Genomic DNA, 115,343 nt, shown 5'->3' on the forward strand with positions numbered 1-115,343 from the left:
CTGGTGATCTGGTTTTGATCGGCGCACGTCCTGGCCACGGCAAAACCCTGCTCAGTCTGGAGATTTTGATCGAAGCGATGAAGGACGGAAAACGCGGCCTGTTCTTCTCGCTCGATTACAATGAAAATGATATAGCCAGCCGGTTCGAAAAGCTCGGGACACGTCCCGTGCTATTCAGCGACCGCTTTATCTTCGACAGTTCTGATGCGATCAGCGCCAGTTATGTTGCAGAAAGACTGAGCCGTGAACCGGCTGGCAGCTTCGCCATTATCGATTATCTGCAAATTCTTGACCAAAAACGCGACAAGCCGGAGCTTATGGTGCAGATCAATGCGCTCAAAGCTTTTGCCCGCGAGCATGCGATGACCATCATCTGCATTTCCCAGATCGACAGGTCTTTCGATCCCGATGTCAAGGTCTGCCCGGATCTCGACGACGTCCGGTTGCCAAATCCGCTTGACCTATCGCTGTTCAACAAAACCTGCTTTCTCAACAACGGCACTTTGCGACTTCAGCTCAACGGCAACTGATCGCCAGCGAAGGATTATCTGCGGCGCGAGCAATCACGCCGCAGAAATCAACCGTTCCGCACCGATGCGATAGGAAATTGCGCCAGCTAAGTGAATGCGGCTGATCTGATCCACACCGTCGAGATCGGCCAGCGTGCGGGCAACTTTCAGGATACGATGATAGGCCCGAGCGGAAAAGCGCATCTGCTCGCTCGCATCGCGCAACAGCTTCAATCCCGCCGCATCCGGTCGCGCAACATCCTCGATCAGCTTTGCCGAACAATGAGCATTCGTCATCGATGGATCGAACCCCAGCGCCGCGTAGCGGGCAGCCTGTAAGGCCCTCGCGCGGGCGACCCGTTGCGCCACGGTTTCGCTGCGCTCCGACTGCGCAGGCTGGATGAGGTCCAGAGCCGAGACGGCAGGCATGTCGACACGCAGGTCAATTCGGTCCAGAAGCGGCCCGGAAATCCGCGCCTGATAATCCGTCTGGCAGCGCGGTCCGCGCGCGCAGGTGTGGCCGGGTTCACCCGCCATCCCGCAGCGGCATGGGTTCATGGCGGCAATCAGCTGAAAACGCGCCGGATAGCTTGTGCGATGATTGACGCGGGCAATCAGACATTCTCCCGTTTCCAACGGCTGACGCAGTGAATCCAGCACCTGTGGCGAGAATTCGGGAAACTCGTCGAGAAACAGCACGCCATTATGTGCGAGCGACACCTCGCCCGGGCGGGCACGCAGGCCGCCGCCAACCATTGCCGCCATGGATGCCGAATGATGCGGCGACCGGAATGGTCGGCGATCTGACAGTTTTCCGCCTGCAAGCTCGCCGGCAATGGACGCGATCATGGACACATCCAGCAATTCGCGCGGAGACAGGCGCGGCAAGATCGATGGCAGGCGCTGCGCCAGCATCGACTTGCCGGAACCGGGCGGGCCGACCAGAAGCAGGTTATGATTGCCCGCTGCGGCGATTTCCAGCGCGCGCTTCGCCGTTTCCTGTCCCTTGATATCCGCAAGGTCCAGCAGGTTTTCGCTGGAAACGCGCATGGAGGGATCGGGCGGTGTCAGAACCTGCGTTCCACGAAAATGATTAGCAAGCGCGATCAGGCTGCGCGGCGCGAGAATGTCGATATTGGCGCCAGCCCAGGCCGCTTCCGGCCCGCAGGCATACGGGCAGATGAGCCCCTTCTCTTCGCGGTTGGCCCCAATGGCAGCGGGCAGAACGCCTGCTACCGCTGTGATCGACCCGTCAAGCGACAGTTCGCCCAGCACCAGATAGGATTGAATGGCATCGGCGGGGATGGCCCCGATAGCCGCCATCAGCCCGACCGCGATCGGCAAATCGTAATGCGACCCTTCCTTCGGCAAATCGGCAGGCGCCAGATTGACCGTGACACGCTTGGTGGGCATGGACAGCCCGGAGGCGTGCAAGGCCGCCTGTACGCGTTCACGACTTTCCGCCACCGCCTTGTCGGGCAGACCGACAATCGACATGCCCATCTTGCCCGGAGCAACCATGACCTGCACATCGACAGGCACTGCTTCTATGCCCTGAAAGGCAACCGTTCCAACCCGCGCGACCATAAGCCCCCACTCGCCACGCAGCACATCCCTAAAGTGAGAAAATGCTTAAATACAACCAGAGGATTTAAGCATTTTTCCCGAAACAGATCAAGAACGTCGTTTGGCGGTTAAGGACTGGAATTTACCAGGACACGCGCGCGCCTATGCGACCGGAGAGAAGCCTGAAACGCTCGCCACCAAGATTGAACTCATAGGATGCATTGGCATAGAGCGCGGTATTGTCGGCAACCTTGGTCGTGAAACCGGCACCGAGTTCCAGGCTGGTTTCTTCCCAGGACGGGCGAAGCCTGTCATTATTGAAGTAGATCGTATCGCTCGCCTTGAACTGGTGCCAGACATTGGCCAGCACGAACGGATTGAACGGCCGTTCATTGATTGTGTAATTGCCTTGCAGGCGCGCACCGACACGACCGGTCCATGAGTCGTTATTGTCATAGCTGATGGTGCCGCCGGGATCGGTTGCCTCATCAAAATTCTGATACTGCCAATAGATCTGCGCCTGCGGTTCGATCACCCATTTTTCGGTGATCGAGAACTTCTTGCCTGCTTCCAGAGAAGCCGACCATTCCTTGCCGTGGAAGCTGGAACTGTAGTTCGCCACAGATTCCGTATCGATGCTGAGCCAGGAATGCATGACGATGGCGTCGATATAGGCCTCGTCTTCCCAGGTATGGGTCCAATAGGCGCCGAGACTATAGGCATCGACATCGATGTTACCGATCTCGATATTATTGCCATAGATGTTTCTGGCGCGCATGTCGCCCCAACCGCGGGCATAGCCGGCCATGAGACCGAACGTATCGAGCTGACCGTTATCATGTTCGGCGCGATAGACCGGCACGCCGAACTGCATGCCCCACTGGTTACCCTTATAGCGCTGATCGGCGAATGTGCTCAGGTTCTGGCGATACTGATCGCCGAACATACGCGCCCAGATGATTTTCTTGTTTGCTTCGTCACCGAACCAGGACTGTTCGCCATGGCGTTCGTGGAACGTGCCGAGAGCCACGCGCAGCAGGCCGCGCACGACAGTGGGCGTTGCGCCCAGGATCGGAACTTCGGGACGAACCAGTGTCACGCTGCCGCCGCCGTCGCCATCACCCGATCCACCTCCGGTGCCGCCGCCAGTTCCGCCACCCGTGCCGCCGCCGGAACCTCCGCCAGAGGAACCGCCGCCGGTATTGCCATCGCCGTCGCCATCACCTTCATCAGGTCCGGGCAACAACCAGATCGGCAAATCCGGATTGCTGGCATCGATGCCGGAGAAGTTGTTGCGCAAGTACCAGTTGTTCTCGGTGCCAGCCGTCACGCCGCCTTGCACCAGCTGATATTCGTAAATACCGGCAGAAGCGCGCCGCGCCAGATTAAACGTGCCCTCGCCGGTGGTGGCCCCGTTAACTGCCTCCACCACGAGAATGCCGTTCTGCTGGGTCTCTGCGCCCGTTCCGCCAACATTGGTGACCACGATGCCGGTTGAACCGGTCGTCGTGCCGCCCGAAATAACCAGCTTGTCGGACGGCGCATTGTCGCTGGCCAGAACCGTATTCAGCCAGAGCTGGCCGGAATTACCCTGATAATTGCCGACGATGGTGAGGCTGTCCGACGTGGAATTGGAGCCGTTGGTGAGATCGATCACGCCTGCATTCACCACCTGTGTGAGACTGCCGCTCGCTGCAGGGCTGATGGTCCATGTGCCGCTGCCTGCGCGCAGATAGCTGGTCGAATCGATCGTGAGCGTGCCGGTCGAGGTGCCGCTGTCGCCGAGTGTCAGATTGCTGTTCATCGTCAGCTCGGACGCGCTCTGGAGCGCAATAAGCTCCCAGTTGATCAGGCGCTGCGGATTGCTGCCTTTGGTGTTCTGCCAGACGAGCTGATCCGTGCCGAGCCCGCCATTGATCTGGATGCTTTTCAGCTGGGTATCGGTCAGCCCCTGAAACACGGCAACGTCATTTTCCGTGCCCATATCGATGCCGCCGATCAGACCGCCGGTCCACAGCATATAGTCGGCGCCCGCGCCCGCCATCAGCGAGCCGGTCACTTCACCGCCGGACAGGAGGAAGACGTCGTTGCCAGCGTCCTGATTCACCGTTGCGCTGACACGGCCGCCGCGCATGTCAAAAATATCGTCGCCGGAGCCTTGCGAAACGCTGCCATTTATCTGGCCGGGGTCGTAGTTGATGATCGTGTCATTGCCGGAACCAAGCGCAATCGTGCTCTGGATCGTGCCGTAATTCTGCACATAGGTCTGGCTGGCGCCGTTGACGAAAATACCATTGTTAAACGAAGCGCCAGTGGTGTTGATGATGTTGGTCGCGCCATCGCCATTGATGGTGACACCATTGTTCAGCGTACCGTCATTGGTGATGTTATTGGTGCTGTTGCCAGTGAAGCTGAAAACCGAATTGATATGCGAATTGGCATAATTGTGGACCGTATAGGTGCCGTTGCCGCTAATCGTCAGGCCACCATTGATCGTGGCGCGATTGTCGAAAACGAGGCTGGTCGCATCAGTTATGACCGCGCTCTGCATATTGCCCGAATTGTCGACGGTCAGAGCACCCATGCTGCTGGCCGTGAACGGACCGTTCAGATTGGTGTTCTGCTGGATCACGACATCAAGGCTGCCAAGTCCGCTGGTGCTGAACCCGTTCGGATTGCCATTACACACGACTGTATCGCCCGACGCGGGTGATGCAGGCGTACAATCAGCCAGCGCCGTTTCTGTATAGGGAAAGAGAAGAAGAACCCCGATGACGGGTATCGGCATTTTAAACTGAGGTGCGGTTAAGCGCAGTAACGGAAAGGCGTGACTTTTTCTGTTCTCAGTCGAGTTACGCATCAAAATCCCCTCGAACAATATTCGACAAATCACCGAATATTACGAATTCTGCATTAAAGAGTGGGATTGGCAATAACATAAATTAGATGATTATAATTTTATCAGACAGTGTTGCCCAAACAGAGCCATGAGACGAAGGCGGCATGTTTCATTTTGGTTTTGCAAGTTTTCTCAATGGTATAATCATAATAAATGATTACCTGACTAACAAGAAACGGGCTTCCATTGCTGGAAGCCCGTTTCACAATACTGATAGCTTTTGATCTGAAACGATCTTGCCCCGGATGAATCGGGTCCGAACTCTCTTTTATCGCTTTGCTTCCACCGCATCCCAGAACAGCGCAGCAATATTGGTGCCGTCGAAACGTTCAATCTCGCGGATGCCCGTTGGCGACGTGACGTTGATCTCAGTCATATAATCGCCGATGACATCGATGCCGACCAGAATGAAGCCGCGTTCCCGCAAGGACGGTCCGATGCGTTCGCAGATTTCGCGTTCGCGCGGTGTCAGCTTGCTCTGTTCAGCCTTGCCGCCAGCATGCATGTTGGAGCGGGCGTCGGTTTCCGATGGCACGCGGTTGATCGCACCCACCGGCTCGCCGTCGATCAGAATGATGCGCTTGTCGCCTGCGCGCACATCTTTCAGATAACGCTGGGCAATGAACGGCTCGCGGAAGAGCTGGCCGAACATTTCGAGCAGCGATGAGAGATTGCGATCGCCATCGGCCAGATGGAACACGCCCGCGCCGCCATTGCCGTAAAGCGGCTTCAGGATGATGTCGCCGAACTCCCGACGGAAATCCATGACTTCCTGTGGGTCCTTGGTGATGAGCGTTTCCGGCATCAGATCGGGAAACTCGGTGACAAAAATCTTTTCGGGGCTGTTGCGCACCCAGGCCGGATCGTTGACGACCAGCGTCTTTGGATGAATGCGCTCCAGAAGATGCGTGGTGGTGATGTAATTCATGTCGAAAGGCGGGTCCTGACGCAGCAGCACCACATCCATTTCCGACATGTCGCGGCGGATAGGTTCGCCCAGTGTGAAATGGTCGCCCACAATGTCGCGCACGTCCAGCTTTTCGAGACGGGCCGAAACGACGCCATCGCGCATCGACAGGCGGTCAGGCGTATAGTGATACAGCTCGTGGCCGCGCTTCTGCGCCTCCAGCGAAAGCGCAAATGTCGTGTCGCCCTTGATGTTGATCGTGCTGATATGGTCCATCTGGACCGCGACTTTGAGAGCCATGATTTCCTCGCGATTCGAAGTTGCGGGAAATCTAAAACGGAATGAACCGGCGATATAGTGCCTTTCTGCCGTCAAAACGCCGCCGTTCCTGCCTTTCAGGCACTTTCGGCCCGACGGAGAAACACAAAAAAGTGTTTGCTATGGGGCCTCACTTCCAAAGCACGCGGCCCACCCCATATGATGGATCACAAATAGATCCCCCTAGATTCAAGGGAACCCCATGAAAAAGATCGGCTTTCTCTCCTTCGGCCATTGGTCGCCCTCACCGCAGTCGCAAACCCGTTCGGCTGCCGATACGCTGTTGCAATCGATCGATCTGGCTGTCGCCGCAGAAGAACTGGGGGCCGATGGCGCCTATTTCCGCGTGCACCATTTTGCGCGGCAGCTCGCCTCGCCCTTCCCGCTTCTGGCCGCAGTCGGCGCCAAGACCAGCAAGATCGAGATCGGCACTGCCGTGATCGACATGCGCTATGAAAACCCGCTTTACATGGCGGAAGATGCAGGCGCTGCCGACCTGATCTCTGGCGGACGCTTGCAGCTCGGCATCAGTCGCGGCTCGCCGGAACAGGTGATCGACGGCTGGCGTTACTTCGGCTACGCGCCGGAAGAAGGCCAGACGGATGCGGATATGGGACGCAAACATGCGGAAGTATTTCTGCGCACCCTGAAGGGTGAAGGCTTTGCCCAACCCAACCCGCGTCCGATGTTCCCCAACCCGCCCGGCCTGCTGCGTCTGGAGCCGCATTCCGAAGGACTGCTCGACCGCATCTGGTGGGGTGCGTCGTCAAACGCCACGGCTGTCTGGGCGGCCAAGCTCGGCATGAACCTGCAAAGCTCCACGCTGAAAGACGATGAGACCGGCGAGCCGTTCCATATCCAGCAGGCCAAGCAGATACGCGCCTATCGCGAAGCCTGGAAGGAAGCGGGCCACAGCCGCACGCCACGCGTTTCGGTGAGCCGCAGCGTTTTCGCGCTCGTCGACGACCGCGACCGTGCCTATTTCGGTGCCGGCGGCAAGGAGCAGGACAGCATCGGTTACATTGATGAGAACACGCGGGCAATCTTCGGCCGTTCCTATGCGGCAGAGCCGGAAGATCTGATCAAGGAACTGGCGCAGGACGAAGCGATTGCCGAGGCCGATACGCTGCTTCTGACGGTCCCCAACCAGCTCGGCGTCGACTACAACGCCCATGTGATTGAAGCGATTTTGAAACATGTCGCTCCGGCGCTTGGCTGGCGCTAGGCGCATCATGATCAGCAGCGGCTTTGCCCCACAGGAAGGGCGAAGCCGCTTTTGTATGTTTGCCCTATTGGTGCCATGTCAGAGGTTTCCAATTAACAGGAAACTGGTCTAAGCAGAAAATCCGTAAGACGCTTTTCGGGAGGAAAAGGTGACGTCCGTCAAAACCGCCATATTCGCCGACCATATCGCCGAGCTGGGCGAGGGTCCGGGTTACGATCCGCTGACGGGCCACGTCTGGTGGTTCGACATTCTCGGGCAGAAACTGATCGAGCGAAACTGGGACAGCGGCGCAATAGAGATCCATGATCTCGGCATGAAAGCCAGCGCGCTTGCCGTCATCGACCGCGAGCGCCAGCTTCTGGTCAGTGAACACGGGCTGTTCATCCGCGAACGCGCCAATGGCCGCCTGACCATGCATCATCCGCTGGAAGCCGATAATCCGGTGACACGCTCCAACGATGCCCGCGTCCACCCGTCCGGTTCATTCTGGATCGGCACCATGGGCCGCAAGGCCGAGAAGGATGCTGGTTCCATCTGGTGGTATCGGGAAGGTCAGGTGAAGAGGCTCTTCTCCGGCATCACGATCACCAATTCGATCTGCTTTTCCCCCGATGGAAAGATTGCCTATTTCGCCGATACCGACCGCAACATCATCTGGCGCGTCGATACTGATCCGGAAAATGGCTTGCCGGTTTCGGAAAAGAGCGTTTTTCACCATCGGATTGAAGAAGGCGGTGTGGACGGATCGGTCGTGGATGCGGAAGGCACCGTCTGGAATGCCTGCTGGGGCGGAAAGGCGCTGCATGCCTATTCGCCGCAAGGTCGTCTGACCCGCTCTATCGAGCTGCCGGTTACCCAGCCGTCTTGCCCGGCCTTTGTCGGCCCGGATGCGGCGGTGATGATCGTGACCAGCGCCCATGAAGGCATGAACGACGAAGCCCGCAATGCCGACCCTCATGCAGGAAAAGTGCTGTTGCTTGACCTGACATTGGCAGGGCGGCACGACCCACCGGTGCTGCTCTAAAAGCTGCTAAAAAGACAAAGGCCCCGGAAGGGGCCTTTTTACATTCCAAAATCAAGCGCTCTTTTTGCACGCACATCTTGTCCGAAAACCGCTTCGCACTTTTCGGGATGTGCTTTAGCCTTCAAAAGCCTCGACGATGATGACTTCGCCATCCGCGACCGTCCGGCGTATCGCGGCTGCGGCCTGATATTCCGGTGAATTGAAGCAATCGAGAGCGTGCTGCATGGTCTCGAATTCGATGACGACATTGCGCGCACGACCTTTTCCTTCGACGGCTTCCGCCTTGCCGCCACGCGCCAGAAACTTGGCGCCATAGCGCTCGAATGCAACCTTGGAGCCTGCCACATAATCCTTGTAGCGTTCCGGGTCGCGGACATCCACGCGAGCGATCCAATAGGCTTTTGTCATGCTTTCCTCCTCCAATATTGTTTACGCAACCGAGCGCATTTCCTCCAGAATGGCAAGCGCTGACGCTTTGCGATCCGCCGCTCCGACAATCGGTCGCGCCACAACCAGATGGCTCGCGCCTGCCCGAAGCGCATCCGCAGGCGTCATGACGCGCTTCTGATCGCCCTTTTCAGCGCCTGCGGGACGAATGCCCGGTGTCACTACGGCCATATCCGGCCCGATTGCCTGACGAATGGCGGCGGCTTCGGCTGCGGAAGCGACGATACCGCCCATGCCCGCCTCGCGCGCCTGACGCGCACGCTTCAGCACCAGCGTTTCCGCATTGTCGGAATAGCCCGCTTCCCGAAGGTCGGCATCGTCCATCGAGGTCAGCACCGTCACGCCGAGCAGGCAGAGATCGGACCCCTTGGCCGCTTCGACAGCGGCGCGCATAGCTTTCGGATAGGCATGCAGCGTAAGCATCGAGACGCCCATCTTCGCAACATTCTCCACGCCCTTGGCGATGGTGTTGTCGATGTCGAGCAGCTTCATGTCGAGGAAGACTTTTTTCTTCGCCGCGATCAGGCTCTTTGCAAAATCGAGACCGCCCGCAAAAACCAGCTGATAGCCGATCTTGTAGAAGGAAACGGCATCGCCAAGTTCCTCAACGGCTTTTTCCGCTTCGGCGATAGTTGGCACGTCGAGGCCCACGATCAGTTGATCGCGCAATTCTGTCGTCGTCATGAAAGTCTCCGCTGTGATTTTATCTTGAGCGGGATCTATTTCACTTTGAACGTCACCCCGCTCAAGCATTTTGCTTGAGCATGATCTTCTCCGAAAACCGGTGCCCACTTTTCGGGATCATGCTCTAATCGCACAACGGGGCGCGGTACGAAAGATACCGCGCCCCGAAATATGCAGATTGAACGGGAGAATCAGCCTGCCCGGCTGATCACGCTCTGACAGACCGCGGTGAGCATTTTGGCGCTACGCTCATCCTTGAGCGTGCCGTCTTCGTTGAATGCTGCCGAAGCGCGGCCGACCGAACATTGTTCGGTCACGACCTGCGTTCCCACCGCCATGAGTACGGCACGCAGGTGATAGAGCCCGCGCATACCGGCGAACATGCCGTCCGACGTCGAGCACAAACCGACCGTCAGCCCGCTATAGGGGCGAAGCGGCTGGTCGCCATCCCTGGAAATGCGGCTGACCCAATCCAGCGTGTTTTTCAGCAGCGGCGGGATCGACGCATTATATTCCGGCGAGCAGATCAGAAGCGCGTCGTGTTCGGCAAAGAGCCGACCGAGCTTCATGGCATTTTCCGGAACGCCATGCTCCTTTTCCAGATTCTGGTCCATCAGCGGTAGCGGATAATCGGCAAGCGTAATGCGGGTGACGTCCGCACCCTGCGCCCGCAATTCCTGTTCGGCGGCATCCGCCATATGACCCGAGAAAGCGCCAATACGGATCGAACCGGCGAAAACAAGAATGCGTGCGGTCATGGACAACTCCTATGAAGTCAGTGTCTGAATCAAAAAGCGGCAGGCCGTGGCGAAAATGGTGATTTCGAGAACCGGAGCGCAGCGTACTTTTGGGTACGTGAGCACCGGAAGCACAGAAATTGCCAGTTGCAGACCGGCATGGTGACTTTTGGATCAGACACTCAGCCGAGCGGCCTGCGGTAAACCCACAGCTGCGCCGGCGGAACGTTGCGCATGACGAAATCATAGCGCTGAACCGTGTAGTTTCCGCGACCAGCGGGAACCGGCGGCAGGGGGCCATAGCTGATCTGCATGAACGGACGGCCACGCGGAATACGCGTCAGCATGTCTTCGATGAGCTGGATGCGACGCGCCATCGGGAAATTGAGCAGCGGTACGGCAGAGACAATACTGTCGAATTGCTGGTCCTTCATCTCGCCAAGCGTGGTGTCGAGATCGAACGCATCACCCTGGATGATGTTCACCTCGGGATATGTCTTGTTCAGATGCTCAACGAAATCCTGCGAATATTCGATGGAGTAAAGATCAGACGGCTTCACCCCATGCTTGAGGATCGCCTTGGTGATGACACCGGTGCCCGGTCCAAGTTCCAGAACCGGCAGGCCCGAATGAATGTCGATCACACTGGCCATGCGTCGCGCGGTAATGGAGCTGGTCGGCAGAATGGCGCCAACCGCTTTCGGACCGTCAATCCACCCTTTGAAAAACCGGATTTCCTCGTCGAACTTCGCGGCGAGTTTCCTGCCGAGTTGACCTGCCATTCCGCATGCTCCCATTGTCGTTATTGGACAAGCTTATGCCGCTTTCAATTCCCTAAGCAAGGCAGGAATAAGGAAAATATGAAAAAAGGGAGCCACATGGCTCCCCTTTTTTAATCACCTATTCCCTCGAAGAATTCCTTCATCCGCGAGAAGAACCCGGCCGATTTCGGGCTGTTCTCCTGCGAGGAGAGTTTTTCGAATTCCTCCAGCAATTCGCGCTGGCGCTTTGACAGATTCTGCGGGGTTTCAATGTCGATCTGGATATAGAGATCGCCCACTGCCTGCTGGCGCAGAACCGGCATGCCCTTGCCCTTGAGGCGGAACTGCTTGGCGTTCTGCGTACCGTCCGGAACCTTCACGCGGGTCTGGGTGCCGTCCAGTGTCGAGACTTCGAACTGACCGCCCAGCGCCGCTGTGGTCATCGAGATCGGCACCTTGCAATAAAGATCAGACCCGTCGCGCTGGAAGAACTCATGCGGCTTGACCGACAGGAAGATGTAGAGATCGCCCGACGGTCCGCCGCGCATTCCAGCTTCGCCTTCGCCTGCAAGGCGAATACGGGTGCCATCCTCGATACCGGCCGGGATATTGACCGACAGCGAACGCTCCTGCGTTACACGGCCCTGACCATGGCACTTGCCGCAAGGGTCCTTGATGACCTGTCCGCGACCATTACAGGTCGGGCAGGTACGCTCGACCGAGAAGAAGCCCTGCGCCGCGCGAACACGGCCCGAACCCGAACACACGGTACAGGTGGTGGGCTGCGAACCGGCCTTGGCTCCAGAACCGGAGCATTCGTCACAGGTGATGGAGGTGGGCACGCGAATCTGCGCGGTCTTGCCGGCAAAGGCTTCTTCGAGCGTCACTTCCATATTATAGCGCAGATCGGCGCCACGTTCGCGACCGTTGCTGGAACGGCGGCGACCGCCACCCATCATCTCGCCAAAAATATCTTCGAAAATGTCGGCAAAACCGCCTGCGCCAGCAAAGCCATTGCCGAAACCGCCACCCATCCCGCCATTTTCAAAGGCAGCATGGCCGAAACGGTCATAGGCAGCCCGCTTCTGCGGATCCTTCAGCGTTTCGTAAGCCTCGCCAATTTCCTTGAACTTGCGTTCAGCTTCCGGATTATCCGGATTGCGATCAGGATGGTACTGCATGGCGAGCTTGCGAAAAGCCGCTTTCAGCGTCTTGTCATCGCAGGACTTTTCAACGCCCAATGCTTCGTAATAATCGATCTTCATACGTCCGTTACCCCGGCGGCTGGACCGGACTCCCAACCGGAGCCTTCGTTATTATTCGTCATATGCCGAATACAGAAACTGGCAAAAGCCCGGCATGGAGCCGGGCTTTCACTGTCAGCGGCAGATGATTACGACTTCTTCTTGTCGTCGTCGATTTCTTCATAGTCGGCGTCAACGACATCGTCCTTGGACGAAGCCTGTTCGCCGCCTTCGGCGTCCGCACCTTCAGAAGCCTGCGCTGCCTCATACATGGCCTGACCAAGCTTCATCGCCGTTTCAGCAAGCGTCTGGGTCTTGGCCTTGATGTCTTCGGCGTCGTCGCCTTCAAGCGAGGTCTTGAGCGCTGCAACAGCACCTTCGATTGCCTGCTTGTCGTCTTCCGAGACCTTGTCGCCGTAATCCTTCAGCGACTTTTCAGTCGAGTGGATCAGGCTTTCGGCCTGGTTCTTGGCTTCGACAGCGTCACGGCGCTTCTTGTCGGCGTCGGCATTGGCCTCAGCGTCCTTGACCATCTTTTCGATGTCGGCATCCGACAGACCGCCCGAAGCCTGAATGCGGATCTGGTGCTCCTTGCCGGTGCCCTTATCCTTGGCCGAGACGTTCACGATACCGTTGGCATCGATGTCGAAGGTCACTTCAATCTGCGGCACGCCACGCGGTGCAGGCGGAATGCCTACGAGGTCGAACTGGCCGAGGATCTTGTTGTCGGCAGCCATTTCACGCTCGCCCTGGAAGACGCGGATCGTCACAGCCGACTGATTGTCTTCAGCGGTGGAGAAGGTCTGCGACTTCTTGGTCGGAATGGTCGTGTTGCGGTCGATCAGACGGGTGAATACGCCGCCGAGCGTTTCGATGCCGAGCGACAGCGGGGTCACGTCGAGCAGCAGAACGTCCTTGACGTCGCCCTGCAGAACGCCACCCTGAATTGCCGCGCCCATGGCGACGACTTCGTCCGGGTTCACGCCCTTGTGCGGTTCCTTGCCGAAGAAGGCCTTCACGACTTCCTGGATCTTGGGCATGCGGGTCATGCCGCCGACCAGAACCACTTCGTCGATTTCACCAGCCTTGAGGCCGGCGTCCTTGAGAGCAGCCTTGCACGGCTCGATGGTGCGCTTGACGAGATCTTCAACCAGGCTTTCGAACTTGGCGCGCGACAGCTTGATTGCAAGATGCTTCGGACCGCTCGCATCGGCGGTGATGAACGGCAGATTGATTTCGGTCTGCTGGGCAGCCGACAGTTCGATCTTTGCCTTTTCGGCAGCTTCCTTGAGGCGCTGCAGAGCAAGCTTGTCGTTCTTCAGATCGATACCGCTTTCCTTTTTGAACTCGGTGATCATGTAGTCGACAATGTGCATGTCGAAGTCTTCACCGCCGAGGAACGTGTCGCCGTTGGTGGACTTCACTTCGAAAACGCCGTCGCCGATTTCAAGCACCGACACGTCGAAGGTACCGCCGCCAAGATCGTATACGGCAATGGTCTTGCCTTCGTTCTTGTCGAGGCCATAAGCCAGCGCAGCAGCGGTCGGCTCGTTGATGATACGCAGCACTTCCAGACCGGCAATCTTGCCTGCGTCCTTGGTGGCCTGACGCTGGGCGTCGTTGAAGTAAGCCGGAACAGTGATAACGGCCTGCGTGACGGTTTCGCCGAGATAGGATTCAGCCGTTTCCTTCATCTTCTGAAGGATCATCGCGGAAACCTGCGATGGCGAATACTTCTTGCCGTGAACTTCTACCCACGCATCGCCATTGTCGCCCTTGACGATGTGGTACGGGACAAGATCCTTGTCCTTGGTGACCATCGGATCGTCGAAACGGCGGCCGATCAGGCGCTTGACTGCAAAAAGGGTGCCTTCCGGATTGGTGACAGCCTGACGTTTCGCAGGCTGACCAGCGAGACGTTCGTCACCATCGGTGAAAGCAATGATGGAAGGCGTCGTGCGGGCGCCTTCGGCATTCTCGATGACCTTCGCGCTCTTACCGTCCATGACGGCGACGCAGGAGTTGGTCGTTCCCAGATCGATACCAATAACTTTAGCCATATTTCTCTCCATTCAGCAAACCGCCAAGACCTCTACCGAGCGTTCCATGGGCGGTTCCTACGGTTTTCACAATGCCCGCTTCAAGGTTGGGTTTCCGGTGGTTTTTTCAAGAGCCCCCGGCCTGTCATCGAAGCCCTGTGCGAGGCGTATATAAGAAAGGCGCTTTTTCACTGCAAGTCAGAACAGCCGGACAGCCTTAAATTCCTTCCCGGCTATTCTGACAGGTCTGTTTCCAGACGGTTCTAGACCTCTACGAAACCACTATTTTTGCCCGCGCGATAGATCGCATCGATAAAGCGCTGATTTGCCTTGGAATTCTCCAACGAAAACAAGGATACGTCCTCGCCCTGCACCGCGCGCACGAAGCTTTGTGCCTGCAACTGATAATGGTTTGCGTCCGAAAACGACCATTCCGTCGCTTCCGTGTGGCCTGCGTCATAAAGCGTGATGCGGCCATGACCATATTTGCCGGTGTTGAACGGCGCGTGAACTTCAATGAAGCCCTTGTCGCCGTGGAAAACCATGGTCTGGCGTCCTGCAAGCTGAGTCGCGACATAGAAGGTCATGTCAAAGCCGTCGAATCGCGCCGCGACATTGGCATAACGGTCGGTGCCAAAGTTCGGATCGATTTCAACCGAAGCCTGCACCGAGAGCGGTTCCTTACCCGTCACCATACGCGTCACAACCGTCGGGTAAACGCCGATATCGGGCAGCGCGCCACCGCCAAGGTCCGGCTGGTTGCGCATGTTGCCCGGATCGACGTTGAAATAGGTGAAAGCGCCCTGAACATGGCGCAACGTGCCAATGGCGCCTTCCGCCAGCAAGGCGCGCAGCTTGATCCACTGCGGATGATAATAGACCATGAAGGCTTCGGCGATGGTGACCTTATGCTTGTCGCGCGCGGCGATGAGCTGGTCGATATCATCGGCCTTGAGTGCGATGGGCTTTTCGCAAAGCACATGTTTGCCGGCTTCTGCCGCCTTGATCGTCCATTCGATATGCTGCGATGTCGGCAGCGGGATATAGACACCGTCCACCTGATCGCTGGCGAGCAATTCCTCATAGGAGCCGAAGGCAAGCGGTGCGCCAAAACGATCAGCCACGGCACGGGCACGGGCGTGATCGCGGCTCGCTATCGCATGGACAACCCCGTTATCCGACGCGGCGAATGCGGGAATCACCTGCGTGACGCCGATTTTGGCGGTGGAAAGAATACCCCAGCGGAACATGCCATTTCCTTCGTTCAGATCGTTACTCTCACAAAACTCATCGCCGAATCATTCTGGCGTATCCCAGTCCTGAAAAGTCAGTTCCGGCCAGTATGAAAGCGCGCGGCGCGCCTTGGTTCGGTGCGTTGCGGCGTTATCGATGGCACGATTAGGCCTGAGACGAAACGAAAAAATGTCGTCGAGGCCGAAGGGCGCATGTAACGTCAGCGTGTTGTCACTTTCCGCCCTCGCCCCGACGCAATGCGCAATGGTTGAAAACCGCCTGATTGATTCCGTGGCAGAGCGCAGCGGTTCATAAGGCTGACCGAAGCGCTGTTCGAACCACAGATGCACCCGCGCCTGATTGCGTATTTCAACCGGTAATGGAAGATCGCTGAAAAGTGCCTTTCCGTGCTCAATCAGCCGATCTTCTGCCTCCCAGGACAGATCGCGTACATCGAAATAGAAAATATCGACATCCTTGATGCCGTGCAGCGCCGGGCGCTCGGTCAGGTGATTCCAGACGCTGTTATAAAGCGCCCCCGAGACGATCCAGAATTCGGGACTTTCCTCGCCATTTCCAGCCTGTTTACTGGCCGTAGCAAGGTCTTGAAGACGTGAGAAAACGACTTTCAGGAGCGGATTGTGCAGGATGATCTCCGTGAAGACCGCCCGCTGTTCGTGCTCAGGCAATCCGGCATAGCGCAGATGGTTCATCCTGCTTGTTCCTATCGATTTCGGTTTGGATTCAAGTTTCAGCGCTACAAGCACTGCGTAAAAAGAAGTTCATGAGCGTCCTTCGTAATATTATAAGCCGCTAATAAGACTTGTTATTCCGTTCTACACATGCTCTGTGCGCGCTATGCAAACAGGATCTGTTACAAAAGTGCTTGGCATTTTTGCCATTGCTGCCGCTGTCATCGCTTGCTTTGCCCTCGTGGGACTGGCTTTGGTCTACGGGATGTATGGCGTCATCTTCATTGATGGCGTTGCAAGCGCCGTTCTCCTTGTCGTCTTCTCCGCAATATTCTGGTTCACCAAGATCGACTGGCGCAAGCCGGAAGCAGCCGCGATCATGATTTCGTTCATGGCCTTCACTGCCATGTTCTTCGATAGCCGCGGCAACCCGGTCTATAACCAGCCGCTGGCATGGATTTTCGGCAGTCCCGGAAGTCATATGCAGATCAGGGAAATCGTCAGCCATGGCGGCGGGAGCACCGGCGTGAACTATGATTTCCAGCTCGTCAACATCTATGGCGCCATCGAACGCTCCATCAGCGGCTGGATCGTCATCCCGTTCCGCTTCTTCGAATATCTGGTGGTGCTGTCCGTTGTCGTTTCAATCATCACCTTCATCAGAAACCGTTCCGGCAGCAACTGGTTGCCGGACAATGCTCGTGAATAGATCGGAACACGGCGTCCGATTCTTTAAAGAGGAAAAGCACATGAGACGATTTTCGCCGCGCGCAATCCTGTTTGCGTTTCTGGCAGTCCTTCTGCCTGCCACGGCCTTCGCGCAATCCGCCGATGAGGCAGATCCGAATGCCGCCATCGAGAAGATGAACGCCTATGTTTCGCTTCTCAACCGCACGATCCGCGCGTCGGAATCGCTCGGCAGATATGACAGCTGGGTCGATATGAAAAAGGGCCCGACCGGCAAGGAGCGCAATGTCTACGGGCTCTATTCGCTCTATGACGTGCGCAGCGAAATCGAAGCCGCCGAGGGCGCGACCAAGGCCGACCCGAAAATGCCTGATCTTGATGCGGCCATGGAAAGCTACATCGCGATTTACCAGAAGCTGGCGCCGGTGATCGAAAAAGCCAGCAAATATTATGATCGCAAGGACTATATGTCCGACAAGTTTGCCGAAGCCAAAGCCTTTCACAAGCAGATTGCCGACTATGCGCCGGAATTCCTGAAGGAGCGCAAGCGCGTCGACGCGCTTCTGGATGAAGAAAAGAGCAAGATCGATCTTGCCGAACTCGACGCCATTGAAAAGGCGGAAGGCAAGAAGGCCAACTGGCATGTTCGCAATGTCATGATGCGCGCCAAATCGGTGGTGGACCTGCTGCCGGACAATGACAAGCCGGTGGTCGACATGGAAGCCTTCGGCAAGGCCATGGATGTCTATGCCGCCGCCGTACGCGAAATGGACGATTACGCTTCGGAGCACCCGAACTCCTTCCACGTCTTCGAATCGCGCCCGGCAAGCCTGCTTGGCAAATTGCGCTCGTTCCAGCAAGCTTTGCAGAAGACCAAGGGCGACGCCCGCAAAGCACGTATCGGTTCGGATCTCGAATGGATCTTGAATGACTATAATATGATGGTCTCGACCTCGCAGTCAGCCACCATGTTCTCCAAGGACTGATCCATCTTTACTGGTACGGAAAGAAAAAGCCGGGGTACAACCCCGGCTTTTTCTTGTCGTTTTGAATTGCGGCTACATGCGTCGCAGCACGGGCGGGGCCAGCGTCAGCAGTCCGGCCAGCGTCATGGCAAAGCCAACCCACAAGGGCGCATGGAGACCATATCCTGCTTCCATAGCCTGACCGCCGATCCACGGGCCAAGGCCGAGACCAATATTGATGACCGATGCATGCATTGCATTCACCAATGTGCCGGGATGGGCAATGCGCATCACACGGGCCACGAAGGCTGGGTTCAGTGCAATTCCCGTCAAGCCGATCATCACAATGGCAAGGATCGCAGCCGGCTTGAGTTCGGCGAAGAGCGCGAAGATCAGCATGGCCGCAAGCATCACCACAAGGCCCGCAAAGATGGTCACGATCGTGTGCCGGTCGGCAAAACGACCGGAAACATAGTTGCCGACGATATTGGCCGCGCCATAGACGGCGAGCAGAAACGGAACCTGCATGGCCGAGAAACCGGCCAGTTCCACGGTGATTGGCGACAAATAGCTGTAAACCGCAAAGGACGAGCCGATGACCAGCGCGCTGGTGGCATAGGCCGCCCAGAGCTTCGGCTTGCGCATTTCCGCCAGTTCCGAGCGAAGGTCAGCCTGCGGTCCGTCACGGGTCGTTTCGATCTTCAGCGCGATGACCAGCGCGCACAGCAGAATGAGAACCACGATGCTCCAGAAGCTGGCGCGCCAGCCGAATGCGTTGGTGATCGCCGTGGCAATCGGAACGCCGAGCACGGTGCAGAGCATCAATCCGGCAAAGACCAGCGACGATGCCCGCCCCCGCAATTCCGGCGCAACCAGTTGTGCGGTAATGGCCAGCATGAGGCCGAAACTCGTCGCTGCGGCCATGCCGGTCAGCACACGGGCGGCCAAAAGCACATGGAAATTGCTGGTGGAGGCGGCCACGCTCTGGGCAAGCGCGTAGAAAATCAAAAGGCCTAGCAGCCCACGCTTGTTCTCGATCTTCAGGGCCAGAAACAGCACGGTCACCAGCGGACCGCCGATCATCATGCCCAAAGCATAGAGCGAGATCAGATTGCCGATATCCGCAATGGACCGGCCAAAAGCCTCCTGCAACGAAGGCATCATGCCCGAGATCATCAATTCGGAGGTCGTCAGCGCAAAAACGCCGAGACTGAGGCAATAGACAACCATCGGTATTGCCCGCGCCTCTTTACGGGACGCAACCGCCCCTTCCGCCGCAAGGGCGGATTCGCACGAATCGTTCATGGAGACGAATCCCTATTTATGTAATAATGATTATATAATTCATATCGACTTGTTCGGAGAGGTCAAGCGAATTATATAAGACAGACTATAGAAAGGGAGGAAAAATGGTTTCGCGCGGTCGCCCGCGCAGTTTCGATCGCGATGCTGCGCTGGACAAGGTCATGAAGGTATTCTGGGCCAAAGGCTATGAATGCGCCCAGATCAGCGATTTCACGGCAGCCATAGGCATTACGCCGCCGAGCTTCTATGCCGCTTTTGGCAATAAGGAGCAGGCTTTTCGCGAGGCCGTCGATTTTTATCGGCGCACCATTGGCGCCACTCCCTTCGCAGCTCTGGAAGACGCCGCCACCATTCAGGATGGCATACGCCTCTGGCTCGAATTGAGCGCGGACAGCGCCTTTGCCTGTCCGGCTGGCGGCTGCTTGATCAGCGTCAGTTCGATCCAGTGCAAACCGGAGAATGTGCCGGTCAAGGAATTCCTGACTACCATTCGCCATACCAATCAGGAACTGCTTTCCAAGCGCCTGCAACGCGCCTTGCGCGAGGGCGACCTGCCGCCGGATACCGATATCACCCAGATGAGCGAGTTTTACCACGCAATCCAGCAGAGCCTCTCCTATGAGGCGCGCGACGGCAGTTCGCGTGCGGCAGTGCAAAAGATTATCGACATGGCCATGCGTGCCATGCCGCAACGTCAGGCTGTTCCTGCATGACGAAGACCGAAACCGCTCTTCTCCCCCTTAACTAATTCAGCCACTTCCGCGTGGCCGCCTCAAAGGTTCCATCCTTCTGCGAAAGATGGAGCCATTGATTGACGAAAGCAGCCAAGTCCCCGTCCCGCTGGATCCAATATGCCTTCTCGACATAAGTGAACGGCTTTTTGACAGAAGCAGCGCACAAAATATCAGGATGCAGTTTCTGTTGCAGGCGCGCTTCCACGGCATCCGTCATCATCAGATCGGCCTTTCCGCCAGCAAGCGCGTCGAAAATGCCTTCATTGTCTTTCCATGGGATGAGCTGCACCTCTTTCAGATTTTCCCGCACGAAGGCTTCATTGGTGCCGCCCGGATTGAAAATCACCCGCACCGAAGGCTGGTCAACATTTGCAAGCGTTGCAAACTTGTCCTTATCCGCACAGCGGGTGAGCGGCGCTTTTCCGTCTTCCAGATAAGGCGTCGAGAACAGACCTGTCTTCTGCCGTTCAAGAGTGACTGAAACGCCACCCATGGCGATGTCGAACTTGCCGTCCGCGAAATCAGCGGAAAGATTTTTCCACGACGTCTGAACCAGTTGCAGCCGGACACCAAGCGCTTTGGAAAGAGCTTCCGCCTGATCGATATCGAAACCTTCGAATGATCCCGTTTCTGGCTTCTTGAAGCTGAATGGCCGGTAATCACCTGTCGTGCCGACTTTCAAAACACCGTCAGCCAGTATTCTGTCCAATCGGGACTTGTGGTCCGCATCGGCGAATGACGGTCGGGACAACAAGAAAATGAAGCAAAGCAAACAATAAAAAATAGGTCTCATTTAAAAAACTGCCTTCACAAAAGACATAAGCATGAACGAAAAAGGCCCCGTTTCCGGGGCCTTTTGATTTATCCGCGCAGTACGCCGCCGGTCTGTTTGACGACGCTAGCCACGACCTGCTTCGACAGTGCTTCGAGATCCTCGTCAGTCAGGGTGCGATCCTGCGGCTGCAGCAGCACTTCCACCGCGATCGATTTCTTGCCTTCGCCAAGCGATGCGCCCGTGAAGATATCGAACACCTGCACACCGACGATCAGCTTCTTGTCGGCAGCGGAAACCGCTTTCACGACATTGCCTGCTTCGACATTCGCATCGACCACAAAGGCATAATCGCGCTTGAGGCTCTGGAACTGCGACAGGTTGAGCGCTGGCTTAGTGCGGGTCGCCTTTGCCTTCGGCTCTGGGATCGCATCGATATAGATTTCGAAGCCGCAGAGATTGCCCGATACATCGAGCGCTTCCAGCGTGTCCGGATGGAACTCGCCGAAGGTGCCGAGCACGACCTTGGGGCCGAGTTTCAGCGTGCCCGAACGACCCGGATGGAACCATTCCGGACCACCGGCTTCGATCTGGATGCGATCAACCGGCGCACCGGCAGCTTCCAATGCGGCCAGTGCATCGGCCTTGGCGTCGAACACACCGACCGTCGCGGCATTGCCGGACCAGAAACGGCCAGCGCCTTCAACGCCCGCCGTTCCACGACGGATACCGCCCGCCACACGGCGCTGCTTCTCCGGCGTGTCGCCTTCGTAAATGCCCGACACTTCGAACAAAGCGATATCGCCGAAACCGCGATCAGCATTGCGCTGTGCCGCAGCCAGCAGGCCGGGCAGTAGCGACGGACGCATATCCGACATGTCGGATGCAATCGGGTTGGCGAGCTTCAGTTCCGGCTGGCCGCCGCCAAATGCCTTGGCCTGCGCTTCGGAAATGAAGGAATAGGTCACCGCTTCCAGCATGCCACGCGACGCGAGCATGCGGCGGGCATGGCGCGTGCGGATCTGCAAGGTGGTCAGGATGCGGCCATTGACGGCGCCATGGCTCGGCAGCGGCTGCGGCTCAATCTGGTTGATGCCGTGAATACGCATGACTTCTTCAACGAGGTCGGCCTTGCCTTCCACGTCTCCGCGCCATGTCGGCACCGTCGCCTTGATGACCTTGCCGTCACCTTCAACACCGAAACCGAGGCGCTTGAGAATATCCAGCGAGGCATCGTAGGAAACCTCGATACCCGTCAGGCGCTTCACTTCCGTGACCGGGAAGTCGATGACGCGCGACGCAGGAGCCTTGTAACCGACAACGTCGAGAACCGTCGGCTGTCCGCCGCACAGATCGAGAACCAGCTTGGTCGCAATTTCCGCACCCGGAACCATCATTTCCGGATCGACGCCGCGTTCGAAACGATAGCGCGCATCGGTGACGATGCCGAGTTCACGGCCCGTGCGTGCGATCATGCGCGCATCCCACAGAGCGGATTCGATCAGCACATCCGTGGTGTTTTCGTCGCAGCCCGAATGCTCACCGCCCATAATACCGGCAATCGATTCGGGGCCGTTCTCATCGGCAATGATGTACATGCCGGTGTTCAGCTTGTACTCGCGCTGGTCGAGCGCCAGAATGGTTTCGCCATCCTTGGCGGCACGCACCGTCAGATTGCCCTTGACCTTGGCGGCGTCGAACACATGCAGCGGACGGCCGTGATCGAAGGTCACGTAATTGGTGATATCCACCAGTGCATTGATGGGGCGCAGACCGATTGCCTTCAGACGCTGCTGCATCCATTTCGGGCTCGGGCCGTTCTTCACGCCCTTGACCATGCGCAGCGCAAAGCCGAGGCAGAACGGGTTTTCCCCATTCTGATCGAGAATGATCTTGACCGGCGTTTCGCCTTCGCCCTTGGCGGCGGCAGGCAGCGTGTTCTTCAGCGTGCCGAGACCGGCGGCTGCCAGATCGCGGGCAATGCCGTGAATACCGGTGCAATCGGCGCGGTTTGGCGTGAGGCCGATTTCGATGATCGGATCATCAAGGCCCATATAGGCCGCAAAGCTGGTGCCCACCGGTGCATTTTCCGGCAGATCGATGATGCCGTTGTGCTCGTCGGACAGTTCCAGCTCGCGCTCGGAACACATCATGCCGAAGCTCTCGACGCCGCGAATCTTGCCGACCGACAGCGTGACATCAAGACCCGGAACATAGTCGCCCGGACGGCCCAGAACACCGACCAGCCCGGCGCGGGCGTTCGGCGCACCGCAAACAACCTGTACCGGCTTGCCATCGCCCGTATCGACGGAGAGCACGCGCAGCTTGTCAGCATCGGGATGCTGGGTGGCGCTCACCACCTTGGCGATCTTGAAAGCCTTGAAGGCAGCCCGGTCATCGACCGATTCCACTTCAAGACCGATATCGGTCAGTTTCTCGACGATCTGGTCGAGCGTCGCGTCGGTTTCAAGGTGATCCTTGAGCCAGGAAAGCGTGAATTTCATTTGTGTATCCCTTTCCTGTCCTTACGCGCTCAGACCACCGAACAGCGTCGGCAGATCGAGCGGACGGAAACCGTAATGGTTGATCCAGCGCACATCGGCGTCGAAGAAGGCACGCAGATCCGGCATGCCGTATTTCAGCATGGCGATGCGGTCGATGCCCATGCCCCAGGCAAAGCCCTGATAGATGTCCGGATCATAACCGGAAGCGCGCAGCACATTCGGATGCACCATGCCGCAGCCCAGAATTTCGAGCCAGTCATTGCCTTCGCCGAACTTCACATGCGGGCCGGAACGGTCGCACTGGATATCCACTTCGACAGACGGTTCCGTGAACGGGAAGAAGCTCGGACGCATGCGCATCGTCACCGAAGGCACTTCGAAGAACGCCTTGCAGAACTCTTCCAGCACCCATTTCATGTTGGCGACATTGGCCGACTTGTCCACGACCAGACCTTCGACCTGATGGAACATCGGCGAATGGGTGGCGTCGGAATCCATACGATAGGTCTTGCCCGGGATCACGATGCGGATCGGCTCGTCGCGGCCTTCCTTGTCACGGATCGCTGCGAACTTCTCCATCGTGTGCACCTGCACCGGCGAGGTGTGCGTGCGCAGAAGCTTGCGCTCGCCCTTCTCGTCCGGATTGAAGAAGAACGTGTCGTGCATTTCGCGCGCCGGGTGCCCTTCCGGGAAATTCAGCGCTGTGAAATTGTAGTAATCGGTTTCGATATCCGGGCCTTCGGCAATCGAGAACCCCATATCGGCGAAGATCGCGGTGATTTCGTCCACCACCTGGGAAATCGGATGAATGCGACCGCGCGAAGCAGCACTTTCACGGACCGGCAGCGTCACATCGACCTTTTCGCGCTCAAGGCGGGCGGCAACCGCAGCCTTGCGCAGCGCAGTCTTGCGCTCGGTCAGCGCATCGGTGACGCGGTTCTTCAAACCGTTGATCGCCGGTCCCTGAACCTGGCGCTCTTCTGGCGTCATGGTGCCAAGCAGCTTCAGCTTCTCGGAAACCGTGCCCTTCTTGCCCAGTGCCGCGACGCGGACCGCTTCAATCGCCTGCTCGTCGCTGGCGGCGGCGATTTCGCCCATGATCGTTTGTTCGAGTTGTTCAAGATCGCTCATTTGTTACGTCCCTGTCGCGTCTTAGACGCTCCACGCCTCTTGGTTAGCTTCCCACTCGTGTCTAAAGACACTCGTCGCCTCTTGGTTTACGTCCCTGTCGCGCCTGCAACGTCCACGCCTCTTCATCGGCGATATTTGCGGTGGGCACCAGATAAGAAAGAAAAACCCGCGCCAGCCGAGCCAGCGCGGGTTCCCCAAATTCACAATATCACTTGGGAAGGGCTGGCTTAGCGGACAGCGCCTTCAAAAGCGTTCGGCGTTTCGGTGTTCTTGAGGTATTCAAGAGCCTTCTTCGCCGATGCAACCAGCGCACCGAATGCATCCGGTTCGTGGATTGCGATGTCAGACAGGACCTTGCGGTCAACTTCGATACCAGCCTTGGCCAGACCGTCGATGAAACGGCCATAGGTCAGGCCCTGCTCACGGACAGCAGCATTGATGCGCTGGATCCAGAGAGCGCGGAAGGTACGCTTGCGATTCTTGCGGTCGCGGTAAGCATACTGCTTCGAACGATCAACTGCAGCCTTAGCGGTGCGGATGGTGTTCTTGCGACGACCGCGGAAACCGGCAGCCTGATCGAGAACTTTTTTGTGCTTGGCGTGTGAAGTAACGCCGCGTTTTACGCGTGCCATATTATGATCTCCTTAAAGGACAGCGGCTTAGAGGCCGTTAGGCAGGAACTGTTTTACGATCTTCGCATCTGCATCGGCGAGCACCATGGTGCCGCGAGCATCGCGAATGAACTTGTTCGAGCGCTTGATCATGCCATGGCGCTTACCAGCGGCGGCAGCTTTAATCTTGCCAGTGCCGGTGATTTTGAACCGCTTCTTGGCGGCCGATTTGGTCTTCATCTTGGGCATTTTGCTACTCCTTCTTTGCGATCCCCGTCGTGCCTGCGGCACTCCACGCCTCTTGTTATGGAGGACGCCCGCGCCAGAAACCGACCGAAATCTGTTTTTACTTTCAGGCAGACCGAGCCTGAAAAGCATACGAAACCGCCACGGCATGCCCTGCCGGGCGGTTCGAACGCGGCCTTATAGGCTTAAAGCCCATAAAACGCAATGGCTGAATCGACTGAAATGACTCAATAAAGCCGCAGCAAAACCGGCAGAGCATGAATGTCCTGCAGGTACTCGATAAATTCGAAGAACGGATAGGCCACGAAGAACACCAGACCGTCCGTAAAGGTGCGATACAGGCGGTCCGGCTTCACCGTCACCGTCGCATCGTCATTGTAGATCGAGAAGTTCGGAAAGAAGCGGGGAACGTCGCGGCAATAAGCGCGATACGGTTCGCCGAAATTCTGTTCCAGAAACTTTTCCTCCGTGCGGATGACTATGGAAAAGGCGACATAGCAAAGAATGCCGAAGCCGACGGCCACGATGATGCTGCCCGTTTGTCCGCCAATGCCCATGGCGCCGAGCGTGCTGAACACATAAAGCGGGTTGCGCGTCATCGAATAAGGGCCGCTGCGCACAATCTCGGCGCTCTTGCGCCCACCGATATACAGCGTGCACCACATGCGCCCGAGAATCGCGGCAACGATGAAGCTGAGGCCGATGGACTCGATATATTCATGCACCCGTCCAACCCAGGACGAGCGGACGAAAAGCAGTGCGATCACCAGAAGCGCAATCACAACGCCAATCGCCAGACGGCGGCGCTGCTGATACTTCCCCAATTCACCTATTGTCTTCATGATCGTTCCACGGTTGCCATATTCATTGCGGCCCAGTTGCTTACTTGCAAAGAAAAACCGCCCGAAGGCGGCTTTTCAACGACTATACTGAAAAAATCAGCGCGGTGCGAGCACCATCATCATCTGACGGCCTTCGAGCTTTGGCTCGGACTCGACCTTCGCGATTTCGACGGTGTCTTCCTTGACGCGCTGCAGAAGCTTCATACCCAGCTCCTGGTGCGCCATTTCACGGCCGCGGAAACGCAAGGTAACCTTGACCTTGTCGCCTTCCTCAAAGAAACGCACAGCAGCCTTCATCTTCACCTCATAATCATGGGTGTCGATGTTCGGTCGCATCTTGATTTCCTTGATTTCAACCGTTTTCTGCTTCTTGCGTGCCTCGGCGGCCTTTTTCTGGTTCTGATACTTCAGCTTACCAAGGTCTACGATCTTGCAAACCGGAGGCTCTGCGTTCGGCACGATCTCAACGAGATCGAGGCCCGCTTCCTCTGCCATGGCGATAGCTTCCTGAATGGAAACATCACCGTGGTTCTGGCCTTCGGCATCGATAAGCTGGACCCGGGGAACCCGGATGTCACGGTTGGAGCGCGGTCCGTCTTTCTGGACCGGCGTCGCTCTGAACGGTCGGCGAATGGTCGTTATCTCCTGATTGTTAACGTTCATACGGCAAGAACTTTTGTCGCTTACACGACATATCCCCGATCAAACCGCAGTTGAACGCGGAAATGTCGTCAAGCAAGCGGCGAAGTCAATAGCATCTTTGACAGGAAAAATCACCCCCACGTGATAAAGAGCTAAATCGGGGGCGAAAAGCGACATATCGGTCACATTTCCTTCAATTTCAAGGTGCGTCAATCGCGCGGGTTTCCACGCTCCACAAGACATGGCAAAAGACATCCCAATTATCGGGAGACTCAAATGAGCAATGCGGGGCCAGACGTGGAGCAGGAATTGCTGCCGGAATTTCTTGACGTGGACGGCGCGAAGATCGCTGTTCGCCACAGAGAGGGCAAAAATCAGCCCGGCGTCGTCTGGCCCGGAGTTGTTTGGTTGGGTGGCTATCGCTCCGACATGCTTGGCACCAAGGCTGTGGTTCTCGACCAATGGGCCGAACAGACTGGCCACAGCGCGCTGAGGCTCGATTATTCCGGTCATGGCGAATCCGGCGGCGACTTCAACGAAGGCACGATCTCGCGCTGGCTCAACGAAAGCCTTGCCGTCTACCGTCATTATGCAAAGGGCCCGCAGATTCTCGTCGGCTCATCCATGGGCGGCTGGATCGCGCTGCGCATGGCGCAGGAACTGATGAAGCAAGGCAAGTCGCCTGCCGGCATCGTGCTGATTGCTCCCGCTCCCGATTTCACGGCGGCACTTGTCGAGCCAAGCCTTTCCGACGCGCAGAAGCGCGACTTGCAGGAAAAGGGGTATTTCGAAGAGCCCTCTGATTATTCGCCCAATCCTTATGTCTACACGCGCGCTTTGATCGAAGACGGTCGCAAGAACGTCGTGCTCAAGGGCATTATCGAAACGGGTTGCCCCGTCCATATTCTGCAAGGCATGCAGGACCCGGACGTGCCATACAAGCATGCGCTGACGCTGGTAGAGCATCTGCCGGTTGACGATGTGACGCTGACGCTTGTGCGTGACGGTGACCACCGGCTGTCGCGGCCGCAGGATCTCGATCTTCTCATCCGCACGGTTTCCGGTCTGGCAGAACGCGTATCCGAAACACAATAACGGATAACAGCATAACGGGGCATCATCATGCGCTTTTCGGTCATCGCGTCATCGGCGGTTGCTGCCATTGTCGGCTTCGGCGGCACGCTGGCGCTGATCATCGCCGCCGCACAGGTTCTAGGTGCAACCCAGGCTCAAACGGCCAGTTGGGTCACGGCCATCTGCCTTTCGATTGCTGCCTCTTCCGCCTGGCTCAGCACGCGCTATCGGATGCCCATCATCGCGGCATGGTCGACACCCGGACTGGCGTTGATCGGTGCGAGCGCCGGTTTCACCATGGCCGAAGCGGTCGGCGCCTTCATCGTGACGGCGCTGGCGCTGATTGCCACCGGACTGATCCGCCAGCTTTCGGTGCTGGTCTCGCGCATACCGGCATCGGTTGCCTCCGGCATGCTTGCGGGCGTGCTGCTGAGCTTCGTCATCGCCGCTGCAAAGACCGTCCCCTTCGATCCCGTTTTCGTCCTGCCGCTGGTGGCGCTGTTCTTCCTGATCCGCCTCTTCAACCCGTCGCTGGCGGTCATCGCCGTTCTGGTGGTCGGCATGATCTTCGCGCTTGTTTCTGGTCGCTCGCCAACCTTGCCCGCCCCGGAAATCTCAACGCTCACCCTCGTCTGGCCGGAATTCCATCTGGGCGCGATGATCGGCCTCGCCTTGCCGCTCTATCTCGTGACCATGGCTTCGCAGAACCTGCCCGGTTTCGCAGTGCTGCGCGCATCCGGCTATGAGCCGCCAACCAGCGCCTGCCTGCGCGTGACGGGTCTGTTCTCGATCCTGTCCGCGCCCTTCGGCGCATCCACCACCAATCTGGCAGCAATTTCGGCAGCGCTCTGTACCAATCCCGACGCGCATCCAGATCCGACCAAGCGCTGGCTGACCGGCCCCGTCTACGCGGCAATCTATGTGGTGTTCGCTTTGTTCGGCGCGTCGCTGGTCGCGATCTTCGCCGTCCTGCCAACAACGCTGATCGCGCTGGTCGCCGGTCTTGCCCTGACCGGCCCGTTCATCAACGCCATGTCACTGGCCCTGAAAGACGAACCGGAGCGCCTTGCAGCCACGATTACCTTCGCTGTCACCGCCTCCGGCATGGCATTTTTCGGGGTCGGCTCCGCCTTCTGGGCCTTGATTGCCGGGCTTGCCGTTACTTTTCTTGAACATTTTCGCAAAAAAATTTCGAGATAATCACATTAGTTAGCTTGGACCCTGCCTGAAACGAAGCGGAATCGGATTGCGACATTCTTGAAATGCCGCAATCTCTTCACCAATTCGAAATCAAGCCGCCAGACACGAATGTCCGCATAATGTGGACTTGGCAGGCCTGATTATTATGGAGCAGACCATGACCAATTCCGCATTGATCCGACCGGCATGGACGCCAGCCACGATTGCGCTGATGGTGCTCGGCTTCTTTCTCTTCTGGCCGCTTGGCCTTGCCATGCTCGCCTATATTCTTTGGGGCGACCGCCTCGAAGGGTTCAAGCGCGGCGTCAACGAGAAGACCGATTCCATGTTCGGTTCTTTCCGCAACTGCCGCAAGAGCGAGAGCTTCAACTTTGGCAGCGCCACCGGCAACGCAGCCTTCGACGACTGGCGTCGCGAAGAACTGGACCGCCTTGCCGAAGAGCGCCGCAAGCTTGACGAAGCCCGCGCCGAATTCGAATCCTATGCCGCAGAGCTTCGCCGCGCACGCGACAAGGAAGAGTTCGATCGCTTCATGGCCGAGCGTCGCGCTGCCGCCAAGAAGACGCCAGCCAAGGGTGGCAAGAACGACATCACCGATCTTTGATAGGGTATAACACCCTGAAATCTCTTGAAACGGCGCGGTAAAACCGCGCCGTTTTGCTTAAAAAGGCTTTTTTGTCTGGCTTTTCCCGCGAATCGCTTATTCTTAAGCGATGGGCTTATCCTTCCTTCGGCAAAACAGCGGCAACAGGGCATCAGCCAATACGGCGACGGTCCGGAGCGAACGCATCCATGCGGTGGCGGGTCGCGAGCTGCCGTTGCGTGTGTTCGAAAACCCGCGCGCCAAGCGTCTGACATTGCGCATCGAAGCTGGCGGAAAAGGACTGCGCATCACTGTCCCGCCCGGCCTGCCTGAGCGCGAGGTACAGAGCTTTCTCAAGCGCCATCAGGGATGGATCGAAAGCCGCATCACCAAACTGCCGGATCAGCCCGCCGTGCGTCCCGGCGTGAAAATTCCCATTCGCGGCGTGCCGCACCTCATCATGCATCAGCCCGGACGCGGCACAGTCGACCTTCTTGAAGGCAATGTGCTGCTGGTTCATGGCGATCCCAGTCATTTGCCGCGCCGTCTGGCCGATTATCTCAAAGGTCAGGTGAAGCGGGATATCGAAACGCTGGTCGCGCGCCACACGGCGACTGTCGGGCGCAAGGACAAGGCTGTCCGCTTCAAGGACACCAAGAGCCGCTGGGGCTCATGCACCTCGGATGGCGTTCTTTCCTTTTCATGGCGTATCGGCATGGCACCCCCGGCCGTCATCAACTATCTCGTTGCGCATGAAGTCGCGCATCTGATCGAGATGAATCATGGGCCGCAATTCTGGAAACTCTGTCAGGAGCTTTGCCCCGATACGGAACGCTGCAAGGCGTGGCTGAAGCGAAATGGCAGCGCATTACAGGCTATAGACTTTACATGAACCCATCAATACTGACCGCCGCCAAGGTGCTGTGGGACTACCACTGCATTTACGATCCCATTCCGGCATCCGATGTCATCATCGGGCTCGGCAGCTACGATCTGCGCGTGGCGGAGCGCGCCGCCGATCTCTATCTCGAAGGCATGGCCCCGCTGGTGATCTTCACCGGCAAAAGCGGTCACTGGACCGAAAATCTTTATCCTGCCAGTGAAGCGGAAGCCTTTGCCGAAGTGGCAATACGGCGCGGTGTGCCCGAAGAGGCAATAACCATCGAGCCGAACGCCACCAATATTGGCGAAAACATCCGTTTCTCGCTCGAAAAAATGCTGCCCGGCGTGATCAGCCCGATTTTCGTCACCAAGCCGCAGACGCAGCGCCGCGTGCACGCCACCGTCGCGCGGCAATGGCCGGAAGCAAAGGCCAGTGTGACTGCACCGCTCCTTTCCTTCGAAGAACAGCCGACACCCGCCTATCCGGTGGAGATGCTCATCAACGAGATGACCGGCGATCTGGAGCGTATTCTGGACTATCCGGCCAAAGGCTACCAGATTGCGCAGGCTGTTCCCATGGAGGTCATGGAAGCGTATGATTTCCTGATCGCACGAGGTTTTGACGGACATACCGTCAGAGATTAGTTGCGAATAGGTGCTAACGGCTTGAGAAGCGCCTCGTTTTGTGCGACGGGAAACCCATGGCTTTGGATATCAAGATATGCGGGCTGAAAACGCCTGATACTGTCGCTGCCGCTCTTGACGGCGGTGCGACGCATATCGGCTTTATCTTTTTTCCAAAAAGCCCGCGCAATATCGCACCCGATGCCGCAGCCAAGCTGCGCCCTGCCGCGCTTGGTCGGGCCAAGGTTGTCGCCGTAACGGTGGATGCCGACGATGCGACGCTGGACGAAATCGTCAGCGCCGTAAAACCGGATATTCTGCAACTGCATGGTCATGAAACGCCGGAGCGCGTGCGCTTTGTAAAAGAGCGCTACGGCCTGCCGGTCATGAAAGCCTTTGCGATCCGCAGCGCCGACGATCTGGCCGCTATCGCACCCTATAAGGGTATTGCCGACCGCTTCCTGTTCGACGCCAAACCGCCGAAGGGATCGGAATTGCCAGGCGGCAACGGGGTCTCCTTCGATTGGGGCCTGCTCGATGCGCTTGACGCGGATGTCGATTACATGCTTTCCGGTGGATTGAACGCTGGCAACATTGCCGAGGCGCTGCACGAGACGCACGCGCCGGGCATCGACATATCGTCTGGCGTCGAGCGCACACCGGGCGAAAAGGACGTGCGTCTCATTGAAGATTTTTTCCAGGCTGTCGCCGATGCGGATGTATCACCGTCCGCCCGACGTACCCAGACAGGGGTAGCCTGAACATGACGGAGCTGAAGCGTTGAACAAGCCGGTTGAACCCAATTCCTACAAGACAGGCCCGGATGAAGAGGGCATGTTCGGTATTTTCGGCGGACGTTTCGTCGCCGAGACGCTGATGCCGCTGATCCTCGAATTGCAGGAGGCCTATGAAACGGCCAAGAACGATCCTGAATTCAAGGCCGAGCTTTCCGCCCTTTCGACCTATTATGCCGGTCGGCCTTCCAAGCTGTATTTCGCTGAAGGCCTGACCAAGCATTTGGGCGGCGCAAAGATCTACTTCAAGCGCGAAGACCTGAACCACACGGGCAGCCACAAGATCAACAACTGCCTCGGCCAGATTCTGCTGGCCAAGCGCATGGGCAAGACCCGCATCATCGCCGAAACCGGCGCTGGCCAGCACGGCGTTGCATCGGCCACCGTCGCCGCACGTTTCGGCCTGCCTTGCGTCGTCTATATGGGCGCAACGGACGTTGAACGTCAGAAGCCGAATGTGTTCCGCATGAAGCTGCTGGGTGCCGAAGTAAAGCCTGTCACGGCTGGCAACGGCACGCTCAAGGACGCGATGAACGAAGCGCTTCGCGACTGGGTCACGAATGTTGAAGACACCTATTACCTGATCGGCACGGCTGCCGGTCCGCATCCCTATCCGGAACTGGTCCGCGACTTCCAGTCGGTCATCGGCACGGAAGCCCGCCAGCAGATTCTCGAACAGGAAGGCCGCCTGCCGGATGTCATCATCGCAGCTGTCGGCGGCGGTTCCAATGCCATCGGTCTGTTCCATCCTTTCCTCGACGACGCATCGGTCAAGATCGTCGGTGTCGAGGCAGGCGGGCACGGTCTCGACGGTGACGAGCATTGCGCATCGATGAGCGCGGGTCGTCCGGGCGTTCTGCACGGCAACCGCACCTATCTGCTCCAGAACGAAGACGGACAGATTCTCGAAGGCCATTCGGTTTCCGCCGGTCTCGACTATCCGGGTGTCGGCCCGGAACATTCCTGGCTCAAGGATTCGGGTCGCGTCGATTACGTGCCCATCCTCGACACGGAAGCACTGGATGCCTTCCAGCTTGCGACCCGCGTCGAAGGCATCATTCCGGCACTCGAATCCGCCCATGCCATTGCGCAGGCCGTCAAGATGGCGCCAACCATGGGCAAGGACCAGATCATGATCGTCAACCTGTCTGGCCGTGGCGACAAGGACGTCCACACGGTCGGCAAGCTGCTCGGCATGGATATCTGAGGACAGAATGGGCAAAGACGCTGCCGAGCTTTCCACCTACAGACCGCGCGCCGCATGGTTCGACGGCCTGACGGAATGCGGCCCGGCGACGATCAAGCTCAACATCATTGAAGCGGACCCTTCCAATCCGCTTGCCGAAGCTGCGGTGGGCATCGCCCGCAGGCAGATCGCAAATGCTGCGGCAAGGCTTGAAGCCCTGCCGCATCAGGACGCCGGTTTCGCCATTCTCCATCAGGGTGAGGAAAGCCTGTGGCTTCTGCTGCACTGGTGGCTGGAAGGCGGCATCGCAACGGAAATGCTGTGGCAGTCCGAACTCGGCGACGAGATCGAATTCATGCCCGCACAGCCCTTGCTGATGGCCTGCGTCTGGGAACTCGGAATTATTGACTTTGAACGGCGCGCTTGGATGGAGACGGCCATGTCCGGCAAACCCATCGCCGATTATCTTGCGCGCACTTTGCCACGGGGCACGGTATGACCACTCGCATCGACACCAAATTCGCCGCATTGAAGACCGAGGGCCGTCCGGCACTGGTCACCTATTTCATGGGTGGCGATCCCGACCTCGAAACCTCGCTCAAGGTCATGAAGGCGCTGCCGAAGGCCGGTGCGGATGTGATCGAGCTGGGCATGGCCTTTTCCGATCCGATGGCGGACGGCCCGGCCATCGAGGCTGCTGGTCTGCGCGCCCTGAAAGCCGGACAGTCGCTGACCAAGACGCTCTACATGGCCGCCGAATTCCGCAAGGAAGACGACACGACCCCGATCGTGCTGATGGGCTATTACAACCCGATCTATATCTATGGCGTCGAGCGCTTTCTCACTGACGCCAAGGCTTCCGGCGTCGATGGACTGATCATTGTCGATCTGCCGTCGGAGATGGACGCTGAGCTTTGCGTCCCGGCCATGAAAGCTGGCATCAACTTCATTCGCCTGACGACGCCGACCACCGACGACAACCGTCTGCCGAAGGTTCTGCATAATGCATCGGGCTTCGTCTATTACGTCTCGATGAACGGCATCACCGGCTCGGCCATCGCCGATACGGCGCGCGTCGGCAACGCGGTACGTCACATCAAGAAGAGCACAGATCTGCCGATCTGCGTCGGCTTCGGCGTCAAGACGCCGGAACAGGCTGCCGCCATTGCCGCCCATGCGGATGGCGTCGTTGTCGGCACGGCAATCGTCAATGCGGTGGCCGGTGAATTGACGCCGGAAGGCGCCCTTAAGGGCGATCCTGTGGCCGCCGTGAGCAAACTTGTCGGTGCACTGGCGCAAAGCGTTCGCACGACACGCCTTGAAGCCGCCCAATAAATCGTCCATTTAAGCGGGTAGAATTGCTTTTCCGCATAAGCGGGCGCAAAGACGCCTGCACTTTCTGTCGGAAATGCTAGCCGTCGAAGAACAAGAAACGGAACCAAACGTCATGAACTGGATCACCAACTACGTTCGTCCGAAGATCAACTCGATGCTTGGTCGTCGCGAAATGCCGGAAAACCTCTGGATCAAGGATCCGTCGACCGGCGAGATGGTGTTCCACAAGGATCTGGAGAGCAACCAGTTCGTGATCCCGTCTTCGGGCCATCACATGCGCATCAAGGCGAAAGACCGCCTGCGCTTCTTCTTCGACAATGGCGAATATACCACGCTCGACGCGCCGAAGGTTCCGGTTGATCCGCTGAAATTCCGCGACGAGAAGAAATATATCGACCGTCTCAAGGATTACCGCACCCGCACCGGCATGGACGATGCCATCGTCAACGGCCTCGGCACCATCGAAGGTCTGCCGATTGTCGCCACCGTGCAGGATTTCGGTTTCATGGGCGGCTCGCTCGGCATGGGCGCTGGTGAGGCGATCATTCAGGGCTTCGAAAAGGCCATCGAGCTGAAGCGTCCGCTGGTTCTGTTCGCTGCATCGGGCGGCGCGCGCATGCAGGAAGGTATTCTCTCGCTGATGCAGCTTCCGCGCACCACCGTTGCCGTGGAAATGTTGAAAGAGGCAGGCCTGCCTTACATCGTCGTGCTCACCAACCCGACCACGGGCGGCGTGACGGCTTCCTACGCCATGCTGGGCGACATTCACATTGCCGAGCCGGGTGCACTGATCGGCTTTGCTGGTCCGCGCGTGATCGAACAGACCATCCGCGAAAAGCTGCCGGAAGGCTTCCAGAGCGCTGAATATCTGATGGAGCACGGCATGGTGGACATGGTTGTGCCACGCACCGAGCTGAAGGAAACGATTGCACGTCTCCTGAAAATCATGACCAAGCAGCCGGCCAACACCGACAGCCCGGTATCGCCAAAGCCGGATACCGATAGCAAGGCGGCCTGATATGGGCAGCCAGATCGTGGCAGGCAAGGCGGCTGCCGCTATCGAGCGGCTGATGCAACTGCATCCGAAAGGATTTGACCTCTCTCTGGACCGCATTCGCGGTCTATTGGAGAAACTCGGCAATCCGCATCTCAAACTACCGCCTGTGATCCATATTGCCGGGACCAACGGCAAAGGATCGGCTACCGCCTTCTGCCGCGCCATTCTTGAGGCGGGCGGTTTTGACGTCCACGTTCACACCTCGCCGCATCTGGTCAACTGGCACGAGCGTTATCGCCTGGCTGCGCCCGGCGGCGGCAAGCTGGTCGAAGACGATGTTCTGGCCGATGCAATCGAGCGCGTTGCGGCGGCCAATGGCGGCCAGCACATTACGGTCTTTGAAATTCTCACCGCCGTAGCTTTCGTGCTGTTTGCCGAGCATCCCGCCGATGTCGTCATCATGGAAGTCGGCCTTGGCGGTCGTTTTGACGCGACCAATGTCATTCCCGAACCTGCTGTATCGCTGATCATGCCGGTCTCTATCGATCATCAGGCTTTTCTCGGCGACCGCGTGGAGCTTATTGCCGCCGAAAAGGCCGGGATCATCAAGAAGGATTGCCCGGTTGTTGTCGGCTTTCAGCCTTTCGATGCGGCGCGGGAAGTGCTCGTTTCCACGGCGGACCGTCTCGGCTGCCCGGTTTCGGTCTATGGACAGGATTTCCTGGCCTTTGAAGAACATGGCCGCATGGTCTTCCAGAACGAAGACGGGCTGATCGATCTGCCGCTTCCGCGCCTACCCGGCCGTCACCAGATTGCCAATGCTGCCGCCGCCATCGAAACGGTGCAGCTTGCGGGTTTCAACATCCCCGACAAGGCCGTCGAAAAGGCCCTAATGGTTGTAGATTGGCCCGCGCGCATGCAGCGGCTGACGCACGGCACGCTGGTCGATCTTGCACCGGCGACGTCGGAAATCTGGCTCGACGGGGGGCACAATCCGGGCGCAGGTGCGGTGATCGCGGAAGCTTTCGGCGATCTCGAAGAACGCAATGCGCGCCCGTTGTTCCTGATTACCGGCATGATCAACACCAAGGACCCTGTCGGCTATTTTGAGGCCTTTGCGGGCATGGCGCGCCATGTCTTCACCGTGCCGATCCCATCCAGCGATGCGGGCATACCGAACGATGCGCTGGCTGTATCGGCCCAAAAAGCCGGCTTGTCAGCCGAACCGGTCCACTCGGTCGCCAATGCGCTGAAGCTCCTGCACGATACATGGCCTGCCGATGAAATTCCGCCGCGCATCCTGATTGGCGGCTCGCTCTATCTTGCGGGCGAAGTATTGGAAGAGAACAATACACCACCGACCTAATTAAATTAGAATATTATGAGATAATAAGTAATCACTCTTTCGCCTTTATTTACACCCATTAATTACTGATTGTAATTTTAATGATGGATATTTAAATGCGTAATACGATTATTATTTCAACAATTCTGTTTGTGAGCTTTTCGGTTACATCTTCTTTTGCTGCGAGTCCCACAAACGGAGCCTACACAAAGGGAACTGGCATCAAGGTAATGCCATTTTGCGCTATCGGTACCAAACCATCTGCCGATGGCAAATACTATATTCTTGGCACGCACAACGAATGCAAGCCGATCAATACCAGCGACACCGACACCAAGAAGAAGCCGAAGTAAGCGCACGCGGGCTTCTTCGAGCAATAAAAAACCCGGCACCAAGGCCGGGTTTTTTATTGGAATGCTGCTACACCGTTTTAACACGCATCTTATCCGAAAACTGTTACACACTTTTCGGGATGCGCTTGGATCAAGCAGCGGAAGCCTTGATCCAGTCGGCAAGGCGGCTCTTCGGAGCAGCGCCAACCATATTGGCGGCGAGTTCGCCGTCCTTGAACATCAGGAGCGTCGGGATCGAGCGCACACCGAACTGGGCTGCGAGTTCCGGATTTTCATCAATGTTGACCTTGGCGATCTTGACCTGACCGGCCATTTCCGCAGCGATTTCGTCAAGCGCCGGAGCGATCATCTTGCATGGACCGCACCATTCTGCCCAGAAATCCACCACGACCGGCTCGTTCGACTGAAGAACGTCCGACTGAAAATTGCTGTTATCGACCTTAACGGTTGCCATAGGGCTATCCTCTATATGGTTAAGAACGGCAGACATCTTCACAGACTCACACGCAATCCGCTCTTTCTTCGCTATATCATGTGGCGTGTCCGCTGCCATCCGTCAAGTTCTAGTTACTCACCTTTCCTTGAGAGTCTCTCAGCGCCTGCATGGCTTCATCAAGAACAGCATCGGACAACGGCAAAAGGAACGGTCCCTCTGTGAAGAGCAGTGCTGTTTCCACGACCCGCCCCGGATAGAGCGGCTCCAGCAGCGCCTTATAAAGTGCAAGCTGCGCGCGATAGGCGAAAGGAACTGCCTCGACGGTCTTTGGCGGCGGCCTGTTGGTCTTGTAGTCGACAACGAGCACGCTGGTCTCGTCAACGCTGATGCGGTCAACCTGACCGGACACCGCATGATCGCGCCCGCCAAGATTGATCGTGCCCATGATTGCGACTTCGCCCCGCGAACCAGAAGCGAAAACCGGCGCAAATCGCTGATCCCCCAGAATGGCCTTCACGCTTAGAGCGGCATTGTGGCGCTCGGCCTCCGGCCAGTCGCCTGCGATCCGAGCGAGATAATCTTCCGCCAGCTTTTCCCGCTCGCCCTCCGGAACTTCCGGCAGATATTGCAGCAGCATGTGGATCGCCGTGCCGCGTCGCAAGGCAAAGCCGGGCGCACCCTCACCGACGATATCGCCGAGCACCGGCGAGCTGATATCAAGTGGCGGCTCTTCATCCGCCTCGATCAACGCTGACGCACCAGAAGGTGCCAGAGGGCGCGGGAGACCCGCTTCTGGCTTGACCGGCAGCAGATATTCCGGCGGCAAGGCGGGCAATGGCGCCGCGTCTGCCTGATCCGGCTCGATAATTTCCGTCAATCCGCGTGGCGTGTTGCGGTAGCGCCGTGCGGCAACACCTTGCACGGGATGCACATAGGTCTCCGATTTGACGGCAAGCGCATCCTCGGCCAGCCTGTGCCAAGTCTCGCCGCTCTCGCGCGTGCCGCGATAGCCGCAGATGATGAGGCGGTCTTCGGCGCGCGTCATGCCGACATAAAGCAAACGGCGATATTCTTCCTCAGCACGGGCTTTCAGATCTTCGACACGTGAAGCGGTAAAGCCGGTCTGCCACCCGCCATTCGGCTGCCAGAGATAGCCTTTCACCGGCGCACCATCATGCGGTAGATCATAAGGGATCAGCTTGGGCGCACGGCTTCCGGTCCAGACGGCGCTACCGGGATCGACCAGAAACACAACCGCACCCTCAAGACCCTTGGCCGCGTGGACGGTCATGAGGCGCACTTCGTTGCGACCCTGATCCAGCTCACGTTTGATTTCCGGCGAGGCTGCATCCAGCGTTTCCAGGAAAGCCTGCAAGCCCGGCAGACCAGCGCGCTCGGCAGAGAGCGCATAGTTCTGAAACTCGTCGATAATGTCGCCCGCTTCCGGCCCAAGCCGCGCCAGAAGCTTTCGGCGTGCGCCGTCGGCGCTGAGAATGCGCGCATAAAATTCGAAAACCGGCATCGTGTCGGCCATGCCGCGCCAACGGCTCAAGATCTTGTGGATCGCACCAAGCGCCTCATCATCGCGCGAGACGCGATAGAGATGCTCGAACAGCGTCGAGCCGGACCCACGCGGATAAGCGAGCGCAAACAGCCTGTCATCATCCCAGCCGAAGAGCGGACTTTTGAGAAGCGAAGCTAGCGAAAGATCATCCGAGGGCTGCAAAACGAAACGTCCGAGTGCCATCAGATCCTGAATGGCGATATGGCTGGTGAGGCGCAGACGGTCCGCACCGGCCACAGGAACACCAAGGTTCTTCAGCGCCCGTGACAAGGCAGGCATGAACTGATCACGCTTGCGCACCAGCACCATGATATCACGCGGCGCGATGCGTCGGTTCTGACCCGGTATGGGTTCGCCCCTATCCAGCCAGTAGCGAATGGTGGCGGCGATCTGTTCGGCCAGTCGCACGGCGGGCGCGGCAAGATGATCGACAGGCACGCGCCAGTCATCCGGCTCTTCCACCGCTTCCGGCGTCAGCATGTCCCAGATTTCCACCTCGCCCGGCGCATCGGCGCGAATGGCATCGTGAACCGTGGCACCCGCAAGCCCGCGATTGGCTTCCGGTCTTGCAAACACTTCATCCACCGCCTGCAACACATCGGGAGCCGAACGGAACGAGAAGTTGAGACTGACACGCTCGAATTTCAGATCGGCATCACCTGCGCGAAGACTGACCGAGCGGCCCTGCGCGGCAAAATCTTCCGGCACGGCCCCCTGAAACGAATAGATCGACTGCTTCTCGTCACCGACGGCAAACAGCGTGCGTTGCAGGTTGCGCTGGCCGAGACCGGCAAAAAACTCTTCCGACAACATGCGGATGACCTGCCACTGGTCGGGGCTGGTATCCTGCGCTTCATCGACGAGAATATGATCAATGCCGCGATCAAGCTTGTACTGCACCCACTGCCCTGCCCCATCGCGGGCGAGCAGCGCCACGGTCCGCGTGATCAGATCTTCAAAGTCGAGCAGACCGCGCTTGCGCTTGAGATCATGATAGCGTTGCAGAAGATCGTCGATCAGCGTCAGCGCGGCCAGATTGAGCCGCACGAGGCGCAATTCCTTCAGCCGGTCGAGCCCCATTTCAACACGGGAAGCAGCGCCATCAAACGCTTCCTCGAATTCCGGCAGCAGTTTCTTCACCGCCGCCGAACCGACATAGGCGCCTGATTTCGGCTCTCCGGTGCTTTTCAGAAACGCAGCGCGCAACACCGCCTCGCGGTCACGGGTGGTGCTCACCTTGTCGTAGCGCTTCAATTGCAGCGCAAAATCATGCGCACGCGCAGCACCCTTCTGGATCGAAAGAATGAGATCGAGCGTGTCATCGGAAAATTCGGGAACCGGCCAGAGCTCAGCCAGAATATCGCTTTCGCGCTCATCCGGTTCGAAACCGAAGGCGCGATGCAGGGTCTCGACACGCGTTTCGGCAATGCCCAATTCTGCAATATAGCGCTGCAAGCCGTTACGCCGGTTCACAGCCTCATCCAGCAGCGATTGCAGCCCCATTTCGCCCGATGCCTGCAAAACATCGGCAAAGGCCGCTGCAATATCCGTATCGCCGCCGCCATGCGCGGTTTCGAGCAGCTGACGCCGTGCTTCGCCCACGAGTGCTGCCTGCATCAGGTCGTCCATCATCTCGAAATGGCCGGCGATATTCGCCTCAAGTGGAAACTGATGCAGGATGGCTTCGCAAAACGCATGGATGGTCTGGATTTTCAGGCCGCCCGGCGTTTCCAGTGCGCGGGCGAAAAGCCGCCGCGCAACCGCGAGGCGAGGCGCGCCCGGCCTGCGACCTTCAAGCGATTTCAACCGCTCGGCCAGTTCGCTATCCGGCAGCACAGCCCATTCAGACAGACGCGCAAAAACACGGTTCTGCATCACCGCCGCCGCCGCCTTCGTATAGGTGAGGCAGAGGATTTTCGAAGGATCTGTCCCTTCGAGCAACAGACGGATAACGCGCTCGGTCAGAACATGTGTCTTGCCCGACCCGGCATTGGCCGACACCCAGACCGACGCGGCGGGATTGGCAGCTGCACTTTGCGCGCGCAACGTTTCGGGTGGAATAATAGGTGCTTTCTTCATTCGCCGCCCTCCCCACCGGCATCGCCGCCAGCGGACCACTCCAGCACACGTGCAAGATGATCATAGTCACCCGTCAGGTCTGTTTCGCGGAACGGCAGCGCGCGCGAAAGATAACCCTTATCCGGCTTCTGATACTCAGCCAGCAACTGCGCAAGGCGCTGCCATGCTTCCTCACCCAAAGCGGGTGCGGTTTTTTCCGATGGCGGCCTGCTGATCTTCAAAATGGATTCCGGTTTCACCTCGCCCCCGGCCCGAAGCCGCACATAGGTGAGATCGGACGCCCGAACGGAGCCGACCTCGCGGAATGCGCCCCGCACCAGAAGAGCAGCCTCCAGCGCCAGCTGCGGTGATAGCAAAACATGCGCCTGACGCGGCGACGGCGTGGAGCCGGTTTTATAGTCGATGATATCCGCAGTGCCGTCCCGCATCAGATCGATACGGTCAGCACGCCCTGAAAGGGTAATACCAAGGTTTTCGATCTCCCGTTTGTCCGAGGCGATTTCTGCAAACCGTGTCTGCATATTATAAGCGCGCTCCCGCTCCCATTCGAGAAACTGCGGGATCAGCGCCGTGAAGCGCGGCCACCAGACGGCTTCGATCTCGGTCGGCAAATCCATATCGGCAAACAGGATGCGCCCCAGTTCCATCAAGCGCTCGGCGGCGTCAGGAGACAACGGGTCGATATTTTCCTGCGTGAAATGTCCAAGAATGTCATGGAAAAGCGTGCCACGTTCAGCCGCTGCCGGGTCGCGGATCAGTGGCTCCAGCGGACGCAGCTTGAGAATTTTCTTGGCGAAGATCGCGTAAGGATCGCGACGCAGCGTTTCCACTTCCGTGACAGAGAAATGCCTGGGCCGCGCTGCAACCGGCGGCGCAGGCTCAGGCCTTTTGACGAAAGGCACATCCGGTGCACGATCAATCTCCCGCGACCAGTGCAGGAAACGCTGACCACGCTGGCGCATCTCTTTGGTCACATCCGCACCCAGCACGGTTTCCAGCCGCTGCAACCAGCGCGATGTCACCGTTGGTGCGTTGTCGGAACGCTGGGAGCGAGACAGCACCACATGGTCCATGCCAAGCGCCATTTGAAAATCATGCGCGGCAAGGCCCGTGCGCCGCTCCGGCGGATCAAGCGCGATCATCGCTTTCATCGGGCGCGACATAAAGGGATCGTTGCGGGTCTTGGCAGGCCAGCTGCCTTCATTCAGACCGCCGATCACCACCGTATCGACCGTCTGTAGACGCGCTTCGAGCGCACCCCAGACGAAGACGCGCGGATGTCCGCCCGGATGCGGCTTGACCGTTTCGCCCGCCATCAGCGCATCCAGAATTGCAGGCCATTCGCTGGCTTCGAAATCCAGTTCCGACCCGCTGGAAACCAGACCGCGCAGGAAGGAGGCAACCTTTTCGCCGCGCTCGCCGGAATAGAAGGCCGCGACACTGCCGTTTTCATCGCGCGCCATATTTTCAATGGCTTCCGCCGTAGCGCGCGCAATCTCGGCAATATTGGTTCGTCGGCTTGTTGTCGCGAAAGGCGCCAGCGGTGCCACGGCCTGGGACAGGTTTTCGCAAAGACCGCGCGCAGCGGCGATCATCTCTGGCGTGATACTGTCATGCCATGCCGGACGCCAGGACTGGTTGGCGCTTTCTTCCAGTCGTCGATCGAAAAAAGCTGGCAGGTCAGTGACGGAAGCGCGGCCGGTGCCGCCGCGAAAGGCAACAAGCTCCAGCGTTTCGCCAGCGAGACGCCGGTCGATGCGCGGTGTTTCCAGGCGCAGCAAAGGATGCTTCACCAGCGCCAGCAAGGCCACCGGATCGCCGGGATTGAACACCGTTTCGACGGTCAGGCGCAGAAGCGTCGAAGTCTCGACATCGCGCAAATGCCGCCCGCCGGAATCATCGGCATCAATGCCGAAACGCGCCAGTTCTCCAACCACGCGCCGCGCCAGATTGCGGTCCGCCGTCACCAGCGCCGCAATCTTGCCCTCTTCATGGATGGCATCACGCAGCGCCAGCGCCACCGACAAAGCTTCCTCGCGTTCGTTTGCCGCTTCAATGAGATCGATTTTGTGCGCCGAAGCCAGAAGAACATCCGGCTGCATATCCGGGTGCTGGCTGAGCGCACCCCACGCATCTGTCGTTTCCGCCGGGCGCAGCGCTTCACTCACAACGCGTTCCAGAACACGCTTCGATTTTTTCTTGCGCATGATCTCATCCGAAAAGTCTGTCAACTTTTCGGGATCATGCGTCGGCATATCCTCAATATGCTCGACATCTTCGCGGAGCGTCCCAATGGCGCGCAGCAGCTTGTGCAGGCCATATTGCGGATGCCCGAAAGTCGAAGGATTGTCTTCGGCCTCGCCCAGCATTTTCCACGCATCATCGTCCAGATCACGATCAAGCCCCGGCAAAACGACTGCGCCATTCGGCAGATGGGCGATAACGGAAACCAGTTCGGCTGTGGCCGGAATGGAGCCCGTTGAACCGGCGGCGATGACCGGCCCCGGAGGTGGGCTATCGCGCAGGCGTGCCACCTCACCCCAGATCAGCTCGTTGCGGTGTGCTGCCGGGTTGGACAGCTTGCGCTCGGCCAGAATATCGGGCCACAGCTTGGTAACGATATCGAGGAAACCGAGCGTTACCCGCCACCAGTCGGCAAGATCGTCGGGCGCGATCATGGCAAGTTCACTCCATTTCGCGCCATCGGTTTCCACCTGATCCATCAGCCCGGCCAGATCGCGGGCCAGCCAGATGGCATCGGCAGTTGTGGCCGGGACCGACACATCGTCAACGCCGAACAGCGCGCGCACATGGGCGGGCAGGGATTCACGCCATGGACGGATCAGACGCGCCAGCAGCAGAAGCCGCTCTGCCTTTGCAATTGGCGGATTGAGATCGAACACGCCCGCCGCCCCGGCATTGAAAAAAGCTGCGTCCTCATCCACATCGCCCAGCGGTCGTATCGCTGGCAAAATGGCACTCTTAGCCGGATTCATATCGACGATAACAGATCGCAAGGCACGTGCGGCGCGACGCGTCGGCACGTAAATCGTTGCGCTGGCCAGCGCCAGAGGATCTGCGGGATTGCCGGGAAAACCTTCGATCAGCCTTCCCTCAAGCAGGGCCTTGGCAAAGGCCGGCAGGAAGGGCGTTCCGGAAGGAATGGAAAACAGCCTTGGCTTTGTTTTGCTCATGCTGTTTCTCTCCTTCATCAATTACTTCGGCTCAAACCAGTGCGGAAAGTGCGGCCTCCGCTTGCGCTATGGCCTCTGGCGTTCCGACCGTCAGCCAATGCCCGACCATGGGCATACCATAAAGACGGCCTTCAGCGATGGCCTTATCGAAATATCGATTGAGCGACGCCACTTCAGGCTTTGCACCTGCAAAAATGCGCGGGTGAATGATACCTGCCCCGGCATAGATCAGTGGCGTTCCCGCCACATCGCGGGCACGGCGCAAACGGCCTGCATCATCAGCGACGAAATCGCCCTTGCCTTCGAAACCGGTGGCTTGGTCGAGCCCCGCCGTCATCAGCAGGATATCCATACAGGTATCGTCCCAGGCTTCGCTCAGGGCTTCGAGATTGGGCTTCGTCGTGTCGCCTACCCAGAACGTATCGGCGTTCAGAAGATAGAACGGTGCCGTTCCCAATAGCGGCAACGCCTTGACGATGCCGCCTGCGGAATCGAGCAACAGATCGCGCTCGTCTGAAATGACGATATGTGGCTCCGCCCGGTCAGCGAGATAATCATCCAGTTGGTCGGCTAAATAATGGACATTTACCACTGCGTTGGGCACACCAACTGCTTCAAGCGCGTCCAGACCCCAGTCGATCAGCGGCTTTCCCGCGACTTGGACCAGCGGCTTTGGAATTGTCTCGGTGATGGGGCGCATACGCTTTCCAAGCCCCGCCGCCAGAACCATGGCCGTCTCAGGCATTTTCATTGCGCACTAGCCCTTCCTGCATCAACCCCAATTCGCGGAACCACGCCGCCACAGGCGCCATGACCGGATGAACAAGCACACGCCCGAGATAATCATGGATGCGCGGCAGATGGTTGAGATAAGCCGGTTTGCCGTCGCGCTCATCAAGCCGCACAAAGAGACCGAGCAGCTTGGCATTGCGTTGCGCGCCCATGGCCGCATAGGCCTTGCGGAACAGAGCTTCGTCGAAAGCATGGCCCAAGCTGCGGCGCTCGTCGCAATAAGCGGCAACGACCGCCTGCTCCAGTTCGACTGAGATGGTCACGCGCGCGTCGAGCGCCAGCGAGGCCACGTCATAGGCAGCAGGGCCGATCATCGCGTCCTGAAAATCGATGGTCCCGATCCTGTCCTTGCCTTCCGCTTCCGGAAACCAGAATAGGTTCGGCGAATGATAATCGCGCAGCAAAAGGCTCTGTTCGACATCGGCAATATCGGCAATCACCTTGTCCCACGCAGCTTCGTAAGACTGCTTTTCAGCATCGGTCAGTTGCCGCCCCATCATACGCGGCGCATACCACTGCCCGACAAGGCTCACCTCAATCATCATGGCATCGCGGTCGAAGGGCGCAATGAGATGATCGGGGTAGCCATTAAGCGGCACGCGGCTTGGCCAGTTCACGCCATGCACATGCGCGAGAAAGCGCCCTGCCGCCTCATAGCGTTCCGCCACCGGCTCACCGGATTCAGCACGCACGCCCTCAACGCCCAGATTTTCCAGAACCAGAAAACCTGCGTCCAGATCAGCGGCCCGCATTTCGGGCACGCGAAAACCATGCGCGGCCAAAAGCCCGTCAATGGCTGCGAAAGCCAGAATATTTTCGGCAAGATGCGCTATCTGCCGATAGGTCTTGCCGTCACGCAATGGCGGATCATAGGGCATCTGCGGCGCATTCATGAGAATTTCGACGCCATGCGCAGTGCGGATCGTTTCATATTTGCGCGGAGATGCATCGCCTTGCAGATAACGCCGCTCGGCACCCTGTCGGTCGTGACGGTCAAGGAAAGCGCGAATGGCCAGCGAACGCTCCAGACGGCTGATCGCCGCCTGCGGCCCGTTAATGGCGATGCGCCGCCCTGCCCCTTCATGCGAAAGCGTGACCGAGAAATTTGCTTCGGGCAAAAAGCCCTCGCCGCGCTCCGGCCATTCGGAAAGCACAACGCCATCATCCAGAAATTCGACCAGTCCCAGCTCGTCGAGTTCTTCGCCGGAAGACAGGCGATAAAGATCGGCATGAGCGACCGGTAGACGAAGCGCATCGTAGCTCTGCACCAGTGTGAATGTCGGGCTTGGCACTTCCAGCCCCGGATCGTCAGCAATAGCGCGGATTATTGCGCGCGCCAGCGATGACTTCCCCGCCCCCAGATCACCGGAAAGCGTAACCAGATCGCCCTTTTGCAGAGCGAGAGCGAAGTCCTCGCCAAACCGGAGTGTGGCGGCTTCATCGGGCAGGTAGGATTCGAGAATTTGGGTACTCATAGGTACCGTTTACCTTATTCGGCAGCAACACGGAAGCTGCGTGTCTCCGACGGGAAGCGGCAAATCACGGTCGTTCCCCTGCCCGCACCGGTCTCGATATCGACCTTGCCGCCATGCAGCTCTACGAAGCTTTTCACGATGGCGAGGCCAAGCCCCGCACCACGCTTGCGCCCGCCATTCGGATAGGACTGGAAGCGCTTGAAAACGGTATCCAGCACTTCCGGCGGCATGCCATGCCCGTCATCATGAACAGAGAACACCACTTCGGACCCTTCACGGGCAACCTGCAAGGTGACAGTCGAGCCTTCCGGCGCGTAATTGGTCGCGTTGGACAGAAGGTTGAAAAGCACCTGCCGCACGCGATTGGCATCCGCCTTGAAGACATCGACATCGTCGGCGATATCGACATCAAGGCCGATATCATGGTCGCGCAGACGTTCGCTTACCCGCGAGGCAGCAGCCGAAATCGCTTCCACCACCGAAACGTCGCCGATCTCCAGCTCCATGATGCCAGCATCAACGGTCGCAAGATCAAGAATATCGTTCACAATGGTCAGCAATACCGAGGAAGACGTGCTGATATGCTCCAGATATTCGACCTGACGCTCGTTGAGCGAGCCGAAAGACGGGGTCTGCAACAGTTCGGTAAAGCCGATAATGTTGGTTAGCGGCGAACGCAGCTCGTAGGAGACGTGTTGCACGAAATCGTTCTTGATCTGGTCCGCCAGTTCCAGCGCTTCGTTCTTTTCCTTCAGGGCGCGCTCAACGCGCACCGTATCGGTCACATCGATGAAGGTGAGCATGGTCTGCCCCTTGGGCAGCGGCACCACGGCGAAGGACAGGATCACACCGTCATCCAGCTCCACCTGCCCCATGCGACCGTCACGCTGGTCGAGGAAGCCGGTCACCGAGGACACGAAATCGTCCCAGAGACCACTTCCGCCGCGTTCGCGGCAAAGCTTTGAAATCGTGGAGATATGCGTGCCCACCACGACCATGGCGGCAGGCAATGACCACAAATCCGCAAAGGACGGATTGGACAGGCGCATGCGGCCATCGGAGCCGAACACCGCCACGGCTTCGGCCAGATGATCGAGCGTCTCGCCCTGAACCTTGATCAGCGTATTGTAGCGACCTTCGAGTTCGAACTTTTCCGTCATATTCTCGAAGAACCAGGTCACACCGCCTTGCGGATGCGGATTTGCCACCACGCGCATCGTGCGCGTATCCGGCAGATGCCACATGTGCTCCTGCGGCTCGACGGCGCGATAGGCGGACAGCATGCCGTCCTTCCATTTGCGCCATTCCGGCTGTTCCGGCAGCTTGCCTTCGGACCGCAAGCGGTCGAAGAGCAAGGTGTTGCTTGGCTGGGTTTCCAGCCAGGCCGTATCGAGCGACCAGAGCTTCGCAAAAGCCTGATTGAAGAACTGAAGCTTCATTTCGGGATCGAAAATCGCCACCGCCGTGGAGAGTTGATCCAGTGTTTCAGCGTGGCTCTTCAGCGTGCGGCTCAGTTCTTCGCGCACCTGCTCGACTTCGCTCAGATCGAAGCCTAGACCGGCGGAACCGCCCTCGGCGCTCACATCGGTCACATCGAAAATTCGGCGATCGCCGCGCACAACTGTCGGTAGTTGCTCATGCAGATTCGGCTCGGCAAAACGATCGCGCTCCAGCCGGATCCGCGCCTGCGCGCCGAAAAGCTCACGGCCTTCTGCAATCGCCTGGCTGGTATCGGGCATATCCACAGCGCGCGCATAGGCCTGATTGACCCATTCGATGCGGCCATTGCCATCGCGAACCCAGACTGGTTGCTCAATGCGTTCCAACAGGCGACGCAGGAGTTCAACCCGTTCCGACAACTCGCGGTTCTGCGCCTGAAGTGCGGCACGTTCCGCCTGAACGCCTTGCAGGCTGAAGAAGCGGGCGACGGCCAGACCGCCGGACGTGCGGCCATACACATCAAGCAGCGTGCCGTTGTTGGTTTCGACCGTCAGATCGAAGGTGCGCGCATGTTCGCGCAGCGACGCAACAGCACGTTCCAGTGCCGTCACCGACTGCGGACGCAGCCAGCGACCGAAAGCCAGAAATGCCGAGCGATCCTGCGGCGCACCGCTATCATCCGGCAATTGCCCTACCACATCAGCCCGCATCGTATGACCGTCCCAGACGACGATCCGCTGATCCTTGAGATTGAGAAGCGCTTCATTGCGCTGCGCAGTGAGACTCAGATCGGAGAGTTTTGAGCGCAACTCCTTGTTTTCATTGGCAGCGCGCGAACGCTCGCGAATGAGCCAGCCAGCAGAAAGCAGCGCCGCGCCCATGGCGCCGACAAACATGGAAAACTGGATAACTTCGAAAGCGCCGACGCTGCCGCCGCCAAAAGGCAGCTCGATGCGCGCGCCATCAGCGCCCTGCGCGAAAGCAGGCATTGCGGCAAGAACGGCGGAAACTGACACGGTCGCCTTCAAAACGACCTGCCGAAGCGGCTTTGCAATACAAGCGAGGGCAACCGTCAGGCTTCTGCCTTTTCCGATTGTGGAGTTGCCCCGGGCCTGATCCGGTAAGCCGACTTCTGGCATGTTTCCCTTTTCTCCGCCACCCGACTGCACAATCCGTAAAAAACGGACGCGCACCCGCATTTCAAACACTTCAACGTCTCGACTGGCCATCGCGCACCGCCACAGTGCCCAATAGCCAAACGCGTTTCAGGGACGAAGCGACCAGTCGCTTCCCGCCGAAACCGGCAAAAAACGCACTACGCGAACACCCGCCAAAACACATTGTTTCCTCGCATGCCCGGACGCCAAAACCGCAATACACTTTTGCCGGGAATGCTTTTGATTCGTCTTCACAATACCCTTCCGACGAATCCACGTGAAGCGTGTCGCGCGCAAAAAGAAAGATCGGACAGCCTGTCAACTGCCCGATCTCAACATGTAGTAGAATGCTTAACCTATGGTTAATATCTGTAGTGTTCCGACTTGAACGGGCCCTGTGGAGTGACGCCGATATAGGCAGCCTGTTCCTCAGAAAGCACAGTCAGCTTCGCACCCAGCTTGTCGAGATGCAGGCGTGCGACCTTCTCGTCGAGATGCTTCGGCAGAACATAGACTTCGTTCTTGTAGGCTTCCGGACGCGTGTAAAGCTCGATCTGGGCCAGCACCTGGTTGGTAAAGGAAGCCGACATCACGAAGCTCGGATGGCCGGTCGCGTTGCCGAGATTGAGCAGGCGGCCTTCCGAGAGAAGGATCAGGCGCTTGCCATCCGGGAACTCGATCAGATCGACCTGCGGCTTGACGTTGGTCCATTTCAGGTTGCGCAGAGCGGCAATCTGAATTTCGTTGTCGAAGTGGCCGATATTGCCGACGATGCACATGTCTTTCATCTTGCGCATGTCGTCCAGCGTGATGACGTCCTTGTTGCCGGTCGTGGTGATCACGATATCGGCGGTCGGAGCAGCATCGCTGAGCGTCACGACTTCAAAGCCGTCCATGGCGGCCTGAAGGGCGCAGATCGGATCGACTTCCGTCACCTTGACGCGTGCGCCAGCGCCAGCCAGCGACTGGGCGGAGCCTTTGCCGACATCGCCGTAACCGCAGACGACGGCGACCTTGCCTGCCATCATCACGTCGGTGCCGCGACGAATACCGTCGACCAGCGATTCCTTGCAGCCATACTTGTTGTCGAACTTCGACTTGGTCACGCTGTCATTGACGTTGATAGCCGGGAAGGGCAGGAGACCCTTCTTCTGCAGCTGGTACAGACGATTGACGCCCGTGGTGGTTTCTTCGGTCACGCCCTTGATGGCATCGCGCTGCTTGGTGAAGAAGCCTGGCGTCGCAGCCATGCGCTTCTTGATCTGCGCGAAGAGAACTTCCTCTTCTTCCGAACCCGGGTTCGACAGAACGTCTTCACCAGCTTCAGCGCGCGCGCCGATGAGGATGTACATGGTGGCGTCGCCGCCATCGTCGAGGATCATGTTGGACGGCTGGCCATCCGGCCACTGGAAGATCTGGTCGGTATAGGTCCAGTATTCTTCAAGGGTTTCGCCCTTGATGGCGAAAACCGGGGTGCCGGTTGCAGCAATCGCAGCGGCGGCATGGTCCTGCGTCGAGAAGATGTTGCACGAAGCCCAGCGCACATCGGCGCCAAGGGCCTTGAGCGTCTCGATCAGAACGGCCGTCTGAATGGTCATGTGCAGCGAACCGGAAATGCGTGCGCCCTTCAGCGGCTGCGACTTGCCGAATTCCGCGCGCGCGGCCATCAGGCCCGGCATTTCGGTTTCAGCAATGTCGAGTTCCTTGCGGCCCCAGTCGGCCAGGCTCAGATCCTTGACGACGAAATCTTGGCTTGCGGTCATCGCGTGCTCCAATCAAAAACAATTCCGACACGGCAATGAACCCGGTTCGGAATGGCGTTGTAGACATGGTTCTGGAGCGGAATATCGTCGATAAAAGCCGCTCCGGCTGCCGCTTTGACTAGCAGATCGCGGGCCGAAGCACAACTTCATATAAACAAATCTTTATACGTGCATATCGAACAATTAGCCGATTGCCGGTTCCACCACGGTCAAATCGAGATTGATCCCAAGAATTTCCAGCATTCTGCGGAATTCCGACGCCGGATAGGCCGTGCTTTCGGTCACCAGCGCTATGGTCTGCCCGGAACCTTCATGCGAGGAGGGAAGAGCCGACACGACGCTATCCGCCGGGTCGAGAAACAGCCAATCGGGACGCGCTTTCTCGAAGAACGGTCGCAGCCAGGGCAGATGCGTGCTCGACAAAGTCAGAACATCGACATGCGGATGCTCCGCCACAATAGCGTCGCAGAAGCGGGCAACGTCCGCGGCTGTTTTTGCCGGGTCTGACAGAAACAACCCGCTTTCCACAAGCTCGACCATGGGAGAGGCATTGATGAGACTAACCTCGGCCGATCCAGTCGCTTGGGTACGCACAAAAGCGCTGAGTTCAGCGCTTTCAATCATCGAACGCACGCCCATGACCGCAACATGGCCACTGCAGCTGGCTGCAATCGCCTCCCGAACGGGTGGCGCAACCCCATAGACCGGAACAGCAAACCGATCTTTCAATTCGTCCAGCACCATGATCGACGGCGCGTTGGACGCCAGAACGACGCTCTCCGCACCGAGAGCGATCAGATAGTCGATTGTGCTGCGCATGATGGACAGCAGCTCGTTTCGCGTTTTCCCGCCATAGGGAAAACGCGCCCGATCTGCAAAATAGATGATGTCACGCTGGGGCTGTCGGCGTCTGATCAGCTCAACCAGCGCATAGCTTCCAATGCCTGCGTCAAAAACCGCGACAGGCGCGGCAAGGCTGTCCAATGAGGTCAGCATTCCTCGCCGAACTTGTCGGCAATCAGTACCTGCAAGGCGTTGAGCACGGTTTCGGCTTGTTCGCCGGACGCGCTGACCTCGATGCAGCAGCCGGGCGAGGCGGCCAGCATCATCAACCCCATGATGGAGGTGCCACCAACGGTCATGCCGTCCTTGGACACGCGGACATGCGCATCATAGCCATCGACGAGCTGGACGAACTTGGCGGAGGCGCGGGCGTGCAGCCCGCGCTTGTTCACGATCTCAAGCGACCGGGAAATGGCAGTTTCGGGATCATATTCGCCAGTAAGGGTGACGCTGGACGGCATATATTACTTTCCTGTCAGAACCTGACTTGCGACGTTGATATATTTGCGCCCCGCATCCTGCGCCTCGCGAAGCGCAGTCTTGATATCCCCCCCGACCCGCACACTGGAAAGCTTGATCAGCATCGGCAGATTGACGCCTGCGATGACTTCAATCTTGCCTTCCTGCATGACCGAAATGGCCAGATTGGATGGAGTTCCACCGAACATGTCGGTCAGGATGATGACGCCGCTGCCATTTTCGGCGCGTTCGACGGCTTCGACGATATCCCGCCGACGCTGCTCCATGTCATCTTCCGCACCGATGCATACGGTTTCGAAATTATCCTGCGGGCCTACCACATGCTCAACGGCATGAAGAAACTCTTCGGCCAGCCTTCCGTGCGTAACAAGCACGAGTCCGATCATACTATAAAAGCTCCCGTCGCGCGCCCGCCGCATCACCCCGCCAGATGATCAGATGGCACCTGCTTTGTTCCAGTACGATCATTCCAAAAAACCTGTGCCGTTTTAAGGATCGTACTGCAGCCGGAACCATGCCGGCGAGTTGTGCATCTTGGCAGGGCAAATCCTGATAGCAAGTGAAAAATATCTACCCCGCCTTGAAAAAAGCAAAATGCCGCAGCGGTGTGAAATCTTCATCGAATCGAAACCATCATCGGCTCAGCGATTCTCCGGCGACCATGGTTCGTAGAATAAAGTCGCCTCAATCGCCCGCGATAGCGCGTTGGAATCGCCATTTGACGACAGGGATGGCAGAAGCAACCGTGGCAGATCGATAGCTTCAAAGCTCCAGCTTCCACCGCCGGGATAGCGTTCCGCCTCTTCGCGAGCCACGAGCCAGATCACCAGATCAAGCGTGGCGCTGGCGACAAAAGGCACCCTGAACAGACCCGCACCGCGAATCTCCACACCACCCGCCAGGGAGGCGGGTGCGCTGGCGATGAGACGATTGTCGTCAGCACGCAGCATCGTGCGATCATCGCTGACGAGAAAAGCCTGTTCGCCGCGAAGGGAAGCGCGCTCGACAAGCGTCAGCGCGAGTTCAGTCTTGCCAGCGCCCGAGCGGCCCATGATCATCACGCCCTTTCCGCGCAATTGCACGGTGGTGGCATGCAGGCCGCTCCTGGCTTCTTCCGGGGTCATGCGCTGGCCGGAAGATCGACGATGAAACGGGCGCCCCTGAATTCATCCGGCTTGGCCGGATCGACAATGTTCTCGGCCGTCAGCGTACCGCCATGCGCTTCGATGATCTGACGGCTGATCGACAGACCGAGGCCGGAATTCTGGCCGAAAGCTTCCGAAGCCGGGCGATCCGTGTAGAAACGCTCGAAAATTCGCTCGATATTCTCGATGGGGATGCCCGGTCCATTATCCTCGACCAGAACACGCAGACGGCTGCCTTCGCCCTGCAACGTCACGACGATACGTCCGGTATCGTCCGGCACGAAGGAGCGCGCATTTTCAATCAGATTACTCACCACCTGACCGAGCCGCAGATCATGGCCGGCGACATAGAATGCCTTTTTGCCTGCGGGCAGCTTGCCGGTGTTGAAAATGATTTCCGTACCGATCTTGTTGCGACGCACTTCGCGCGCAGCAGTCACAAGATTGGTGAGCAGCGTCTTCATATCCACTCGGTCGATATGTTCGCGCGCCAGTTCGGCATCAAGACGGGAAGCATCCGAAATATCGGTGATCAAGCGATCCAGACGGCGCACATCATGCTGGATGATATCGAGCAGGCGCTTGCGCGATTCTTCGGACTTGGCGAGCGGCAAGGTCTCCACCGCGCTGCGGAGCGAGGTGAGGGGGTTCTTCAGCTCGTGACTGACATCGGCGGCAAAGCTCTCAATGGCTTCAATGCGCGTATAGAGCGAATCCGTCATCTCGCGGATGGACGTGGAGAGGTGACCCACCTCGTCCTGACGTTCCGAGAAATCGGGAATTTCGACACGGTTCTTGACACCATGGCGGACACGATCCACTGCGGCTGACAATTTGCGCAGCGGGCTTGCAATGGTCGATGCGAGAAAGAGCGACAGGATCACCATGACCAGCGCAACGACGCCGAACACGCGGAAGACCGCCATGCGCTCGCCCTGCACGATCTTGTCGATATCATCACCCTCGGTCGACAGCAGCAGCACACCCAGAATGGCGCGCGACCGCTGGACGGGAACCGCGACCGAAACCACGAGTTCGCCCTTCTCGTTACGCCGCTGCGCTGTTTGCGGAGAACCCGTCAGTGCCTTGACGATCTCGGGGAAGGCAAGACCGTTACCGCCCGGTTGTTCCTGATAGACAGGCAAGCCGCCGCCAAAGAAGAAACCGGTGAACCATTGGCTGAAACGCTCCCAGAGGCCCGGGGTCTCACCATCGATCGGCGGTAGGGGATAACTCAGCACCGGGCTGGAGGATGGAAAGCTCGGCGAATAAAGCGCGCGCGAATCGAGCAACATATTGGCGTAGCGATCATAGATACGCGCACGCGTGCTGGTCGGCGAAATCAACCGGCGCAACAGCGGGGAAACCTTTTCAGGATTGATCGGGAATTCCCAATTGTCGGGAGAATCGGGCGAGGGGGTCAGGCTTTGCCCGGCTTGCAGCTCCAGAAGTTTTTCCGGATCGACCATCAGCGAGTTGGTATCGATCGTTGCCGAGGCTGAAATCGCCGCAGCGATGATCTTGCCCTGGGTTAGAAGGCTTTCCACCTTCGCGTCGATCAGTCCCTCGCGGAACTGGTTCATATAGAGAATGCCGGAGACCAGAACGCCAAGCGCCGCAAGGTTGAGAAACAGGATGCGGCGCGTCAGGCTCGAAAAGAGATATTGGCCGAGGAACTTGCGAAAGGGCGCAAACAAGCGACGCCAGAACACCGAGCGCTGCCGCCGTGCTCTGCGCTCGCGCAGGTTCGCTTGCAAATTTGCCTGCAAACTCGCCTTCGGGCTTTCGTTCCGGGTCTCTGCGACCATCTCGCTTTGGTTACTCGTGCTAGAGCACATCCCGAAAAGTGTGAAACGGTTTTCGGACAGGATGTGCGTCAAATATTCCAGATCAATGCCGGGATATCGCACCCGGCACTGGCAATTTTAACCTATCAGGCTTCGCGGAAGCGATAGCCGACGCCATAGAGCGTTTCGATCATCTCGAAGTCGTCGTCAACCACCTTGAACTTCTTGCGAAGGCGCTTGATGTGGCTGTCGATGGTGCGATCATCGACATAGACCTGCTCATCATAGGCCGCATCCATCAAGGCGTCACGGCTTTTCACGACGCCGGGGCGCTGTGCCAGCGAGTGCAGGATCAGGAATTCGGTGACCGTCAGCGTGACGGGCTCGCCCTTCCAGGTGCAGGTATGGCGTTCCTGATCCATGACCAGCTGACCGCGTTCCAGCGACTTGGATGGCTGACCCGCAGGCTTGGCCGTACCGTCGCGGGCAGCGACGCGGCGCAGAACAGCCTTCACACGCTCCACCAGCAGACGCTGCGAGAACGGCTTGGTGATGAAATCGTCCGCGCCCATCTTGAGACCGAAGAGTTCGTCGATCTCGTCGTCCTTCGAGGTCAGGAAGATCACCGGGAGATCGGACTTCTGGCGCAGGCGGCGCAGAAGCTCCATGCCATCCATACGCGGCATCTTGATATCGAAGATCGCGAGATTTGGCGGACGCGCCATCAGACCATCAAGAGCGGAAGCGCCGTCGGTATAGGTTTCAACCCGATAGCCTTCCGACTCCAGCGCAATGGAAACGGAGGTCAGAATGTTACGGTCATCGTCGACCAGCGCAATTGTCTGCGTTGCCGAGGCTTCCTTCATGCGGACCCTTCTCCTTCATGTTTTGCCAGGGCATGCATCCCATTGGAGCATTGACCATCTGGCATTCCACCCGGCGCAACCGGCTGGAGGGCGGTTCGAAAATCGAGCGCCTGATTTGCACATCGATACTATTATAGTGATGCAGCTTGTGCAGTACAAATTAGGTACAAAATGTGGCGGCTCTGTAAGAAGCCGTGAAACAGGCTTTGGCGAATCATTCTTTGGTTAATGCTCGTCCAGATTGTATTCCACAAATAATACACGCGAAAACGCAATAATTAAACGATTTAAAAAAAATTCAAAATTTTTAAACCGATTAAATATTTGAATTGCCGCAATTAATCTGTTTCTGACTCCCCACTCCTCCGAGAACGGAAAAACGGAGGCCAGATTTATTTGTCAAACCAAATGGCGGAGACACCATGAGAGAGACCGGCATTCACAATACGGCCGCTTCCATTGCCACTTCGGGACTGAAGGAACTCTCCGCAGTCTTTTATAACCTCGGGCCTGCTCGGCTTTATGAGGAAACCATCCGCCGTGGCGAAGCCGAACTGACCGCACAGGGCGCGCTTGTCGCCCGCACCGGCCAGCACACCGGTCGTTCGCCGAAGGACAAGTTTGTGGTCCGCGACGCCAATACCGAAGATCAGGTCTGGTGGGACAACAACAAGCCGATCACCCCGGAAGCCTTCGAGCTTCTCTATGCCGATTTCATCGAGCATGCGAAGGGCAAGGAGCTTTTCGTTCAGGATCTCATCGGCGGCGCAGATGCCGACAACAAGATCAACGCCCGCATCGTGACCGAATATGCCTGGCATTCGCTGTTCATCCGCAACCTGCTGATCCGCCCGGCCCAGGAAGAGCTTGCTTCCTATGTGCCGGAAATGACGATCATCGATCTGCCGTCCTTCAAGGCCGATCCGGAACGTTATGGCGTGCGCACCGAAACGGTGATCGCGGTCGATCTGACCCGCAAGATTGTGCTGATCGGCGGCACCTCTTATGCTGGTGAAATGAAGAAGTCGGTATTCACCGCGCTCAACTATCTCCTGCCTGCCAAGGGCGTGATGCCGATGCATTGCTCGGCCAATGAAGGTCCGAACGGCGACACCGCCGTCTTCTTCGGCCTGTCCGGCACGGGCAAGACCACGCTTTCCGCCGACCCGACGCGCACGCTGATCGGCGACGACGAGCACGGCTGGGGCGAGCATGGCATCTTCAACTTCGAAGGCGGCTGCTATGCCAAGACCATCCGTCTTTCCGCCGAAGCAGAGCCGGAAATCTATGCCACGACGCAGCGTTTCGGCACGGTGCTGGAAAATGTCGTTCTCGACGCCAACCGCCAGCCGGATTTTGACGATGGTTCGCTGACCGAAAACACCCGTTGCGCCTATCCGCTCGATTTCATCCCGAATGCATCGAAAACGGGCAAGGGCGGCCAGCCGAAGAACATCATCATGCTCACCGCCGATGCTTTCGGTGTGATGCCTCCAATCGCCAAGCTGACCCCGGCGCAGGCCATGTACCACTTCCTGTCCGGTTACACGGCAAAGGTTGCTGGCACCGAAAAGGGCGTCACCGAACCGGAAGCAACCTTCTCGACCTGCTTTGGCGCACCGTTCATGCCGCGTCACCCGTCGGAATACGGCAATCTGCTGCGCCAGCTGATCGCCGAACACAAGGTCGATTGCTGGCTGGTCAATACCGGCTGGACCGGCGGCGCCTATGGCACCGGCAAGCGCATGCCGATCAAGGCAACCCGCGCGCTTCTGGCTGCGGCTCTTGACGGTTCGCTGAACAATGCGGAATTCCGCGTCGATCCGAATTTCGGTTTTGCCGTTCCGGTTGAAGTGCCGGGTGTGGATACGTCCATTCTCGACCCGCGTTCGACCTGGGCCGACAAGGCTGCCTATGACGCACAGGCCAAGAAGCTGGTCGACATGTTCGTCACGAACTTCGAAAAGTTCGAACGCCACGTCGATCACGAGGTCAAGGACGCAGCACCGGCAATCCGCGTCGCTGCTGAATAAAATCGCTCAGAGATACTGAGGCCAGAATACTGAGGAGGGAGAGAGCCCGGCCAGCGCGCCGGGTTTTCTTTTGCACTCAATTCCACCTCCCACATTGGCGCGCATGGTTTTCTCCGCATGCCCTTGCTCCAAAACCGCTTCGCACTTTGGGGGGCATAACTTTCTCCGCATGCCCTGATCCCAAAACCGCTTCACACTTTGGGGGCATGACTTTTTCCGCATGCCCTGATCCCAAAACCGCTTCGCACTTTTGGGGGGCATAACTTTCTCCGCATGCCCTGACCCCAAAACCGCTTCGCACTTTTGGGGGGCATAACTTTCTCCGCATGCCCTGACCCCAAAACCGCTTCGCACTTTTGGGGGGCATGCGTGCGCCGGGTTTTCTTTTGTCCAAAAGTGACGAAGCGTGTATGCGTTCTCTCATGGAAGAGAACCGGAACATCATCCGCATCACCAATCGCCTGACGATCCGCGAGGACGATCTGGAGGAAAGCTTCATTCGCGCCTCTGGTCCCGGCGGACAGAACGTCAACAAGGTTTCAACGGCGGTGCAGCTACGCTTTCATGCGGCGCAATCGGGATTGCCGGAAGATATTCTCACGCGCCTCTTCAAGCTGGCCGGTCAGAAAGGCACCAAGGACGGTGACATTCTCATCGAAGCCAATCGCTTCCGCACGCAGGAGCGCAACCGCGAAGACGCCCGCGAACGGCTGATTGCCCTGATCGCCAAGGCCGCCGAACCGCCACCGCCGCCACGCAAGAAGACAAGGCCCACCAAAGGCTCCGTCGAGCGACGCCTGAAAGCAAAATCAGGCCGCGCGGATATCAAAAAAGGACGCGGCAAGGTTTCCTTCGACTGAAGCACTGCCTCCGGACCTGAATTCCAATCCTGAAAAGACCGCAAGAGCAGGGGAAACGCATGACCACGAAACTCTACCACCTCGAAACCAGCCATGGCAAAATTGCGGTGCGCGAAAGCGCGGGCGAAGGCGCGCCCCTGCTGATGATCCATGGCAATTCGAGCGCGAGCGCGATTTTCCAGAACTAGCTCGAAGGTGAGATCGGCAAGAAGTGGCGCGTGATTGCGCCCGATCTGCCCGGCCACGGCCAGTCAGGCGACGCCATCGATCCTGACCGCAGCTATTCCATGGAAGGCTATGCCGATGCCATGACCGAAGTGCTGCAAAAGCTTGGCATTTCCGATGCAGTGGTGTTCGGCTGGTCGCTCGGCGGCCATATCGGCCTTGAGATGATTTCGCGCTACCCCGGCATGCGCGGGCTGATGATCACCGGCACGCCGCCGGTCGCCCGCGAGGAAGTGGGGCAAGGCTTCAAAAGCGGCCCAGACATGGCGCTGGCCGGGCAGGAAGTATTTTCCGCACGCGATGTCGAATCCTATGCCCGCAGCACTTGCGGCGAACCGTTTGAACCCTCGCTGCTCGATATCGTCGCCCGCACCGACGGTCGCGCACGCCGCATCATGTTTGAGAAATTTGCTGCCGGAACTGGTGGCAATCAGCGCGACATCGCTGCCGAAGCAAAGCTTCCCATCGCCGTGGTCAACGGGCGCGATGAACCTTTCGTTGAACTCGACTTCGTCTCGAAAGTCCGTTTCGGCAATCTCTGGGAAGGCAAAACCCACGTCATCGACAATGCGGGTCACGCACCTTTTCGTGAAACACCAGCGGTTTTCGATGCCTATCTGGCGCGTTTCATCACCGATTGCACGGCATAAAGCCCGTTTTCAACGCACGCGATGCATTCTTTCGGCGGCGCTGCGCGGCGCCGTCGAAATTACTGCTACCATCTCCTCATTGGTGCTCTACTTTGAAGACGGGAGTTTCAATGAGGTGATATTATGAGCATGACTGTTGCAGACCTTTTGGCCGAAACCCTCGCTCAGGCCGGAGTCCGGCGCATATGGGGTGTGACCGGCGATAGTCTGAACGGGCTGAATGACAGCCTGCGCCGCCTTGGCAAGATTGACTGGATGCATGTCCGTCACGAAGAAACCGCCGCTTTCGCCGCTGGTGCGGAAGCAGCCGTTACAGGTCAGCTGGCCGTCTGTGCCGGCAGTTGCGGCCCCGGGAACCTTCACCTCATCAACGGTCTTTTCGACTGCCAGCGCAATCGCACGCCCGTTCTGGCAATCGCCGCCCATATCCCGTCATCGGAAATCGGCCTCGACTATTTTCAGGAAACGCATCCGCAGGAACTGTTCCGCGAATGCAGCCATTTCGTTGAACTCGTTTCCAATCCTGCTCAGATGCCGGAAGTGCTGCACCGCGCCATGCGCGCAGCAGTGGGGCAGCAGGGTGTGGCCGTGATCGTCCTGCCGGGCGATGTTGCGCTGAAACAGATTGACGAACCGGCAGCGAAAGCCTGGGTCCAAGTCGCGCAGCCGCGGATCATCCCGTCCGATGATGATATCGGGCAGCTTGCCGATCTTCTGAACAGCTCCGAAAAAATCACAATCCTCGCGGGTAGCGGCTGCGCTGGCGCGCATGATGCCGTGGTGGCGCTTGCCGACCGTCTGGCTGCGCCCGTGGTGCATGCGCTGCGCGGCAAGGAGCATATCGAGTGGGACAATCCCAACGATGTCGGCATGACCGGTCTGATCGGATTTTCATCCGGCTACCACGCGATGCTGAACTGCGACACGCTCCTGATGCTGGGCACCAGTTTTCCGTATCGGAATTTCTATCCCGAGAAGGCGAAAGTGGTTCAGATCGATCACGACCCGTCCCAGCTTGGCCGTCGCGCGCTGATCACGCTTGGCGTCGTCAGTGATGTGAAAGAAGCTGCCAACGCCCTGTTGCCCAAACTGAAATCGAACCGCAGCGCCACGTTCCTGAATTCCGCCAAGGCGCATTATGTCAAAGCACGCAAGGATCTGGACGATCTCGCCCAGCCCTCAAAGGCAGGCCAGCCAATCCATCCGCAATATCTCACACGTTTGATCGATCAGACTGCGAAAGCTGATGCCATTTTCACCGCCGATGTCGGAACGCCCACCGTCTGGGCGGCGCGCTATCTCAAGATGAATGGCAAGCGCCGTCTGCTCGGCTCGTTCAATCACGGCTCCATGGCCAATGCCATGTTACAAGCACTGGGCGCGCAGGCCGCAGCACCGGACAGGCAAGTCATTTCCCTGTCCGGAGATGGCGGCTTCACTATGATGATGGGCGATTTTCTATCCCTGACTCAGCTGAAACTGCCGGTGAAAATGATCGTCTATAATAATGGCTCGCTCGGCTTCGTCGCGATGGAAATGAAAGCGGGCGGCTATCTCAGCACTGGCACCGATCTGGACAATCCGAACTTTGCCGCCATGGCGGAAGCCATAGGCATCAAGGGTATCCGGGTGGAGGAATCCGCAGACCTGCCGGGCGCGCTGCAACAGGCTTTCGATCACAAGGGACCGGTTCTGGTCGATGTGGTCACGGCCAAGCAGGAGCTTGTCATGCCGCCGAAGATCAAAGCCGAGCAGGCGAAGGGGTTCAGCCTCTATATGCTGAAAGCCATCATCAACGGGCGCGGCGATGAAATCGTCGAACTCGCCCGCACCAATCTCGGGCGCTGATCTATTTGTTTTCACGCATTATCCGACGCATCGAAGCGGGATCAGAAATCAGTCCAGTGGACTGATTTCCCCGCGTAGGCGCTTCGCACCTTTGCTGGAAATGCTCTAGCAAAGAGGCCGGGTTTCCCCGGCCTCTTTTCATATCTTCCTGAGTGCGACCTCTTCGATCAGATGGTCGCTACCCTTGCGCAGGATCAGGTCCGCGCGCGGTCGGGTCGGGAGGATATTCTCATTGAGATTGCGCAGATTGATATTCTGCCACAGACCTTCGCCGATGGAGCGCGCCGCGTCTTCCGAAAGCTGCGAATAGCGATGGAAGAAGGATTGTGGATCGCGGAAGGCCGTTTCGCGCAGGCGCATGAAACGGTCGATATACCATTTGTGGATCAGTTCCGGATCGGCATCGATATAGATCGAGAAGTCGAAGAAGTCCGACACGAAGGGCACCATTTTGCCGTCTTCCGGCAGATCGCGCACCTGAAGGACATTGATGCCCTCGAAAATTAGAATGTCCGGCTTGTCGACCACCTGATAGTCGTTCGGCAGCACGTCATAGCTCAGATGCGAATAAAGCGGCGCGCGCACATGGCTCATGCCCGCCTTGATCGCCGACAAGAAGCGCAGAACAGCGCCAATATCGTAGCTTTCCGGAAAGCCCTTGCGCTCCATCATGTTCTGCTCGCGCAGAACGGCATTGGGATAGAGAAAACCATCCGTCGTCACCAGATCGACCTTCGGGCTGGAAGGCCAGCGGGCGAGCAGTTCTTTCAGAATACGCGCTGTCGTGGACTTGCCCACGGCCACCGAACCGGCAACGCCGATGATGAAGGGCGTCTTGAAGGATTCCTCCATATTGAGGAATTGCTGGCGCTGGCGAAACAAAAGCTGGCTTGCCTCGACATGCGCATAAAGCAGCCGCGACAGCGACAGATAGATGCGACGGACCTCATCAAGATCGATGGGATCGCCGAGCGAACGCAACCGCTTGACCTCTTCATAGGTCAGGGTGAGGGGAGTATCCGCGCGAAAGCCTGCCCATTCCTCTGCCGAGAAAAAGCGGTAGGGCGAATATCTGGAAGGGGTGAGCTGATCCACTTTTTCCCACATGAACTGTCGTCTCTCTGGCCTTCTATTCAGCGCGATCCTTTGCAGGATCACGCCTTCGGGCGAGCGGCCTTTTCTTCAAGGCCGGTCTGGCCCGTGCGGCGGTCGAGTTCCTGGAGAACCTCTTCGAGCGGCACACCGGCAATTTTCCAGACCACCATCAGGTGATAAAGCAGATCGGCGCTTTCGGAAACCACGCCTGCGCGGTCGCCGGAAACAGCAGCAATCACCGTTTCCACGGCTTCTTCGCCCAGTTTCTGCGAAGCCTTGTTCGGGCCTCTGGCAACAAGGCTTGCCGTATAGGACGATCCGTCAGTCACGCTGGCGCGTTCCGCCACGATGCGTTCAAGATCTGTGAGCGTAAACTGGCTCATCGGGGTTCCTCCCGTCATTTATATTCTTTGTTCAGCGAACCGGATCGAGCCGCATCGGAATGCCGGCTTCGGCCATATAGCGCTTGGCTTCGCCGATCGAATAGGTGCCGAAGTGGAAGATCGAAGCAGCCAGCACAGCCGTTGCGTGGCCGTCGCGGATACCGGCCACCATGTGATCCAGATTGCCGACGCCACCCGAAGCGATCACCGGCACGCGCACGCTGTCAGCCACAGCACGGGTCAGCGCCACATCGTAACCGGCCTTGGTGCCATCGCGATCCATCGAGGTGAGCAGGATTTCGCCTGCACCCAGATCGACCACCTTGCGGGCGAACTCCACCGCATCGATGCCGGTCGTCTGGCGACCGCCATGGGTGAAGATTTCCCAACGATCCGCTTCGCCTTCGCCCGAAACCTTCTTGGCGTCGATGGCGACGACGATGCACTGATTGCCGAACTTGTCTGCCGCCTCAGCAACGAATTCCGGGTTCTTCACCGCTGCCGTGTTGATCGACACCTTGTCGGCACCGGCCAGAAGCAGTTTGCGGATATCCGCAACCTGACGCACACCGCCACCGACGGTTAGCGGCATGAAGCACTGTTCTGCAGTCCGGGCCACTACATCGAAAATTGTCTCGCGATTGTCCGAGGACGCCGTGATGTCGAGGAAGCACAATTCGTCCGCTCCCGCCGCATCATAAGCGCGGGCAGCTTCCACCGGATCGCCCGCATCGATCAGATCGACAAAGTTGACGCCCTTGACGACGCGGCCATCCTTCACATCGAGACAGGGAATTACGCGTGCTTTCAAAGTCATGCTGTGGCCCTCAGCAATGAAAGTGCTTCAGCCGGATCGATGCGACCGTCATAAAGCGCACGGCCCGAAATCGCGCCTTCGAGTTTGCGCGCATCCGGTGCGGCCAGACGCTTGATATCGTCCATCGAAGCAAGACCGCCCGATGCGATCACCGGAATGGAAACCGCCTCGGCGAGCGCCAGCGTCGATTCCCAGTTGATGCCGGCCAGTACGCCGTCGCGGTCGATATCCGTATAGATGATGGCGGCGACGCCAGCGCCTTCAAACTTCTTCGCAAGTTCAATCACGCCAAGCTGGGAGGCTTCGGCCCAGCCTTCAACGGCGACCTTGCCGCCCTTGGCGTCGATGCCGACAGCGACCTGTCCCGGAAACGCCTTGCAGGCTTCGATCACCAGCGCCGGGTCGCGCACGGCAACCGTACCGAGAATGACGCGACGCAGCCCCTTGGAAAGCCAGCTTTCAATGTGCTGTAGCGTGCGAATGCCACCACCCAGTTGCACCGGATTTTTGGTGGCTTTCAGGATTGCTTCGACCGCAGCGCCGTTGACGCTCTCGCCCGCAAAAGCGCCGTTAAGATCGACCACATGCAGCCATTCAAAGCCCTGATCTTCAAAGGCCTTGGCCTGCGCGGCGGGATCGGTGTTGTAGACGGTGGCCTGATCCATGTCGCCGAGCTTCAGGCGCACGCATTGACCGTCTTTCAAATCGATGGCGGGAAAAAGGATCATGTCTTCAAGGCTTCCATTTCAGGAAATTGGCAATGAGCGAAAGGCCGAGCAGCTGGCTCTTTTCCGGGTGGAACTGGGTTCCCACCATATTGTCGCGACCGACAGCAGCGGTAACATCGCCACCGTAATCCGTCACGGCCAGAACCTCGTCCGCCTTCTTCGCGTCGAACATATAGGAATGGACGAAATAGGCGTGCAAGCCGTTCTCGCCGGTCTCGATTCCATCGAAAATCGGATGCGCCTGATGCGATTGTTTCACGTGAATCCGATTCCAGCCGATTTGCGGAATCTTCAGTGTCGGGTCAGACGGCGTCATTTCGCGCACATCGCCCGCGATCCAGCCGAGGCCTTCGGTCACGGTCTTTTCCAATCCGCGCTCGGACATGAGCTGCATGCCGACGCAAATGCCGAGAAACGGATGGCCCTTCTTGATGACAACTTCATCAAGCGCTTCAACCATGCCCGACACGGCATGAAGACCGGCACGGCAATCGGCATAAGCGCCAACGCCCGGCAACACCACGCGGTCGGCAGAGGCCACCCGCGCGGCATCTGCCGTCAGTTCGATTTCGGCATTTATGCCGCTTTCACGGGCGGCACGCTCAAAGGCCTTGGTGGCCGAGCGAAGATTGCCGGAACCATAGTCGATTATCGCAACACGCATTTTCAGTTTTCTCCGCGATGACCCACGAATCCGATCGTGGAGCCAGTAGAGGAATAAGTGGGACGCGGGGACGCCTTGTCCCATCGATTGGCCGTGACCGTATCCAATGCAGGGGCAGGCTTTTCCGCGATAGTGGTGTCAGACGCTGTGCGCCCGAAGAAATAACGGATTTCCGCCTCGTCGAGATCGCTGGCGTCGATTGCCGCCCGTTCGATATAGCCCTGACGCTTCAGTTTCGCGATTTTCCAGTTCGAGCCTTCAAAGGCCACGAACAGCGAAACGATCAGTGTCAGCAGGGAAACCGCATCGGCAACGCCGAAGTAACTCCCGGCAAAGCCGAGCAAAAACGTGACGCCGAGAACGGCAAAGGCCTCGAACCAGAGGCGCTGCATCGCAAGCCAGACAAACGGCAGAACCAGCGCCATTACATGGAATCCGTCGCGCACGAACACGGAATGTTCAACGCTCGACCCGCTGCGCTTCTTTTTGGAAGACGCTTCGGTTGGTTCCAGAACGACGAACTGGGTCATGAATTATCCCTTCAGCGACCCCTTGGTGGAGGGGATTGCATCCTTCTGGCGCGGATCGGTTTCCAGCGCCGTGCGCAGAACCCGGGCCACCGCCTTGAAGATCGACTCGGCGATATGGTGGTTATTGGCGCCATAATGGTTGTTGATATGCAGCGTAATGCCTGCATTCATCGCAAAGGCCTGGAAGAACTCACGCACAAGCTCGGTATCGAAGGTGCCGATCTTGGCTGCCGGGAAATTGACGTTCCACACCAGATAAGCGCGGCCGGATACGTCGACCGCCGCTCCGGTCAGTGTGTCGTCCATGGCGAGATCAAGCGAAGCATAGCGCACGATGCCGCGGCGTTCGCCCAAGGCTTTGGCGAGAGCCTGACCGAGTGCAATGCCAGTATCTTCAACCGTGTGGTGATCATCGATATGCAGGTCGCCCTTGGCCATGACGCGCATATCGATGAGCGAATGTCGCGAAAGCTGCTCGAGCATGTGATCGAAGAAGCCGACACCGGTTGTGATGTCGAACTTGCCGACGCCATCCACATCAACAGAAACGGCAATGCTCGTCTCTTTCGTGGAGCGTTCGATACTTGCCTTGCGGGTGCTTTCAGCAGTCATAAGCGATCCTCATTGGGGTACTGGAGGCGTTCTAGAACAGCTTGCCCGCTTTGCCAAATGCTTTTGCCAATCCGACAAGCAGCAATTCGGCATTTGCAATTCAGTATTTGCAATTCAGGGGGCTGTTCTTAAATATCCACATTGAAACGCGATTCATCCGGCAAGACGACCGGCTGAAGTGGTTCACCCTCAGATGAAGGGGCTTGTGGGATCGCCGTCCGGGATTGCATGAGCCGCCAAAGGAGCATCCATGATCGAACACAATCCCACAACGATTTACGGTACGACCATCGTGACCGTCCGCAAGAACGGCAAGGTCGTGATTGCAGGCGACGGCCAGGTCTCGCTCGGCAATACCGTCATGAAGGGCAATGCGCGCAAGGTTCGCCGCATCGGCAAGGGCAATGTCATTGCCGGTTTCGCCGGCGCGACCGCCGACGCCTTCACCCTTCTGGAGCGCCTCGAAGCCAAGCTGGAGCAATATCCCGACCAGCTCATGCGCGCTTCGGTCGAACTCGCCAAGGACTGGCGCACCGACCGTTATCTGCGCAAGCTCGAAGCCATGATGCTTGTGGCCGACAGCAAGGTGACGCTGGCGCTTACCGGCACCGGCGACGTGCTTGAGCCGGAACATGGCGTTATGGCCATCGGTTCGGGCGGCAATTATGCGCTGGCTGCGGCCCGTGCGCTGATCGACACCGACAAGTCTGCAGAAGAGATCGCCCGCAAGGCGATGGAGATCGCAGCCGATATCTGCATCTACACCAACCACAATATCCTCGTGGAAAGCCTGGACGCAGAATGAGCTCGCTTGCGCAGGTCACCAAACCGAGTGGACAACGCTGGGGCCTGGGCGTCCTGATCGTGATTGCCATCATCGCGGTGCAAGCCACCTGGCTGCACCTCGACGGGCGGATCGCCATGTGTGAATGCGGCACCATAAAACTATGGTCGGGTTCTCTGAAATCGGAGAATTCGCAGCATATAGCCGACTGGTACACGCTGTCGCATATCATCCATGGCTTTCTGTTCTACTGGCTGTTCACGGTCATCGCGCCCAAAGCCCCGCTCGGCTTGAGACTTGCGGCTGCGGTCGGCATCGAAGCGGTCTGGGAGCTGGTCGAAAACTCGAACTTCATCATTGAACGCTATCGCGCCAATACGTCCTCGGTGGACTATTTCGGCGACAGCATCGTCAATTCGGTTTCCGATACGCTCGCCGCCGCGCTCGGCTTTCTGATCGCCGCAAAGCTGCCAACCAAAATCACCGTCGCCATCGCGCTCTTTTTTGAAATTCTGGCGCTGATCGTCATTCGCGACAATCTTACGCTCAACGTGATCATGCTGCTGCATCCGTTCGAGTTCATCAAGCAGTGGCAAAGTGGGTTGTAAAATGAGTAACTTCTCTCCCCGTGAAATCGTTTCGGAACTTGACCGGTTCATCATCGGCCAGAACGACGCCAAGCGCGCCGTGGCCATCGCCTTGCGCAATCGCTGGCGCCGCCAGCAGCTCGAAGGGCAGATGCGCGAAGAGGTCATGCCGAAGAACATTCTGATGATCGGACCGACCGGCGTCGGCAAGACGGAAATCTCGCGCCGCCTCGCCAAGCTTGCAGGCGCGCCTTTCGTCAAGGTCGAAGCCACCAAGTTCACCGAAGTGGGCTATGTCGGCCGCGACGTGGAACAGATCATCCGTGACCTCGTTGAAGTCGCCATTGCGCTCGTGCGTGAAAAGCGCCGCGACGACGTGAAGGCCAAGGCGCATCTCAATGCCGAGGAACGCGTTCTCGAAGCTTTGGTCGGCAAGACGGCAAGCCCTGCCACGCGCGACAGTTTCCGCAAGAAGCTGCGCAACGGCGAGCTGGACGACAAGGAAATCGAGGTCGAGGTCGCCGATACCGGATCGAACTCGAATTTCGAAATCCCCGGCATGCCGGGCGCGAACATCGGCGTGCTCAACCTGTCGGACATGCTGGGCAAGGCCATGGGCGGGCGCACCAAGACGCGCAAGACCACGGTGAAGGATTCCTATGCAATCCTCGTCAATGATGAATCCGACAAGCTGCTCGATCAGGACCAGATTGTGCAGGAAGCGCTGCGCGTCACCGAAGACGAAGGCATTGTGTTCATCGACGAGATCGACAAGATCGCCTCTCGCGAAGGCGGCGGCGGTGCTGGCGTTTCACGCGAAGGCGTGCAGCGCGATCTGTTGCCGCTCGTCGAAGGCACCACGGTTGCGACCAAATACGGACCGGTGAAGACGGATCATATCCTCTTCATCACCTCCGGCGCATTCCATGTGTCGAAGCCGTCCGATCTTCTGCCGGAATTGCAGGGCCGTCTGCCGATCCGCGTCGAGCTTTCCGCTCTGACGCGCGAAGACTTCCGCCGTATCCTCACGGAAACGGAGGCAAGCCTGATCAAGCAGTATATTTCCCTGATGCAGACGGAAGAGGTGACGCTTTCCTTCACCGACGACGCCATTGACGCTCTTGCCGATATTGCAGTCGATCTGAATGCGACCGTCGAAAACATCGGCGCGCGCCGCTTGCAGACGGTGATGGAAAAGGTTCTGGACGAGATTTCGTTCACTGCCCCGGATAAAACCGGCGCGACCTTCACCGTCGACGCGAACTATGTGAAGGAAAAGGTGGGTGCTCTGTCCAAGAACACCGACCTGTCGCGCTTCATTCTGTAAACCGCGACAACTGACACTACAGTTGCAAATTCGTCAGGCCGTGGCGAAACGAGTGATTTTCGAGCACCGGCGCGCAAGAAATTGCTCGTTGCAGACCGGCATCACGAAGAAAGCAACTGTAGCGCTAAGTGACCCGAAAGCCACGGCCGCTGTCGCTTTCATGCCTCGATAAAGAAACCCCTCGACTTGCGTCGGGGGGTTTTCTATTTTGCCCACAATTTCACGATCCATTTACCATATCAGGGCCGCTTCCGTACAATGATGAGCAACAGTACACTGAACCGCATTGCTGGCTTTTGTTTCCGCGCCATTTCCAATGCAAAACCGGTTTCCACTGTTGCTGGTGTTACCCTGGCCTTCATGCTCGCCAGCCAGAGCGCCTATGCCGTGACGGTCGTGCCGCCCGGCAACCGCAATGCGGAACAGCCGCCGATTCCCGGCGCTTCCGCCAAGCGCACGCGCGAACTGAGCACCACCTATGAGAAGAAGTACCAGAAGATCTATAATCTTCTGAAGAAGGATGCCTCGCTGCGCTCGAAGATTCGTTCGACCGCCGCCGCCTATGGCATCGACCCCATTCATATTGTCGGCGCGATTGTCGGTGAGCACACCTATAATGTCGACGTCTATGACCGGCTTCAGACCTATTATGTGAAAGCCATGTCCTATGTGAATCAGGGCGTGAACTTCGGCTATAATGGCGAAAGCATCGGGCAGTTCATCAAGCGCCCGGAATTCGCCGACTGCCTGAAATTCAAGGACAGCTATTCGCTGTGGTCATGCCGTGAAACGGTCTGGAACAAGACGTTCCGGGGCAAGTCGGTGGGCGGCAATTCCTATCCGAACAACCGCTTCAGTGCCGTTTTCTTCCAGCCTTTCTATGGTGGGCAGACATTTGGCCTCGGCCAGATCAATCCGCTGACCGCGTTGCAGATGACCGACATGGTGAACCGCGTTTCCGGTCTGCCGAAGCTTGATGCGGAAGACGGCAGCGCCGTCTACAAGACCATCATGGACCCGGATCTGACGCTGCCTTACATCGCAGCGACCCTGAAACAGTCAATCAACTCCTATCGCCAGATTGCCGGTTTCGATATTTCCAAAAATCCGGGCCTGACCGCCACGCTCTATAATACCGGCGGTGCCGATGCCCGCGCCCGTGCGCTCGCAAACGAGAATGCAGGGCGTTCCGACCCGCAAATGCCGCAGGAAAATTACTACGGCTGGCTGGTCAACTCCAAGCTGGACGAGCTGAAGGCGCTGTTCTGATCAGGAAAGCATTTCCAGCAAAAGTACGCAGCGCCTACGCTGGGAAAACAGTCCACTGGACTGTTTTCTGATCCCGCTTCGATGCGCAGGAACCAATTCAGCTTTTCGGAATGATCCCGCGACGGCGCTTTCGCGCCGTCTCGATATCATCGCTGAGGCGCTTGATCGTTTCCTTGTCGATGATGCGGATATTACGCGCCAGAAGATTGGCAAGTTCCGTCGCCTGTGGCGACAGGCCTGACGTATCGATCACCACACGCGGATGTGAAACAGCCGCAAGGCTTTGCAGCTCTTCCGCCTCATCCCAGATGATATTGAAATAGGTGATGATGCGCTGAAGCAGATCCCAGGTCGGCTGTCCGCGCCGGCCATGTTCCAGCGCCGACAGATAAGCAGGCGAAACGCGCAGCGCCGCCGCCATATCCTTTTGCGTCACGCCGCGCTCTTCCCGCAGTTCTCGCAATCGCTTACCGAACGGGGTCATCGTTGCTGCCTGCCTCCGCCCAGACCCCCGCCAAGCAGGTTCTGCTGGGTCTGGCGGCGCAGCCGGACATAAAGCGCGCCGTGACCGCCATGATGGCGTGCGGCATCTTCAAAAGCGCTTACCAGAAGCCGGAACAGCGGTGTGGAAAACCAGTGCGGCACGGCCTGGCGCAAGATGCCTTCGCTGCCGAAAGAACGCCCTTTTCCAGTGATCACCATCACATGACGCAGGCCGCGTGCATGAGCGCTGACCAGAAAACTATAGAGAAGGCCATGAGCCTCATTCTGCGTGAGACCGTGAAGATCGATCCGCGCCTCAATATCAACCCTGCCTTTGGCGATCTTGCGATGGGTCGGCTTATCCAGCGACTTGATCTGCATTTCACTGAGCGAAGCCAAGCCTTTCTTCGGCTTGGCGCCTTCATCACTCGAAGCCTGCGGCATTTTCAAAGCGGGACGCTTTTCTTCTTCCGCCATCAAGGTCTTGAAGTCAGGCAACTCTTCCGAGACCGGCTTTTGTCGCGTTAAGGGCTTTGCAGTCTTGGCGACCGTTTCCCAGAGAATACGGTCTTCCGGGCGCAGATAATCCTTGCCGGATTTATCGGTGTCGCGCGCCATGGTCACGCCCCCACCAGATGACGCGGTACAAGCGCATAGAAATCCGCAGCGCTCTTGATACCACCGGCAATCTCGCCAGCCGCATCGCCGGACCCGGCAAACAGATCGCCGCGTGCTGGGCCGACAATGGCCGTGCCAGTATCCTGTGCGATCATCAGCCGAGCGAAAGGCGCGCCATCGAAAACAGTCACAGTCGGCGCATCGACATAAAATGGCGTGCCGAATGTGTGCAGCAGCCGGTCAACGGCCAGCGACCGGCCCGCCGTCAGCGGAACCTTGGCAGCGGCAATCGGACCTGCATCAACATCATCCACCGGCGCTTCCCGAAAGAAGATATAGGACCGGTTCTGCCAGATCAGCGTATCCGCCTCGTCGGGGTGGTCCTTCAGCCAGCGCCGGATCGTCTGCATGGAAATATCCGCTGCGGGAATTTCTCCATTGGCGACGAGAATGCGTCCAATGCCTGTGAAGGGATGGCCGGCCTTGGCAGCATAGGTAATGCGCATCATGCCGCCATCGGTGAGCTTCAGTCTGGCTGCACCCTGAACATGAGCAAAAAACGCATCCACACGGTCTGCAACGAAGGCAATCTCCAACCCGCGCCCGGAAAGGCTGCCCAGTTCGATCTGGCGGCGGTCGTCATATTCAACAAGCCCGGCTTCCGTCTGGCCAGCGAACGCATAGGACGGATCAAAACCGGCGGGGCGGTTCTCATCGGTCACCTTGACGAGATCGTCCGGCTTTCTCAGAAACGGCACGGTAAATCTGTCATCCGCGATAAGGGATGCTTCGATCTCCGGCTCGTAAAAGCCGGTCACAAAGCCCTGTTCCTGTTCCGGAACGATGCGGCACGGAACGAAATGCTGTTCGAAAAAGGCGCGGGCGGTAATCGTATCGGGATTATCGAGATGCCGTGCCGCGGCAAAGGCCGCTTGCAAAGCCTCGAAGCTGATGCCAAGGCTGCCGCTATGATAGGTCTGATGCGCCGCATAATCGGCGGAACGGCGAAAAGCAGCAAATGCGGGAGCCTGATCGTCCCGGTCCCAACCGGGGCAATCGGAAAAACCCACCGGGCGGAAAATCCTCGCCAAGTCGCTCACAGCCGCATCCGTCTAGAGCATTTCCAGCAAAAGTGTGAAACGGTTTTGCAAAGGAAATGCGGTGAAAACAAATTGATAGAGCAGTTCCAACGTTTCCGCTTTTAAAAAGGAACGGCTCTATCCAGTACAAACAAAAAGGCCGCTGAAATCAGCGGCCCGATTCTTAAGCCTTCTCTTAATCTTCCGCTTCGGTCGCGACAAGCTTCCAATTGGGATCACGCGAGCGCGTATCGCGGGCGAAAGTCCACAAATCCTTGATCTCGACCACGTTTTCCAGGTCGCCGTCGATCAGCTTGCCTTCCTTGTCGAGCGTCGCCGAAATCATCTGGCTCACAATGTTCAGCGTCACATGCGCTTCCGATCCCTTCATTTCGGCAGCTGCAATCTCCGCCTTCTCGATACCCACGAAGGAAGAGCGCACGCTTTCGCCGCGCTGCTCGCGTTCCTCGATGGCCGAAACGAAGCCTTCATAGACTTCCTTGGACAGAAGATTCTTCAAAACTTTGCGATCGCCATCGGCAAAGGACATCACAATCATTTCATAGGCGATCTTCACACCGTCCACGAAACGGGCGGGTTCGAAGGTCGGATCAGCGGCATAAATGGCCCGCAAACCGTCATTGATCGGTGTTCCGGTCGCAGCAATCTTGTCGATTGCCGTGAAGTCTTTTTCACCGGCGCGGCGTGGCAGAGCCACGACATTGTCGCTATCCGGCCCGGCAGGCGCGCCATTGTCGGCGCTTTTGGCCGATGTATAGGGATCGAAGGGCGGCTTTTCATTTCCAGTACGGCGGCCAAGAACATTCCTCAGCTGGAGAAAAATGATCACCGCTGCGATGAAGAAGAAGATTGTGCCGAAGTCGAAAAATTCCATACCGCCTGCCGTTGATTGAAGGAGAGGGCGTCAAATCCCTTCCAATCGTGAATTTCTGTTTCATACATATAGATCGGCAGGCGCAATCATTCAAATCCCGATCACGCGTACCTATTTGATATTTCATGTTAACAGTTTCATTTTCGTTCCGAACCTGAAAAAGCTACATTTGTCACTATGTTCGGAACATCAACCAAACAACAAAAGGTCCTGACTCACGTGTCGTCTTCTTTCGCCCCTCTCGTCATGCTGGCAATGCCATTTATCGAGATCGCCGGTTTTGTGATCGTCGGCAGCCATATCGGCGTCTTCGCGACACTGGGTCTGGTGATCCTGAGCGCCATGCTGGGCTTTTTCCTGCTGCGCGTGCAGGGCATCGGCCTTCTTCAGCGCATCCGCACGGAAACGGCGGCAGGCCGCGTCCCGGATCGTGAAATGGTGCATGGCGCGATGCTGGTTCTGGCCGCGATCATGCTGATCGTGCCCGGCTTTGTGACCAGCACCGTCGGCATTCTGCTCTTCATCCCGTTCATTCGCGATATTGTCTGGGAAAAATTCGTGCGCGGCCGCATGGTTGTCGCCACATCGGCCCGTTATTCGGAGGGCTACAGCCAGTATCAGCAGTCCAGTCCAAACCGGCGCGAAGATCGTGTCATCGATCTCGACCCGGAAGACTATACGACCAAGCCGAATGACAATTCGCCATGGAAAGGCGAGCGCAAAGACGGCTAACAGCAGCAATAGCTAACGTTGAAAGCCTTTCTTGCCTCATGCTCGCTCGCATGCTAGCCAAGCACACCAGTGGAGTTAATTTGACGTTTGAACGCCGTTCGACATAGGCGCAGCTTCAAACGTCGAATTTGAAAACTCCACTGAAGATTTAAAGTTGCTGGTGGTCTTTTAATTCCGACATTTGCCCAGCGGCTGTAGCACGGAAAGCAAATGTCGGAATCAGACCACCAGCCTTTTGGGGCAACGAGTTTAATTACCGAAAAGAAGGCATACCGATAATGAGCGATAAGGCTGCGGGCGAAGTAAAGAATGGCAACGGCGCGACCGCCGAGCCGTCCCTCAACATTCTGGCGCAATATGTGAAGGATCTGTCCTTTGAAAGCCCGGGCGCGCCGCTGTCGCTGCGCCCGCGTGAGAAGGCGCCTTCGATCAACATCAATGTGAACGTGAACGCCAATCCGCTTTCCGAAACGGATTTCGACGTTGTGCTGACGCTGGAAGCCAAGGCTGTGGACGGCAAGGACGTTCTGTTCAACACGGAACTGGTCTATGGCGGCGTTTTCCGCATTTCGGGCATCCCGCAGGAGCATATGCTGCCGCTGCTGTTCATCGAATGCCCGCGTCTGCTGTTCCCGTTCGCGCGCCAGATCATTGCTGACGCAACGCGCAATGGCGGCTACCCGCCGCTGATGATCGACCCGATCGATTTCGCGCAGATGTTCCAGCAGCGCATGGCTGAAGAACAGGCCAAGGCTGCCGTCAAGAGCTAAGCTTTATAGCTTTCCAATACGAAAAAGCCCGGCTACAAAGCCGGGCTTTTTCGTTTCGTACTATCAGGTTCTCAGGCCGAGTATTTTTTCCAGATCGCCTTGTCGCCCATGCCGTCCACAAGCGCCGTGTGGGCTGCGCGTTCCGTTTCGCTGATGCGGGGCTTAAGCGGGGCGGGGCGCGCCGCCAGCACAATCGCTGCACCACCGTCCGATGCACCACTGCTGTTCGGGCCGCCATCCATGCTTAGACCAAGCGCCGTCTGCTTGCCGCCGATCAGCTCGATATAGACTTCCGCCAGAATTTCCGAGTCGAGCAAAGCCCCGTGCAGCGTGCGGTGCGAGTTGTCGATGCCGTAGCGTTTGCATAATGCATCGAGCGAATTTGGACCCATCGGATGTTTGCGGCGCGCCAGCGCCAGCGTATCCACAATGCGTTCCACAGCGATTTCCGGCTTTCCAAGCCGTTCAAGCTCGGCGTTCATGAAGCCAAGGTCGAACATGGCGTTGTGGGCCACCAGTTTGGCGCCATCGAAAAATTCGAGAAACTCGTCCAGAATTTCCGCAAAAGTTGGCTTGTCCAGCAATTGCTCATTGCTGATGCCGTGCACGGCCAGCGCCTCGGGATGCACCTGGCGTCCCTGCGGATTGATGAACTTGTGGAATGTGCGGCCTGTGGGAAACTTGTTGATCAGTTCCACGCCGCCAATTTCGATCACGCGATCCTCCAGTCTTTCAAGACCGGTGGTTTCGGTATCGAAAACGATCTCGCGCATTGAAGAACCTCTCAGAAAATTATCTAAAACCATATAGCACGACCAATACGGCTATTCGGTCGCGACAGCCGGCTTTCCACTCAATTTCTGGATAACCGCCGTTATCTGCTGACGCAAATTGTCAAAACTTCCGCTGGTATCGAGCACGAAATCGGCGCGGGCGCGCTTTTCCGCATCCGGTGTCTGCCGGGCGAGAATGGCATCAAGCTTTTCTGCCGTCATGCCGGGCCGCGCCAGAACGCGCGCGCGCTGTATATCGGCGGGAGCAGACACAACCACAATCCTGTCCACACGCTTCTCACCGCCGGTTTCGAACAACAGCGGAATATCGACCAGAGCGATAGCCGAGCCTTGCGCTTCCGCCTCGCGCAGAAACGCTTCTTCTTCCTCGCGTACAAGCGGATGCACGATGCTCTCGAGCTTCTTCAGGGCATCCGGCTTGCCGATGACCTCAGCCGAGAGTTTTTCACGGTCCACAGTGCCATTTGCCACCGTTCCGGGAAATGCCGCCTCAATCAGCGGCGCGGCGCGGCCTGAATAGAGCCGATGGACGGCGTCGTCGGCGCTGTAAACAGGCACACCCGCCTCGGCGAACATATTGGACGCCGTGGTTTTTCCCATGCCGATGGAGCCTGTCAGTCCGAGAATGATCATAGAGCGCCAGCCTTTGCCATATCCGCTAGAATATGCTCGCGAAGCGCCGCCGTCACCTCTGGCTTTTGGCCAAACCAGCGTTCGAAACCCGGAACCGCCTGATGCAGCAACATACCAAGCCCGTCGACGGTCCTGAGACCAGCTTCTTCCGCACCTTTGAGAAAAGGCGTTTTGAGAGGAACATAGACAATATCTGTCGCTATGGCGCCTTTTGAAGCGACACGCAGATCGAGTGGAAAACCGCCTTCGTCGTCATGTCCGCTCATGCCGAGCGACGTCGTGTTGATGATCAATCCGGCATCGGCAACGCGCTCCTGCGCGCCCTCCCAGCCGGATGCCGAAACGGCAGCACCGAAATGCGTCGCCAGTTCTTCAGCCCGGCTGGCTGTGCGATTGACAACTGTTATCTTTGAAAAGCCGCGCGACAAAAGCGCGTGAATAACGGCGCGGCTGGCGCCGCCCGCGCCCAGAACAAGCGCCGTATCGGCATTGTCCCAGCCCGGCGCATAATCATCAAGATTGGCTGCGAAACCATAGGCATCCGTATTGCCGCCGCGAAGCTTGCCGTTTTCAAACCACAGCGTGTTGACTGCGCCGATGGCCGTTGCAGCCGCATCCAGACTATCGGCTGCCGCGTGAGCAGCTTCCTTATGCGGGATCGTCACATTGCCGCCCGCAAAACCATTTTCGGCTAACGACGCGGCGAAAGCGGCAAAATCTTCCGGTTTCACTTCAATCGGATCATAAGAGCCGTCAATGCCAAGCGCGTTCAGCCAGAATCCATGGATCAGCGGCGACCGCGAATGTTTGATCGGAAAGCCGGTGACAAAAGCTTTCGGCCCCGTCACGGATATCGTGTCAGCCATCGATGAGATGTTCCTTGCGCAGTTCGGCAAGCAGCGGCAGCAGCGGCAGGCCGACAATCGTAAAATAATCGCCTTCGATCTTCTCGAAAAGCTGGATGCCCGGACCTTCCACCTGGTAAGCGCCGACGCTGGAAAGCGCGCTGTCGCCAACCCGGCCGAGATAGCGCCCGACAAAAGCCGGATCGAGCTTGCGCATGGTCATGCGCGCAACCGAAACATGACGCCACAGGGTCTCGCCGTCTTTCACCAGAACCACCGCGCTGTTGAGCTGGTGCGTCTTGCCGGAAAACTGCAAAAGCTGACGCCCCGCCGCTTCCATATTGGCAGGCTTATGGAAAATCTCGTCACCAAGCGACAAGGTCTGGTCGCAACCAATCACCACAGCACCCGGATTTTTTTCGCTCACATCGAGCGCCTTGGCTTCAGCCAGAACCTGGGCCACTTCTTCCGGCGTTGCGCCCGATTCATAAAGCGGCGCTTCGACGGCGCGCTCATCAATATCGGCGCTTTCGCCCGAAAACTCGATTCCGGCATTTTTCAACAGCGCCGAGCGGAAAGGGCTCTTGGAAGCAAGAATGAGCCTGGTCGTCATGATTGAAATCCTTCGTTCTTCCCGGTGCGCAAAAGTGCCAATATGGCGGCAGCCGTTTCCTCGATGGAACGGCGCGACACATCGATGATCGGCCAGCCATGTCTGTTGCAGATGTTGCGCGCAAAGGCCAGTTCTTCGGAAATGGACACCCGGTCTGTGTAAAGTCCCGTATCGAGTGATGGTACACTGCCGAGCGGTCTGTTCTGACGGATTTGCGAGATTCGCTCCGCAGTCGCAACCAGCCCGACAATCAGCGGACGCTTGGCCGTGAACAGAACTTCTGGAACGGGAATGCCCAAAACGATTGGAACATTGGTCGCCTTCACGCCGCGATTGGCAAGATAAATGCTGGTTGGCGTCTTGGATGTACGCGAAATGCCGACCAGAATGACGTCCGCCTCCTCGATATCGAGCGGCAATTGTCCGTCATCATGCTCCATCGTGAAATTCAGCGCGTCGATCCGGCGGAAATAATCGGCATTGAGCACATGCTGCGCGCTTGCGCGGCGATGTGCCGGCGCACCCAGATAAGACTGGAACGTGTTCAGCACCGGTTCCAGCACCGAAACGCTGGGAACGCCCATTTCCGCACAGGCCTCATCGATGATCGCGGCCAGTTTCTGATCGACAATCGTATAGAGAACGATGCCCGGTTCGGCATCGATCCCTTCCAGAACCTTGCGCAGCTGTTTCTCGGTACGGATCAGTGGATAAATATGCTCAATGGCCCGCGCATTGGCATATTGCGCCGCTGCCGCGCGTCCGGCTGCGAGGAGAGTCTCTCCGGTCGCATCAGAAATCAGATGGAGATGAAAGTAGGAAAGCGTTCTGGTCACAGTTTTGTTGCCCTCCTGTTGACGGCTGTGCGTAAGGCCGAGGCTTCTTCCACAAGCCATGGCAGGCCGTGGAAAAATTGGCAAGTCATCCACAGCGGGCGAACATGTGCGAAGCAGCCATCAACATGTGTGGACAAGACTCGCAATTTCGGGAAACCTCTCAATTATTCCCAGCTTTTCCACAAAAGCGCATGAACTGCGTCAATTGGTAACCCTTTATATTAAAAGAGGGAATTGAGTTTTTTGCGTTTTCCGTCAGACTGGCGGCGAAAAATTGCACAAGGTAAGTTGGCAATTTCGGAACTGTGGGGAAAACCGGGACAGACCTTAATCCCCGATTCCAACAGACTCTAAGAATCAAAAGATTCCTGAATCATCCTTTCTTTATGAGAACCGGACTGGATAACTTCAGACCAAAACCGGATCAGGCAACCAACAAGGCGGATAAAAATCAGATGAAACGCAAAGTCTTGAGAGTGATCGACGGTGAAGCGGTCTTTCCACCTCCCATCTGGATGATGCGTCAGGCCGGTCGCTACCTTCCCGAATACCGAGAGACACGGAAGAAGGCAGGGAGCTTTCTCGATCTGTGTTATTCGCCAGATCTGGCTGTCGAAGTGACGCTTCAGCCAATCCGCCGTTTTGGCTTTGATGCAGCCATTCTCTTTTCCGACATTCTGGTCATCCCTCACGCCCTTGGGCGCGACCTTCGCTTTGAAGAGGGCAAGGGACCTTTGATGACCCCAATCGACGCCGACGAGATTTTCTGGCTTGAGACGGAAGGTGTCGCCAAACGGCTGGAGCCGGTCTACGAGACGGTTCGGCTGCTGCGCGAGCAGTTGCCCGACGAAACGACACTGCTCGGCTTCTGTGGCGCTCCCTGGACCGTTGCGACCTATATGATCGCCGGTCATGGCACGCCGGATCAGGCACCTGCCCGTCTTTTCGCCTATCGCTTCCCGGAAGCCTTCGAAAAGCTTTTGAATGATTTAGCTGATGTGTCTGCCGAATATCTCATCGAACAGCTGGATGCTGGCGCAGACGCCGTACAGATTTTCGATTCATGGTCCGGTGTTCTGGATGAAGATTGCTTTGAGCGGTTCTGCATCCAGCCGGTGGCGCGGATTGTTCAGAAAGTTCGCGCTGTCTATCCCGAAGCGCGCATCATCGGTTTCCCGAAAGGGGCAGGGATGCTTTATGCGGGCTACCGCGAAAAGACGGGCGTTGATGTGCTCGGCCTTGACTGGTCTGTGCCGCTCAATTTCGCAGCAGCCTTGCAGGAAGATGGCGCCATTCAGGGCAATCTCGATCCTTTGCGTGTTGTTGCGGGCGGTTCCGCACTTGATGAAGGTGTGGATGCAATCCTCGAACGTCTGGGGAAAGGCCCACTGATCTTCAATCTCGGACATGGCATTACACCTCAAGCGCCGGTCGAGAATGTCCAGCGCATGATCGATCGTATTCGTGGAGAAAAATCGTGAGCCAGCCAGTGTCGAAGAGCAGCACCAAGGCTGCCTATATCCGCATGATCGCAGCGCTCGTGATTGTGGTGCTTGGCGTCTGGGCATTGTTTCACGTGAATCCAACCGACGCCTATCTCTGGGTGAAGGCGGTTCACGTGATCGCGGTCATCGCCTGGATGGCCGGAATGCTCTATCTGCCACGGCTGTTCGTCTATCACACAGCGACCAAGCCCGGTTCTGAAGCTTCCGAGACTTTCAAGGTGATGGAAAAGCGACTGCTGCACTTCATCATCAACCCGGCCATGGCCGTGACCTGGATTGCCGGTCTGTGGATGGCTTGGGAAATCTTCCGCTTTCAAGGCGGCTGGCTGCACGCCAAGCTGCTGCTGGTTGTGCTGATGTCCGGCATGCATGGCTATCTCTCGAAAGCGACGCGCCTTTTTGCGGAAGACAAAAACACGAAATCGGCAAAGCATTGGCGAATCGTTAACGAAGTGCCAACCATTCTGATGGTCCTAATCGTCATTCTGGTGATCGTAAAACCATTTTAATTGTAGTTTTGTGAGAAAAAGAAGCCCGCTTTGTCGGGTTTCTGCCATTTTCCCGTTGCAGAATTTATCTGCGGTCACTACATGTGACTTGCTCTTCATATCGCAAATCGGTATGAAGAAAGCCTCTTCCCTTCCTGATCGCAGGCCTTCGATGCCGGTCCAGCCATCCAGCTGACCAACTTTCCGAACAACTGCATTTTCTCCTTATATTTCAAAAGAGTTCCTCATCCATGCAGGAAATGAAACTACAAGAACTAAAAAATAAAACACCGGTTGAGCTGCTTGCTTTTGCCGAAACCCTTGAAGTCGAAAATGCGAGCGCGATGCGCAAGCAGGAACTGATGTTCGCGATTCTCAAGAAGCTGGCTTCGCAGGATGTCGAGATCATCGGTGAAGGCGTTGTCGAAGTGCTGCAGGACGGTTTTGGCTTCCTGCGCTCCGCTGATGCCAATTATCTGCCAGGCCCCGACGATATTTATATTTCTCCTTCGCAGCTGCGCCGCTTCTCGCTGAAGACTGGCGATACGGTTGAAGGCCCGATCCGTGGCCCCAAAGAAGGCGAGCGCTATTTTGCGCTTCTCAAGGTCAATTCGATCAATTTTGAAGACCCGGAAAAGATTCGCCACAAGGTTCACTTCGACAATCTGACGCCGCTCTATCCGAATGAGCGCTTCAAGATGGAACTGGAAGTTCCGACCTCCAAGGATCTGTCGCCGCGCGTCATCGATCTGGTTGCACCGCTCGGCAAGGGCCAGCGTGGTCTGATCGTCGCTCCGCCACGTACCGGTAAGACTGTTCTGCTGCAGAACATTGCACACTCGATCACCGCCAATCATCCAGAATGCTATCTGATCGTTCTTCTGATCGACGAACGTCCGGAAGAAGTGACCGACATGCAGCGTTCGGTAAAGGGTGAAGTCATTTCGTCAACTTTCGACGAACCGGCAGCGCGTCACGTGCAGGTTGCTGAAATGGTCATCGAAAAGGCCAAGCGTCTGGTTGAACATGGTCGCGACGTTGTGATCCTGCTCGACTCGATCACCCGCCTTGGCCGCGCTTACAACACTGTTGTTCCGTCATCCGGTAAGGTTTTGACCGGTGGTGTGGATGCCAATGCACTCCAGCGTCCGAAGCGTTTCTTCGGTGCTGCGCGTAACATCGAAGAAGGTGGTTCGCTCACCATCATCGCGACCGCGCTGATCGATACGGGCAGCCGTATGGACGAAGTGATCTTTGAAGAATTCAAAGGCACGGGTAACTCGGAAATCGTTCTCGACCGCAAGGTTGCAGACAAGCGCATCTTCCCGGCCATGGACATTCTCAAGTCCGGTACCCGTAAGGAAGATCTGCTCGTTCCGCGCGCCGATCTGCAGAAGATCTTTGTTCTGCGCCGTATCCTCGCGCCGATGGGCACGACCGATGCGATCGAATTCCTCATCGACAAGCTCAAGCAGACCAAGAGCAATGGTGAGTTCTTCGATTCGATGAACACCTAAGCTCTTTGCAGCTTTTTGTTTTCGCGCATTATCCTACGCATCGAAGCGGGATCAGAAATCAGTCCAGTGGACTGATTTCCCCGCGTAGGCGCTTCGCACTTTTGCTGGAAATGCTCTAATCAAAAGCCACGCTGGAAAATCAGCGTGGCTTTTTTGTCCGTCACGCTCCGCTCGTCAGAAGAATGCGCAATGCGTCGTCATTCTCTACCGGCGGCAGACAGACCTGTCCTTTGCAGAACCATGCCGATGGCTTCTCTGCCCGGGCAGTACCGCCTGTCGGCAGTTCAATCACCGCATCCGGCGTGAAACTGACAATTTTGTCGAGACGACGCGGATCCGGATTTCGATTCGCTATCGAAACAAGCTCATCTTGATGAGACTGCGCGGCGATGACAAGCGATAGCGGTTCGGCAGCCATGCGGGCTGCATTCAATATGCCGATCTGACCATATTGCTGTGCGAGTGCGCGGCCTAACGCTTCCTCGATCAACGTCTCATTGCTTCGGTAAAGCGTCATGTCACCGGTTGCGAGGAAAAGCCGCGTCAGCGCTTCGATAATCTGGCTGGTCGCGCTGGGGATAGCCTCGTCATAATCACCATAGGCGTGAAGAATGACATCGTCGGCATCCAGCGCAGATAGACGGTAATTATCGGAAGCATCCCGGTGGTGGTCATCCAACGCCTGTTTGAGCTTCCGGGCGTCATCAATGTAGCTCCGGTCGGAACTTGCTTCATAGAGTGCCAGTGCGGCATTGATTATACCGGCATAGTCCGTCGACAGGGCAGGGTAGACCAGCCGATCCTGCATACGGCAATGCGCCATTTTCCCCGCGCGGAATGGCATCATGATCGCCTGATAGGCTTCGACCGCCAAAGTCACCCATTCCGGTTTGGCGAAGCTTCGTCCGGCCTCTGCAAGCGCACGGATCGCAAGTGCATTCCAGTCGGTCAGCGCCTTGTCATCGCGTCCCGGACGAATGCGTGTTTCACGCTGTGCGAATAGCTTTGCCTTGGCGCCCCGTATCGACGGCGTCGCCGCTGCATCAGCATTCACGTTATGCAAGCGGTTCAGAATAGTATGGCCTTCCCAGTTTCCTCCTGGGGAAACACCATAGAACGTCTTGAACGCCTTGCTATCCTCTCCCAAAACGCTGTCTATCTCCGCCTCGCTCCAGACGTAGAATTTTCCTTCTTCGCCTTCGCTATCGGCGTCGAGGCTAGACGCGAAACTACCGTCCGGCAGTCGCATTTCACGGACCAACCAATCAATGGTTTCTTCGATTCGTATGCGGAACAAATCATCTTTCGTTTCCGCAAAGGCATAATTGGCGTGTCGGATCAGCTGCGCATTGTCATAGAGCATTTTCTCAAAATGCGGCGCGAGCCACTCGGCATCCGTGCTGTAGCGGCACAGACCACCGCCGAGATGATCATAGATGCCGCCTTGCAGCATGGTCTTCAACGAGCGGATAAACTTGTCCCGGTTATCGCTGTCGTGATTATAGAGCCAGGATAGCCACAGCGCGTCCATGAATGGAGCATTGGGAAATTTAGGAGCGCCTTCGATGCCACCGCGTACCGGATCAATAAGACCACTGATCCGTTGCGTTACATCATCAAAGCGCGCAATTTCATTCGGAGTGGCGGCATTTTGCGCGGCGAGCCGACCTTCCAGATGATTGAACACCGCCTCGGCATTATGGTTAATTTTTTCTTTATCTCCTTGCCAGAGATTGTTCACGGCCTTTAATACATCGACAAAACCCGGCATGTTGTGGCGTGCGTGGGGCGGAAAATACGTGCCGCCCCAGAAGGGCTTTCCGTCAGGTCGCAAGAACATGGTCAAGGGCCAGCCACCTTGCTGTCCCATCGCGCCAAGCGCGGCCATATAGATCTGGTCTATGTCCGGTCGTTCCTCGCGATCGACCTTCACATTCACGAACAGGTCGTTCATCACTGCAGCGACATCAGCATCTTCGAACGATTCATGGGCCATGACATGGCACCAGTGACAGGCAGCATAACCAATCGAAAGCAGGATAGGGCGGTTTAACTCACGTGCTGTGTCGAGGGCTTCTTTTCCCCAGGGCTGCCAATGAACAGGGTTATCCGCATGTTGGCGCAGATAGGCACTGGGTTCCGCAGACAGCCTGTTTCTGCTGATATCCGTCATGAGGCTTCCCTTTCAGCGTTTGAATGAATATGCACTGAGCTTAATTTCAATCCTCTTGGCAAGATTGATATAGGTCAGGAAACGCAATGAACGACACCGCTGTGCATCACGATACGATTTTTGCCTTGTCCAGCGGGCGGCTTCCGTCTGGTGTTGCTGTGGTGCGAGCATCTGGCCCTAAAGTTCGATTCATCATTGAAACGATTCTCGGCTCCGGCATTGAACCACGATATGCAGCCTATAAGACATTCCGCTCCCGAAATGGAGACGCGATTGATCGTGGATTAGCACTCTTCTTCCCCGGACCGCATAGTTTTACAGGCGAAGACTGTGTCGAATTTCATCTGCACGGTGGAATAGCTGTTGTTGAAAAACTGCTAGTGGAACTGGGCGAGATAGCAGGCTGCCGTATTGCAGAGGCAGGTGAATTCACCCGACGTGCTTTCACCAATGGTAAAATGGATCTGACAATTGCAGAAGGTCTGGCAGATCTCATCGCGGCTGAGACCGAAGGGCAGCGACGTCTTGCCTTGCAAGTAGCTTCAGGCGCGCAACGCCAACTCTATACGGATTGGCGGCAGAGGCTTGTTCGTGCGCGGGCGTTTATTGAAGCTGAACTCGACTTTGCAGATGAGAGCGATGTCCCAGGCTCGGTTTCTGATCAGGTATGGCGATCCTTGAAAGAGCTACAAAAGGAAATCGAGCTGCATATTGCCAGCGGCAAGCGCGCAGCCATGCTTCGTGATGGTTTGCATGTAGTGATTGCCGGTGCGCCGAATGCGGGCAAATCGAGCTTGCTTAACTTTCTCGCTGGACGGGAAGTGGCGATCATATCGGATGAGGCGGGAACGACACGCGATCTTCTGGAAGTCAAACTCGACCTCAATGGCATCCCGGTTTACGTCACTGATACGGCTGGTCTGCGCGAGACCGAAAGCGCTGTTGAAAAGATTGGCATCGAGAGAGCCCGCGAAAGAGCATCGGAAGCCGACCTCATTCTTCTGTTGGAAGACATGAGTGATCCAATTGATGTGACACTTAACGAGGCTGATGTCGAAATTTGGCGCATTGGAACCAAGGCCGATCTAACGGGAGGCCTTTCTGAACGATGGACTTTCCATATTTCAATCAAGAGTGGCTCTGGGTTAGACGAACTTTTAGCCGCTCTTCAATCTTTCGCTGAAGAACGGATTGGCCAGATCAACGATGCCGTCCCTACAAGGCAGCGCCATATCAATTTGCTCCACTCTACGCTTACTGAGATTGAAACCGCCGCACGCCGTGATGATCTCCCACTAGAATTGCGAGCGGAGAACATGCGCAGGGCGTCCCAATACCTCGGTCGCATCACCGGTGACGTGGATGTTGAGGAAATCCTCGATGTGATCTTCTCGCAGTTTTGCATTGGCAAGTGATTCACGTGAAACATTGGCCTGTTGGGGCAGAGATGATTCTTGGAATGTTTCACGTGAAACATCTGTGGAATCCAGTGATGCCAGTTGACTCTACCTGTTCTTCGTGAGTCAGCGACCCTGAACGCTTTTAATTGATCGCCTGTCACGCTTTTATCCTTCCGTTTCAAACGCATTCATGGCAAAAGCTGTCTCCTAATCCAAGGATGCGAGAAATGAGTTCGGCTGAGTCTACAGTCTTCGATGTTATTGTTGTCGGTGGCGGTCATGCGGGCTGCGAAGCCGCGTCGGCTGCTGCGCGTGCAGGTGCACGCACTGCATTGGTCACTCATCGCTTCGATACGATTGGCGTTATGTCTTGTAATCCGGCCATCGGTGGCCTGGGGAAGGGCCATCTCGTCCGTGAGATTGACGCACTCGACGGTTTGATGGGTCGCGTTGCCGATAAGGCAGGCATCCAGTTCCGTCTTTTGAACCGCCGTAAAGGCCCAGCCGTTCGTGGCCCGCGCACGCAGGCCGATCGTAAGCTCTATCGGCTTGCGATGCAGGAAATGATTGGTGCGCAGGAGAACCTCACAGTTGTTGAGGGCGGCGCGTTTGATATCAAGACCGAAGAAGGTATTGTCACTGGTGTGGTTTTATCGGATGGTCGGCTGTTGAACTGCGGGGCGGTCGTGCTGACGACAGGCACGTTCCTGAATGGTCTCATTCATATTGGTGAGAAGAAGATACCAGCGGGGCGTATGGGCGAGAACCCGGCGCTTGGCCTTTCGGATACTTTGAAGACTCTTGGCTTTGCATTGGGACGCCTCAAGACTGGCACGCCGCCGCGTCTCGATGGCCGGACCATCGATTGGGCGAGCCTTGAAACCCAGTCTGCTGATGAGAACCCTGTACCGTTTTCTTTGATGACGGACCGCATTACGACGCCGCAGATTGATTGCGGTATTACGCGAACGACACCGGAAACACACGCTATTATACGCGCCAACCTGCACCGTTCAGCCATGTATTCTGGCTCGATCGAAGGTATCGGCCCGCGTTACTGTCCGTCAGTCGAAGATAAGATCGTCAAGTTCGGTGATCGTGACGGCCACCAGATATTCCTGGAACCGGAAGGTCTGGATGACCATACGGTTTATCCGAACGGCATTTCCACCTCACTGCCGGAAGATGTTCAGCTCGAAATTCTCAAGACCATTCCCGGTCTTGAGAAAGCAATCATGCTGCAGCCGGGCTATGCCATTGAATATGACTTTATTGATCCGCGTGAACTGAAGCGCAGTCTGGAAACGCGGCGCGTAAGCGGTCTGTTCCTGGCAGGACAGATCAACGGTACAACCGGATATGAGGAAGCCGGCGCTCAGGGGCTTCTTGCTGGCTTGAATGCCGCAAGGCGGGCAGGGGGTGAAGAGCCAGTCATCATCCAGCGAACGGAAGCCTATATTGGTGTTATGGTGGATGATCTGACTTCGCGCGGTGTAAGTGAGCCTTACCGTATGTTCACTTCTAGAGCCGAGTTCCGTCTATCCTTGCGCGCGGATAATGCCGATCAACGTCTGACGCCGCTGGCCGACGGCCTTGGCATTTTGGGTGCTGAGCGCAAGAAGCGCTTTGCTGAACGAGAGAATGCGCTGTCCGCCGCGCGCGAATTAACGCAGTCGCTTTCGATTACGCCAAATCTAGCAAGCCGCTATGACCTGCATCTGAACCACGATGGGGTTCGTCGTTCGGCTTATGATCTGTTGTCTTATCCGGATATTGATCTGGCGCGTTTGAATCCGATTTGGCCCGAGCTGGAATCAATTGATCCCATCACCCGCGAAACGCTGGAGATCGAAGCGCAGTATGCGGTTTATATGGAACGCCAGCAGACAGATATTGCGGTTATGGAGCGCGAAGAGCGCTTGTTGATTCCCGCTGGACTGGATATTGACGCCATTTCCGGACTGTCCAACGAGCTGAAACATAAGCTGAAACAGCGTAAGCCAGAGACTATTGCCGAGGCGCAGCGCGTTGATGGTATGACGCCGGCTGCCTTGGCCTTGCTGATAGCGCAGATCAAGAAGCATGGTTCTCGCCGTCAAGCCGCTACTGAATTGGCGGAAGGGAAGGGCGCGGCGTGAGTGCTGATAAGGGTGCGGATCGCCGTTTCGAAAGTCTTCGCCAGATCAATCCGGCTGTTTCACGTGAAACAGTGGATCGTTTGATCGCATTTGAAGAGCTGTTCCGGAAGTGGTCGAAAGCGATCAATCTGGCATCTCCATCGACATTGGCGGACCTTTGGAGCCGCCATATTCTGGATAGCGCGCAGATATTTCCGCTGGCTCCAGACGCAAAACGCTGGCTCGATATAGGTTCCGGTGGCGGATTTCCGGGCATCGTGACGGCCTGTTATCTGGCGGATAGACCGGGTAGTCGTATTGATCTGGTGGAAAGCGCCGGCAAAAAGGCCGCTTTTCTGCGCACAGCTGCCGGCCATTTAAATATTCCTGCCCATATTCATGCAGCTCGTATCGAGTCCATGTGGGAAAAAATCGAGACGCCGGAGGTTGTTACCGCCCGAGCGCTCGCCTCGTTGAACGACCTTTTTGGTTTGACGGAGCCCTGGCTCGTCAACGGTGCCAAGGCGCTTTTCCAAAAAGGTCGGGATTACCAGAGAGAAATCGATGAAAGCCGTGTCGGTTGGGATTTCGATCTGGTAAAACATCAAAGTGCTATCGATCAGACTTCGGTCATCCTCGAAATCAGCAACTTGCGACGCAAAGCAAATTGAATCCGAGAATTTGGCAGATCTGGAAAGCGGCAGGGCGACGGTAATGAACAAAATGTCCAGGATCATAACCATTGCAAACCAGAAAGGCGGCGTCGGCAAAACCACGACGGCGATCAATCTGGCTACAGCATTGGCGGCAATAGGCGAAACGGTTCTCATCGTTGATCTCGATCCGCAGGGCAATGCCAGCACTGGGTTGGGGATCGACCGTCGCAACCGTCCGCTGTCATCTTACGACGTGCTGACGCAAGAGGCATCGGTGCCCGAGGCTGCGATGCAGACCGATGTGCCCAATCTCTTTATCGTGCCATCGACGCTCGATCTGTTGGGTATCGAGATGGAGATCGCCCAATCGGCGGACCGTACCCGCCGTCTGCGCGACTCTTTGCGTTTCGATTCGAGCGTTTCTGATCGGTTTTCCTATGTTCTGGTGGATTGCCCGCCATCTCTGAACCTGTTGACGCTGAATGCCATGGCGGCTGCGGACTCCGTGCTTGTGCCGTTGCAGTGCGAGTTCTTTGCGCTGGAAGGCCTAAGCCAGCTTCTACAGACGGTCGATCAGGTTCGTTCAACGATCAATGCTGAGCTTTCGATCCAGGGCATCGTGTTGACGATGTTCGATAGCCGCAACAATCTTGCCTCTCAGGTGGTGGATGATGTTCGCGCCTTCATGGGTGAAAAGGTCTATCGCACCGTTATTCCGCGCAATGTGCGGGTTTCAGAAGCGCCATCGCATGGCAAGCCGGCCATTCTCTATGATCTGAAATGCGCTGGAAGTCAGGCTTACTTGCAGCTTGCGTCGGAAGTTATTCAGCGCGAGCGGCAATTGAAAGCCGCATAACCTAGACTATCGATTCTACTACGTAACAATTGCAGGAATTTGCCGAACGATGAACGACGATCCTTCAAAAAAGCGCCTTGGCCGTGGACTGGCTGCCCTGATTGGTGAGATCGACCGTCCGGTCGAAGAGCGCAAAGCGCCGGTTCCGATCGAACGCAATGTGCCTATCGAGTTTGTCACGCGCAATCCGCGCAATCCGCGACGCATGTTTGCGGAAGCCGAACTTGAAGATCTTGCGCAGTCGATCAAGGAACACGGTGTCGTCCAGCCAATCGTGGTGCGTCCCGCTCCCGGTCAGCCTGATCATTTCGAGCTTATCGCCGGTGAACGCCGCTGGCGCGCGTCGCAGCGCGCGGGCGTTGATACGATTCCTGTTATCGTTCGCGATGTGGATGATCGTGTCGCTCTCGAGATTGCGATTATCGAAAACGTTCAGCGCGCAGACCTGAATGCAGTCGAAGAAGCGCTTGGATATCAACAGCTTATCGATAATCATGAGTATACGCAGAACGATCTGGCACAGGTAATCGGCAAGAGCCGCAGCCATGTTGCCAATACGCTGCGCCTACTCAAGCTACCGCAGCCGGTGCAGGATTTCATTGTCGACGGCGCCTTGTCTGCCGGTCATGCGCGTAGCCTGATCACGATGGAAAACCCGACCGGTCTGGCAGAGCGCATTGTCAAGGAAGGCCTGTCCGTTCGTCAGGTAGAAGCTTTGGCTCAGGCCGAAGCGCGCGGCGGTGCGGAACCGAAGCCGGGTAAAGCTGCGCCGGTTGAAAAAGATGCCGACACCAAAGCGCTTGAAAAGCTGCTTTCCGATGTGACCGGCATGAAGGTCGAGATCAACCATCGGGATCGCGGTGGCGAAGTGAAGGTGCGCTACAGCTCGCTGGAGCAGCTGGACGAAATCTGCCGTCGTCTTCAGAGCTGACGCGTTCCCAATGATGAATTGAAAAAACCCCGGTATTTAAATACCGGGGTTTTTTGCTGGATTGTTTCACGTTTGATAGTGGAGACTCTAGTCAGCGCCGCGCATTGCGCATGGCTTCCACACCGATAGCCATCAGGCATTGGCGAATGATTGGAACGGCAAGCGCTGAGTTCTGGCGGCTTTCGAGAACGGCGCGCTGGAGCCGTTCCAGAACCCGTGAAAGGCTTTCGCCGCCCCATCGTCCGATGGCAGTTTCTATGAGCCTTTTGCGATTGAAGAAGATAGGCGGCCTTGCTCCGGCCACAACAACGGACGCGCTTTTGCGCTCTGTATCCATGATATAGCGCAGAGCCTGTATCTGCTGGAATTGCCGCATGGCCGTGTTCAGCACCAGAAACGGCGCTGTGCCAGATTTCACGACACGGTCGAATGTCATTTCAAACCGCTGCAAATCACCGGCAATAATCGCATCCACGACCTCATCAGTCGACAAGCCAGCAACGTCGCCCACGGCTTCGCGCACATCGTCAATGTCGATACGTTCCTTGCCTCGTGCATAGAGGCACAGTTTCTCCAGCTCACCACGGGTGGCAAGGCGGTCGCCGCCAAGACTGGCCCGAAGAAGCTGCCGTCCATCAAGGGTGATTTGCAGCTTCCACTCGGCAAGCACATCATCAATCACGCCATCAATGCCGCGCGCATCGTCCGTATAGCAGGGAAGTGCCATGCCCGCCGAAGCGTTCTCGATAGCACTACGCAACCCCACGCCCTTTTTCAGGTCGCCAGCTTCGATGAGAATGAAGGTTTCATGCGGCGGTTCTGTAGCCAGAAGCTTGATCGCATCGGCAAGTTTCTTCTGCCCGGCGGCGTTTTTGATCCAGATCAGGCGTTCGCCGCCGAACATGGAAATGGTGCGCGCTTCGTCGGCCAGTTTCGAAGGATCGGCATCGATCTCGTCCGCTTCCATACGGATGACCGCAAAGGGATCGTCGAGCGGCAGCTTTGTCGCCTCGGCATAGCGGCGTGCACGTTCGCTCACCAGCCCTTTGTCCGGGCCATAGAGCAGCACGACCGGAAACGAGCTGCTCGGTCTGCTCAGGAAACCATCGACTTCATTTGCTTTTTTCTGCGCCATATCTGGTTCTTAGAGCAATTCGGCCAGAAACAAAACAGCCGCCGATCACGGGAGGAACAGCGGCTGTGAAAAGCGTATATGTGGGCAGCTATTCGATCAGCAGCGCATCGTCATCAAGCGTCTGGCCGCGCACTTTGCGGAACATCTCGATCAGGTCTTCGACGCCCAGTGTCTTGCGTTTGTCGCCGGTTACGTCGAGCAAAATCTTGCCGCCGTGCAGCATGATGGTGCGATCACCATAATCGAGCGCCTGACGCATCGAATGGGTGACCATCAGCGCCGTCAGCTTGTTTTCGGTGATGAGCGTGCGGGTCAGTTCCATGACGAATTCAGCCATGCCCGGATCGAGCGCCGCCGTGTGTTCGTCAAGAAGCAGAACTTCAGAACCGGCAAGCGTTGCCATGATCAGCGAAAGCGCCTGACGCTGGCCGCCAGAGAGCAGTTCCATACGGTCCTGCATGCGGCTTTCAAGGCCGAGATTGAGGCTTGCCACCCGCTCGCGAAACCATTCGCGGCGGTTGGAATTCAGCGCATGGGTGAAACCGCGCTTCTTGCCGCGTGAGGCGGCAAGCGCAAGATTTTCTTCGATGGTCAGCGTGCCGCAACTGCCAGCCAGTGGGTCCTGGAAGACGCGCGCAACGAGACCGGCGCGGTCGGCGGTGGATTTGCGCGTCACATCCTTGCCGCTGATCACGACCTTGCCGCCGGTCGGGATAACATCGCCTGCAAGAACGCCGAGCAAGGTGGATTTACCGGCACCATTCGAGCCGATGACGGTTACGAAGGAACCGCGATCCATGGTCAGGTTGATCTTGTTTAGAACCTGCTTTTCCAGTGGAGTGCCGCGACCGAAGACGACATCGAGATTGGATACTTCGATCATGCGGATGCTCCCCCGCGGCGCAGGCGCGGCAATATCAGGGCGAAGGTTACGAGAAGCGCTGTGGCGATGTTCAGGTCGGAGGCCTGCAGGCCGAATGTGTCGCCATTGGAAAGAGCGAGTTGGATGGCGATGCGGTAGATGACCGAACCGAGCACGCAACCGATCAGGATCACAAGCAGGTTGCGCGTGCGCAGGATGGTTTCACCAATGATGACGGCTGCGAGGCCAACGACGATGGTGCCGACGCCCGAGGTGACATCTGCAAAGCCGTTGGTCTGGGCGAAAAGCGAACCGCCAAGCGCGACGAGCGCGTTGGAGAGTGCCATGCCGATATAGATCTGGCGGTCAGTCCGCACGCCTTGAGCGCGCGCCATTTTGGGATTGGCGCCGGTCGCACGCATGGCGAGGCCCATGTCGCTTTCCAGAAAGCGCCAGACGATGAAGACAGCGATGACGACAAGCACAAACAGGAAGGCCGGACGGACATAATATTCCGGAATACCGTGGCCGAAGAAGGGGCTCAGCATGGTGTCCTGATTGATGAGCGCGATATTCGGTCGGCCCATCACGCGCAGGTTCACTGAGAAAAGCGCGATCATCGTCAGGATGGATGCAAGCAGGTTGAGAATCTTGAAGCGCACGTTGAGCGTTGCGGTCACAAGACCCGCTACAGCGCCCGCAACCATGGCGATGGCGGCGGCGAGCCATGCATTGAGGCCAGCGAGGATCAGAACGCCGGTAACGGCTGCACCGAGCGGGAACGAACCGTCCACCGTCAAGTCGGGAAAGTCGAGGACGCGAAACGCCAGATAGACGCCGATGGCGACAAACGCGAAAACGAGGCCTAATTCGACCGCACCCCAGAAGGCGATCTGACTCACAACGACATTCCTTGTACTTTGCCGCAATCGACAAGGATGAAGCCGGTTTCTCCGGCATAAGATCATCCGCAAGCCTGCGGACATCAAGGCTTTGTACCTTCAATTGTCCAAAAGGCTTTCACCAATCGCGACCGGTTTTGGTTTGAGTATATCCGGCAGGCGAGGCCCGTTCGGATTGTTTCCCGGCTGGATCATTTGTTCCCATTATTGTTCCAGTCGGATTACAACTCTCGCGATCCCCAGCGCAAGCCCTAACCGTGCGAAAGGCCCGCAAATGCGGCTTTATGTGCGGCTAACGCAATATTCGTGCTGCATTGGCTCCGAAAGAGCGGCTTTGTTGCAAATTGTTTGACCCCTAAGACGTTCTTTCTCTATGTCGTGTTTGATAGCTTCAAGCGCAACACGATTGTTTATGCGAACAACTATGCTGTCTTCACCTCGTACGACCATTCAAGCGAAGATGATTTGCTGAACCAGCGGGGTCTTCACGAATGGTTTTGATCAGTGCTCACCCGAAGCCAGCGCTTGAAACTTCCTAGCATAGGGTAGGTTGCTCATCGAGCAATGTAAAACTTACAGTTGTGCTTAATTAAACATCAGCTATCGTAACCCAAGATAAAATCCCAAAGGGATCAAATGTACCGGCAACCTAACTCCGAAAAATAAGATTAAATTAAGTATCGTATAATTATCTAATTAGCATTCGTATTTTCTTCAAAAATTTATGTATCCAATGATGATTTAATTTGAGAAGATAAAATCAATCTAAGTATAATTTAAAGTAATATATATATAAAAAGTTTATTTAATACGTAATGATACATATAAATGACTTTCTGATATTTAATAGTTATATATAAAATATATACTTCCATCAGGATCAAATAAAAACAATACATTAATACAAATGAAAGTTTATAAAACAGTATAACAATTTTATATAAATATTTTTCTAGAAATAAAGAGAAAAAAATGAAAAAAATAGAAACAGATTGGGCCGGAGTTGATGGTTTCTCAATCTTTGGATATGAAGCAAATTTTTCCAGCTATTCTCCTGAAGCAGTTTTTCAGCTCTATCCAAATGGAAATCATCAGTTTGTTTTGTTTATAGTACTTAGTCTCGTAGACAAGAGTGGAAAAAAACTTACAACCGACAGAATGCCTGACATTGATGAAGTCAGGAATTCGATCATTTTTATTGATTATTATACGAAGGAACCGCTCGATCTAGAGATAGTAAAAATAGAACAGGCAAGCAATAATTTCGACAGACAATATCCGAGTGGGAAGAAGGCTGATGCTCCGATAAACAAAACGGTAATTGAAACAACCGGTCAATATAACGGACTATCGGTTGCTTATCTGACTTTCTATTTCCGTTTTAAGCAAGTTCCCAAGGAACAACAACTACATGTTGGTTTTGTGGTGGATAATGGTTCCTTTATTCTTGAAAATTATGTTGGTAATCCCAACTCGGTTAAATTCGGCCTTAGTTTTCTACCGCCTGTCCCTGTGAGTTCAGCGAATTTCTCGATCACGGGTTGCCATGTTGCTCATGATGGAGAAGACGATGAGGGGCATCTCGTAGAAGGTGCACCGGCAGATGCGAATTTCTGGCGGCGCTTCGATTATCAGATTACACGTGATCCAACGTCAGACGACGCGAACGAGACAGCTCTTTGGACGCTGGCACCAGAGAACCGTTCTGAATATCTGAAGGATTACTCTATCGGTGAGCGGTCATCAGGCGGGTTTTTCTATAAACTTTATGCATGGCCCATCAATATATTGGATGCTGACGGTGAGCCGCTCTGTCCTACAGATAAGAGATCGTTTCCAGTCAGTTCTCTTACGAACTTGACCCAGAACCTGACAGTCGATGCGGACCCGGGCGCGGTTGCGCTGACATTATACTGCACCGCAGGTCCATCTGCTACCATTCGTGACAAGCGTCTCCCAATTAGGCTTAGCTTCGGTGATCTTTATGGCAATGCGGCTGGGGTGATGGTGCTGGACCCAAGTGTTATTCCAACCAAGTATAATCGCAACACACTGGAAAATCTGAACTTCATCGGAGTTCCAGGCGCTTCGTTGAAGCCTTGTGACAGTTCATTGGGCGGTATGTTCACTCTGCAGTCCCCGGCCAAGCCCGGACATGGCGCTTATGTGAAGAATTTAGGAACCTTTTACGAGCCATGCTGGGTGGTCGCGTATGGCGCGCTGAAAGATGTAAAAGATAGCGTCAATACTCATCATTGGTTTAATGCAGACTTGCCCGAAACTTGTAAGATAAGTTCTTGCCGGGATTTTGCCGAAGGCTGGGGCGTGGGTGACGAGGGAGGGGTAACAGGCGATGGCAGCACTGCAACTTGGACTTTCGAACCCGTTTGGTCACTCGGGAGTTTTGCGATTCGGAACCAGGTTGGCGGTTACCTGACTGCCCCCACCAATTTTGAGAGCGCAAACCAGATTTCGGCGAATGCGTCCGGTGATGAACGGGACTATATTGAATGGCAACTACAATCGGTTGATAACGCTGATACTCGTAGTGGGCGACGTAAATGGGCAAAGATCGCTGACCCCATTTGGACCATCGCTGGAAATTCCAGTACAAACGGTCGTGGGACCGTTTATGCGAATGGCCGCCATTCTATACGCGGGCGATTGCAGTTTACGCTCGAGGATGAAAGCGATAACGCCGTTACCGGAGACGATTGCCCTTCGATTGGTTACGTTGTGCAAGCACTCAAATTTCTAAATTATGACGATGGTTCGAATATCGGAGAAGGCGACAATCTAGACTGGAAAGTAAAATACTCACCGAATGTGTTTGTTGATGGAAGCGTAGCGCAGTCCTTTGCACAAAAGGATTCCGATGGTCACGTGCCTGGACAGATCAATAAGGATACCGGGAAAGTTTTTATAGATTTTTATGTGCGATGCACAAAAATCAGAAAGCAAAATATAAATTTCGGCTTCCAAATTCGGATTCATGAACCCGATCTCCAATGGGTGGGAATAGTTGTGGATGATAGTGTATCTCTGCAAGAAACCGACTCAATTCAAAAATTCTCAGTTGCGAAGTTAACCTTCACCGCCCAATCGCCAATACTACTCACGGAAGATATGCTCTTAAGCACTGGGCAACTGATCGCTAATCCGCCGGACCATGTCCCCGCTGATCCTAATTTGTATCCGGGTGTGAACTATAGAGATCAACTTTGGAAGCACTGGATCTACCAGATCAAGTTGCAAGGACAGGTGGGGTATGTGCCGGAGTTGCGCCAAGCTGTCATCAACGCGCCAAACAAAGACTGGTTTCTTTTTGACGAGGTTGGTGAAGCGAATTGGTGGCAGCTCTACAACGGCCTGGTGGGTATCAATTATGTAGGGCTCTACAACTATACGCTGCTGCTGTGGCCCTCCAATCTTTGCATCATTGACGATGACGGGGATGCTCAAAACATCCCTGGAAGTCAGGTGCAATCTTATTACTTGGGAGACATCCCGGTTATCGACAATCCGATAGATCCCTCAACTCTACTTATTTCCTTGTATTGTACGGTTGGGACCTGTGCGGACGGAATGATGCTGTATCAACCTTTCACCCTGACATTGTTCGATCAGTACGGCAACTCGGGGGATTTTCACATTCCAATAGAAGCGTTTCCAGATGCTTATCACGGATCCACTGCATATCATCCAGAACCGCCGGATTATCAGAAGCAACAATTTCTAAAAAGCGGAAAGAACTTGGGACTTACTCCACATATCGGTGAGATACCGTACTGTAAATGTATAGCGGCAACGTATCCAATCGGCAATTCCGTCGCTTATACTATGGCAGCAACCATTTTCACCGATGCTGGTACTAATCCGTTGGCCACTGTCACCAGTTCAGAGGGGACGACGAGCGTTTTTTCTTTTCAGGGACTTAACGAATACCCACCGATAATCGCTCCGAACGTGTTGCCTGAAGCGTTCCTTTTTTCCATTGGCAGTTTTTCAGGCGAAGGCACTGATTGCGTTCTAAGTGCTGCTTCTGTATCACCACAATCTCCTGACAATATAAGTTATCCGCGTTCTCAATTATTTATTCCTAATTCCGATGTGAGTTCAGAATGTTATTGGATTTTATACCCAGTATGGGAAAGTAATAAGTTTAAATTATCCGCCTTTGATATCGATCAAAATCAATTTATTCTTACATACGACAGCCCTGATACTTATATTAATGCTTCTGAAAAGTTACAAGAATGGTATAGAAACAACAGAGCATTAATTATTGTTCCAGATTCTTCAACAAATTGGTCGATAATTCCGCCGAGCAAGCAATAAATTATAATGTATAAGGATTATTTAAAATGGCTCCATTTTCTCATGCTGGGAACTTCACGAGCGCTGTTTCTGGAGGGGTTGACCCCCGCAGGGGGGTATTCAATGCCTCGATTCACTTGGCCTCTGTTACCGGAAATTACCTAGCTGGACCAAAACTTGACATTGTTTTATCATACGATCCATCAAACAAAGCCGATCAGGGCTTTGGAGCGGGCTGGAGTCTGGGATGGACTTCTTATGAGACGAATCCCGCCGATGGTGCTCAGCCAATTGTGCAGTTGAATACAGGTGACTCTTACAAAACGGATGATGACGGTCGGCCGACATCGCAAAGTCGCGTGCCGGTCAGTTTTCTGCAGAATAAGCTCATTGCAGCCCAACTGCACAAGGCGGCAAAGGACGAAACGAACGAAGATTCATATATTCTCCAGCATAAGAGCGGGGAAATAACCATTCTGACAGGTCCGTCGAAGGGTGGGTCCCTCAAGGTACCGAAGAAGATTTATGCACCCTCCGGTCAGGCACTACATTTCGATATCGCCTTCAAAGACAAACCGATGGTCACTGGTATAAGTGATGACAGCGGTGTGCAACTTGTTTCAATCGATTACAGCAACGCTAAGCAAACAAAAGTAACAATTTGGCCAGGTAGTTCTGAAGAGGTCGTTTCCGAATTCAATTTGCAGTTGGTACAGACACAACAAGGAAACCTATACCAACTGACAGGGGTTGAGCTAGACGAGTTGCCGTGGACTTTTGAATACGATTCTAATAACGACTACAATTTGAGCATGATTACATCGCCGCTGGGCTATAAGGAGAGTGCCAAGTATGCGCCGGACGCTATACTGCTTCCAGCGAATGCAGCCCAAGTGTTCGGTCGCGAAACTATTTCAGCTGTGGTTGAGTTCACCCAGGATGTTGGTGGAGGGCAGCCACCAATATACACCTCTTATATTTACCAGAACAAAAACGACGCTACCTCTGGGAACTATCTAGGATATAATTCTAAAACTAACCTTGGTTCCTGGTCGTCGGACCATGATAATCTTTATTATGTAGAGTCAACTTACAACTACGTCAGCACCATTAAATTTTATGACAATAGGAATGATTTTGCAGCTAAAACAAACCCTGTTCGTGTTCAGACGTTGAAATATAATAAATTTCATCTCATGACAGAGTCTCGCGACGATGAATACGTGGCAGGCAAAGTAGTAACGACTGTTTTAAATACAACGGAGTACAAATACTGTGATATGGCTGCCAGATTCGAGGATCTGGACGCTCGGTTCCAGTGTCCGACACAGCAAGCGATTTCATATATTAATTCAGATAAAGTTCAATCAGATCCTGAAGTGACCCATTTGGACTATGATACATATGGTAATTTGACGGCCAGAACAGATCCCGATGGTACCTCGACCACATGGGAGTATTACGGCCAGGCAGGGGAGGATAGCGACGAAGGAACTTGTCCCGCAGCGCCGATCGGCATTCCCACTTTTATGAAGTCCCAGACCGTAACGCCTGTGAACAGTGCGTATGACGCACCCGTCCGAAAGGTCGTATATGGTTATAAAAAGTTGTCTCTGAAATCGGATGCACCTGTGGACTATGCTGTTGTGCAGACGCAAGAAACCCACTTTTCCGATAAGGTAAAAATCCAACGAACTGATATTGCATATAAAGATCAGCCTGGTACGCATCTTCACGGGCGCTTGTATACCGTAAAAGACACATTTTATTCGAACAAAGTAAATGGAAATGATGAAGCGAACTCGTCGAATAGTGAGGCATATCATTCTTTTGAAGTAAAATATAAGACCAATCAGGATGACAGCAGCGTCGCATTAAACCACGTTTCTTTCGAAAATGAATTTACTGGTTACGATGGAACCGTCAGTAGTTCAAGTATCCAGAAAAACAAATTTCATACAAAACCGATGTTGAACACCAATGCGTTGGGTATTCAGACGAAGTTCTCATACGATAAGCTTGGTCGCTTGGAAAAGAAGACGTTTTCTGCAAACAGTAATACGTATAGCACCGATATAAGCTACTCTTATCAGAAAGACACGTTGAGCACATTCTCGGTCTGGTCCAGACTTACGACACGACCAGGAACGCCGGACTTAAAAGACTATGTAGATGGGTTGGGAAGGGGGCTTGCTACCAAACAGGCCGACACCACGATCTCGAAGACGACATTTGATTCTCGCGGACGGGCCATGACTGCGGCTATTTGGGATAAAATTTCCAACCAAAGTTTAACTATTAGCCAAACTCTCGGCTATGACGGGTGGGGCGCGCAGAATAGTGCGACCGGTCCTGCTCAATCCAACGTTGTCATAACGCGTGACCCTGTCGCACGAACCGTTAAAGAACAGATGTCCTATACCGGAAAAGATGATACAATCGTGTACGGTGGTTACAAAGTAACTACATACGACAATCGAAGTCTACCGATAAGTATAGATTTATATACAGAAAAGAATAAAGTATATTCCACAGAAAGTTTTGAGTATGATGGACTGAAACGACTGCGTAAGCACGTTGACGTCAGAGGCAAGATAACCACCCAGAAATACGATGAGTGGGATCGGCTGGTTGAAACGAAGGTTCCGGACAATACAATCATCAAGTATGTTTATGAATTGCCATCTATAAGCAATCATCCTCAAGCTGTTTACGTAAATGATAAGTGTGTTGGAAGTCGTAAATTTGATGGACTTGGCCGTGTCACATCCATGGATGTGGGCGGAAGATCTTATACATGTGAATTTACCGGAGCGTCGACTTCCCCCTCTCTGGTGACGATGCCATCTGGAAAGACTATCAAGTATACGTATGAGAAAGAGGCCGGAAACAAAGTTAGCTCTGTTGAATATGCAGAAGGAAAACAGACGTTTGGATATGATAAGAAAACATGGCAGCTGCTGAATTACGAGGATAATGGTGTAAGCAATATATCTGTGGTGAATACCTATGAAAACGGATTTCTTGCAACGCAGGATACCACGACATCATCTGGTAGGAAGAAAACAAAATCAAAGTATAGTTTGCGAGGTCGTCTTATTCAGTATACTTCCGTGGAAGGGGTTGACTGGAATTTCAAGTATGATGGTTATGGGCGCATACAAAATGTTGGTAGTCAAAGTCAATCTCTAACTTTCAACTATGAAAAAGATAAGGGATATATCACCGGTTGGTCTATCGATCAGGGGGGAATTTGGGCTACCACAAATATAACATACGATGAATTTATGCGGAAAATTTGCATAGAAACGAGTTTCTCAAATAAACAGATAGTATCTATATCATACGAATATAATGTTGCGAACCAGGTTAAGACGAAGAATTTGAATTATACCAACATTGTTGGCATGAGAAATCGTTCGGAAAGTTACGCGTATGACGATGTCGGTCGGTTGCATTCGGTCACATATGATGAAGGAGAGGGTTATTCAGAGGCGTTGGGTGTAAAGAATGTGCTTTATGCATACGATGCATTGTCCAATGTGACATTAACGACCAAAACGTTGTTTAATGGTGATGTAATAGAAAATTCTGCCTCTTTTGAGGGAGCCGACCCCAGTCAGCTTCAAGGTACAGATGTATCGAGTGATGATGAACACATCTTCGTATACGACGAGGATGGAGCGCTTTGCGCTGATCAGCTCGGGAATAAGTTTTTGTACGACGGTTTAGGAAGGCTTCGTTCCGTTCAACAAGACGATTCAGAGATTATTTATGAGTACGATGCACTCAACCTGTTGCGAGCTGTACAAAATCCAGACGGTGGACGCGAGGAACATTTCTACATTGATGACTCGTTGGTGGGCATATTGAAGTTGTTCGATGGGCAGTCATCTTATAAAAGTCTGCTTTCATCCTCTGAAGATACAATAGTATCTGAGTATACTGCCGAAACGGAAGATGGAAACTATCTCTATGCGACCGATATTCACGGTTCAGTGCTTTACGCATTAAACAATAGCGGGTCCGGTAGCTCTATTCGGTATGATGTTTACGGCAAGCGCATGGCGGAGTGCACTGTTACGGCGGGCTTTAATGCTCAAAAGTTGGATGCGGGGACTTCGGGTTATTTGCTGGGCAATGGTTACAGGTTGTATAATCCTGTTCTCGGTCGGTTTAACAGACCTGACAGCCTGAGTCCGTTTGATGCCGGAGGCCTCAACCCGTATGCGTATTGTGGCGGAGATCCAATAAATCGGGTTGATCCTACGGGGCACTACTCAACGCCGGTTGGAAGTATGCAAGACAAAAAAGAATCAGGCTGGTTGTTGGCGATGCAGGAAGTCATGGATGTCGCCGTCATCGCATTGGGATTCGTCATAATGTTCGCTTTAGGCCCCGTCGGAACGGTGGTTGGTCTTATGCTCATGGGAGGGGGGATGGCCGCGGCGGCGGGGCATGCAATTCAATACGATGGCAGTGGGAAAGCGGATAAGACAGAATTTGAAACGGGTCAAACTATCGCTCAGGCTGGGGCTAGCCTTGGTACGCTGGGTCTTGGGATCGGTGCCATCGGTGCAATAGGTGGAGAGAAGCTATCGCAGATGAAAGGCTTCCAGAAAACAAAGACACTTTATAGGAAGATCAAAGGTAAAATCACGAGAAGGAGCGGACCGAAGAGTCAGCTTGAGTCTAGGCCGCTGATTGAGTCGGAGGAGGGGGGCGCTCATTCAGAGGCTTCCCCCATACATGAATCTGATCATGATGAAGGAGGTAGCGATAGCACGCTGATAGCCAATGCCGGCACTCGCAGACGCCCGCCGCCGCCGACTCCGACCCTTCAACGAAAGCCACCCATGCCAACGCCACGGCTTACATTAGCTACGGAAGCGATGCATAGGGGACAATATGCAGCTCCACCAAGTGCAGGAGTTGATTTGATGCCCGGGCTTACTCGTACCGGTTCTTACTACCGTCGCCCAAATGACCTCGTATCGGCATACCCTGGTATAGACGGAATGAAAATCAATAGTATTCGGACGAGAGTGAGCCAACGTGATTGGGAAGCCTTCGGATGAGAGTGAACCAACGTAATTGGGAAAAAGAAGTTTAGTTTCTTGATGCTGATGTTTTATATGTAATCTATAGATATTTAAGGGTAGTAAAATGGCGCAGATAAATTGGACCGGTAAGGGTATAGATCATAAATGGTCGACGCAGAGCAACTGGGACAGTAAAGCCTTGCCGGGCGATACTGATGATGCTGTGATTTGCTGGCGCGATGATGCATACGAATATGAACCGCTTATCGACACGAATACAAAAGTTCAAAGCCTGACATTGGGAGCTGAGGAGCAAACCGCTCGTCTCGAAATTACAGCCGGGTTCGAAATCCAAAATGATCTGATAGTGGGCGGTATCGATGCTGCGCAACTTGAAGTCCATGGGAATGCTGTAACGCTCAAGGTATCGGGAGACATAACGGTTGGCAATACTAACGACGAGGCCAAGCTATGGCTCCATTCCGGTGCACAACTACAGCAGGATTCGAGTAAATCAATTTCGATAGGTTCGGCCGAAGACGGTGCTGGCTTTCTCATTGGTGCTGACGCGGGGACCGGGGCAACAACCGGCGATGTGACAGTCGGTGATGCGGGCATTGGTCTTGCTATGTTCTCAACGAGCGCCACGCTATCCAGCAAAACGATTACGCTTGGCGCATCTGCCACGGGACATGGTACCCTCACGACTACCACGACGGGAACCGTCACCGCAGATGCGCTCATCATAGGGGGAGCAGGCACCGGCACCGTTAACCTTGGCGCCGGAGCAACGCTAACTGTAAATGGGAGTGTTACGATCGCCCAGGAGAATGCATCGACTGGTACCTTCACTTTTGGAGGCGCTACTGTAACTGAGGCACCGGGTTCATTCAGTGCGACAGAGTTGAAATTCGGGAAGGGCAGCGGAACCGTCGCTTTCAATCATGACAAGACAATCGCTGCTCCCTTTGTTTGTGAAGCGAAGATTTCAGGGAACGGAACCCTGGAAGTAAAGGCTGGGGTTACCCAGATCAAGGGCGATTGTTCGGAGTTTACGGGAGGTGCTCTGGTGGACGCTAAGGGAACTTTGATACTTCCAGAGACCAGTCTGACTGGTCAAATCAAAGTTGCAAGTAATGGTAAGCTTGTGGGGCCCGGGACAATCCAAGATTTAGATTTGAGCGGAATCTTATACACTAGCATTGCCGCACATGAGAGTAATAAAAGTAAAGACTCTTATGAACAAAGTAATGTTCTTGTATCTGGTAACTCAAAAACAGGTGGAGGGGCGATACATCTTAGCGTCGAACTTGGTGATGATGATTCAAAGGCAGATTTAGTACATTTCGCAGGAAATCTAACTTACGCTGGAAATGTATCTGTCTATTTTAATATTATTGAAGGATCCGAAGGCGCGCAGACAGATTATGGTATAAAAATCATTACGGTAGATGGAGGGGCTGCTGGTGCAGATTTCGTTCTTGGTCGTCCTGATGTATTTGATCCAAATGACGGTGGGCCTGCTTTGATAGCTGGAAAATACTTGTATGAACTTGTAGCAAAGGGTAATGATTTAGTTTTGATAAGTAAGTTGAAGTAAATTAACTAAAAATTATAATAATTTATATGCTTTCTAAGTAAAGTAATATAAGTATCATTATATAAATCTAATTTTTATTCAAATTACTTTGGTATTGTTTAAATGTTAAATAAAGATATGGAATTTCTGGAAGACGAAAAAGGTGATTGGGCTGGTATTTCCGGTTTCAATTTTCATTTCATGACGGTGACTGGGGCTGAAAAGTCAACGTCAATCTACAATAACAAGCGCAATCAGGCCGTCATTTCGATCCAACTGGCAATGACGGATAGTGATGGAAAACCGCTCAATGAAGATAACTCGCCGACTATTGATGTTGTTAAAAAATCGCTACAGTTGTGCAATTATTATAATTTCCAACAAGTTATGGGGAGCTACCCGGCCCCAGGCTCAGGCTCCAGTACACAGGGTTGGTATCAAAGTTTTAGTAGCTTAGGTTTTCATTTTAAAGATGTTTCAATTCGCGACGATAGCGGTGATAATTTTATTAGAGATGGCATGGCATATATAACAATTTATGCCTGTTGCGATGATAAAGCTTCTTTTGAAAGTCTTTCATTGGGATTTATTTCTACGATACCTGGTAAGATGGAAAGTCAAAGTAAAATTTACATTAATGCGAGTGGTTTTAAAGATACTTTTTCAATCAATATTTCTTCCAAACAGTCTTTGGAGTACGATATAGATTCGTTGAGTATAAAAGCTCAACGTGTCGTACATAATAATGAGGGAAGAGACGGAGATATTGCTTTGGGATCCTACGACGTAGGGGGCTGTTATAGACAGTTTGACTACACAATCGGGTTCAGTCCAGCTACTCAGAGCCGCTATAGCACTAGGCTCTACAAGGCACTGGTTGACGGAAGGACACCGTATCCTCCAAACACGCCAGAATTGGGTGAAGGGGCCGATTATGCGTTTGGAAACCGTGGTCTTGGCGCTTATGGAATGAAGGGCTATTTCTGGCCAGTGAACGTGTACAATTCCGAAGTCGACAATGAGCCTCTTTCTGTTGAGACTGCCTTTTTTATGGATACGCCCGTCACGGGCTCAATCAAAACAAATATCCTCTATAAGGATGATCAGCTCTATCTTACTTTGCTGTGCTATGGAGGAGGGGACATCAATTACCAATTCACACGGACACCATTTCTAGTGACGTTCTACGATCAGTACGGGAACCAGGGGCAGTTTCTGATCGACCCGGATAAACTGCCAGAAGGCTATAATCCCGATCAATTCACCAACTCCAACTTCACCCTGCTTTCTGTTCCAACTGCAAATCTGCTAACAGGGCAAACGGGGGAAACGACCAACTATTTCAGTCTGGTATGTGTTCATGCCTCAGGTGCTTACAGTTTTCTTTACGGAAACCCTACGTATGCCATACAAGATATGAGTGTTCCAAGCGAGACGTCATGCTATCTGAATCCCTTCACTGACGAGAGCGGTCTTGTGAAGTTCAGGTTTTCAGAAGGAGTCTCTGGAGCGAATGGGCAAATGCTCCGTTATATGATCATCGATGACAAAGCGCCCTTCAATGATGGAAGCGGCAATTTTTACGATGTATCACCCAAAGAACCATTAGCACTTTCTGCTACTGGATGGGTCAGTGACTACGACTATAACGATGGCTTACCGGTCCCATCCTGCCCGTTATCGAAAAAACCGGATCAAGGAAATAGTGAGCTTCTTTGGGTGGTATATCCCGCATGGGATAATGAAATGAGCGTTGTTTTCTATAACGAGAAAAATAGTACTTCCTTTTGTAATTATCTTCCGTTTGCGGGAGGGTATTCAGGATTCTCGTTGAGCAATGTTATACCAAGTATAAATAATAGCACATCGAGCTTGTTCTATCATTTAAAAGAAGAACGTCCTCCTAGCTGAGGACGCTAGCTGAGGACGCTAGCTGAGGACGCTAGCTGAGGACGCTAGCTGAGGACGCTAGCTGAGGACGCTAGCTGAGGACGCTAGCTGAATGAAGCGCTGTGCAGTAAATTTGCTAATCCGGCGGATAGGGCCGGTTCCTTTACCAGGCGTCTGTCGGTGCTTCTTTATCAGGTCGATCGCTTGCGGACAGGCGAAAGCGCTGGATATCCGTTGACCGTCATTTCAACAGGTGTTCGTGACTTTTCTCAAATTCTCTACTTCGTCAAAAACAGCTGGGACTGGTATCGATTTGACACTGAGGTGCCAAAGAGATTGAAACTAGAATATCTCCGTCTCGGATACGGCGCGCGGCAACATCAGACGTGTGCCGCAACGCATCCATGAAGTGCGCAGCAGGATGTCACCAACCTAGCCTGTACCCAATGTTTCCGGAGATCTGATAAGCGTCTCGTGGATCGAGAGGATTGATTTTCACGTTCATTCGCCCGAATGCCGTCTGGTTTCCGTGTGCCCAACGGCGAGTAAAGCCCATGCCTAGTTCAACCGTGTTTTTGGCGGCGATTCCCGCGTCTAGGGTGGTTGGTCCAATGTTAAACGTGCTTTGATTATCGAGTAGTTCGCGGTAATAATTGGCATCTATGGTTAAATCGGTTGCCGAGCTTGCTGTCCGGTTGATAGTGCTTCTGAAGGAACCGCCTGCCCGAGCAATCAGCGAGTTAAAGTTACTGTAAGCTAACTCGCTGGCGTGTAAACCGTTGAAATCCGAAGGGATGAAGCTCGAATAAGCAAGCTGTAATTGTGGGGTTATTGTCGAAAAAAGTCCGGCAGTGAATTGTTTGCCAGCTTCGAGACTCACATTGTACCCTTGTGCCTTTTTGCCTGAAGCCAGTTCTTCGGCATACTCTCTCGAGTATATATTAGTATTGTAAAAGGTAAGCTGTGCTTGTCCATCGACATACAGTCCGTTTGAACCATACCAGGTGGCGGCTCCGCCCACGCCGTATGCATAAGTTGTCAGATTACCGTTTCCTATAGCTGAAGCAACTTGGGTCTGCTGATGCCTGTAATTAAGCCACAACGATGTGTGAAACTGACCAGCAGAGGTGTCGGAGAGTTCGAATTCTCCTCCTCCCTGGAGGCCCCAGCGGGTCAGATTGATCTTGTTGTCAGTGGTGGAACTGTCAAGGCGATAATGAGATGCGCTACCAATCATCCGCGTCCAGATCAGCCCAGACTGTGCTGCTTCTCCAGGCCGGGACGGTGTTTTCGGTTGCCAGAAGCGATTTCCAGTACGGTCTTGGAGTGTTTCAATCATCGAACTATTAAATAGACTAAGGCCCGCAAAATACGACGAATAAAGTGGGACGCCCGGATTGTAATGAATCTCAGGAGGCTGGTCATCATTGGTGGAATAGTTTTGCAGATACCATCCGTCACCGCCGGAATGTAACACATAAGAATAAGCGCCCGCCGATACCGCTGATTGTCCGTCGGCGGTAATGTGGTCCGCTTGAAGGGTAAATGGAGCACCTGAACTGCCCCCCACAGATACGATCCGGATGTCATGGTGGGGTTTCGTTCCGATACCGCTCAAGCCGTTTACCACTACTAAAGTTGCTCCACCAGAGGTGCTGCCCTTAATGATCAGGGTGTCAGTAACAGAGCTGTCATCGCCAGTAACTGCGTCGATTACCAGCGTTCCACCTTTTCCGATGTAATCTCCGTTTATCGTCAATCCGTAGGTTGATGTGTTACGGCTGGGGTTGATTATGCCTGCATTGGTCAAATTTCCTACCGAACCACTGCCAGTCAATGTGCCTCCTATTTGTAGGTCAACGGCGCCAGTTGTACTCCCTGCCACATACAGCGTGCCTCCACTCACACTGATATCAGAAACGCCGGAACCGATCAGGCCCAGAAGGCCAGCCTTGACTGAAGTGGGGCCAGTATAGGTATTGTTAGCCGTTAGATACGTGGCACCGTTCAGGTTTGTGATGGTGCCAGTTCCGCTAATAGGCATATCAAGCACATAAGGAGCTTCGACTGGTGCGGTATGATTCAGAATGACCTCGCCGTCACCGTCACCGAAGTGTATGGATCTGGCCGTTACACTGCCGGGCGCTACCAGCGTTGTTGGGTTGCCGATGTAAAGCTTCCCTTTCGCGCCAATGCTGGAGGCTATGACAAAATCACTTTCGACATTCAGCGTGGCTTGGTCTGAAAGATACAATGTTCCCGTACCATCTTTGGCAACAGTGAGGCTGCTAAATCCCGCATTCGTATCCGCCCCCTTGAGTCTAATCGTGCCGGTTGCTGATGCGTCGGAACCCGCTACCGCGTTCTCTGCTGTCACCTGTGCCCCTTTCGACACATCGAGTATCCCACCGCCGGATCCCCCAATACTCAGATTGCCGAAATTTGCATGCGTAGCGTTATCCAGTATGAATACGTAGCCGTTGCTGCCAGCAACTTTGCCGAGAATGGTGTTTTGTCCTGCTTGCTGGTTGAATTGAGCGCCCTGTTCCAATCTCAGTTCTGTTCCCCGATCCCCGGCAGTGTCCCCGATTGTGATATTTCCATTGACCGTCAGCGCTGCCTGATTTCGATCGAGTGTCAGCATTGGCGCATATTCACCACTAATGACGAGATCACCCGTTACTGTAAGCTTGGTGTTCTCTTTGAATGAAAGATATCCCCCCAACCCTTGTCCGCCAATTAGGAGGCTCTTGATCGTGCTGTCAGGAAGGTCATACTGTGGCGCGTACTCGTAGCTTTCTGGTATCCAATTAACGATCGCATCGTCTCCTGTTTCAGGATTGGAAGGCGTCCAGTTTCCTGCTTCAGACCAGTGAGGGGTCGGCCCTCCACCAATCCATTGCGCGCTCTGGGCGAAAGCTGATGGAAATGTCACATTTAGCAAGGCGCTTGCGAATAAAATTGGCATCTGCCCCAAATAGAAAATAAAAAATTTTGACCTGAATAGCATTGTTAAATCTCCGCATAAATATACAATAAATAAACTCATTGGTTATAGTACAGATATTGCCAATAATTATCAATGTAAAGACGGGTAAAATTATAACTAAGGAAATATGATGAGATATTAGTTTAATAATTATAGTATATATCTTTAGTATTTTTCATTTCCCAGTTTATATTGCAATTCCATCGTTGTGAGTTCTAATCAGTTACCAATTTCTCGCAGAATTGTAAGATGCGCTTTGATTGCAAATAGTGGAAGCGCCAGCGGCTATTTGCGCAAAAGGGAAACTCTGTGGGAAAAGCTCTACATGACAGCGCCAAGACCATGCACGCCATTCGAGCAGAGCTACGGTGATCGAAGGCTGCGGCCGCGAAGCTTGGGTGGTAATCCTCCCAGGAATTAATGGGGTTCAAAAGTAGAATTTTCTCGGCATTATGATCGAGGATATTTTTGATGAAGATGAACAGATTTAGCCAACTGCAAATTTTTGCGCTCCTGCGTCAGGCAGAAAGTGGTGTTCCAATACCGGGGCTATGTCGCGAACATGGAATGAGCAATGCTTCATTCTACAAGTGGCGTGCCAAGTATAGCGGTATGGATGTGTCGATGATCAGATAGATGAAGGCTCTGGAGGATCGAAGCCGGGAAAGCAATCGTCGGCTCAAGAAGATGTATGCCGATATGAGTATGCAAACAGAGCTTTCGAAAGAGGCTCTTGGAGAAAAATGACGCGCTCATCTCAACGCCGAGAGGTGGCCAGGAAAGCTGTGGCGTTACGCGGGGTCAGCATTGCGCTGGCTCGCTGCACCTTTGGTGTCAGCGAGGCCTGTTATCGTTACAGTGCTAAGCTGAATGAAGAGAACGAGCAGATCGCTGATCTGCTGATCTGGCTAATGAGGGTGAAGCGGAGCTGGGGACCTCGGTCTTTGTTTTCTTTACCTGCGCAATGTCCGGGGGCATCGCTGAAACCGCAAGCGCGTATACCGCGAGCTGGAATTGAACCTCAGGATTAAGCCAAGCAAGTGATTGAAGCGCGACAAACCCGATGCGCTGTCCGTGCTCGAAGCGCCAAATTTTGTTTGGTCCATGGATTTCATGGCGGATCGTTTGGAAGACGGTAGGTAATTCCGGCTGTTGAATGTTTTGGACGACTTCAATCGCGAGGGGCTGGGCATCGCGGTGGATTTTCCGCTGCCTGCTGAACGCGTCATCCGCAGCGTGAACCAGATCATCGAGTAGCGCGGCAAATCATTCATCATTCGGTGGATAGTGGACCTGAATATGTCAGTGGCAAACTGATGGAATGGGCCGAAACGCAAGGAATTGCTTATGCTACATTCAACCCGGAAAACCGCAACAGAATGCCTATGTTGAGCGCTACAATCGCACCGTGCGACACGAATGGCTTGACCAACACACCATCGAAAGCATTGAGGGGGCACAGGAATTCGCCATGCAATGGCCCTGGACGCGCAACAACGAACGGCCCAATATGGGGGCATCAGAGGCATCACACCCGCACAGAAACTAAAAATGGCTGCGTGAATTCTACTGCAGCGCCCCGGTAAAATGGGGGATTACAGATGTATGACCGATCTATGGTCAAAAATCATAATTGAAAGAGATTATTTTCTTTAGATTCAAAAGGGCGAGAGTTTTCACTCCCGCCCCTGATTTTCTGCATTTTGTACAGAATTAATCGATCTTGCTAGTGGCGCGGTCGATCACAGCCTTCGGGAACTCAACGCCCATCTTCTTGGCTGCGCCGAGATTGATGACAAGGTCGGTGCCCTTGGCGATTTCAACCGAAATGTCGCCGGGCTTTTCACCCTTCAGGATGCGTGCAACAACAGCACCGGTCTGCTTGCCGACGTCGTAATAGTTGAAGCCGAGCGCAGCCATCGCACCGCGCTTGACGGAATCCGTATCAGCGGTGAAGAGCGGCAGCTTGCTTTCCTCGGCAACGCCGACGGCGCTTTCGAGAGCCGAAACGATGGTGTTGTCGGTCGGCACATACATGGCATCGGCGCGGTCGACGAGCGCCTGTGCGGCGCCCTTGACTTCAGCCGACTTGGTCGCGGCGGATTCGACGATCTCAATGCCGTCAGCCGCAGCAGCTTCCTTCAGTGCGGCCAGAAGCGAGACCGAGTTGGTTTCGCCGGAATTGTAGAGATAGCCGAGCTTCTTGATGTTCGGCATCACTTCCTTGATGAGCTTGATGTGCTCAGCCACCGGCGACATGTCGGAGAGACCGGTTACATTGCCGCCCGGCTTTTCCATGTTCTTGACGAGCTGCGCGCCGACCGGATCTGATACGGCGGTGAACACGACAGGAATGTCGCGCGTGGCGGAAACAACAGCCTGAGCCGATGGGGTGGAAATCGGAACGATCACGTCCGGGCCATCACCGACGAACTGACGTGCGATCTGTGCGGCGGTTGCCGGGTTGCCCTGTGCGGATTGATAGACGAATTTGAGATTTTCGCCTTCCTTGAAACCGGCTTCGGCCAGAGCATCCTTGACGCCGTCGCGGGCGGCGTCGAGTGCCGGATGTTCGACAATGGCGGTCACGGCGACGGTTACGTCTTTTGCCTGGGCCGAAGTGGCAATGGCCGTTGCGGCCAGCAATGCCAGAAGTACAGAACGCATGAAAATCTCCCCTAATTGGTTTCTGTGCTGTTGATTGCTTAATCAAGTTGATAGCCGAAATCAATCAGCACGGGAACCGGACAAACTTGCGTGGGAGAATGTATAGCGTCCGATAAAGTGGATGTCAGGCTTGCTCTACACCATGCGTTTCCAAAAGCGCTTTCATGCGTTTCACGGCAAGTTCCGGCTGATCAAGCACATTGGCCTTGTCTGCCAGTTGGAAGATATCGGCATAATGGACAATGCCGCGCGCTGACTGCATCCCGGCGGGCATGGTGAAATGCGTCTGATGACCATTGAGCCAGGCGAGAAACACGACACCGGCCTTGTAATATTGCGTTGGCGCTTCAAAAATCTTGCGCGATAGCGGCACAGTTGGCTCAATGATCGCGCGGAACCGCTCGTTATCGCCCTTGGCGAGGGCGACGAGCGCATTGGAAGCTTGTGGCGCGACAGCATCGAAAATGCCGAGCAAAGCATGGCTATGCTTGTGCCCGTCGCCTTCGATCAGCGGTGCATAGTTGAAATCGTCCCCTGTGAAACAAAGCACGCCTTCCGGCAACCGGTCGCGCAGGGCAAGTTCGTAGCGCTCTTCCAACAGCGAAATCTTGATGCCTTCAACCTTGTCGCGATTGGCCTCGATAATATTGATGACGGTGTTCAGCGCATCATCGAAATTAGAGCTTCCCCAGTAGCCCTTGAGCTGCGGATCGAACATGTCGCCCAACCAGTGCAGCACGACCTTCTCGCGGGCATTGGAGAGAATGTGCCCATAAACCTTTGCATAATCGTCCGGGGATCGCGCAATACGGGCAAGGGCGCGGCTCGCCATCAGGATGAAACGCCCGCCGTGCTTTTCGACGAAACCGGCCTGTGTTTCGTAGGCTTTGATCACGTCATCAAGGCTCTTTGCGTCCGCCGGATCGAGATGATCCGTCCCGGCACCGCAGGCCAGATCGGCACCCGCTACGGTTTTGCTTTCAGCCAGTGAGCGACGGATCAATTCCTGCGCACCCGCCCAGTTGAGGCCCATGCCGCGCTGCGAGGTGTCCATCGCTTCGGCGATCTTGAAGCCGAGGCCCCAGAGATGATGGCGAAACGCCATGGTCGCATCCCAGTCGAGCGCGGGATTGTTCCATGGTGTCGTATCGTTTCGTGGGTCGGAGACGATATGCGCCGCCGCATAGGCGATGCGATTGAACTGCGGGGGAGCGGAGGGTCTTTCGGTCGGCGTTCCGGCAAGCCGGTATGCGTGCAGAGTGCCGTCTGCCTTTGGCAAGGTCAGCATAGTGTCGAATGCAACGCTCATGATCATCCTCCCACGGAACCTTGCCTTTCATAATTTAGAACGTTCCAAATGGCAAGAAGCGCCCATGTCGAGTTAGAAGTAGAGTTTTTGGCCAGAAAGTAGCGCTTCTCACGCAAGTAACCCATATTTCTTAAATTTATGCGGGGGTGATATCGTGAAACAGGACATTGATGTGGCGATAGAGTGGCAAAATTTCTCCCGTTGACTTTTTTGGAACGTTCCAATTAAATTACTAGCGAAAGCCGAGGAAGTCATGAACAAGAGCAGCGTTACGGTCATCGATATTGCACGCGAGGCAGGCGTGTCGAAATCGACCGTGTCGCTCGTGCTGCGCGACAGTCCGCTGGTTCATGCTGAAACGCGTGTGAAGGTGCAGGCGGCAATTGAAAAGCTCGGTTACGTCTATAACCGCAGCGCCGCCAATCTGCGTCAGTCCAAGTCGAAGATCATCGGGCTGGTCGTCAACGATCTGACCAACAGTTTCTTTGCCGAACTGGCGGTTGGTGTGGACCGCGTTATGCAGTCGGCGGGCTATGTGCAGTTTCTGGCCAATACGGGCGAGAGCATCGACCGGCAGCGTGAAGTGATCGCCTCCATGCGCGAACATGGCATTGCCGGGCTGATCGTCTCACCGGCGCGGGGCACGGAGTCCGGCGATCTGAAGCCGCTGGCGAAAAGCGGCTTGCCTGTGGTGCAGATGGTGCGCGATGTGCCGGGTTCTGGCGTTTCGTCCATTCTTTCCGACAATCGCGGCGGCGTGGCAAAGGCCGTCGAGCATCTGGTCGGTCTCGGGCATAGCAACATCGCCTTCATGGGCGGCTATGCGGATACAGCGGTGTTTGCCGAGCGTGTTTCCGGCTATCGCGCTGGTCTGGAACAGGCCGGTCTCGCTTTTGACGATGCGCTGGTCTTTACATCGGCCCCGTCGCGGGCGGGCGGTGTGGAAGCAGTGGAGCGCATGTTGCTGCTGGGGGCTAAGCCGACGGCTACGGTGTGTTTCAACGATGCGGTGGCATTTGGTGTATGCGACGGTTTGCGCGCTGCGCATCTGGAACCCGGACGCGATTTCGGGGTGGTCGGCTTCGACGATGTGATCGAAGCAAAGACGGCGGTACCCGCATTAACAACAGTGTCGGTCGATCCGCAGGGGATGGGCGAACGGGCGGCACAGCTTCTTTTGAAGCAGATCAATTCAGAACGGGTGGAGGCGGAGGCGCAGCGTTTGGCGGTGCGTCTTGCGGTGCGTGCCAGTTGCGGCATGCCATTTAAAACGGAGGAGAAACGCGGATGGCAAAGTGGGGCCTTATAGGCGCAAGCACGATTGCGAAAGAGTGGGTGATCGGAGCCATTCGCGCCACTGGCGGCGAAGTCGTTTCCGTTTACAGCACCAATGCCGCGCGCGGCGAAACCTATGCCCGTGAGAACGGAATTGCCCGCTCTGTCACGAGCCTCGACGCACTTCTGGCCGATCCGGAAATCGATGCGGTCTATATCTCCACCACCAATGAATTGCACCGCGATCAGGCGATTGCCGCCGCCAAGGCTGGTAAGCATATCCTCTGTGAAAAGTCGCTGGCGCTGACAATTGGTGATGCCCATGCCATGTTGAAGGCCGTACGCGAAGCGGGCGTGGTGGCAGGCACCAACCATCATTTGCGCAACGCTGCCAGCCACCGCACCATGCGCGATGCAATCGCGAAGGGCAGGATCGGGAAGGTGCTTGGCGCACGGGTTTTTCATGCGGTTTACTTGCCGCCGCATTTGCAGGGCTGGCGTATCGAGCGGCCCGATGCTGGTGGCGGTGTCATTCTCGATATCACAGTGCACGACGCCGATACGCTGCGTTTTGTGCTGGGTGAAAACCCGGTCGAGGCCGTGGCTTTCAGCCAGCAGGGGGGCCTAGAGGGTAAGATGAGCGGTGAGGGACTGGAAGATGGAGTGATGGGCGTATTGCGTTTTCCATCTGGCGCGATCGCCCAGTTCCACGACGCTTTCACGACCAAATATGCGGAAACCGGCTTCGAGGTGCATGGCAGTGAAGGCTCGCTGGTGGCGCGCAATGTGATGACGCAGAAGCCGGTTGGTTCGGTGCTGTTGCGTGACAAGGACGGCGAGCATGAATTGCCGCTTGATCAGACGAATCTCTATGAAACCGCCTTGCAGGCTTTCCATGATGCAAT

The 115,343-nt window shown here is 55.7% G+C and carries 97 protein-coding genes and 2 pseudogenes (2 of these 99 cut by a window edge); 44 read left to right on the top strand and 55 right to left on the bottom strand.

Annotated features, from left to right (window positions below; genetic code table 11):
* A protein-coding gene (locus FGI60_RS04140) for a DNA helicase (protein ID WP_138784060.1) crosses the window boundary here: on the top strand, positions 1-530 show its 3' portion. Its footprint begins 187 nt before the window's first position; 530 of the gene's 717 nt are visible here — the last part of the coding sequence; its start codon lies beyond the left edge, outside the window; its stop codon occupies positions 528-530.
* A gap of 33 nt (positions 531-563) precedes the next feature.
* On the opposite strand, the gene FGI60_RS04145 is transcribed toward FGI60_RS04140, so the two are convergent.
* The 3 genes from FGI60_RS04145 to gshB form a co-directional block, all read right to left on the bottom strand.
* A complete protein-coding gene (locus tag FGI60_RS04145) occupies positions 564-2,096 on the bottom strand; it encodes a YifB family Mg chelatase-like AAA ATPase (RefSeq protein ID WP_138784061.1) in 1,533 nt (510 codons plus the stop codon).
* 121 nt (positions 2,097-2,217) lie between these two features.
* The gene (locus tag FGI60_RS04150; RefSeq protein WP_171058693.1) at positions 2,218-4,863 is read right to left on the bottom strand and encodes an autotransporter family protein; all 2,646 of its coding nucleotides are present in this window, start codon (positions 4,861-4,863) and stop codon (positions 2,218-2,220) included.
* Between the two features lie 379 nt (positions 4,864-5,242).
* The gene (gshB, locus tag FGI60_RS04155; protein ID WP_138784063.1) at positions 5,243-6,181 is read right to left on the bottom strand and encodes a glutathione synthase; all 939 of its coding nucleotides are present in this window, start codon (positions 6,179-6,181) and stop codon (positions 5,243-5,245) included.
* Positions 6,182-6,401: 220 nt separating this feature from the next.
* Between gshB and FGI60_RS04160 the strand changes: the two genes are divergently transcribed.
* Together FGI60_RS04160 and FGI60_RS04165 are read left to right on the top strand one after the other, a co-directional pair.
* A complete protein-coding gene (locus FGI60_RS04160; RefSeq protein WP_078337688.1) occupies positions 6,402-7,424 on the top strand; it encodes an LLM class flavin-dependent oxidoreductase in 1,023 nt (340 codons plus the stop codon).
* 148 nt (positions 7,425-7,572) lie between these two features.
* On the top strand, positions 7,573-8,448 hold the full coding sequence (locus tag FGI60_RS04165) for an SMP-30/gluconolactonase/LRE family protein (protein WP_138784064.1): 876 nt from the start codon (positions 7,573-7,575) through the stop codon (positions 8,446-8,448).
* Between the two features lie 114 nt (positions 8,449-8,562).
* Here the strand turns inward: FGI60_RS04165 and FGI60_RS04170 are convergent, their stop codons facing one another.
* The 8 genes from FGI60_RS04170 to FGI60_RS04210 form a co-directional block, all read right to left on the bottom strand.
* Complete coding sequence (locus FGI60_RS04170; RefSeq protein WP_138784065.1) at positions 8,563-8,856, bottom strand: DUF1330 domain-containing protein; 294 nt, start codon at positions 8,854-8,856, stop codon at positions 8,563-8,565.
* A gap of 21 nt (positions 8,857-8,877) precedes the next feature.
* Entirely contained in the window at positions 8,878-9,579 is a 702-nt protein-coding gene (gene pyrF / locus FGI60_RS04175; protein WP_078337685.1) for an orotidine-5'-phosphate decarboxylase, read from the bottom strand.
* A 191-nt stretch (positions 9,580-9,770) separates the two neighbouring features.
* Positions 9,771-10,337 (bottom strand): NADPH-dependent FMN reductase, encoded by a 567-nt coding sequence (locus tag FGI60_RS04180; RefSeq protein ID WP_138784066.1) that lies wholly within the window; start codon positions 10,335-10,337, stop codon positions 9,771-9,773.
* A 161-nt stretch (positions 10,338-10,498) separates the two neighbouring features.
* A complete protein-coding gene (pmtA, locus tag FGI60_RS04190; protein ID WP_138784067.1) occupies positions 10,499-11,098 on the bottom strand; it encodes a phospholipid N-methyltransferase PmtA in 600 nt (199 codons plus the stop codon).
* Positions 11,099-11,208: 110 nt separating this feature from the next.
* A complete protein-coding gene (dnaJ, locus tag FGI60_RS04195; protein ID WP_138784068.1) occupies positions 11,209-12,342 on the bottom strand; it encodes a molecular chaperone DnaJ in 1,134 nt (377 codons plus the stop codon).
* A 128-nt stretch (positions 12,343-12,470) separates the two neighbouring features.
* On the bottom strand, positions 12,471-14,381 hold the full coding sequence (gene dnaK, locus FGI60_RS04200) for a molecular chaperone DnaK (protein ID WP_138784069.1): 1,911 nt from the start codon (positions 14,379-14,381) through the stop codon (positions 12,471-12,473).
* A gap of 242 nt (positions 14,382-14,623) precedes the next feature.
* The gene (locus FGI60_RS04205) at positions 14,624-15,610 is read right to left on the bottom strand and encodes a Gfo/Idh/MocA family protein (RefSeq protein ID WP_138784070.1); all 987 of its coding nucleotides are present in this window, start codon (positions 15,608-15,610) and stop codon (positions 14,624-14,626) included.
* A gap of 48 nt (positions 15,611-15,658) precedes the next feature.
* Entirely contained in the window at positions 15,659-16,306 is a 648-nt protein-coding gene (locus FGI60_RS04210; RefSeq protein ID WP_138784071.1) for a nucleotidyltransferase family protein, read from the bottom strand.
* A gap of 169 nt (positions 16,307-16,475) precedes the next feature.
* Between FGI60_RS04210 and FGI60_RS04215 the strand changes: the two genes are divergently transcribed.
* Together FGI60_RS04215 and FGI60_RS04220 are read left to right on the top strand one after the other, a co-directional pair.
* Complete coding sequence (locus FGI60_RS04215; RefSeq protein ID WP_235889733.1) at positions 16,476-16,994, top strand: hypothetical protein; 519 nt, start codon at positions 16,476-16,478, stop codon at positions 16,992-16,994.
* 40 nt (positions 16,995-17,034) lie between these two features.
* The gene (locus tag FGI60_RS04220; protein WP_138784073.1) at positions 17,035-17,958 is read left to right on the top strand and encodes a YiiG family protein; all 924 of its coding nucleotides are present in this window, start codon (positions 17,035-17,037) and stop codon (positions 17,956-17,958) included.
* Positions 17,959-18,030: 72 nt separating this feature from the next.
* On the opposite strand, the gene FGI60_RS04225 is transcribed toward FGI60_RS04220, so the two are convergent.
* The gene (locus FGI60_RS04225; protein ID WP_138784074.1) at positions 18,031-19,242 is read right to left on the bottom strand and encodes an MFS transporter; all 1,212 of its coding nucleotides are present in this window, start codon (positions 19,240-19,242) and stop codon (positions 18,031-18,033) included.
* A 104-nt stretch (positions 19,243-19,346) separates the two neighbouring features.
* Here FGI60_RS04225 and FGI60_RS04230 point away from each other — a divergent pair, with 104 nt between their 5' ends.
* Positions 19,347-19,955 (top strand): TetR/AcrR family transcriptional regulator, encoded by a 609-nt coding sequence (locus tag FGI60_RS04230; RefSeq protein WP_138784075.1) that lies wholly within the window; start codon positions 19,347-19,349, stop codon positions 19,953-19,955.
* Positions 19,956-19,986: 31 nt separating this feature from the next.
* Here the strand turns inward: FGI60_RS04230 and FGI60_RS04235 are convergent, their stop codons facing one another.
* The 7 genes from FGI60_RS04235 to infC all read right to left on the bottom strand — a co-directional run bounded on the left by FGI60_RS04235 (position 19,987) and on the right by infC (position 26,655).
* A complete protein-coding gene (locus FGI60_RS04235) occupies positions 19,987-20,685 on the bottom strand; it encodes a transporter substrate-binding domain-containing protein (protein WP_235889734.1) in 699 nt (232 codons plus the stop codon).
* A gap of 152 nt (positions 20,686-20,837) precedes the next feature.
* On the bottom strand, positions 20,838-23,252 hold the full coding sequence (gene pheT, locus FGI60_RS04240) for a phenylalanine--tRNA ligase subunit beta (RefSeq protein WP_138784077.1): 2,415 nt from the start codon (positions 23,250-23,252) through the stop codon (positions 20,838-20,840).
* Between the two features lie 21 nt (positions 23,253-23,273).
* Positions 23,274-24,383 carry a phenylalanine--tRNA ligase subunit alpha gene (pheS, locus tag FGI60_RS04245; protein WP_078337672.1) on the bottom strand — a complete coding sequence of 370 codons (1,110 nt, stop codon included), beginning with the start codon at positions 24,381-24,383 and terminating at the stop codon, positions 23,274-23,276.
* A 227-nt stretch (positions 24,384-24,610) separates the two neighbouring features.
* Positions 24,611-25,015 (bottom strand): 50S ribosomal protein L20, encoded by a 405-nt coding sequence (gene rplT, locus FGI60_RS04250; protein WP_078337671.1) that lies wholly within the window; start codon positions 25,013-25,015, stop codon positions 24,611-24,613.
* 27 nt (positions 25,016-25,042) lie between these two features.
* A complete protein-coding gene (rpmI, locus tag FGI60_RS04255; protein ID WP_006473268.1) occupies positions 25,043-25,243 on the bottom strand; it encodes a 50S ribosomal protein L35 in 201 nt (66 codons plus the stop codon).
* A 224-nt stretch (positions 25,244-25,467) separates the two neighbouring features.
* On the bottom strand, positions 25,468-26,082 hold the full coding sequence (locus FGI60_RS04260) for a methyltransferase family protein (protein ID WP_138784078.1): 615 nt from the start codon (positions 26,080-26,082) through the stop codon (positions 25,468-25,470).
* Between the two features lie 96 nt (positions 26,083-26,178).
* The gene (gene infC, locus FGI60_RS04265; protein ID WP_319080801.1) at positions 26,179-26,655 is read right to left on the bottom strand and encodes a translation initiation factor IF-3; all 477 of its coding nucleotides are present in this window, start codon (positions 26,653-26,655) and stop codon (positions 26,179-26,181) included.
* Here infC and FGI60_RS26725 point away from each other — a divergent pair.
* From FGI60_RS26725 to FGI60_RS04325, 13 genes are all read left to right on the top strand, one after another.
* Positions 26,608-26,799 (top strand): hypothetical protein, encoded by a 192-nt coding sequence (locus FGI60_RS26725; RefSeq protein ID WP_318282643.1) that lies wholly within the window; start codon positions 26,608-26,610, stop codon positions 26,797-26,799. The two genes, infC and FGI60_RS26725, sit on opposite strands and share 48 nt — an antisense overlap.
* A gap of 201 nt (positions 26,800-27,000) precedes the next feature.
* Complete coding sequence (locus tag FGI60_RS04270; protein ID WP_138784079.1) at positions 27,001-27,819, top strand: alpha/beta hydrolase; 819 nt, start codon at positions 27,001-27,003, stop codon at positions 27,817-27,819.
* A gap of 27 nt (positions 27,820-27,846) precedes the next feature.
* Positions 27,847-28,998, top strand: a complete 1,152-nt coding sequence (locus FGI60_RS04275; protein WP_138784080.1) for a benzoate/H(+) symporter BenE family transporter — start codon at positions 27,847-27,849, stop codon at positions 28,996-28,998.
* A gap of 157 nt (positions 28,999-29,155) precedes the next feature.
* A complete protein-coding gene (locus FGI60_RS04280; protein ID WP_078337666.1) occupies positions 29,156-29,602 on the top strand; it encodes a DUF2852 domain-containing protein in 447 nt (148 codons plus the stop codon).
* Positions 29,603-29,711: 109 nt separating this feature from the next.
* Positions 29,712-30,473 (top strand): M48 family metallopeptidase, encoded by a 762-nt coding sequence (locus FGI60_RS04285; protein ID WP_138784081.1) that lies wholly within the window; start codon positions 29,712-29,714, stop codon positions 30,471-30,473.
* On the top strand, positions 30,470-31,108 hold the full coding sequence (locus tag FGI60_RS04290) for a YdcF family protein (RefSeq protein WP_138784082.1): 639 nt from the start codon (positions 30,470-30,472) through the stop codon (positions 31,106-31,108). The genes FGI60_RS04285 and FGI60_RS04290 overlap by 4 nt, the downstream gene beginning before the upstream one ends.
* Positions 31,109-31,164: 56 nt before the next feature.
* A complete protein-coding gene (locus FGI60_RS04295; protein WP_138784083.1) occupies positions 31,165-31,848 on the top strand; it encodes a phosphoribosylanthranilate isomerase in 684 nt (227 codons plus the stop codon).
* 19 nt (positions 31,849-31,867) lie between these two features.
* Positions 31,868-33,088, top strand: coding sequence for a tryptophan synthase subunit beta (gene trpB, locus FGI60_RS04300; RefSeq protein WP_113533760.1), 1,221 nt, complete (start codon positions 31,868-31,870; stop codon positions 33,086-33,088).
* 7 nt (positions 33,089-33,095) lie between these two features.
* Positions 33,096-33,566 carry a hypothetical protein gene (locus tag FGI60_RS04305; RefSeq protein WP_078337662.1) on the top strand — a complete coding sequence of 157 codons (471 nt, stop codon included), beginning with the start codon at positions 33,096-33,098 and terminating at the stop codon, positions 33,564-33,566.
* A complete protein-coding gene (trpA, locus tag FGI60_RS04310; protein ID WP_138784084.1) occupies positions 33,563-34,402 on the top strand; it encodes a tryptophan synthase subunit alpha in 840 nt (279 codons plus the stop codon). Before FGI60_RS04305 ends, trpA begins: the two co-directional genes overlap by 4 nt.
* A 112-nt stretch (positions 34,403-34,514) precedes the next feature.
* Positions 34,515-35,420 carry an acetyl-CoA carboxylase, carboxyltransferase subunit beta gene (gene accD / locus FGI60_RS04315; protein ID WP_138784085.1) on the top strand — a complete coding sequence of 302 codons (906 nt, stop codon included), beginning with the start codon at positions 34,515-34,517 and terminating at the stop codon, positions 35,418-35,420.
* A 52-nt stretch (positions 35,421-35,472) separates the two neighbouring features.
* The gene (locus FGI60_RS04320) at positions 35,473-36,765 is read left to right on the top strand and encodes a bifunctional folylpolyglutamate synthase/dihydrofolate synthase (RefSeq protein WP_171058700.1); all 1,293 of its coding nucleotides are present in this window, start codon (positions 35,473-35,475) and stop codon (positions 36,763-36,765) included.
* Between the two features lie 95 nt (positions 36,766-36,860).
* Complete coding sequence (locus FGI60_RS04325) at positions 36,861-37,097, top strand: hypothetical protein (protein WP_138784086.1); 237 nt, start codon at positions 36,861-36,863, stop codon at positions 37,095-37,097.
* 130 nt (positions 37,098-37,227) lie between these two features.
* Here the strand turns inward: FGI60_RS04325 and trxA are convergent, their stop codons facing one another.
* The 13 genes from trxA to FGI60_RS04395 form a co-directional block, all read right to left on the bottom strand.
* Positions 37,228-37,551 carry a thioredoxin gene (gene trxA / locus FGI60_RS04330; protein ID WP_078337659.1) on the bottom strand — a complete coding sequence of 108 codons (324 nt, stop codon included), beginning with the start codon at positions 37,549-37,551 and terminating at the stop codon, positions 37,228-37,230.
* A gap of 109 nt (positions 37,552-37,660) precedes the next feature.
* The gene (gene addA, locus FGI60_RS04335; RefSeq protein WP_138784087.1) at positions 37,661-41,176 is read right to left on the bottom strand and encodes a double-strand break repair helicase AddA; all 3,516 of its coding nucleotides are present in this window, start codon (positions 41,174-41,176) and stop codon (positions 37,661-37,663) included.
* The gene (addB, locus tag FGI60_RS04340) at positions 41,173-44,370 is read right to left on the bottom strand and encodes a double-strand break repair protein AddB (RefSeq protein WP_138784088.1); all 3,198 of its coding nucleotides are present in this window, start codon (positions 44,368-44,370) and stop codon (positions 41,173-41,175) included. The genes addA and addB overlap by 4 nt, the downstream gene beginning before the upstream one ends.
* A 31-nt stretch (positions 44,371-44,401) precedes the next feature.
* Positions 44,402-45,121, bottom strand: a complete 720-nt coding sequence (locus FGI60_RS04345) for a nucleotidyltransferase family protein (RefSeq protein WP_138784089.1) — start codon at positions 45,119-45,121, stop codon at positions 44,402-44,404.
* Complete coding sequence (gene tsaE, locus FGI60_RS04350; protein ID WP_138784090.1) at positions 45,108-46,637, bottom strand: tRNA (adenosine(37)-N6)-threonylcarbamoyltransferase complex ATPase subunit type 1 TsaE; 1,530 nt, start codon at positions 46,635-46,637, stop codon at positions 45,108-45,110. Before tsaE ends, FGI60_RS04345 begins: the two co-directional genes overlap by 14 nt.
* A 14-nt stretch (positions 46,638-46,651) precedes the next feature.
* Complete coding sequence (locus tag FGI60_RS04355; protein WP_138784238.1) at positions 46,652-49,216, bottom strand: sensor histidine kinase; 2,565 nt, start codon at positions 49,214-49,216, stop codon at positions 46,652-46,654.
* Positions 49,217-49,596: 380 nt separating this feature from the next.
* Complete coding sequence (gene ahcY, locus FGI60_RS04360) at positions 49,597-50,997, bottom strand: adenosylhomocysteinase (protein ID WP_138784091.1); 1,401 nt, start codon at positions 50,995-50,997, stop codon at positions 49,597-49,599.
* Between the two features lie 183 nt (positions 50,998-51,180).
* Complete coding sequence (locus tag FGI60_RS04365; RefSeq protein ID WP_138784092.1) at positions 51,181-51,993, bottom strand: glutamate racemase; 813 nt, start codon at positions 51,991-51,993, stop codon at positions 51,181-51,183.
* On the bottom strand, positions 51,987-52,301 hold the full coding sequence (locus FGI60_RS04370) for an HPr family phosphocarrier protein (protein WP_078337652.1): 315 nt from the start codon (positions 52,299-52,301) through the stop codon (positions 51,987-51,989). The genes FGI60_RS04365 and FGI60_RS04370 overlap by 7 nt, the downstream gene beginning before the upstream one ends.
* A 3-nt stretch (positions 52,302-52,304) precedes the next feature.
* Positions 52,305-52,706: a PTS sugar transporter subunit IIA gene (locus FGI60_RS04375; RefSeq protein WP_078337651.1), complete on the bottom strand. Its 402-nt coding sequence runs from the start codon at positions 52,704-52,706 to the stop codon at positions 52,305-52,307.
* Between the two features lie 255 nt (positions 52,707-52,961).
* Complete coding sequence (locus tag FGI60_RS04385; RefSeq protein WP_138784093.1) at positions 52,962-53,444, bottom strand: HPr kinase/phosphorylase; 483 nt, start codon at positions 53,442-53,444, stop codon at positions 52,962-52,964.
* Entirely contained in the window at positions 53,441-55,273 is a 1,833-nt protein-coding gene (locus FGI60_RS04390; RefSeq protein ID WP_138784094.1) for a stimulus-sensing domain-containing protein, read from the bottom strand. The genes FGI60_RS04385 and FGI60_RS04390 overlap by 4 nt, the downstream gene beginning before the upstream one ends.
* A gap of 125 nt (positions 55,274-55,398) precedes the next feature.
* Positions 55,399-56,118, bottom strand: coding sequence for a response regulator transcription factor (locus FGI60_RS04395; protein WP_078337648.1), 720 nt, complete (start codon positions 56,116-56,118; stop codon positions 55,399-55,401).
* 422 nt (positions 56,119-56,540) lie between these two features.
* On the opposite strand from FGI60_RS04395, the gene FGI60_RS04400 reads away from it, so the two are divergent.
* From FGI60_RS04400 to poxB, 4 genes and pseudogenes are all read left to right on the top strand, one after another.
* A complete protein-coding gene (locus tag FGI60_RS04400) occupies positions 56,541-58,151 on the top strand; it encodes a phosphoenolpyruvate carboxykinase (protein WP_138784095.1) in 1,611 nt (536 codons plus the stop codon).
* 410 nt (positions 58,152-58,561) lie between these two features.
* The gene (arfB, locus tag FGI60_RS04405; RefSeq protein WP_171058694.1) at positions 58,562-59,011 is read left to right on the top strand and encodes an alternative ribosome rescue aminoacyl-tRNA hydrolase ArfB; all 450 of its coding nucleotides are present in this window, start codon (positions 58,562-58,564) and stop codon (positions 59,009-59,011) included.
* A 59-nt stretch (positions 59,012-59,070) separates the two neighbouring features.
* Positions 59,071-59,886 (top strand): annotated as a pseudogene (locus tag FGI60_RS04410) (alpha/beta fold hydrolase).
* A gap of 120 nt (positions 59,887-60,006) precedes the next feature.
* Positions 60,007-61,734: a ubiquinone-dependent pyruvate dehydrogenase gene (gene poxB, locus FGI60_RS04415; RefSeq protein ID WP_374843099.1), complete on the top strand. Its 1,728-nt coding sequence runs from the start codon at positions 60,007-60,009 to the stop codon at positions 61,732-61,734.
* Positions 61,735-61,872: 138 nt separating this feature from the next.
* Here poxB and coaA read toward each other — a convergent pair whose 3' ends face one another.
* From coaA to hisB, 7 genes are read right to left on the bottom strand one after another with little or no spacing between them, the layout of a single operon-like run.
* The gene (gene coaA, locus FGI60_RS04420; protein WP_138784097.1) at positions 61,873-62,841 is read right to left on the bottom strand and encodes a type I pantothenate kinase; all 969 of its coding nucleotides are present in this window, start codon (positions 62,839-62,841) and stop codon (positions 61,873-61,875) included.
* Between the two features lie 47 nt (positions 62,842-62,888).
* Positions 62,889-63,212, bottom strand: coding sequence for a phosphoribosyl-ATP diphosphatase (locus FGI60_RS04425; RefSeq protein ID WP_138784098.1), 324 nt, complete (start codon positions 63,210-63,212; stop codon positions 62,889-62,891).
* 31 nt (positions 63,213-63,243) lie between these two features.
* Complete coding sequence (gene hisF, locus FGI60_RS04430) at positions 63,244-64,029, bottom strand: imidazole glycerol phosphate synthase subunit HisF (protein WP_078337642.1); 786 nt, start codon at positions 64,027-64,029, stop codon at positions 63,244-63,246.
* Positions 64,026-64,757 (bottom strand): 1-(5-phosphoribosyl)-5-[(5-phosphoribosylamino)methylideneamino]imidazole-4-carboxamide isomerase, encoded by a 732-nt coding sequence (gene hisA, locus FGI60_RS04435; protein WP_138784099.1) that lies wholly within the window; start codon positions 64,755-64,757, stop codon positions 64,026-64,028. Before hisA ends, hisF begins: the two co-directional genes overlap by 4 nt.
* A 4-nt stretch (positions 64,758-64,761) precedes the next feature.
* On the bottom strand, positions 64,762-65,421 hold the full coding sequence (gene hisH, locus FGI60_RS04440; protein WP_138784100.1) for an imidazole glycerol phosphate synthase subunit HisH: 660 nt from the start codon (positions 65,419-65,421) through the stop codon (positions 64,762-64,764).
* A 2-nt stretch (positions 65,422-65,423) separates the two neighbouring features.
* Positions 65,424-65,951, bottom strand: coding sequence for a DUF2628 domain-containing protein (locus FGI60_RS04445; RefSeq protein WP_138784101.1), 528 nt, complete (start codon positions 65,949-65,951; stop codon positions 65,424-65,426).
* Positions 65,952-65,954: 3 nt separating this feature from the next.
* Positions 65,955-66,563 carry an imidazoleglycerol-phosphate dehydratase HisB gene (gene hisB / locus FGI60_RS04450; RefSeq protein WP_138784102.1) on the bottom strand — a complete coding sequence of 203 codons (609 nt, stop codon included), beginning with the start codon at positions 66,561-66,563 and terminating at the stop codon, positions 65,955-65,957.
* 250 nt (positions 66,564-66,813) lie between these two features.
* Here hisB and hslV point away from each other — a divergent pair, with 250 nt between their 5' ends.
* The 4 genes from hslV (at position 66,814) to FGI60_RS04470 (ending at position 70,530) form a co-directional block, all read left to right on the top strand.
* A complete protein-coding gene (gene hslV / locus FGI60_RS04455) occupies positions 66,814-67,368 on the top strand; it encodes an ATP-dependent protease subunit HslV (protein WP_078337637.1) in 555 nt (184 codons plus the stop codon).
* Positions 67,365-67,955 carry a DUF2585 domain-containing protein gene (locus FGI60_RS04460; RefSeq protein WP_138784103.1) on the top strand — a complete coding sequence of 197 codons (591 nt, stop codon included), beginning with the start codon at positions 67,365-67,367 and terminating at the stop codon, positions 67,953-67,955. The genes hslV and FGI60_RS04460 overlap by 4 nt, the downstream gene beginning before the upstream one ends.
* Position 67,956: 1 nt before the next feature.
* Positions 67,957-69,261: an ATP-dependent protease ATPase subunit HslU gene (hslU, locus tag FGI60_RS04465; protein WP_078337635.1), complete on the top strand. Its 1,305-nt coding sequence runs from the start codon at positions 67,957-67,959 to the stop codon at positions 69,259-69,261.
* Between the two features lie 261 nt (positions 69,262-69,522).
* Positions 69,523-70,530, top strand: coding sequence for a DUF1402 family protein (locus FGI60_RS04470; protein WP_138784239.1), 1,008 nt, complete (start codon positions 69,523-69,525; stop codon positions 70,528-70,530).
* 97 nt (positions 70,531-70,627) lie between these two features.
* Here the strand turns inward: FGI60_RS04470 and FGI60_RS04475 are convergent, their stop codons facing one another.
* From FGI60_RS04475 to FGI60_RS04490, 4 genes are all read right to left on the bottom strand, one after another.
* The gene (locus FGI60_RS04475) at positions 70,628-71,014 is read right to left on the bottom strand and encodes a helix-turn-helix domain-containing protein (protein WP_138784104.1); all 387 of its coding nucleotides are present in this window, start codon (positions 71,012-71,014) and stop codon (positions 70,628-70,630) included.
* Positions 71,011-71,631: a Smr/MutS family protein gene (locus FGI60_RS04480; RefSeq protein WP_138784105.1), complete on the bottom strand. Its 621-nt coding sequence runs from the start codon at positions 71,629-71,631 to the stop codon at positions 71,011-71,013. The genes FGI60_RS04475 and FGI60_RS04480 overlap by 4 nt, the downstream gene beginning before the upstream one ends.
* 2 nt (positions 71,632-71,633) lie before the next feature.
* On the bottom strand, positions 71,634-72,731 hold the full coding sequence (gene mltA, locus FGI60_RS04485; protein WP_138784106.1) for a murein transglycosylase A: 1,098 nt from the start codon (positions 72,729-72,731) through the stop codon (positions 71,634-71,636).
* A 175-nt stretch (positions 72,732-72,906) separates the two neighbouring features.
* The gene (locus tag FGI60_RS04490) at positions 72,907-73,605 is read right to left on the bottom strand and encodes a Tim44/TimA family putative adaptor protein (protein WP_138784107.1); all 699 of its coding nucleotides are present in this window, start codon (positions 73,603-73,605) and stop codon (positions 72,907-72,909) included.
* A 219-nt stretch (positions 73,606-73,824) separates the two neighbouring features.
* Here FGI60_RS04490 and FGI60_RS04495 point away from each other — a divergent pair, with 219 nt between their 5' ends.
* On the top strand, positions 73,825-74,337 hold the full coding sequence (locus FGI60_RS04495) for an FxsA family protein (protein WP_138784108.1): 513 nt from the start codon (positions 73,825-73,827) through the stop codon (positions 74,335-74,337).
* Positions 74,338-74,615: 278 nt separating this feature from the next.
* A complete protein-coding gene (gene secB, locus FGI60_RS04500) occupies positions 74,616-75,107 on the top strand; it encodes a protein-export chaperone SecB (protein ID WP_078337629.1) in 492 nt (163 codons plus the stop codon).
* 71 nt (positions 75,108-75,178) lie between these two features.
* Here secB and dnaQ read toward each other — a convergent pair whose 3' ends face one another.
* The 5 genes from dnaQ to FGI60_RS04525 are packed head-to-tail and all read right to left on the bottom strand — an operon-like array spanning position 75,179 to position 78,828.
* Positions 75,179-75,880 carry a DNA polymerase III subunit epsilon gene (gene dnaQ / locus FGI60_RS04505; RefSeq protein WP_138784109.1) on the bottom strand — a complete coding sequence of 234 codons (702 nt, stop codon included), beginning with the start codon at positions 75,878-75,880 and terminating at the stop codon, positions 75,179-75,181.
* Between the two features lie 51 nt (positions 75,881-75,931).
* Entirely contained in the window at positions 75,932-76,534 is a 603-nt protein-coding gene (gene coaE, locus FGI60_RS04510) for a dephospho-CoA kinase (RefSeq protein ID WP_138784110.1), read from the bottom strand.
* Positions 76,531-77,400 carry a shikimate dehydrogenase gene (locus FGI60_RS04515; RefSeq protein WP_138784111.1) on the bottom strand — a complete coding sequence of 290 codons (870 nt, stop codon included), beginning with the start codon at positions 77,398-77,400 and terminating at the stop codon, positions 76,531-76,533. The genes coaE and FGI60_RS04515 overlap by 4 nt, the downstream gene beginning before the upstream one ends.
* The gene (locus tag FGI60_RS04520; RefSeq protein WP_138784112.1) at positions 77,393-77,992 is read right to left on the bottom strand and encodes a Maf-like protein; all 600 of its coding nucleotides are present in this window, start codon (positions 77,990-77,992) and stop codon (positions 77,393-77,395) included. Before FGI60_RS04520 ends, FGI60_RS04515 begins: the two co-directional genes overlap by 8 nt.
* A complete protein-coding gene (locus FGI60_RS04525; protein WP_138784113.1) occupies positions 77,989-78,828 on the bottom strand; it encodes a pyruvate, water dikinase regulatory protein in 840 nt (279 codons plus the stop codon). The genes FGI60_RS04520 and FGI60_RS04525 overlap by 4 nt, the downstream gene beginning before the upstream one ends.
* 455 nt (positions 78,829-79,283) lie before the next feature.
* On the opposite strand from FGI60_RS04525, the gene hemE reads away from it, so the two are divergent.
* The 3 genes from hemE to rho all read left to right on the top strand — a co-directional run bounded on the left by hemE (position 79,284) and on the right by rho (position 82,338).
* A complete protein-coding gene (gene hemE, locus FGI60_RS04535; protein ID WP_121536872.1) occupies positions 79,284-80,309 on the top strand; it encodes a uroporphyrinogen decarboxylase in 1,026 nt (341 codons plus the stop codon).
* A 44-nt stretch (positions 80,310-80,353) separates the two neighbouring features.
* Complete coding sequence (gene hemJ, locus FGI60_RS04540; RefSeq protein WP_138784240.1) at positions 80,354-80,842, top strand: protoporphyrinogen oxidase HemJ; 489 nt, start codon at positions 80,354-80,356, stop codon at positions 80,840-80,842.
* Positions 80,843-81,072: 230 nt separating this feature from the next.
* Positions 81,073-82,338: a transcription termination factor Rho gene (gene rho / locus FGI60_RS04545; RefSeq protein ID WP_109370019.1), complete on the top strand. Its 1,266-nt coding sequence runs from the start codon at positions 81,073-81,075 to the stop codon at positions 82,336-82,338.
* Between the two features lie 160 nt (positions 82,339-82,498).
* On the opposite strand, the gene FGI60_RS04550 is transcribed toward rho, so the two are convergent.
* Positions 82,499-84,511, bottom strand: a complete 2,013-nt coding sequence (locus FGI60_RS04550; protein WP_138784115.1) for a thioredoxin domain-containing protein — start codon at positions 84,509-84,511, stop codon at positions 82,499-82,501.
* A gap of 86 nt (positions 84,512-84,597) precedes the next feature.
* Here FGI60_RS04550 and mnmE point away from each other — a divergent pair, with 86 nt between their 5' ends.
* The 5 genes from mnmE (at position 84,598) to FGI60_RS04575 (ending at position 90,471) form a co-directional block, all read left to right on the top strand.
* On the top strand, positions 84,598-85,926 hold the full coding sequence (gene mnmE / locus FGI60_RS04555; RefSeq protein WP_138784116.1) for a tRNA uridine-5-carboxymethylaminomethyl(34) synthesis GTPase MnmE: 1,329 nt from the start codon (positions 84,598-84,600) through the stop codon (positions 85,924-85,926).
* Between the two features lie 212 nt (positions 85,927-86,138).
* Positions 86,139-88,049 (top strand): tRNA uridine-5-carboxymethylaminomethyl(34) synthesis enzyme MnmG, encoded by a 1,911-nt coding sequence (gene mnmG / locus FGI60_RS04560; protein WP_138784117.1) that lies wholly within the window; start codon positions 86,139-86,141, stop codon positions 88,047-88,049.
* On the top strand, positions 88,046-88,699 hold the full coding sequence (gene rsmG, locus FGI60_RS04565; protein WP_138784118.1) for a 16S rRNA (guanine(527)-N(7))-methyltransferase RsmG: 654 nt from the start codon (positions 88,046-88,048) through the stop codon (positions 88,697-88,699). Before mnmG ends, rsmG begins: the two co-directional genes overlap by 4 nt.
* Positions 88,700-88,742: 43 nt before the next feature.
* The gene (locus FGI60_RS04570; protein WP_078337617.1) at positions 88,743-89,540 is read left to right on the top strand and encodes a ParA family protein; all 798 of its coding nucleotides are present in this window, start codon (positions 88,743-88,745) and stop codon (positions 89,538-89,540) included.
* Between the two features lie 49 nt (positions 89,541-89,589).
* Positions 89,590-90,471 (top strand): ParB/RepB/Spo0J family partition protein, encoded by an 882-nt coding sequence (locus FGI60_RS04575; RefSeq protein ID WP_138784119.1) that lies wholly within the window; start codon positions 89,590-89,592, stop codon positions 90,469-90,471.
* Positions 90,472-90,562: 91 nt separating this feature from the next.
* Here FGI60_RS04575 and holA read toward each other — a convergent pair whose 3' ends face one another.
* The 3 genes from holA to FGI60_RS04590 all read right to left on the bottom strand — a co-directional run bounded on the left by holA (position 90,563) and on the right by FGI60_RS04590 (position 93,370).
* Positions 90,563-91,606, bottom strand: a complete 1,044-nt coding sequence (holA, locus tag FGI60_RS04580; protein ID WP_138784120.1) for a DNA polymerase III subunit delta — start codon at positions 91,604-91,606, stop codon at positions 90,563-90,565.
* An 88-nt stretch (positions 91,607-91,694) separates the two neighbouring features.
* Complete coding sequence (locus tag FGI60_RS04585; RefSeq protein ID WP_138784121.1) at positions 91,695-92,489, bottom strand: ABC transporter ATP-binding protein; 795 nt, start codon at positions 92,487-92,489, stop codon at positions 91,695-91,697.
* Positions 92,486-93,370 carry an ABC transporter permease gene (locus FGI60_RS04590; protein WP_138784122.1) on the bottom strand — a complete coding sequence of 295 codons (885 nt, stop codon included), beginning with the start codon at positions 93,368-93,370 and terminating at the stop codon, positions 92,486-92,488. The genes FGI60_RS04585 and FGI60_RS04590 overlap by 4 nt, the downstream gene beginning before the upstream one ends.
* Positions 93,371-94,342: 972 nt before the next feature.
* Between FGI60_RS04590 and FGI60_RS04595 the strand changes: the two genes are divergently transcribed.
* The 4 genes from FGI60_RS04595 to FGI60_RS04610 all read left to right on the top strand — a co-directional run bounded on the left by FGI60_RS04595 (position 94,343) and on the right by FGI60_RS04610 (position 106,219).
* Positions 94,343-97,708, top strand: coding sequence for a hypothetical protein (locus FGI60_RS04595; RefSeq protein ID WP_138784123.1), 3,366 nt, complete (start codon positions 94,343-94,345; stop codon positions 97,706-97,708).
* Between the two features lie 26 nt (positions 97,709-97,734).
* Complete coding sequence (locus tag FGI60_RS04600) at positions 97,735-102,765, top strand: RHS repeat domain-containing protein (RefSeq protein ID WP_138784124.1); 5,031 nt, start codon at positions 97,735-97,737, stop codon at positions 102,763-102,765.
* Between the two features lie 88 nt (positions 102,766-102,853).
* Positions 102,854-104,329 (top strand): autotransporter outer membrane beta-barrel domain-containing protein, encoded by a 1,476-nt coding sequence (locus tag FGI60_RS04605; protein WP_138784125.1) that lies wholly within the window; start codon positions 102,854-102,856, stop codon positions 104,327-104,329.
* Between the two features lie 102 nt (positions 104,330-104,431).
* Complete coding sequence (locus FGI60_RS04610; RefSeq protein ID WP_138784126.1) at positions 104,432-106,219, top strand: hypothetical protein; 1,788 nt, start codon at positions 104,432-104,434, stop codon at positions 106,217-106,219.
* Between the two features lie 403 nt (positions 106,220-106,622).
* On the opposite strand, the gene FGI60_RS04615 is transcribed toward FGI60_RS04610, so the two are convergent.
* The gene (locus tag FGI60_RS04615; protein ID WP_138784127.1) at positions 106,623-109,247 is read right to left on the bottom strand and encodes an autotransporter family protein; all 2,625 of its coding nucleotides are present in this window, start codon (positions 109,245-109,247) and stop codon (positions 106,623-106,625) included.
* Between the two features lie 411 nt (positions 109,248-109,658).
* Here FGI60_RS04615 and FGI60_RS04620 point away from each other — a divergent pair.
* Positions 109,659-110,750: pseudogene (locus tag FGI60_RS04620) on the top strand (IS3 family transposase).
* 150 nt (positions 110,751-110,900) lie between these two features.
* On the opposite strand, the gene FGI60_RS04625 reads toward FGI60_RS04620, so the two are convergent.
* Entirely contained in the window at positions 110,901-111,854 is a 954-nt protein-coding gene (locus tag FGI60_RS04625; protein WP_138784128.1) for an ABC transporter substrate-binding protein, read from the bottom strand.
* 124 nt (positions 111,855-111,978) lie between these two features.
* A complete protein-coding gene (locus FGI60_RS04630; protein WP_138784129.1) occupies positions 111,979-113,163 on the bottom strand; it encodes a dihydrodipicolinate synthase family protein in 1,185 nt (394 codons plus the stop codon).
* Between the two features lie 253 nt (positions 113,164-113,416).
* Here FGI60_RS04630 and FGI60_RS04635 point away from each other — a divergent pair, with 253 nt between their 5' ends.
* The gene (locus tag FGI60_RS04635; RefSeq protein WP_138784130.1) at positions 113,417-114,472 is read left to right on the top strand and encodes a LacI family DNA-binding transcriptional regulator; all 1,056 of its coding nucleotides are present in this window, start codon (positions 113,417-113,419) and stop codon (positions 114,470-114,472) included.
* Positions 114,451-115,343 carry the 5' portion of a Gfo/Idh/MocA family protein gene (locus tag FGI60_RS04640; protein ID WP_138784131.1) on the top strand. 121 nt of this gene lie beyond the right edge of the window, so only the first 893 of its 1,014 coding nucleotides appear in the window; its start codon is at positions 114,451-114,453; its stop codon lies off the right edge, out of view. The genes FGI60_RS04635 and FGI60_RS04640 overlap by 22 nt, the downstream gene beginning before the upstream one ends.

The sequence above is a fragment of the Brucella haematophila genome (assembly GCF_005938105.1).
Lineage (GTDB): Bacteria > Pseudomonadota > Alphaproteobacteria > Rhizobiales > Rhizobiaceae > Brucella > Brucella haematophila.

Coding starts and splice junctions, on each gene's coding strand:
- FGI60_RS04365 (WP_138784092.1), bottom strand. CDS start 51,993: ATGCTGACCTCATTGGACAGCCTTGCCGCGCCTGTCGCGGTTTTTGAC.
- arfB (WP_171058694.1), top strand. CDS start 58,562: ATGCGTTCTCTCATGGAAGAGAACCGGAACATCATCCGCATCACCAAT.
- FGI60_RS04635 (WP_138784130.1), top strand. CDS start 113,417: ATGAACAAGAGCAGCGTTACGGTCATCGATATTGCACGCGAGGCAGGC.
- FGI60_RS04205 (WP_138784070.1), bottom strand. CDS start 15,610: ATGTTCCGCTGGGGTATTCTTTCCACCGCCAAAATCGGCGTCACGCAG.
- tsaE (WP_138784090.1), bottom strand. CDS start 46,637: ATGAGTACCCAAATTCTCGAATCCTACCTGCCCGATGAAGCCGCCACA.
- FGI60_RS04285 (WP_138784081.1), top strand. CDS start 29,712: ATGGGCTTATCCTTCCTTCGGCAAAACAGCGGCAACAGGGCATCAGCC.
- FGI60_RS04470 (WP_138784239.1), top strand. CDS start 69,523: ATGAGCAACAGTACACTGAACCGCATTGCTGGCTTTTGTTTCCGCGCC.
- FGI60_RS04550 (WP_138784115.1), bottom strand. CDS start 84,511: ATGACGGATATCAGCAGAAACAGGCTGTCTGCGGAACCCAGTGCCTAT.
- hemE (WP_121536872.1), top strand. CDS start 79,284: ATGAAACGCAAAGTCTTGAGAGTGATCGACGGTGAAGCGGTCTTTCCA.
- FGI60_RS04210 (WP_138784071.1), bottom strand. CDS start 16,306: ATGAACCATCTGCGCTATGCCGGATTGCCTGAGCACGAACAGCGGGCG.
- FGI60_RS04595 (WP_138784123.1), top strand. CDS start 94,343: ATGAAAAAAATAGAAACAGATTGGGCCGGAGTTGATGGTTTCTCAATC.
- FGI60_RS04150 (WP_171058693.1), bottom strand. CDS start 4,863: ATGCCGATACCCGTCATCGGGGTTCTTCTTCTCTTTCCCTATACAGAA.
- holA (WP_138784120.1), bottom strand. CDS start 91,606: ATGGCGCAGAAAAAAGCAAATGAAGTCGATGGTTTCCTGAGCAGACCG.
- FGI60_RS04170 (WP_138784065.1), bottom strand. CDS start 8,856: ATGACAAAAGCCTATTGGATCGCTCGCGTGGATGTCCGCGACCCGGAA.
- pheT (WP_138784077.1), bottom strand. CDS start 23,252: ATGAAATTCACGCTTTCCTGGCTCAAGGATCACCTTGAAACCGACGCG.
- mnmE (WP_138784116.1), top strand. CDS start 84,598: ATGAACGACACCGCTGTGCATCACGATACGATTTTTGCCTTGTCCAGC.
- FGI60_RS04575 (WP_138784119.1), top strand. CDS start 89,590: ATGAACGACGATCCTTCAAAAAAGCGCCTTGGCCGTGGACTGGCTGCC.
- FGI60_RS04390 (WP_138784094.1), bottom strand. CDS start 55,273: ATGGTCGCAGAGACCCGGAACGAAAGCCCGAAGGCGAGTTTGCAGGCA.
- addB (WP_138784088.1), bottom strand. CDS start 44,370: ATGAGCAAAACAAAGCCAAGGCTGTTTTCCATTCCTTCCGGAACGCCC.
- pyrF (WP_078337685.1), bottom strand. CDS start 9,579: ATGACGACGACAGAATTGCGCGATCAACTGATCGTGGGCCTCGACGTG.
- FGI60_RS04400 (WP_138784095.1), top strand. CDS start 56,541: ATGAGAGAGACCGGCATTCACAATACGGCCGCTTCCATTGCCACTTCG.
- coaA (WP_138784097.1), bottom strand. CDS start 62,841: ATGTGGGAAAAAGTGGATCAGCTCACCCCTTCCAGATATTCGCCCTAC.
- FGI60_RS04460 (WP_138784103.1), top strand. CDS start 67,365: ATGAGCTCGCTTGCGCAGGTCACCAAACCGAGTGGACAACGCTGGGGC.
- mnmG (WP_138784117.1), top strand. CDS start 86,139: ATGAGTTCGGCTGAGTCTACAGTCTTCGATGTTATTGTTGTCGGTGGC.
- ahcY (WP_138784091.1), bottom strand. CDS start 50,997: ATGACCGCAAGCCAAGATTTCGTCGTCAAGGATCTGAGCCTGGCCGAC.
- FGI60_RS04220 (WP_138784073.1), top strand. CDS start 17,035: ATGAGACGATTTTCGCCGCGCGCAATCCTGTTTGCGTTTCTGGCAGTC.
- rho (WP_109370019.1), top strand. CDS start 81,073: ATGCAGGAAATGAAACTACAAGAACTAAAAAATAAAACACCGGTTGAG.
- FGI60_RS04600 (WP_138784124.1), top strand. CDS start 97,735: ATGGCTCCATTTTCTCATGCTGGGAACTTCACGAGCGCTGTTTCTGGA.
- hisF (WP_078337642.1), bottom strand. CDS start 64,029: ATGACTTTGAAAGCACGCGTAATTCCCTGTCTCGATGTGAAGGATGGC.
- FGI60_RS04260 (WP_138784078.1), bottom strand. CDS start 26,082: ATGAAGACAATAGGTGAATTGGGGAAGTATCAGCAGCGCCGCCGTCTG.
- FGI60_RS04370 (WP_078337652.1), bottom strand. CDS start 52,301: ATGCCGTCCAGCGTCACCCTTACTGGCGAATATGATCCCGAAACTGCC.
- rpmI (WP_006473268.1), bottom strand. CDS start 25,243: ATGCCCAAGATGAAGACCAAATCGGCCGCCAAGAAGCGGTTCAAAATC.
- FGI60_RS04295 (WP_138784083.1), top strand. CDS start 31,165: ATGGCTTTGGATATCAAGATATGCGGGCTGAAAACGCCTGATACTGTC.
- FGI60_RS04280 (WP_078337666.1), top strand. CDS start 29,156: ATGACCAATTCCGCATTGATCCGACCGGCATGGACGCCAGCCACGATT.
- FGI60_RS04395 (WP_078337648.1), bottom strand. CDS start 56,118: ATGAAGGAAGCCTCGGCAACGCAGACAATTGCGCTGGTCGACGATGAC.
- FGI60_RS04160 (WP_078337688.1), top strand. CDS start 6,402: ATGAAAAAGATCGGCTTTCTCTCCTTCGGCCATTGGTCGCCCTCACCG.
- pmtA (WP_138784067.1), bottom strand. CDS start 11,098: ATGGCAGGTCAACTCGGCAGGAAACTCGCCGCGAAGTTCGACGAGGAA.
- hisA (WP_138784099.1), bottom strand. CDS start 64,757: ATGATCCTTTTTCCCGCCATCGATTTGAAAGACGGTCAATGCGTGCGC.
- FGI60_RS04320 (WP_171058700.1), top strand. CDS start 35,473: ATGCAACTGCATCCGAAAGGATTTGACCTCTCTCTGGACCGCATTCGC.
- rplT (WP_078337671.1), bottom strand. CDS start 25,015: ATGGCACGCGTAAAACGCGGCGTTACTTCACACGCCAAGCACAAAAAA.
- FGI60_RS04480 (WP_138784105.1), bottom strand. CDS start 71,631: ATGGCGCGCGACACCGATAAATCCGGCAAGGATTATCTGCGCCCGGAA.
- FGI60_RS04230 (WP_138784075.1), top strand. CDS start 19,347: ATGGTTTCGCGCGGTCGCCCGCGCAGTTTCGATCGCGATGCTGCGCTG.
- FGI60_RS04305 (WP_078337662.1), top strand. CDS start 33,096: ATGGGCAAAGACGCTGCCGAGCTTTCCACCTACAGACCGCGCGCCGCA.
- gshB (WP_138784063.1), bottom strand. CDS start 6,181: ATGGCTCTCAAAGTCGCGGTCCAGATGGACCATATCAGCACGATCAAC.
- hemJ (WP_138784240.1), top strand. CDS start 80,354: ATGATCGCAGCGCTCGTGATTGTGGTGCTTGGCGTCTGGGCATTGTTT.
- FGI60_RS04345 (WP_138784089.1), bottom strand. CDS start 45,121: ATGAAAATGCCTGAGACGGCCATGGTTCTGGCGGCGGGGCTTGGAAAG.
- accD (WP_138784085.1), top strand. CDS start 34,515: ATGAACTGGATCACCAACTACGTTCGTCCGAAGATCAACTCGATGCTT.
- hslV (WP_078337637.1), top strand. CDS start 66,814: ATGATCGAACACAATCCCACAACGATTTACGGTACGACCATCGTGACC.
- FGI60_RS04325 (WP_138784086.1), top strand. CDS start 36,861: ATGCGTAATACGATTATTATTTCAACAATTCTGTTTGTGAGCTTTTCG.
- FGI60_RS04605 (WP_138784125.1), top strand. CDS start 102,854: ATGGCGCAGATAAATTGGACCGGTAAGGGTATAGATCATAAATGGTCG.
- FGI60_RS04475 (WP_138784104.1), bottom strand. CDS start 71,014: ATGACCCCGTTCGGTAAGCGATTGCGAGAACTGCGGGAAGAGCGCGGC.
- FGI60_RS04625 (WP_138784128.1), bottom strand. CDS start 111,854: ATGCGTTCTGTACTTCTGGCATTGCTGGCCGCAACGGCCATTGCCACT.
- FGI60_RS04630 (WP_138784129.1), bottom strand. CDS start 113,163: ATGAGCGTTGCATTCGACACTATGCTGACCTTGCCAAAGGCAGACGGC.
- pheS (WP_078337672.1), bottom strand. CDS start 24,383: ATGAGCGATCTTGAACAACTCGAACAAACGATCATGGGCGAAATCGCC.
- FGI60_RS04425 (WP_138784098.1), bottom strand. CDS start 63,212: ATGAGCCAGTTTACGCTCACAGATCTTGAACGCATCGTGGCGGAACGC.
- addA (WP_138784087.1), bottom strand. CDS start 41,176: ATGAAGAAAGCACCTATTATTCCACCCGAAACGTTGCGCGCGCAAAGT.
- FGI60_RS04275 (WP_138784080.1), top strand. CDS start 27,847: ATGCGCTTTTCGGTCATCGCGTCATCGGCGGTTGCTGCCATTGTCGGC.
- dnaK (WP_138784069.1), bottom strand. CDS start 14,381: ATGGCTAAAGTTATTGGTATCGATCTGGGAACGACCAACTCCTGCGTC.
- dnaJ (WP_138784068.1), bottom strand. CDS start 12,342: ATGAAGATCGATTATTACGAAGCATTGGGCGTTGAAAAGTCCTGCGAT.
- secB (WP_078337629.1), top strand. CDS start 74,616: ATGAGCGATAAGGCTGCGGGCGAAGTAAAGAATGGCAACGGCGCGACC.
- FGI60_RS04180 (WP_138784066.1), bottom strand. CDS start 10,337: ATGACCGCACGCATTCTTGTTTTCGCCGGTTCGATCCGTATTGGCGCT.
- FGI60_RS04355 (WP_138784238.1), bottom strand. CDS start 49,216: ATGCCAGAAGTCGGCTTACCGGATCAGGCCCGGGGCAACTCCACAATC.
- hslU (WP_078337635.1), top strand. CDS start 67,957: ATGAGTAACTTCTCTCCCCGTGAAATCGTTTCGGAACTTGACCGGTTC.
- FGI60_RS04520 (WP_138784112.1), bottom strand. CDS start 77,992: ATGACGACCAGGCTCATTCTTGCTTCCAAGAGCCCTTTCCGCTCGGCG.
- FGI60_RS04145 (WP_138784061.1), bottom strand. CDS start 2,096: ATGGTCGCGCGGGTTGGAACGGTTGCCTTTCAGGGCATAGAAGCAGTG.
- FGI60_RS04290 (WP_138784082.1), top strand. CDS start 30,470: ATGAACCCATCAATACTGACCGCCGCCAAGGTGCTGTGGGACTACCAC.
- hisB (WP_138784102.1), bottom strand. CDS start 66,563: ATGACTGCTGAAAGCACCCGCAAGGCAAGTATCGAACGCTCCACGAAA.
- FGI60_RS04585 (WP_138784121.1), bottom strand. CDS start 92,489: ATGATCGAAGTATCCAATCTCGATGTCGTCTTCGGTCGCGGCACTCCA.
- FGI60_RS04375 (WP_078337651.1), bottom strand. CDS start 52,706: ATGATCGGACTCGTGCTTGTTACGCACGGAAGGCTGGCCGAAGAGTTT.
- FGI60_RS04385 (WP_138784093.1), bottom strand. CDS start 53,444: ATGACCCCGGAAGAAGCCAGGAGCGGCCTGCATGCCACCACCGTGCAA.
- FGI60_RS04490 (WP_138784107.1), bottom strand. CDS start 73,605: ATGGAATTTTTCGACTTCGGCACAATCTTCTTCTTCATCGCAGCGGTG.
- FGI60_RS04445 (WP_138784101.1), bottom strand. CDS start 65,951: ATGACCCAGTTCGTCGTTCTGGAACCAACCGAAGCGTCTTCCAAAAAG.
- coaE (WP_138784110.1), bottom strand. CDS start 76,534: ATGATCATTCTCGGACTGACAGGCTCCATCGGCATGGGAAAAACCACG.
- dnaQ (WP_138784109.1), bottom strand. CDS start 75,880: ATGCGCGAGATCGTTTTCGATACCGAAACCACCGGTCTTGAAAGACTG.
- hisH (WP_138784100.1), bottom strand. CDS start 65,421: ATGCGTGTTGCGATAATCGACTATGGTTCCGGCAATCTTCGCTCGGCC.
- FGI60_RS04515 (WP_138784111.1), bottom strand. CDS start 77,400: ATGGCTGACACGATATCCGTGACGGGGCCGAAAGCTTTTGTCACCGGC.
- FGI60_RS04225 (WP_138784074.1), bottom strand. CDS start 19,242: ATGAACGATTCGTGCGAATCCGCCCTTGCGGCGGAAGGGGCGGTTGCG.
- trxA (WP_078337659.1), bottom strand. CDS start 37,551: ATGGCAACCGTTAAGGTCGATAACAGCAATTTTCAGTCGGACGTTCTT.
- FGI60_RS04615 (WP_138784127.1), bottom strand. CDS start 109,247: ATGAGTTTATTTATTGTATATTTATGCGGAGATTTAACAATGCTATTC.
- FGI60_RS04270 (WP_138784079.1), top strand. CDS start 27,001: ATGAGCAATGCGGGGCCAGACGTGGAGCAGGAATTGCTGCCGGAATTT.
- FGI60_RS04570 (WP_078337617.1), top strand. CDS start 88,743: ATGAACAAAATGTCCAGGATCATAACCATTGCAAACCAGAAAGGCGGC.
- FGI60_RS04610 (WP_138784126.1), top strand. CDS start 104,432: ATGTTAAATAAAGATATGGAATTTCTGGAAGACGAAAAAGGTGATTGG.
- trpA (WP_138784084.1), top strand. CDS start 33,563: ATGACCACTCGCATCGACACCAAATTCGCCGCATTGAAGACCGAGGGC.